Genomic DNA, 115,343 nt, shown 5'->3' with positions numbered 1-115,343 from the left:
AAACCGGCAAGAATACGTTTATCAAGGTCTTCATATAAATCATTAAAATCTCGGACAGGAACAGGAGGATTGGTATCAGAACCCACCAGATCTTCAGGTAAAGGCTCAATTTTCAAACCATCGATCCCCACGACCCCAAAGCCTTCATTGACAAGATAATGAGCCAGGGTATACCCTGCAGGCCCAAGCCCGGCAACCAATATGTTTTTACCATTGTAAGGCAACGCATAAGGCCGCCTTATATTCAATGGATTCCAGCGCGTTAAAAAACTGTAAATTTCAAAGCCATAGGGCATAAATAAAACATCGGTCAAGACATTCGTTTCGATTTGCGGAATGTTGACAGGTTCGGTCTTTTGATAAATACACCCCCTCATGCAGTCATTACATATGCGGTGGCCTGTTCCGGGACACATTGGATTGTCAATCATGATAATCGCTAATGCGCCAATATTATCCCCCCGCCTTTTGACAAGATGCATTTCAGAAATTTTTTCCTCTAAAGGACAGCCAATAACGGGAACATTCAGTGGATTGATTTTGAATGTGCCGTTTTTTTTATTTTTCATGCCCTTTGAACAAGAATCGGTATCTCGATCATGACAATAAATACAGTGGTCAACCTCATAGAGCACTTCCCGCTGATTAAATCGCTTATCCGTCAATGCAAAACCATCTCGTCTTCTCCGATGTGCCTTAGGACCGACTAATGCAACAAAGCCATCACGCTGCTCTTCTTCTGTCTCGACCAACTGTGTGAAATCAGTTTTTTCGGGTACTTTGAATAGCGTCCAATTTTTCGTTAATACCTGTAACTCGATATCGGTATTGGCAATATAGAGCCACCGTTCTAAATAATCGAGCAAGGTATTGACAAGATCGCTATCTTCGCCGCCCAAAGCATCAGCAAAAAACTGGCTAGCTTTATCATGGCCAGCCAAGGCATCACGTAAGGGTGCCACTTTTTTTGCGATGGAATTTTCAGAAAACGAGTCTTCGTTTGCACGACTAAAATGTTGTGAGAAGCGGAACAAATCCGCGCCCATTTCGCTGATTGCCAGTTCTTGATCCGATTGGTTTGAAACCAGCGATTCAGTCATCAAAACAACGGCTTTCTTAATGTTTTCAATCTTCCAGTCGGCAATATTCTCTTTTCTGAATTTTTTTGCCAGTTTACTGACCACCTGTTGCCGGAAAAAAAATACTGTTTCAATGTCATGTCGAATAATATCAGCCTGGTTTTGATGCGCTTGCTCGACATTGAATAATTTAGCGACAAACTGCCCAACATACGGGCCCATTTCAACCAGAATGTCAGAAATTTCTTCTGGCTTTAAATGTTTACCCTGGGTTTCCCTGTAATCCAGATAACGGGAAAAAAGCGCACTGTCATGTCGCTTGACGCTATCATCAAAAACCTTAAGAAGCAATTCCAGTTTCTCAGGCTGATATAAATCAGAATAGCTAAACCCCGGAAGACCGAGCGTTATATTAGATATGTTGTTTTCAGAATTAGTCATTGTTGCCAATTGGTGTCAAAAATTCAGCCTGCCACAAATCAAAATCGATGATACTTCAATAACATAACCTCTTCGATTTATCATGACTTTCAATGCATACTGGGCAGTACATTTCAAAACAGTCTTTAAATTTTGCAAACTGTAAAAAAGTGGTATCTACTCACCCCCCTCTGAAAAGCAGATGTAGGTTGTTGATTTATCAGGCTTGCATAACAGGGATGTTATGCAGAACTACATGGATGTATTCACGTGTCCTGATAAATCAATGGCCTACTCCGGCTAAAACACAACCGGGTGAGCAGTTACAAAAAGTGTTAATCAGTTTGAGTGTATACCTTTCACCAGGGAAGCGCCAATATGGAGGAACAATTACCGCTCTTATGCGGGCTTTAATCTCTTGATAGCAATTGGATATCTATACGCCAATCCCTATAAATTTTCAGTTTTTCCAAAAAAAATTAACACAATGTTCTATTCTTAAAGCTGACTTAAAACTTGGGTTTTATCGGGATGCAATACAATGATTGATGATCGGGCTTATCGCAAAAACCTAGCAACGGAAGGCTTGGTTTATATCAGTGGTGCAGAAATCGGAATTCGTGTCATCAACCTGTCGATTACAGGTGTTCTGGTTGAATTATTAGATAATGACGTGATCGGGGAAGCCAAGGATATTTTCGAAGCGGCAAGAATATCACCCGTTATCGATATTTATCTACCCCAGCTTCGTATTGCAGGCGAAGCCGAAATTGTCCGCATGGAAAACAAAAACAACAGCATTCAAATCGGCCTGGAGTTTTGTCATATCAATTATGAAGTCGATCATTTGTTGTATCAGCGCAAGGCCTATCGTAAAAACCTAACCGCGCCGGGGAAAATTATGTTTCATGGCGAGACCTATGTTTTTACCACTGAAAATGTCTCTGTCGAAGGCCTGATGATCCGTATCGGCGATGAATTAGACATTCACCCCGGAACTATTACCACCTATGAATTCAGTCGCTTAGACCTGTCCGGTCAAATCAAGGTGATTTGGTCAACCACCGAAAACTACACCACCCTGATGGGACTGGAATATCTTTATCTGCAAAAAGATGTTGAAGGAATACCTCGCTTTTTCACTTAAATCGTGCCCGATTCCGATTCTGCCATAAACCTTGAGCCATCGTGTGAGCCTGCTCTTGCGTGTCCGCTTTTCCCAAAAACTTCAGAACCACCGCCGTTGTGCCAACAATCGTCGCTTCAGCAAATTCATCGTTATAATCCCCCTGCCACAGTTGCTTTAACTGCTCAGGTCTTAATTCATCAGGCCGGATATGACGTCTTTTAAACAGTGCCGGCCATATTTCCTCACTCAACACCTGATGATGCACACTTTGCACCAGGCAATCGACATCAGGGTTGCGCTCGGTTTCGCCGCCTTCACCCTTTAAGACCGCCATATGCGGATAACGCAGCAAAAGCGCGGCTTTTTGATGCACTTGTCGATAACTGGGATGAAAAATGCCCTGAATCGTGTATTCGGCATTAAACGGATTCAACAACCTGACCAGCGTATGCACGGGCGAACGCAAGCCCATTAAGGGCCGTAGCTGAACCATGTCATATAACTTCGGACAAAAAACACGCAGTGGCAAGTAACTGAATCCATGTTGTTGTAGCTGTTGCCCTGCCTCTTCAATTGAGCCGGCAGACGCAACCCCTAGCAAAGCCAGCACATCCTGAGTATAAACCCTGTTTTCGCTATGGCCTTCAGCACCGTGCATCAGAATCCGAACACCACTTTCCGCCAATAACAACGTAGCCAGAATGAACCAAGGCAAATGACGCCGCTTCCCGGCATAAGACGACCAATCTAGGTCAATATCGAGTCCTTGCTTGCCAGCTTGAAAACTTTCCCGTGCGGCTTGAACAAAGCCAGCTAGCTCTTCGGGCGTTTCTTCCTTAACTCGCATCAGCATTAAAAATGCGCCGAGCTGAATCGGTTCGACTTCATCCGCCATAATCATTTTCATGGCGCGATAGGCTTCATCCTGAGTCAATGGGCGCGAGCCTTTTTTACCTTTGCCCAGGATTTTGATAAATTCAGCAAATGGATGTTCGTTCATGTGAATCGATACATAAAATAGTGATCAACCAATAAAGCGGCAAAAATACCCGTTAAATACCACAAGGAATACCAAAATGTTTTCATTGCACTGTGATTGTCCTTATGTTGCAACATTCTAATGGCCATATAGATGAAATACAGTCCGAGTGGAATAGCGGCGGCTAAATAAATCACCCCGCTCATACCGGTTAAATACGGCAACAAGGTGACGATCAATAATAAAATCGTGTACAGCAAAATTTGCAAACGAGTGAATTTGACACCGTGTGTTACAGGTAACATAGGAATTTCAACCTTAGCGTATTCATCACGCCTAGCAATCGCCAGCGCCCAGAAATGGGGTGGTGTCCAGACAAAAATAATTAAAAACAGCAACATCGCATGCGGATGTAACTCGCCTGTTACTGCACACCAACCTAATAACGGTGGTGCCGCACCGGCGGCACCACCAATCACAATATTTTGCGGCGTCATATGTTTTAAATAAACCGTATAAATGACGGCGTAACCTATCAATGACAAAAAAGTCAGGCCTGCCGTCAAAGGGTTCACTAAAAAATATAGGATCAACATCGCGACCAAACCCAGAATTCCGGCAAATGTCAAAACATTGATAGAGCTTAAATCGCCCATAGGCAATGGTCTGTTCTGCGTCCGCCGCATATTGGAATCGGCGGTCTGATCGATATAATGGTTAATCGCCGCTGCCGAGGCGGCAGCCAATCCGATACCGAGGGTTCCCCAGAAAAACTTATCTAGCGGCGGCACACCCGGAACGGCTAACAACATGCCAACAATGGCGGTAAAAACGATTAACGTGACCACTCGCGGTTTGCACAGTGCTAAATAATTTCTAAATGATGAATATAGGCTATGATGTGGCATTTATGGGTTCACAAATCTGCTCGTTAATCGCGTATATTACAGTGAACTAACACTGAATGAAATAGTCGGAACCGCTGTCAGTTTGAAACCAGGAGGGAAAATGAGATTACTGTTGTTACTTTTGTTATGTCCGTTTTTTGTACAGGCTGCACAACCTGAAGTTTATGAAAAGACATTGGACAATGGTTTAAAAATATTGGTCAAGCCTGACCGACGCTCACCGGTTGCCGTATCACAAGTCTGGTATAAAGTCGGCGCTAGCTATGAACCCGGCGGTATTACCGACATTTCTCACATGCTGGAACACATGATGTTCAAAGGCACCCATAAACATCCCGCCGGTGAATTTTCGCGTATCATTGCCGAAAATGGCGGCCGCGAAAACGCCTTTACCGGACGCGATTACACCGCTTATTTTCAAACCCTGGAAAAATCTCGCTTAGCTATCAGTTTTGAACTCGAAGCTGACCGCATGCGTCACCTGAATTTGTTGGATGCCGAATTACAAAAGGAGCGTGAAGTCGTCACCGAAGAACGTCGCATGCGAACCGATGACAAACCCCGAGCCAAAACCCATGAACATTTTATGGCCATGGCGTTCAGTAACAGCCCGTATAAAAATCCTATTATTGGCTGGCCGTCCGATATTGCTCATTACACCATCGACGATTTGAAAGCCTGGTATCACAAGTGGTATGCGCCCAACAATGCCACCCTGGTTGTCGTCGGTGATGTGGACCCCGATGCTGTTTTCAAGTTGGCTGAGAAACATTTTGCGCCGCTTAAGCCTAGCAAAATCAAACCCGTTAAACCTCAAACTGAAGTGGAACAACTCGGGCCACGCAAAATGACCATCAAACTGCCGGCTAAACTGCCTTATGTGATGCTCGGTTATAAAACACCTTCACTAAAAACAGCTCAGCAGGAATGGGAAGCCTATGCGCTAGAAGTGCTAGCGGCTATTTTAGATGGCGGCAACAGCGCTCGCCTCAGCAGTCGCCTGGTTCGCGGGCAGCAACTGGCGGTATCTGCCGGTGCGGGCTACGATTTATACGCACGCATGTCGTCTTTATTCATGCTGGATGCTACACCGTCTGTTGGTAAAACCGTCTTCGACCTAGAATATGCCTTAAAAGAACAAATTTATCAGCTTCAGCGTGAGCTCGTTTCCGACGAGGAATTACAGCGCGTTAAAGCCCAGGTTTTGGCCAATAACATTTATGAAAAAGACTCCAATTTTTATCAGGCCATGCAGCTTGGCATGTTGGAAACCATTGGCCTAAACTGGCAAAAAGCCGATGAATATGTCAAAAAAATTCAGCACATTACGCCAGAACAAATTCGTCAGGTTGCCCGTAAATATCTTATTGAAGATCATTTAAGTATCGCTTATCTAGATCCTCAACCCATCAAACATTCCACTCCGTCTCGCAAGGTAGCAGGAGGCCATCATGCGCATTAAAGTTTTGCTCATTTTTTTTCTGACATTTAGCTCTTCACTTTGGGCTGCCGCTAAAATTGAACATTGGCAGACCGAGCACGGCAGCCGGGTTTACTATGTTCATACGCAAAATCTACCATTGGTGGACATTACCGTCGGCTTTGACGCTGGCAGCATCCGAGATGGCGACAAACATGGGCTGGCTGCGCTAACCGCGGCCATGCTGGATACCGGCGCAGGTCGTTGGAATGCCGATGATATTGCCAAACGGTTTGAAAGTGTCGGTGCTCAATTTGGCAGTAGTGCATCGGTCGAAATGGCCAGCCTGAGCTTACGCAGCCTAACCGAAAAACCATTGTTCGATAAAGCGGTCACCACCTTAAAAACCATCTTGAGCCAGCCGACCTTCAATCCGGTCGATTTTCAACGCGAACAAAAACGTACCTTAGCCGCTTTAAAACATCGTGAAGAATCACCCGGTGCAGTGGCTAACTTAGCTTTTATGAAAGCGCTGTATCATGATCATCCTTATGCCTATCCGTCTCTGGGATACCGTGAAACTGTCGCTCAACTTACACCACAGGATTTGCGTGATTTCTATCAGCGCTATTATCTGGCTAATAATGCCATCATCGTCATTGTGGGTGATTTAAATCGTAGCCAGGCTCAGCAACTGGCTTCCTCATTATCGGCCGCATTACCAACAGGACAAAAACTCGAACCTATTCCTGATGTTCCCATGCCTAAAATAGGCTCTATGCAACATATCCCGTTTCCTTCTACGCAAACCCATATTTTGGCAGGCCTGCCCGGCAGTGCCCGTAAAGACCCGGATTATTTTCCGCTGTATGTCGGCAATCATATTCTAGGCGGTAGCGGTCTCGTCTCGCGCTTGTTTAAAGAAGTGCGTGAAAAACGCGGTCTGGCCTATAGTGCCTACAGTTATTTCTCGCCGATGGCACGTAAGGGGCCTTTCATCATGGGGCTGCAAACCCGTAACGACCAAACGCAAAAGGCCTTACAAGTCATGAAAAACACCTTGTCTGACTTTATCCGCAACGGCCCGAGTGAAGAAGAATTGATCGCAGCCAAGAAAAATATCACTGGCGGCTTTGTCATGCGCTTTGACACCAATCGAAAATTAAGCCAGTACGTCACCATGATTGGCTTTTATCAATTACCATTAAATTACTTGGAGACCTTTCAGGACAGAGTCAATGCGGTGACAACAGAAGCAATAAAAGATGCCTTTTCACGCCGGATCAATCCCGCCTTGTTACAAATCGTTACCGTCGGTGGTCAATAATGCGCAACAAACTGCGTATTATTGGCGGCCAATGGCGTAGCCGCCAATTACCCTTCCAGGACGCCCCGGGTCTTAGACCGACACCGGCCCGGGTGCGCGAAACGGTGTTTAATTGGCTGCAACATGACATCGCCGGTCGTCGTTGCCTGGATCTTTATGCCGGCAGCGGCGCGCTAGGCGTAGAAGCAGCTTCGCGCGGTGCTAAACAGGTTCTTCAGGTTGACAACAACGCCCAGGTTTGTCGCCAACTCCATAGTAATAAAAACAGCTTGAACGCCAGCCAAATCAGTATTGTGCAGCAGGATGTTTTCCGTTTTCTTGGAACAAGTGAAATACAGCCCTACGATGTCGTTTTTCTTGACCCGCCTTTCAAGCAAGGCCTGGCTGTTCAAACCTGCCAATGGCTGCAACAAAAAGGCTGGCTGGCTGCCGATGCAAAAATCTATGTCGAAGTCGAAAAAGGCCTTTCTCTAACTGGCATCCCTGAGAACTGGCATCAACGACGACAAAAATCGGCCGGTGAGGTTGATTATTATTTGTTTGACAATCATGCAGATAACAGTTGACCCCTACACCCCAAGACAAAACGATCAACCCTATGTGATTTATGCCATGCCTGGAACCTAAAAAAACCTCTGCTCCACAACCAAAACCGCCCCTTATCGTTCTATTCAATCCGAAAATTTCATATGTGGGCGTATAAAATCCATTTTGGGTGTTAGAATAAAACAGATTTGACACCGTTTTCGGTAACCCCCATTAAATTCAGAGGACATTATGCGTAACTGGAAACTGTTACCTGTTTTGGCGCTTGCAACGATCATTGTTGCCGTTGTTTTATACGTTGCATTCTATTTCTTTTTCCTCGATCTGTTTGTCGACTTGTGGTGGTTTCGCTCACTGGATTTTGAAGGCTATTTCTGGCTACGATTGCTGTACCGATTCATTCTATCCGGCGGCGTCACCCTCCTTTTTTTCGGCATATTCTTTTTCCATTTCTGGATCGCTTCGCGCTATTTAGGCTTGAATCCACCTGACGAAGTTTTGCTTGATGCGGATAAACGCCGGCGTTTCCAACGTTTTGCCGACGTTTTTATGAATGGTTCGATCAAAATATATACTCCCCTTTCCTTTTTGCTAGCCGTCGTCGTCGCCATCCCGTTTTATGAACAATGGGAGCAGGCGTTATTGTTTTTCTTTGGCGAGAACTCAGGACTGATCGATCCGGTTTATGGCCGTAATGCCAGTTTCTATATGCTGTCCTATCCGATTTACATGCTGATTCAGCAGGAACTGCTTTATACGGCGGCTATTCTTTTTTTACTCGTCGGTATTCTTTACTGGCTAGAGCATGTTTTCGTCCCTAATCAAAATCAAGAATATCCTTTAGGCGCAAAAATCCATCTGACCATCTTAATGGGGTTTGTGGTGATGTTCGTCATCTGGGGATTTATACTGGATCGTTATTCCCTGCTCTACGTGAGTAGCCACGAGCCGGTCTTCTTTGGCCCCGGCTTTGTCGAAATGCGTTTTCATCTGCCCTTAATCTGGCTCTCTATCGTAACCTTTCTGGCCGTCGCCATTACAGCAGGCCTGTTTATTTTCTCAGAAAAACACCGAATTAAATGGCCCTTTCTGGTCTCGGTTGCCTTATTTGGATCGGTACTTGGTCTGGAAAAAGTCAAGTTTATTCCTGATTTGATGAATCAACTCATCGTACAACCGAATCCAGTAAAAGCTGAGGGTAGCTTCATGCAATACAATATTGACGCTACCCTGGATGCCTATGATTTAAATAAAATCAGAATTATCGATTATCAAGTGACACTAGATGCCAGTCAGGATATTAAAAACTGGTCGACTAAAGAGCATTTTGAAAATATTCCTGTGTGGGATCGTGAATTCCTTCAAGATGTTTATCAACAACTTCAGGGTATCCGTCCTTATTATCGTTTTCCGCTAGTCAATGAAGACCGCTATTTTTTAAACGGTCATTATCAACAGGTCAATTTGTCGGCGCGAGAATTAAATATTAATAAACTTCCGCCGGAAGCCCAAAGCTGGGAAAACACCCACTTACGTTACACCCATGGCTACGGTGCTGTTATTACACCTGCAGCGCAAGATGCTGACAAATCTGTCGTTTGGTATCTTAGGGATTTAAACATGTATTCTCCGGTGGGCTTTAAAGTCAAAATACCGGATATTTACTATGGCCTTGAAAAATACACCTATGCCATCGTTCCGAATAAATTACATATTGCCGGCTTATCATCATCAAGAAGCGAAGGCTCTTATGAGGGTGCGGGCGGCATTCCGATCCCGTCCTATTTTAGAAAACTACTGTTCGCTTTTTATTTCAAGGACGAGAAAATATTCTTTTCGACCAATATTTCATCGAAAAGCAAGCTGCTGATGCGTCGTAATCTAATTGAGAGAATCAACACCTTGACGCCTTTTTTGCATCTGGACAAGGAACCTTATCTGGTGTTGACAGAAGACCGTTTCTACTGGATTCAGGATGCTTACACCTTGTCGAAGTATTATCCCGTCTCCAAGCCAGCCGAAAATGATTTTTTTGAAGGCTTGCATGAATTTAACTATGTGCGTAACTCGGTAAAAATCGTGGTCGATGCCTATGATGGCCATGTCGATTTTTATATCGCAGAACCCGATGATCCGATTATTCGAGCCTATGACCGGGCTTATCCAGGTGTCTTTAAATCATTGGATGAAATGCCAAACGTACTACGCAAACATTTGCGCTATCCGCGTGATTTGTTTTATATGCAAATGAAAGTGTTTGCAAAATATCATCAGACCACACCGGCGTTATTCTATGAACAGGCGGAAACCTGGCAATTTGCTCGTACCCGAAAACACATCATCCGTCCTTATTTTATCACCATGGATTTCGGTCATTGTAAGGACCGGGAAGAGTTTGTCATGATTAACCCAATGACGCCGATCAACCGGGATAACCTCAGCATGGTAGGCATGGCCAGCATGCTGGACCATGAAAAATGTGACGACTCGTATGATCCTAATGTCGTCATTTATAAATTTAAAAAGGATGTACAAGTCAATGGCCCCGCACAGGTTGAAGCCTTGATCGACCAGGATCCTGTCATTTCCAAACAGTTTACTTTATGGGATCAACATGGTTCGACCGTAGAGCGCGGGCGAATGATTATTTTGCCAATGGAAAACTCGATTTTGTATGTACAACCGATCTATCTGATTTCAACTAAGACCAAAATCCCGGAACTGACCCGCGTCATTGTCTCCATAGGCGATCAAGTCGTGATGGACAAGACGCTCTGGTCTGCATTTCAGCGTTTACGTGCCTTGTTTATTAAACAAATGAAGGACGCTCAGGGCTCGGGAACGACAATAGGCGAGTGATGGCTCATAAAAAAGCACCCCTGACAACCGGGGTGCTTTTTAGTGGCAAGCGTATACGTAAGGATATTGACTCAGCGTGAGGTTTCTTGTCTTTTGAGCAAGGCCGCGCAAACCTGGTCTTCCAAATCCATCCGTTTGGCTAAGTCTTCACCTAAGCGTGACAAGCTTTGCTCGAGGGCATTGAAATCAATTTTTTTGTTAGCCACATCAAAACTGTCATTAAACATAATCACCGCATCAGTCGTTTGGGCATATAAAGGATAAACCTGCTTGACAACCTCAAAAATATGCGCACGCCGCTCATTTCCAGATAACGCTCGCTCAAACAAACCAAAATGGCCTAATGACACATAATCCACCAGAATCTCAGCAAATTGTTCCAGAACAGGTGCAAGTTTATCCCCATTTTCAAATGGTTTCTGTTCTGCAATCTGACAAAACAAGGCCCAAACCTGTTTTCTTTCCTGCCGTAGCTCATCAACCATTTTCTGGCTTTGGCCACGCCGCTCCTCATTTTCTGAAACACACACCGACATGTTTAATCTCCATCCAGACTGATGGGACACTTCATAAACCACCCCATCCTTTTTCAAGTTAGTATTGTTCGCAATTTAAGTGAAGTCTTATAAAATTGCAACAATTAATTAAATTTTAAGGTAAACATGTTGAAGATTTCGGTCATTATTCCAACCTATAATCGCCGTGAAACGCTAGTAACCGCGCTCAGCTCTGTCGAGCAACAAAGTTACCCCGCGCATGAAATCATCGTTATTGATGATGGCTCGACTGATAACACCTACAACCTGCTTAAACAGAAATTTCCGAATATCAACGCGATTTTCCAACCTAATCAAGGAGTCAGTCATGCCCGTAACCGCGGTATCGAACAAGCAACAGGCGATTGGCTGGCATTTCTGGATTCGGATGATGAATGGCTACCGCACAAACTTGAAACACAAGTGCGACACTTAATCGACAACCCCGAATACAAGATCTGCCATACAGAAGAAATCTGGGTACGCCACGGCAAGCGTGTTAACCCAATGAAAAAACATAAAAAAAACGGTGGCTGGATTTTTCGGCATTGCCTGCCATTATGCGCCATGTCGCCCTCTTCCATTCTGATTCATCGTTCAGTATTCGAGTCGGCAGGGTGGTTTGATGAGTCGCTACCGGCCTGCGAAGATTACGACTTATGGCTAAGAATCACAGCCCGCTATCCCGTTCTTTTTATTGAACAACCCTTGATTATCAAATATGGCGGCCATGCCGACCAATTGTCCGCCCGTTACTGGGGTATGGATCGATTTAGAATTAAAGCGCTACAAAATATTATCGACAGCGGTATCCTTAACGCCGATGATCAGGCCGCCGCCGAAGCCATGCTGATCAAAAAATGCCGTATTTACAGCCAGGGCGCTCTAAAACGCAACAAGACCGAAGAAGCCGAAAAATACCGGCATATTATGGAACACTATCAATGAGCACATCACCTCAGTTATTCTTTTTTTGCGCTTTGCACTGTGAGGCAAAACCCGTTATTTCTCATTATCGTTTGAAAAAATCAAACGACACTCACCCTTTCGCTATTTATCGTCATGACGAAGTCATCTTGACCATTACTGGTGTCAACAAGAACAATATGGCAGCCGCTGTGGCGTACACGCTGGCACTTTTCCCCGCATCAAGCCCGGTATTGCTCAATCTTGGCATTGCCGGCCATCAGACACAGGCGCTAGGCAGGCTATTTTTAGCGGATAAAATCATCGATACCACGCAGCCAGATAATGTTTTTTATCCGCAATGGGTAGGCCTACCCATAACGGACTTTCTGCCATTGCACACCGTTCCAGAACCTTCAGAGCAATACCCGGACACCGCATTATGTGATATGGAGGCCTCAGCGTTCTATCAGATTGCAGTAAAATTCAGCAGCGTTGAGTTAATCCATTGCATCAAAGTCATTTCCGATAATGAAGAACATTCCAGCTTCGAAATGAATGCGCAAAACGTCAGCGACTGGATTGCAGACAATATCGAATGTATTGTCGCCATTGCCGTTCGGCTTTGCGCTCTCAAGCAACACGCTGTACCACCTACACATCCGCAACGCGCTGAAATCCTTGCACGCTACCACTTTTCTGTGACGTCTAAGGCACGCCTCGATCAGCTATTACAACGCTGGCAACACTTAAATAACCATCAACCTATCCCTCTTGAACAAATTCCGGCTAAAAATGGTAAGCAATTCTTGCGTTGGCTGGAGCAACAATCCCAGCCATTCAAGCTATGACCTGAATCCGTGACCTCACTACGGCACAGAACGTAAGCTATTGATTCATCACGGGTTTAAATAAAACCGTGCTTGGTGATTGCGATGACAAAAATACTGATATAACAGGCGATGGCGGCCAAAAAGACCAGCCATCGTTTTGCGCCCTGACTACGCATCGCGATAATCCCTAAGATGACATAGACCGTCAAAATAATCAGTTTACTAATAATCCAGCCATATTCCTTATCCAGCCATTGACCATAAAAAACCAGCGCGACACCGCTTAACAATAAACAAGTATCAATAATATGCGGGGCTATTTTCAACCATTTCTGCTGCAGCCATTCGGACTTGAATTGTGACAACCCCATCCGCCCACTAAAACTGACAAATGATAAAACAACAAAAAATAAATGAATAGATTTCAACACTGTACTCCTGAATAAATGGATGAGCCGGTCGGTGCGACTCAGTCGTATTTGATGTATTTGAAACGTGGATCATCTGGCGTGCCTTCCAATGCGCCGCCTTCAAGACCGGGCTGCCACATAACGACCTCTTCGATCTTTTTCGCCAACTCGAAATCCTTATTGGTAATGCCTTTGGCCGCATGATTCATCAGCTTTACAATTACAAAGGCATAAGATACTGTCAGATCAGGATGATGAAATGCTGCTTCAGCCAAATGGCCCACCGTATTCACAACCATCAGCGTCGATTTCCAGCCACTGGTTTTATATTTACGCCGAATCCAGCCCTTTTCCAGGTACCAATGCGGCAATTCCTGCTTCAATCGTTCGACGACATCTTCATCATTATAGGTTTCTTCATGTTTTCGTTCACGCCAAGCCATTGCTCTCTCCTTTTAAAGATTGTTTTTTCGTATCTACTCAGCCCCCTCTGAAAAGCAGGTGTAGGTTGTTGATTTATCAGGCTTGCATAACTTAGGATGTTATGCATAACTACATGGATGTATTCACGTGTCCTGATAAATCAATGACCTACTCCGACTAAAACACAACGGGGTGAGCAGTTACGTTTTTTCAATATAATTAACGACAGCTTCCTATTGCAGTGGTCACCAAGCCCCCTTATTCGGCTCTTCTTATCGCATACACTGCACCTAAAAATACCAGCATACTCGGTAACAAGGCCATCAGCACGGGATTGAAGCCATAAACCAAACCTAAATGCCCGGAAATTCTGTCAACAATATTGAACATCAAACCGATGATAACGCCCATCATAATCCGTGCGCCCGCACTGACGCCGCGTCGGATTCCAACGACAAATGGTATAGAAACCATCAGCATGGCAAACGTCGCTAATGGATTAAATACCCGCCCCCAAAAAGCCTGCTCAAACGTCTTGGCGTTTTGATTGTTTTCGCGCAAAAACTGAATATATTTGTACAACTCCACAATCGGCATTTCTTCTGCCGTGATCACAACCGAATCCATCAATCCCGGTTCAATCGCCGTTTGCCAGATCTCAGTATCTTTTTGCTCAGCCAAAACAATCTTATCTGTAATTTCTGACTGAACAACCTGCTCTAAACGCCATTGCCCTTCATTTAAAAAAACAGCTTTTTTTGCCTGTTTCCATAACACTAAACGCTGATCGCTTAACTGATAAATACTCACATCCGCCAATACATGCTCTTCCGGAACCTGCGCGACATTGATGAAAAAATCACCCTCTCGTAACCACATACCATAAGGGGTACTGGCAACAGGTTTCGTATTCTGGGCTTCGGCGCGAAGTATTTGCGCTTTTTGCTCCGATTCCGGCGCAATCATTTCGCCGACAAGCAAGCCAATAAATACCAAAAATACACCCGCCAGCATAATGCTGCGAATAATCCAGAAGATCGAACACCCCGCTGCACGCATGGCAATAATTTCCCGGTTATTCGCCATGGCCCCAACCACGAACAAACTACCTAATAACGCTGCAGAAGGCATTAGCTCATAAAATGTACGCGGCGTAATCAATAATAAAAAAAGTCCGATTTCTTTTAAGCCATAATGACCGACACCCAAATCTTTCAATTCATCACTGAAGGTCACTAATGTGAACAGCGTATTCAAGAGCAACTGGGCAAGCAATGCTCCTTTAACAATTTCCCAGACGATATAACGTGTCAGTACCTTCATTTAAAAACCTGCTGTTTTACCCATTTCCAGCCGTATAAGCGCCCCAATAACACCATGCCGGTCAGAAACATAAGGCCATAAACCCAAACATAACCTTGCCAGGGTGATATGGCACCCGACACGACCCAACTCTGCGCCACCCTTTTCAAGTTAGCGTAGATAAAATAAATCGCAAACGCGACCAACAAGCTACCGTAAACACCACCCCGCGGACTCAGCTTTGCCAGAGGCACAGCCAAAAAAGCCAGAAAAAAAACCCCTAAAGGCACCGACAGGCGGTTTTGCAATTCGGCAATTTTTTTAACATCATTTGATCCCAACAACGCTTCAACAGGCAAAGCGTTTAAATGCAAAGAAACGGCGCGAACAGTTTGTTCAATCAGCACGCCATATTGTGCAAAAGATTCCAGTATAAAATCTCTATGGCCAGGTTTCCCTTGCACACGCTCACCCTCGCTGAGAATCAAAAATAAGCCATCCGATTGATATCGCAACACCCCCGTATTTGCACTCACAATCGCCTTGTTGCCGTTTTTCGCCTTGGTTTGCATAAACACATGCTGCATTTTCTCGTCTTTATCCACATCTTCGGCGTAAAAAACAATGCGCCCTTGCCGATATTCACTGAAACGCCCTGCTTCAATACCCTTAACATTCAAAACACTTTGATCTTTTTCGGTCAAAATCTGCATTTGCGCTTCCGCCCAAGGCGCAACCGTTAACGATAACCCCCCTGCACCAACCATCAAAGGGATAACAAACATAAATACAGATTTATAAATCAAACCGACACCGCCACCAGCCGAAGCGATAGCCGCCATTTCCTGATCGCGATACATCCTGCCCAACACCATTAAAACCGCCATAAATACGGCCGCCGGTAAGAATAAAGTCGATACCACAATGATCTTATAGCCCAACATCCCCATCACCGCATCAACCGAGAGCTGCCCATCAATCGCTTTGGCCAGAATCCGGATAAATTTGCGGCTCACAATAATCACAACAATAACCGATAAGATGGCCAGCATCGTTTTAAACAAATCCTTAATGATCATTTTATCCAGAATGGTCATTTTCTTATTTCTCCAAGGCAGTCATCATTCCTCACATCGCGTTCAAACATATATTCGTTATTCTGTTGTATAATTTTGATGAATATTTTTTAACCTACTTATCATACAGGCATTATGGATTATTCTATAGAAAGCTCCACGGCAGACAATCTCCAAACCGAATGCTTAATTATTGGCGTTTTTGAGAATCGCCAACTGCCTAAAATGGCGACCGCACTGAATCAACAATACAACAATCTTATCGATACCTTAATCGAACAGGGCGATATTAGCGGGAAAAATGCCGAAACCTTATGGCTTAACTATTTTCCAGAGCATCCAATCAAGCGCATTTTACTCGTAGGCTTTGGCCAGGCCGATAAAATCGACCGAAAATCTTTCCGTAAAGCATTAGCCGCGGCAGCCAAAGCCTTGAAAAGCAGCAAACTAAAGTCAGCTACGGCCGCATTGACCGACATTGATGTCCCACAGTCCGATAATACCTGGAAGATCAGACAAATTATTGAGGTCTTCAACGATACCTTATATCAATATGATGTCACTAAAAATATTGAAGACAATAAAATTACCCTGCAACACCTTAAAATTTTAGCCGATAACGAAACATTAAGCACGGCGGAAAAAGGCCTGCAACAGGGATTGGCAATCGCTCGCGGAATGGACTTGACCAAACAACTCGCCGACCTTCCCGGCAATATCTGCACACCAAGCTATCTGGCCCAACAAGCCGAATTATTAGCCGAGCGGTTTGAAAACCTTGACGTAGAAATCCTAGAAGAAAGCCACATGGAAGCTTTAGGCATGGGGGCCTTGCTTTCGGTCACCCGAGGCAGCCGTCAACCGGCTAAACTGATTACGCTAAACTATCGCGGCGCGAGCCCTGAAACCCGTCCCATCGTTTTGGTTGGCAAAGGACTGACCTTTGATGCGGGTGGCATCAGCCTGAAGCCCGGCGCCGGTATGGATGAAATGAAATACGATATGTGCGGTGGCGCTACGGTTCTTGGCACATTACAAGCCGCAGCAGAACTGCAACTGCCGTTAAATATCATCGGCCTGGTTCCGTCGTCCGAGAATATGCCGGATGGTGATGCTAACAAGCCGGGCGATGTCTTAACCAGCATGTCAGGTAAAACCATTGAAGTCCTCAATACTGATGCTGAAGGCCGTTTGATTCTGTGCGACACATTAACTTATGCTGCCAAATTCAATCCGGAAGTCGTTATTGATCTGGCCACCTTGACCGGCGCCTGCTTAGTTGCATTAGGTCGAGTTCCCAGTGGTTTACTGGGTAATGATGATGCCTTGTGTGAAGATTTGATTCAGGCTTCTGAAGTCGCCTGTGACAGTCTTTGGCGATTGCCTTTATGGGAAGAATATCAGGAGCTGTTGAATTCCAATTTTGCCGATATCGCGAATATCGGCGGCCGCGATGCCGGCACCATTACCGCCGCCTGCTTTTTATCACGCTTTACCGAAGACTACCGCTGGGCGCATCTGGATATTGCGGGTACCGCATGGCGCACCGGACAGGAAAAAGGCGCTACCGGCAGACCGCTGCCCTTACTGACTCAGTATCTGCTCAACAGGGCCAATGCCTGAGGCAATTTTCTATGTGTTGGCAGCTGAATCGGAAACAGAACGCCAGCACTTTGCCTGCCGCCTGATTGAAAAAATCTATCGCAGTGGCCAATTCTGCTATGTTTTAACTGGCTCAAGCCAACAAAGCCAGCAAATCGATGATTTATTATGGACCTTCCGCGCTGGCAGCTTTGTTCCGCATAGCCTGTATCAGAATGATACACCTGCCGATATTGATGAAGTTTTGATAAATGGCGAACCAATACCGAAAAACCGGCGAGATATCGTAGTCAATCTATCGACCCATATCCCGCAACAATTTGAGCAATGCAAAAAAATCGTGGAAATACTGACCTCCAGCCAAGAAAGCCGGAAAATGGGGCGACAACGTTATCGTCATTATCAACAAGCCGGCTTTAAAATGACCACACATAATATGGCGGACAAGCACAAACAGACTAACCCTTCTTAATGATTCAGACACTATAAGAAATCCATGGAAAAAACTTACGCACCACACGCAATCGAACAACGCTGGTATGACACCTGGGAACAAAAAGGCTATTTTGCCCCGCAAGGTGACGGTGAATCCTACTGCATTATGATTCCGCCACCGAACGTCACCGGCAGTCTGCATATGGGCCATGCATTTCAGGATACCATTATGGACGCCCTGATTCGCTACCATCGCATGAAAGGTAACTGTACTTTATGGCAGGCGGGCACCGACCATGCCGGCATCGCCACCCAAATGGTAGTGGAGCGCTTGATCAATGCCGAAGGCAAAACCCGCTTTGATTATGGCCGCGAAAAATTTGTCGAAAAAGTATGGGAATGGAAACAACAGTCTGGCGGCACCATCACTCGCCAACTACGCCGCATGGGCGCATCACTGGACTGGAGCCGCGAACGCTTCACCATGGACGAAGGTATGTCAAAAGCGGTACAGGATGTTTTCATTAAATTATATGAGGAAGGCCTGATTTACCGCGGTAAACGTCTGGTCAACTGGGATCCTGTTTTGCATACGGCAGTATCGGATCTTGAAGTATTGTCGGAAGAAGAAAATGGCTTTATGTGGCATATGCGCTATCCATTTACCAATGGAACCGGCCATTTAATCGTTGCCACGACCCGGCCAGAAACCATGTTAGGTGACGCTGCCGTTGCCGTTCATCCAGACGATGAACGCTACAAACATCTGATTGGCGAATATGTCGAATTACCATTAACCGGTCGCAAGATTCCGATTATCGCCGATGACTATGTCGATCCTGAATTCGGCACCGGCTGCGTTAAAATTACGCCGGCACATGATTTTAATGACTATGAGGTCTGGAGTCGGCATCGTGATATGTCGGCGATTGCCGACCAACCTCATGGTGGTTTGATCAATATTTTTACTGCCGACGCTACCATTCGCGATAATAACGATAACTTCAACCTCATTCCTCAAGCCTATGTCGGATTAGATCGGTTTGACGCACGCAAACAAATCATCGCCGACCTGGAACAACAAGGCCTACTTGAAAAAATTGAAGATCACAAACTAATGGTGCCACGCGGTGATCGCACCGGCGCCGTCATTGAGCCATTCTTGACTGATCAATGGTATGTCAAGGTCGAACCACTGGCCAAACCTGCCATCAAAGCCGTCGAAAACGGCAACATCAAATTTGTACCTGATAACTGGAAAAACACCTACTTTGAATGGATGCGTAACATTCAAGACTGGTGTATTTCCCGACAAATCTGGTGGGGACACCGCATTCCGGCCTGGTATGACGAGCTGGGCAATGTCTATGTCGGCCGCAATGAACAAGAAGTGCGAGAAACCCATCAATTAGCCGCCGATTACCCCTTAAAACAGGACGAAGATGTTCTCGATACCTGGTTTTCATCAGCATTGTGGCCGTTTTCCACTCTTGGCTGGCCCGAACAAACACCTGAACTCGCCAAGCATTATCCAACCAGTGTGTTGGTCACAGGTTTTGACATCATTTTCTTCTGGGTCGCCAGAATGATTATGATGGGGTTGAAGTTTCAAGATGATGTGCCCTTCAAGGAAGTTTATATTCATGGTCTGGTACGCGATGCCGAAGGCCAGAAAATGTCTAAATCGAAAGGCAATGTACTCGATCCGATTGACCTGATTGATGGTATAGATCTTGAGACACTGGTCAAAAAACGCATCTCTGGTATGATGCAACCGCATCTAGCGGCAAAAATAGAAAAAGCCACGCGTAAACAATTCCCAGATGGTATTCCCTCGTTCGGAACCGACGCCTTACGCTTTACCTTCGCCTCACTCGCCTCAACCGGACGCGATATTCGCTTTGACCTGGCTCGCACCGAAGGTTATCGGAATTTCTGTAATAAACTGTGGAATGCTGCGCGTTACGTGCTGATGAACACCGAAAATCAAGATAATGGCTTATCTGACGAAGCCATTGAATTTTCGCAGGCCGACCTTTGGATTACATCGCGCCTACATCAGATGATTGAACAGGTTCATAAAGACATTGCGCTTTATCGATTTGACCGGGTTGCACAAGCCATTTATGAATTTACCTGGAATGAATACTGCGACTGGTATCTGGAATTAGCCAAAATTTCCCTGCAATCAGAAAACGCCGCTTTACAGCGGGGAACCCGCAGAACCTTGCTGTCTGTGCTAGAACAACTCCTACGCGTCGCCCATCCATTAATTCCCTTCATCACCGAAGAAATCTGGCAACGTGTCGCGCCACTCGCAGGGATTGAAGGCGAAACCATCATGTTACAGCCCTACCCTGAAGCCGATAGTGCACAGATCGATAGCGATGCCATCGAACAAATTCAATGGGTGATGGACTTCATTCTCGGCACCCGCCGCATCCGAGGCGAAATGAATATTGCCCCAGGCAAACCATTGCCAGTTTTATTGCAAAACGGCAATACTAAAGACAAGGCCTTTGTTGAAAACAGCCAAGCTTATTTATTAAAACTGGGCCGACTGGCATCTATCGAATGGCTGGATGAAAATGTACCTGAACCTGAATCAGCCATTGCGTTAGTCGGCGAAATGCGTATTCTGATTCCAATGGCGGGGCTGATTGATAAAGCGGCTGAATTAGCGCGACTGGATAAAGAAATCCAGAAGATCGAAAAAGAACTGCCACGCATCGAAGGTAAGCTGAACAACCCTAAATTTATTGACAAAGCGCCTGCTGACGTTATTGAGAAAGAAAAACAAAAACAAAACCGGCTGCAAAAGCACCTGCAAGAACTACTAGAGCAACGGGAAAAAATAGCCACGCTATAAAAACCACTCTCTCTGCCAGAATCCATCGTTCTGGCAGAGAGTGTCGCCTGCTCTGATTCAACTTTTATCCAACATTCCTTAGACAAAAACAACTTATCCACTATTATTAGGTTACAGTTTTAAACGCGTATTTTTGGTATTCATGTCAACTTCTGCAAATGAATTACAATTTAGCGGGCTTGCCCGATGTCTGGTTAGTGAAGGATTATTAACCAAAGAAGCCGCGCAACAAGCGCTAGCGGCATCCGCTGAACAAAAAATATCGTTAATCAGTTATCTGGTTAATCACGACAAAATTGATAGTCGTATTATTGCCTCTATTGCATCACAAGAATTTGGCGTCCCTTTTTTCGACCTAGATGCGATTGACATCTCTGCCCTACCCACAAAATTACTCGATGAAAAACTGATTCGCCAACATCATGCCTTACCCCTGTTCAAACGCGGCAATCGTTTGTTCGTTGCCACCTCTGACCCAACCAATTTCCAGGCACTGGATGAAATAAAATTCCATACCCGGCTGAATACCGAAAATATTCTGGTTGAAGAAGACAAGCTCAGTAAGGCGATAGACGCCGCTTTAGAGGCCGCAGAAACGGCAATGACTGATCTTCTAGATGAGGATCTGGATAATATCGACATTTCCTCAGGTGAAGAAGAGAAACCACCAGAGGACACCTCCGATGTCGATGACGCCCCCATTGTCCGTTTTGTCAATAAAATCCTGCTGGATGCGATTAAAAAAGGTGTTTCGGATATTCACCTGGAACCCTTTGAAAAAAAATTTCGCATCCGCTATCGCAGCGATGGAATTTTGTATGAAGCCGCCTCGCCACCGGTCAATATTTCAAACCGGATTATTTCCCGTATCAAGGTCATGTCACGTATGGATATCGCCGAACGCCGTGTTCCCCAGGATGGCCGTATCAAAATGCAACTATCCAAAAACCGGGCGATTGATTTCCGGGTCAACACCTGTCCAACTTTATACGGCGAAAAGGTCGTTCTCAGAATATTAGACCCAACCAGCGCCCAGATGGGCATTGAAAAATTAGGCTTTGAACCGGAGCAGCAAGAACTTTTTTTAAGCGCAATCCATAAGCCTTATGGCATGGTTCTAGTAACAGGCCCGACCGGAAGCGGTAAAACAGTCTCACTCTATACTGGTCTCAATATTCTAAACAGCATGGAAAGAAATATTTCCACAGCAGAGGATCCTGTGGAAATCACCGTTGAAGGCATTAACCAAGTCAATGTCAATCCCAAAGCTGGCCTGACCTTTGCTGAAGCCTTGAAAGCCTTCCTGCGGCAAGATCCCGATATTATCATGGTGGGCGAAATCCGTGACTTAGAAACGGCCAGTATTGCCGTAAAAGCCGCACAAACCGGCCACTTGGTACTTTCCACTCTACATACCAACGATGCGCCACAAACTATCAACCGCCTGATGCAAATGGGTATCGAGCCATTTAATATCGTGTCGGCGATTAACTTGGTCATGGCCCAGCGCTTGGCCCGTCGACTATGTGAACACTGTAAAAAACCAGCCGATTACCCTGAAAAAATTTACCTTGATGCCGGTTTTAAAGCCGACGAAATTGACAACCTTGAAATTTTTATTGCCAATGACGACGGCTGCGAGCATTGCACCCGAGGCTACAAAGGTCGGGTCGGAATTTACCAGGTGATGACTATCAGCGAAAACATGCGTGCACTGATTTTAAAAGGCGGAAATGCGATGGAATTGGCAGAATTATCGCTCAGTGAAGGTATAAATGATTTACGTTTATCCGGTTTACTGAAAGTCAAACAAGGCATAACGTCACTCGAAGAAATCGACCGAGTCACTAAGGAATAACCATGGCAGAAAAAACAGAAACCCTGATTGATTTTATCTGGGAAGGGTTCGATAAGCAGAAACAAAAAACTAAGGGCGAAATTACAGCCAAAGACGAAACTGTCGCCCGCCTCGAATTACGCAAAATGGGGATTCGGGTCATTAAAATAAAGCCCAAGCCCAAACCACTGTTCAGCAAAAGACCCAAACCGATTACACCGGGTGATATTGCCGTTTTTGCGCGGCAATTGGCAACCATGTTAGAAGCCGGTGTCCCTTTGGTTCAGGCATTTGACATTGTCGGACGTGGCCATGAAAACCCGAGCATGGCCGATATGCTATTATCCATAAAAGCCGATATTGAAGGAGGAGATACACTGGCACAAGCACTCCGAAAAAAAGGTATTTATTTTGACGACCTGTTTTGTAACCTGGTGGAAGCCGGCGAACAAGCCGGGGTATTAGAGACCTTACTGGACAAAATTGCGACCTATAAGGAAAAATCTGAATCCATCAAGAAAAAAGTCAAAAAAGCATTGACCTATCCGGTTGCCGTTTTAGTGGTTGCCTTTATTGTCACAGCGGTACTGCTTATCTTTGTCGTGCCCGTATTTGAAGACTTATTTAAAAGTTTTGGCGCCGACCTTCCGGCCTTTACCCAATTTGTCATCCATTTATCCGAATGGGCACAGGAATGGTGGTGGATGGTTTTAGCTGTCATCGCAGGCGCAGCTTATATCTTCAGCTATTTCAAAAAACGCTCGCATAAATTCAACCAGATTTTGGATAGAACCTTATTAAAAATACCGGTTGTCGGCATGATTCTTGAAAAATCCGCAATTGCCCGTTTTGCCCGAACGCTATCCACTATGTCAGCTGCGGGCGTACCGTTGGTTGATGCCTTAGAATCTGTAGCCGGTGCCTGTGGCAATAGCGTGTTTTATGATGCCGTAATACAAATGCGTGAAGATGTCTCAACCGGCCAGCAATTACAATTCGCCATGACCCAGACGGGTATCTTTCCCCACATGGTCGTACAAATGGTTGCTATTGGTGAAGAATCAGGCTCAATTGATGCTATGCTGGATAAGGTTGCCGATTTTTTTGAAGAAGAAGTAGACAACCTGGTAGATAATTTGAGCAGTTTGATGGAGCCTATTATTATGGTTATTCTCGGTATCTTAGTCGGCGGACTGATCGTCGCCATGTATTTGCCTATCTTTAAACTTGGTGCCGCCGTTTAACAAAACTATGTCTATAATAGATCTCCTGGAACAATCGCCGCTAATACTCACAACAATCGTCTTTATTTTAGGGCTACTGGTCGGCAGTTTTTTAAATGTCGTTATCTACCGTTTACCCGTAATGATGAATCATGCCTGGCGGAAAGAATGCCTGGACTATCTGGAAATGGCGGCAGAAACAGAACAGCCGCCTTTCAATCTGTCTGTCCCAAATTCACACTGCCCAGAATGTAAAGCACCGGTCAAACCCTGGCAAAATATTCCGGTGATAAGTTACCTGTTGTTAGGCGGCAAATGCCACCACTGTAAAACACCTATCTCGATTCGCTATCCCTTAATTGAAGCCTTCACCGCTGTATTATCCGCCATTGTCGCCTGGCATTTTGGTTTCAGCCTCGCGTTGTTATTTGCCTTAGCATTAACCTGGGTATTAATCGTATTGAGCTTCATTGATATTGATCATCAGTTACTGCCCGATCAGCTCACTTTGCCAATGCTGTGGCTAGGTATTTTTCTCAATTTGTTTGCTGTGTTCACCGACCTTGAATCAAGCGTCATCGGTGCAATTGCCGGTTATTTGAGTTTATGGTCGGTCTATCATCTGTTTAAACTGTTCACAGGTAAAGAAGGCATGGGTTATGGCGATTTCAAATTACTCGCCTTGCTCGGCGCCTGGCTGGGCTGGCAATATCTACCACTCATCATCCTGTTATCGTCTCTTGTCGGCGCTATTCTTGGCATTGCTATGATTGTTTTTGTCAAACATGACCACCGTCAACCCATCCCGTTCGGCCCTTATCTGGCCGCGGCTGGCTGGCTGGCTTTGATTTGGGGCGACCAACTCAATCAACTGTACCTTAATGCCACAGGCCTTTAACCCACCATTAAAAATCGGCTTGACCGGCGGCATAGGCAGCGGCAAAAGCACTGTTTGCAAGCTGTTTTCCGCCTTTTCAATTCCAATTATCGATGCCGATATCATTGCCCGTGAAATTGTTGCGCCAGGGCAAGCTGCACTCGCCCAAATCCAACTGACTTTTGGCAATATCTTATTAGCCGACGGCACTCTAGATCGTAAAAAACTGGGCCAGATCATTTTTGCCGACCCCGCCAAAAAACAATGTCTGGAAAACATCCTGCATCCTTTGATTTACCAACGCCTGAAAACACAAGCTGCGGCACAACTTAGCCCTTATGTCATCCTTGCCATCCCATTATTATTTGAAACTGACATGACTGATCTGGTCGATCGTATTTTAGTCATTGACTGCCCGGAAACTTTACAACTGCAGCGCGTTAAACAACGCGACCAATTAGATGATGACCAAATCCAGCGTATCATCGCTAGTCAATCCAGTCGTGAAGAGCGTTTAGGCCGAGCCGATGACATTATCGATAATTCAAAATCAACGGCCGAACTTGCAGAACAGGTTAAAAACCTTCACAATTTATATCTTTCATTGATTTAATCAAGGCTCACTTCGGTTTGAACACACAAATCACTTATGAATTTCCGCTCAATGAACGCATCAGAGTTTTTATGCGACTTGAGCAATTATTTATGCAACTCAATCATTTTCTGCAAGGCAACACGGTATTTGAAAAACGGGCTGCGATTTCTATTCTGTTAGAAATTCTAATGATTTTCAGCCGTAATGACCTGAAATCAGAATTATTGAAAGAAATGGATCGACAAATAAAAATCGCTAAATGTCAACCAACCTGTCGCATTTTTTGCAATAATTTACGAAATGAATTTTATTAAGCTGCTTGACATTCTGTTGTGTTGAAATTTTCCTTATCCGGATTAAGATAAACATGGCCAATGGGCGTTAAATTTCGTGTTTGTCGTCCATTCCATCGCTCTGGATTGTCTCTTTTTGCTTGCTCGATGACTCGTTTTCTTTTTTCGAGTACGGCGCTGTCTAAGCCGTTATGGCGTTGGTTGGGTGTTACAAACTTGAGCGCACTGTGTTGATGTTCATTGTTGAACCAACAAACGAAAGCTTCAACCCAGTTCCTGGCTTCGCTTAATGTTTTAAAAGGGTTTTCTGGAAAGGTATGATGATATTTGACTGTTTTAAATAACGATTCTGAATAAGGATTATCATTACTGACACGAGGTCTGCTGAACGACGTGGCAATGTCTAAATCGACCAATTTGGCCCTTAATGTTGCGCCTTTCATCGGACTGCCGTTGTCAGAATGTATCACCAATTGCTTTTTGTCGATGTTTTCCCGGCGAGCGATATCTTCGATCAAATCAGCAGCGTGTGCGCTTGATTCGGCATCATGAACTTGCCAGCCTACGATTTTCCGACTATAGATGTCCATCACCATGTAGAGGTAAAAATACTGCCCTTTGACGGGGCTTAATAAATACGTAATATCCCACGAGTAGATTTGATTGGCCTGTGTGGCTTTGAGTGACTGCGGTTTATTATGCTGACCTGCGGCTCCTTTAGCTCTGTGCTTAAGCTGGTTGTGGGCTTTCATGACACGATAAAGGTTGATTCTGATGCGAGATAGCAGCCCAAATCCAATAACCTCGGAACGATTTGATGCGGCGTTAAAGCGCTGTATTCCGGTTTATTAATCACGGTGATGATTTCTTGCTTGATGGCCTCGGATAATTGATTGTGCACAGGCGCTGTATTGTGCAGTCGTAGGTCTTCTGAGAGTCCTTCTCCCCGGTTCCAACGCTGATAGGTTCGAGCTGATATACCCACCAGTTCACAGGCTAATTTCTGCCGCGCTCCATTGTCAACGGCTTCATCAATGAGTGCGCTGTAGTGTTGGCGATCTGAGTAGGCGATTAATCGGCCGCCTTTTCCCCCAGATCGCTTGGCACTTTTTGATAACACCAGTAAAGCCGCTGTTTCTGATAACGCTTTCTCTTTGCGGTTTAGCTCCTTATGCAAACGCTTGTTTTCTTGTTTGAGTTTTGTTTGCGCCTGTTTATATACGGATTCTGTTGATTTAGATTCTGACAAAATTCCGCTTTCCAGGTATTTAGATGATGTAAGTAGATGCCTTGTTCACGACAATAGGCGCTAGCCTGATCATCGGTGAGATGATGACAATGAACAATGGCTTCAAAACGTTCTACTGTATTCCAATCTTGAGGGCTTTTTTTCTTTTGACATGTTTGACTCTGTTTTTTCGAGTTGATTTTTCTTAGCTAACCGAATCCATTTTTGAAGTGTGGAGTAACCCACACCTAAAGTAACTGCAATTTGCTTTAGCGATTGTTCTGGTCTTCTGGATAATGCTTTTTCTACTGATTGTACTTTAAATTCTTGGCTAAATACGCTCATTTTTGTCTCCTGATTTAAAATTTCCTAGGCGACAGGTATGTTGACATAGGGGGATTCCGAGCAATCAATCAGGCTATCGACATGATTTTAGGCTATATCCGGCAAAGCAATACGCCAAAACAATACACGGCCGAAGCCGGTTTCTTTCAAATGGGACTAGATAGCAGCCAACCGGTACAATTATTGCGCGTACTACTGGATAAAAGCATTCCCTGTTTCGCCGAAATCAGCGGTGGCAAATACCGCTTTACTATCCGTTTCATGGAGCCTTCTAGCGACAAAAACCGCCCTGTACAAACTACCCAAGACATTCCTTTTTTATTAACCCGTTGCATTTTCTAATCTCCATCCCCATTATCAGCGTATGAAAGTCAAATGTCCGACCTGCCAAAAGGAAGTCCTTTGGAGCAAACAAGAAAAATTCAGGCCTTTTTGTAGCCATCGTTGCCGTTTGATTGACCTTGGGGATTGGGCTACTGAAGCCCATAGAATACCAGGAGAGCCAGCCTGGCTTGATGACGAGAACGAATACAGGAACGTCGATTCAACGCAAGACGACGTGTCTTAACCTAAGCCAGCCATAACACCATTTATTTTATGGCATGTAACTACTCACGCCTTCAGAAACATTGAGTGTAGGGTATTGATTTTTCAGGCTTGTGCAACAAGGATGTTGCACAGAGCTACAGGGAGGTATCTACGCGTCCTGAAAAATCAATACCCTACGCCAACTAAATGATTACCGTGCGAGCAGTTACACTATGGCATGAGAACAGTAAGGCCAGATTAAATTCTCGCTTCGGTCGGCTTCTAACAAAAGCATAACAACGAGGAGAAAAAAATGCATGCAACCCATATTATCTGTCCACATTGCAATACTACTAATCGCGTATTGACAGAAAAGCTCAGCCATCAACCGAAATGTGGCAAGTGTAAAAAACCGTTATTTACCGGCCAACCGGTCGAATTGAACAGCCAGAATTTCGCCAAATTCATCCAACAGAACGATATTCCAGTCATCGTCGATTTCTGGGCGCCCTGGTGCGGACCCTGTAAGATGATGGCACCACAGTTTGCAGATGCCGCACGACAACTCGAACCTTATTTCCGGCTAGCTAAATTGAATACAGAACAGGAACAAATGATTGCGGCCAATTTTAATATCCGCAGTATTCCAACCCTGGTCGTGTTTAAACAAGGCCAGGAAGTTGCACGCCAGGCCGGTGCCATGAACAGTGCCGATATTGTACGCTGGGCACAGGCCCATCGCTAACCCGTATATGGATTAACGGTCAAGTTTCAGCTTACGGCACTGTCTTTGATGAACGTGCGAATACCGGCAACGCCCTGACCACCACAACGTTTAACCTGTGGCAAGTCGGCTACGCCTACACCGCCTAACGCATAAACCGGGATGCCACAGTTCTCTGTCAACTGTTTGAACTGTGGCCAACCTAAAGCGGGCGCATCAGGATGTGAGGCTGTTGTCTGCACCGGCGCTAACACGGCAAAATCGACACCGATTTTTTCAGCCTGTGCCAATTCTGCCACCGTATGGCACGATGCCGCAACCCATTTGAAACCTTCCGGCTTGGCTGACTGGCGCATCAAATCCTGGCCAGTCAAATGAATACCGACGGAGCTATCCACAGGGGAAATTGGCAAGGCAGAATTAAACAGAAGCTGACACGCGCCAGCCTGCGCTTTAAACCGCAGCTCTGCCAACAATGCATCCGTAACCGGCGTTTTCAAGGTTTTCAATCGAATTTGAACCATATTGACTTTATTGGTCAATATCTGCTCGAACCGCGTCAACACCTGTGCCTCGTCCGTGCCCTCCAGAATCGCATAAAACGGCGGCAAGCTGATGGCATTAATGATCGGCCGATTCGCCGCGGGGAAGTCATATTCAAGTAAGTCATGACGATTGACCCAGGCAATATCTTGGCCCTCCCGCCCCGATGCCTTTCCAGTAAATTCTTTAACCCGCCATACATCCAATAAGACGCTGCGGTCATGATACTGATAAGGAATTTTAATCAAAGGCTCGGAATGCCGGACTGCAATGCCCAGTTCTTCGGCCAATTCTCGCTGCAAGGCTTGCTCGATAGTTTCTCCCGCCTCACGCTTCCCTCCAGGGAACTCCCATAGCCCGCCCTGATGTGCGGCGGCATGCCGTTTAGCGATTAAAACGTGGCCATCATGTCGCTCAATAACACCGACCGCCACATGTAAAAATGGCGTATTCATCAGGTTCTATATTCCGCATTGATACGCACATAATCATAAGATAAATCACAGGTCAGCAGCCGTTGACAAGCCTGGCCGCGCCCTAGCACAACCCTGACCGTAATCTCTTCTTTGTCCATCACCGCCTGCCCTGCCTGCTCGGTATAGCTGGGTGCACGGCCTCCGGCTTCGACAATGCAGACATCACCTAAATAAATTTTAACCCTATCAATATCAAAATTTTGTACGCCAGCTCGACCCACTGCCGCCAATATCCGACCCCAATTGGGATCGCTGGCGAAAAATGCCGTCTTAACCAACGGTGAATGGGCAATGGTTTTGGCTACCTGCAATGCCTCTTCATCCGTCAATGCCTGCTCGACAACAATACGAATCAGCTTTGTCGCACCTTCACCATCTCTGATAATCGCTTCGGCCAACTGCGCAGTAATCCGATTCAAAGCCTCGCAAAAAGTAATAAATGCCGTGCTATCTTCACGAATCTCCACCACAGAACTACATCCTGTCGCCAGCAAAACACAAGCGTCATTCGTTGAGGTGTCACCATCGACGGTGATTCGATTAAACGATTGCTCAACCGCCTGTTGCAAACAGCGTTGCAGCAGTGGCTGTGCAATGCAGGCATCAGTTGCAATAAAACTAAGCATCGTCGCCATATTAGGATGGATCATCCCCGAGCCTTTCGCAATCCCAGTAATCGTCAACTGCTGACCATCAATTTCAATCACTTCCGATGCACCTTTAGCAAAGGTATCGGTGGTCATAATCGCCAGCGCCGCCTTATGCCAATGCTGTTCCGATAAATCTGCCACAGCCTCCGGCACAGCCTTGAGCATTTTCTCCAGTGGCAAGTTCTCGCCAATCACACCGGTTGAAAATGGCAATACCTGAGTTGGCTCTCCCCCTACCTGTTTGGCGACCTGCTGACAACAAGCCTGAGCATCCGCCATGCCTTGTTGTCCAGTGCCGGCATTAGCATTGCCCGAGTTGACCAATAACCAGCGCGGTGCGTCAGCCAAGTGTTTTTTAGCCACATGCACCGGTGCGGCACAAAAAGCATTCCGGGTAAATACCGCTGCACAGCGTCCCGCTTCAACCATTTCAATCAGCAAAAGATCATCCCGCTGATTTTGTTTGATACCCGCTAGTGTGGTGCCTAAACGAATACCTTTCACCCTGTGCATCTCAGGGAATGACGTGTTGCCTACAGCCATATTGTTTCCAATTTCCTCATGCTTTTATAAATACATTGATTTTGCCGATTTTATCGACTGTTCTTTCCAGTAAAGCGCAATGTTGTTTGATTTGTTCAATTAACTTGACTTGTCCAAGAATCAAATGCGGCAGCATAACCTCGATTTCCAGCTTTCCATCGAGATAATGAATTTTGATTTCATCGATATGCTCAAATAAATCACCGAGTGTCTCCCGAAATAAAGCGATAATTTCCTCACGTTGTGGCAGCACATCGTCTTTATCAAGAAATTCGTCGTCTTCAGGATCGACATGCACCAAAACATCTTGAATATCGTCAAATTCATTTTTCAGCCGGTCACGGACGATATCACCAATCTGATGCCCTTCAGAAACCGTAATGCGCGGATCGACTACGATATGTGCATCCACATAGGCATCTTCACCCATTTGCCGAGTCCGGAGTAAATGAATATCTTTAACGCCATGAGTGGTTTTAATCGTTTTTCGAATCGCCTTGACCTGCTCTTCCGGCAAGGAGGTATCTACCAATTCGTTAATACTTTGCAAAACCAGAGTAAAACCAATTTTACCGACCATCAACGCCACAATCACCGCCGCAATGGCATCGGCATACGGATAACCTGCAAATACACCAATAATGCCAATCAAGACCACAACGGACGAAATCGCATCACTGCGGTGATGCCAGGCATTGGCAATCAATAAGTTAGAGCGAGTCTTGAGTCCGGCGCGTTTGGTGTAATGATAGAGCCATTCATTTGCCAGAATCGAAATCAGCGCAACCCACAAGGTATTTCTATCTGGCAACAACAATTTTTCCGCATGCCGCAATCGTTCACTGATATCCCAAACAATACCACCAGCAATCACCACCAACCCTAATCCAAGCAATACGGTAGCTAGGGTTTCGTAACGCCGATGCCCATAGGGGTGATCATAGTCAGCCTCGCGACTGCCCATTTTGATCGCACCAATGACGACTAAGTCACTCAATAAATCCGACAGAGAATGAATACCATCGGCAATCAATGCGGCAGAATGCCCCCATATTCCTACACCGACTTTGATCAGTGTCAAAAACACATTGACCATCGCGCCCACATAGGTAACACGTGTTTTTACGCGGGCTAATTCTTCACTATCCAATACAGCAGCCATAGACTAACCCACCTCAAGAACAATAATATATTCACCATCCTGTTCACGGCATTCTTTCACCCGATGCCCGTTAATTCGGCACCAGGCCGGAATATCCTGCATCACGCCAGGGTCGGTACAAATCACTGTTAACTCGTCGCCCGTCGTCAGTTTTTTTACTTTATCCTGGGTTCGGATCACCGGCATTGGGCATAATAATCTGCGGGCATCTAGCGTTTCCTTCATCATACAAACCACTCCTCAGGGATCTCATCGGCTTTCAAAGGTTTCACAGTAATCATGCGCTCGGCTTTATCTTTTTCCCGAATCTGCAACGTCACTTCGTCGGCATTCCGCCCTTGTCCATAACGTGCGGTAATCTGCCCGGCTAAAATCAAATCATCTTCGCTCGGCTCACCATCGATCAGTACTAATGGCCCTCGATGACTCACGCAATTCATATTGATAAAGTGATTCTTATATCCCTGCATGAACCGCGCCTCACCCTCTTCACGCGCAACAATCAACTTAAAGTTGTTTTTAGGCCGGATATGGCGACCGACTTTTAATAACATCACATCATCCAAGTCGTATTCTTTTTTACCTCGCGCCTGCCACAAATCAACCAGCTTCTTGGAATAATGTTCATCGGTCAGAAAACAGCAGCCACCTGCCGGTTGTGCATAGTCCTCAAAACCAAAGGCTTCAGCCAACGCCATCTGCGGTTTACGCGACCGACCGCTAAAATCATACAGTTTTTCCCTGTCCACCCAACCTTCCCTTTCAGGCAAAGTCATCGGTAAGTTCTTGGCGCAAAGCGGCCGTAACAACAAATCATCAGCACCCGATTCAGCCGCAACAATCGGCATGGTTTCCCGTCGTTGTGACATCGGCCGCTGACCGATAACCTCCCCGGTAATAATAAAATCAAAACCATTTTCCTGAATCCATTGCTTGGCTTTATTCACCATAAAAATCTTGCAATCCAGACACGGGTTCATATGCGCACCATAACCATGCTTAGGGTTAATCAATACATCTTTATATTCATCGATAATATCGACAATATGCAGTTTGATGCCGAGCTGTTCGGCAGACCACAGCGCATTATTCCGTTTCTGTTTGTTCTTGTCTTTCTTACGGATGGCATGGGTATGGCCTTCCACGCAAAAACCGGTAAAAAAATTGATGCCCTCAACCTGTATGCCCTGCTCCATGATGACTCTTGCTGCCAACATGGAATCCAACCCGCCGGAAATCAAAGCAACTGCTTTTTTTGGCTCACTCATTGTTCAAATCTGCCGTCTATCACAAAAATGACCTATTATACCTGCATAAATCTTATCTTGACTGCAAGATCATAAATCTTGACTAAACTTACACAAACAGACCTTAAGCAACGGCAAAATAGCTATGGAATTTAGAGACTATTTGAAAATATTGGTACACAAAGATGGCTCTGATTTATATCTGACGGCAGGCGCGCCACCCGCCGCCAAATTTCAAGGCCAGTTGAAACCACTGGAAGCGACCATTCTGACAAAAGAAAAAATCAAGGCAATCGCCGATAGTGTCATGGACGATGAACAACGTGAACAATTTGAACAGATTCCCGAAATGAACCTGGCCATCTCCGAAACTGGCATTGGCCGCTTTCGTGTCAACATTTTCAAACAGCGCAACAACCACGCCATGGTCGTGCGCAATATCAAGGTCGATATTCCTAATGCCGATGACCTAGGTCTGCCTCAGATTTTAAAAGACAAAATCATGTCTAAACGAGGGCTCATTCTCTTTGTCGGCGGCACAGGTTCCGGAAAATCCACCTCGTTAGCCGCCCTGATTGATCACCGCAACAGCAATTCATCCGGCCATATCATCACCATCGAAGACCCGATTGAATATATTCATCCGCACAAAAAATGCCTGGTTAATCAACGTGAGGTTGGCGTCGACACCCGTTCTTACGAAGACGCTCTGGAAAACACATTACGCCAGGCGCCCGACGTGATTCTGATTGGTGAAATTCGCACGCAGGAGACCATGGAACACGCCCTTGCCTTTGCCGAAACTGGCCATCTGTGCTTATCAACCCTACATGCCAACAATGCCAACCAAGCACTGGATCGAATTATCAATTTTTTCCCTGAAGAACGCCGCAATCAACTGCTGCTTGACCTTTCACTCAACCTGCAGGCCTTTATCTCTCAACGCTTAGTGCCTACGCTTGATGGCAAACGCACCGCTGCCTTTGAAATATTGCTCGGCACGCAACTGGTGAAAGACCTGATTCATAAAGGCGAAATTCATGCCATTAAAGAAGCGATGGAAAAATCGGAAAACGTCGGTATGCAAACCTTCGACAGCCATTTACTGAAATTATACAAATCCGGTATTATTTCTTTGGAAGAGGCGTTAAGAAATTCGGACTCACCGAACAATCTCAAACTGAAAATCAGCCTCAGTGAAGGCAAAGGTGCAGCAGCCGGTACTAAAAGCCCTCGCCTTGATAGCCTGGCTTTGGAAGAAAAAGAAGAAGAGGAAGATGATGAAAATGCACCTGAAGAAGATCTTTAACCTCCCTTTAACACATAAAAAACCCGCCATACAGCGGGTTTTTTATGTGGCCAGTCAATAAAGCCGGCCGGATAAAATCAAATCGGAATAATTATTTGATTTTAGCTTCCTTGTACATCACATGCTTACGAACAACCGGATCATATTTTTTGATTTCCATTTTTTCCGGCATGGTTCTTTTGTTTTTTGTCGTCGTATAAAAGTGACCGGTTCCGGCACTCGATACTAATTTTATTTTATCGCGCATATTTCAACCCTCTTATCAGAATTTTTCGCCGCGTTTGCGCAGCTCGGCCAATACGGTATCGATACCTTTTTTATCGATAATACGCATTCCTTTGGTAGAAACGCGCAAACGAACCCAGCGGTTCTCGCTTTCTACCCAAAATTTATGATGATGAAGATTGGGATTGAAGCGCCTTCTGGTTTTATTGTGTGCGTGAGAAACATTGTTTCCGGTAACAGGCCGTTTACCCGTCACTTGACATACTCTGGACATGATTACCTCTTGTGCGTGCCTTATTCAAAAGTTAGCCCGCTTTTATACCAAAAAAAGCATCAAAGGTAAACACAAAAACCTAAATAAATTTGTTAGAATACGGCTAAAAACACTCACAAACCTACGGAAATCTGCGATGACGCTTAAATTTGGCATGGTAATGGACCCCATTCAATCCATCAATATAAAAAAAGACACCAGTTTTGCGATGTTATTGGAAGCGCAAGCGCGTGGCTGGTCGCTCCATTATATGGAACTGAATGACTTGTATCTGCTCGATGGCAAGGCTTATGCCAGAACCCGCAACGTAACAGTTGAACGCAACCCAGAACACTGGTTTAGCTTCAACGGTGAGCAGGACATACCGCTGGCTGATCTGGATGTCATCATTATGCGTAAAGACCCCCCTTTTGATCTGGAGTATATCTACGCAACCTATTTACTGGAACAGGCAGAAAAACAAGGGGTGCTGGTCGTCAACAAACCCCAGTCCTTACGTGACGCCAATGAAAAACTGTTCACGGCCTGGTTTCCTGAGTGCTGCGCCAGCACGCAAGTCACACGCGAAGCCCATCGTATTCGCCAATTTCTGGCTCAACATGGGGAAATCATTTTAAAACCACTAGACGGCATGGGCGGCGCATCTATTTTCCATATTCGCGAAAATGACCCAAACCTTAGCGTCATTCTGGAAACCATGACCCATCATGGCCAGCGCTTCATCATGGCACAACAGTATTTGCCTGAAATCAAAGATGGCGACAAACGTATTTTGCTGATTGATGGTGAAGCAGTCCCCTATGCCCTCGCCCGCATTCCGGCGCAAGGCGAGTCGCGCGGCAACTTAGCGGCCGGCGGCCGGGCGCAAGGTCGTGAACTGACGAAAAGAGATTTATGGATTGCCAACCAGGTCGGTCCGACACTCAAAGAAAAAGGTTTGTTATTTGTCGGCATTGATGTGATTGGCAATTACCTGACCGAAATAAACGTCACCAGCCCAACCTGCGTGCAGGAACTTGATCGGCAATTTGGACTCAATATCAGCGCCCTATTGATGGATTGTATCGAACAAAAATTATCATGAAGTCGTTTTTCTACCCCTCTCCTTCGCCAACCTCCCATAGCGACACCCTGTTAGTTGCCTTGTTCATCGCGGCGGTTATTCATGTCGTCATTTTGTTAGGCCTTAATTTCAAACTGCCACAGCAGCATAAAATCCGCAAATCCATCGAGGTCACCTTGTCCAATATGCCGGCCGCTAAAGCGCCTAAAAAGGCAAAGTTTCTGGCCCAGGATAATCAGATGGGCGGCGGCCGAAAGGCACAAAAACCGACACCAAAACAACAAAAGATTCCAGCTCGCGGCAATACCCAGAAACGCCAAAACGCCAGCAAGGCAACGCAATCGAAACAAGCCTCAAATAAAAAACTGATATCCACTCAGGCTAAAAGCGTTCGAATCATTCAAAAAGACAAACAGACACCTAAACATAAACCCGTACAAAAAAAACTGGATGCCAAAATGTTACGCCATCAGATTGCACAACTGGGTGAACGCATCCGCCACAGTCAGCAGGGTGCCGAATTCAACCGGATGAAATTCATCAATCAACTGAGTACACATCGCTATGTCGCAGCGCAATATATGAAAGACTGGGAAAACAAGGTTGAAAGAACCGGTAACCTGAACTATCCTGAAATTGCCCGCCAACAAGGCTTTTCCGGCACGCTAACCATGGATGTGGGTATCAATCCCGATGGGACAATTTATAGTATGCGCATCACTAAGTCGTCAGGTATCAAGGCGCTGGATGATGCCGCTAAACGCATTGTACGCCTGAGCGCACCTTTTGCTGAGCTCCCCGCCGAATTGCTCCAGGAAGTCGATATCCTGGTCATCCGCAGGGTTTGGAAATTTTCTGATGAATCCGGTATAACCACACGCTGATTATGACTCAAGACTTTTTAAATCATCAATTTTTAATCGCCATGCCGCTATTGGCTGACACTAATTTCTCACATACCGTCACCTATTTGTGTCAGCATAATGAAGAAGGCGCCCTAGGCATCGTTTTCAACCGTCCTTCAGGTCTGACACTAGAGATGATCTTAGGACAAATGGACATCAAAACAGAATCTGAAGCCATCGCTAACACACCGGTTTATGCCGGCGGCCCGGTACAACAAGAACGTGGCTTTATCATCCATACCGGCCCGAACACCTGGGATGCGACCGTCCAAGTGTCCGATGAAACCTATCTGACGAGTTCCCGTGACATTCTCGAGGCCATCGCCGCAGATGAAGGCCCTAAAAAGTATTTGGTGGCCTTAGGTTATGCTGGCTGGGGTGAAGGACAACTCGAAAAAGAAATGGCTGATAACGCCTGGCTGAACACCGATTACGATGCCGGGATTTTATTCGATCTTCCGGCTAAACAACGCTGGATTGCCGCCGCCAGCAAGCTCGGTGTGGATATTAGCACGCTGACCACGCCTGCCGGCCATGCCTAACAAAGACCCGTTGGCCCGACATAACGCCGATACCTTGCTTGCTTTTGATTTCGGCAACAAAAAGATTGGCGTTGCCATCGGCCAAACCAGCACCGGCATCGCCAGCCCATTGCAAACCATACGTTCCCACAACCAACAGCCTGACTGGCAAAAAATCACCCATTTGATCGAACAATGGCAGCCTGCAGGCTTTGTCGTCGGCCTGTCAACACAAGACGATGGCAGCGACAACCCAATCACACCTAGAATCCGCAAATTTTGTCGTCAACTGGAAGGCCGTTATCAACGTCCGGTTTATCAAATGGATGAAGCTTTCAGCACCTTTGAGGCAAAACAACTGCTGTATGATGAATTACAGCTTAAAGCTGGTAAACTATGGGAAGTACAGGATCAACTGGCCGCTCAACTTATTTTACAAAGCTGGCTGAACAATCACACAGAGCAATATGACACTAACCGATAACGATATTCCTCAACTGCTGGATAATTTACATGCCAGCATTCAACAACAAATCGAACAACGTCATTTAAACAATCCGATCATCATCGGCATTCAGACAGGTGGCGTCTGGATCGCGCAAGCGATGCATCAAAGGCTGGCCATGCAGGAACCGCTTTACAGCATGGATATTTCATTTTACCGCGACGACTTCTCCCAGATTGGCATGCACCCTCAAATCAAACCGAGTCAATTGCCGCCCCATCTGGAAGGCCGTGATATTATTTTAATCGATGATGTATTTTATACCGGTCGTACAGTACGTGCAGCGCTGAACGAACTGTTCGATTATGGCCGCCCAAACCAAGTTGTATTGGCCGTTTTGATTGAACGCGATGGCCGTCAAATACCCCTGCGGCCGGACTGTGCCGGCACTCAAATCACCCTGCAACCCGGCCAACGTATTAAACTGACAGGTCCTGAGCCATTAGGCATCCATATTCAAACCGTCAACCAGGCCGCCTAATATGAACAGCGCATTGCAACTGAATGCCCATGGAAAATTAAAACATTTTTTAAGCATTGAAGGCTTGAGCAAAGCCCTATTGACCGAAATCCTGGATACTGCTGAATCCTTTGCCGGCATTACCGGACAAGCGGTTAAAAAAGTCCCGCTATTGCGCGGTAAAACCATCGTCAACCTGTTCTTTGAAAACAGCACCCGTACACGAACCACATTTGAACTGGCCGCTTCACGCCTATCCGCCGATGTTCTGAATATCAATATCGCTACCTCAGCCACATCAAAAGGCGAAAGCCTGCTAGACACCATTCGAAACCTGGAGGCGATGCATGTCGATATGTTTGTCGTGCGTCATGCCATCAGCGGCGCCGCCCATTTCATTGCCCAACACAGTGCGCCGCATATCAGCGTCATCAATGCAGGCGATGGGCAGCACGCCCATCCAACTCAGGCCATGTTGGATATGTTGACAATCCGCCAGCATAAAAAAGATTTTACACGTTTAAAAGTCGCCATTATCGGCGATATTCGTCACTCCCGCGTTGCGCGTTCGCAAATACAAGCCCTGAATACGTTAGGCGCCCAGGAAGTCCGCGTTATCGCACCCAAAACCCTGTTACCCGCCCAGATTGAAAGCCTCGATGTGACGGCCCTGCATGATATGGAACAAGGGCTTAAGGATATTGACGTCATCATCATGCTGCGTCTGCAAAAAGAACGCATGACCTCGGCTTTGTTGCCCAGTGAAAGCGAGTTTTTCAAATGCTATGGTTTAACACAAAAAAAGCTGGCCTGCGCCAAACCGGACGCAATCGTCATGCACCCGGGCCCCATCAATCGTGGTGTTGAAATTGACTCAACCGTTGCTGATGGCCCGCAGTCGGTCATTCTACGACAAGTCACTAACGGTGTGGCCATTCGCATGGCGATTATGTCAATGGTGTTACAACAAAGCACGGAGCCTGTGGCATGAGTAAAATTCTGATTCAAAACGGGCGTGTAATCGACCCGGCCAATCACATCGACCACTTACTACCCGTTTATATTGCTGCCGGCAAAATCGTCAGTGTCGGCCAGAAGCCGGCAGATTTTACAGCAGACATCATCCTTGATGCACACAATAAAATCGTCTGCCCGGGCTTTGTCGATCTCAGCGTACGCTTACGCGAACCGGGACATAGCCGAAAAGGCTCAATCCGCTCTGAAACTCAGGCTGCAGCCGCAGCCGGTGTCACTAGCCTGTGTTTACCTCCGGACACCCGCCCGATTATCGATACGCCATCGGTGGTTGAATACATTCGAGATAAGGCTGAACAAGCCGGCTACCCCAATGTATTTCCTTTTGCAGCCCTGACCAAACAATTAAAAGGTCAAGAACTCAGCAATATGCACGCTCTGAAGACTATGGGCTGCATCGCTGTCAGTAATGCCATGTGTGCACCACAAAATCTGCTGATTCTACGCCATGCAATGGAATACGCTGTTAGCCATGATTTACCCCTCGTGCTACGACCAGATGAGGCATCCCTTTCCCAGGGTGGCTGTATCCACGAAGGTGCAATCGCCAGTCAATATGGTTTACCTAGTATTCCTGCGGCGGCTGAAACCATCGCTGTCGCGCAAACGCTGGAACTGGCCATCCTGACTGGCTGCTGCGTTCATTTCAGCCAGATCAGCTGCCAAGGCGCAGTCAACAAAATCCAACAGGCGCAAAATGAAGGACTGCCCGTCACAGCCGATGTTGCCATTCACCAATTGCATTTGACCGATACCGATTTAATACCATTCGATAGTCGTTACCATGTGCTTCCTCCGTTTCGGAGTCAAGCGGATAAAACAGCATTACGGGAAGGACTTATCAATAACAGTCTAGCGGCGATTTGCTCTGACCATCAACCGCATGACCTGGATGCCAAACTCGGCGCTTTACCCGAAACTGAACCCGGTATTTCTGCATTGGAAACCCTGCTGCCATTGACCCTGCAACTGGTTGCAGAAAATAGCCTGTCGCTGTCTCAGGCTATTTCACTGTTAACCGACAAGCCGGCCGCTATTTTTTCCCTGGACAAAGGCTCGCTAAGCCCCGGTATGGACGCCGACATTTGTATTTTTGATCCAAACAAAAACTGGCAAGTCAACAAAGATACCTGGCACAGTGCTGGAATCAACACCCCCTATTGGGAGCAAACCCTGCAAGGTAAAGTATCTCATACCCTTCAATCCGGAAACATCATCTATCAGGATAACGCATGAAACCTTTAAAACGATGCTTATTACTCATGCCACTGGCATTAAGCGCCTGCTCACACCAAAATGACTATAGCCCAGCCCCTGACGCCACTGGCGAGCAAATTTTTGCACAGGTCTGCAGCGACTGCCATCAATCTAATGTAAATGGAATTATTTACACCCTGAAAAAAGAACAGGCCAATGCCAATTATATTCGTCAGCAAATCCAGCAAGGCTCGTTCATGATGCCAAAATTTCCTAACATGTCGAATGAGGCTATAAAAAAAGTCAGTCAATTTGTATTGGCGCACTCCAAAATACAATAAGCTTAAATTTCCTGCGACACTCCGCTTTTTATTCACAACAGCGGCCTGTTGCGTTATGCTTGCTATACACAATAATAAAATAATAAATACTCTTAAAGGTGTGTTATGGCTAAAAACTTTTTCTCTAAATTGATCGATTTAGCGGGTCTAAATTTACCCGACCCCAATTCTCAACATGATGATCCAAATAAATATCATCAACCGCCCAAAACGGACACTAATACCGGGCAAGGACTGACGCGTGTAGAACGCTATTTGCAAAAGAAAAACCCCCAACCCGAACCGACTCGTGTCGAACAATACCTGGCCAAAAAACAACAAGCCACAGCTCAAAACAAGACTGCAACCGAGACTTCTGAAATCGAAATAAACGACGCGCAAACTGACACTACATTAACCGGCGTTGCACGTTATCTGGCTAAAAAACAAGCTGCTTCGAAAACTCGCCTAAAACCAACCTCAGCACCTCAAAAGCCGATGACACGTGTTGAAAAATATCTGGCGCAGAAACAACAAGCGAAAGCTTCACCCCAAAAAAAGACTGTTAAAGCCGCAACGCTGGAGCCAAAACAAGACTCCGCACCCGTAACTCGTGTCGATAAATATCTTTCCCGCAAAAAACCGGCGTCAGCAGCACCCACATCAAAGCCTGAAGAAAAACAAATAACACCGGTGACTGAGGCAGCCGAAAAAACCATTACTGAAACAAAAACTGAAGCCGCAGAAAAACCCACAAAAACAGCTACAACAGAAAAAAAACAATCTTCAGTTATAGACCATAGCGAAAATGCAGATCAATGCCAGGCTGCAACCCAGAAAGGAACACGCTGCCGCCGCAAATCAAATCTGGAAGTATTGATAAAAACTATCAACAAACAAAAACACCGTTTTGCTGTTTGTCATCAGCATCACAACGCCGAATTTGTGCCTTTTGCAGAATTTATCAAAAAAACCGCAGAATAATCAGAGGGGATGTATCATCCCCAAAACTACCAACCTCACCACTTAACTTCGTAACGCATTATTCCCATGCTTCTGCGTGGGAATAGCCTTCGGTTTCGGGTCAGTAGAAACGAAAACCCATCATTTAAGCCGATGTTCGCTTTGATGAGATCAACTTCACTCTCGACAGCTGCGCCATGCGTTGCTCTTGCTCTACTCATCCCGCAACTTGAAATTTAACCCGGCAGCCCTTTTTGCCGATGGTGGCGTTGAAAATTATGCTGTAGCTAACTGACTACAGTGGCATTTTTCTCCTTACCCTCGACAAAAAATGAACCACCAAAAGCCAAATTTTCATCCGCAGTGCGCATAACCAAAAAGCCTCTTGCTCTATTTTTCTTGGCTATAATAGCTGACACAGCCCCTTAAAACTGGTAGAAACAACCGCTTATGCAGCACAAAATAGAAAAGACACGCAGGCGTTATAACCAATGGGTGGCCACTGAATCATTGGAAGATTATGCCTTGCGTTATGCACCAGCCAGTTTTCGCCAATGGTTACCCTTTGTGATAGGCAATACTGCATTAGGCAGTATTTCATTTCTAGCTTTAGAAGCGATTGGCGCAGCCTTATTGCTGGATTATGGTTTCAGTAATGCATTCTGGGGGATTGTGGTAGCCTCGCTGATTATCTTTTTGACTGGCATCCCCATCGCCTATTACTGCGCTCGCTACAATATTGATCTTGACCTTTTGACTCGCAGCGCGGGTTTCGGCTATATCGGTTCTTCCATCACCTCACTGATTTACGCGTCCTTCAGTTTTATTTTCTTTGCTTTGGAAGCGGCAATTATGGCGCAGGCATTATTATTGTATTTTGGTTTGCCGTTATCGCTAGGGTATATCGTTTGCTCATTGATCATCATTCCCTTGGTCTTTTATGGCATAACACTGATTAGTGCTTTGCAGAAATGGACTCAGCCATTGTGGCTACTTCTGATGTTGTTACCACTCTATTTTGTATTGACATCCAAGCCTGAGCTACTAAATGAAGTTCGCCATTTCTCCGGGGTAATCACACACAGTAACCAATTTGATATTTATTATTTTAGTATCGCTTGCGGCATTTCGCTGTCACTAATTGCCCAAATCGGTGAACAAGTGGATTATCTGCGATTCATGCCCGATCAAAATCAAAATAATCGTTGGAGCTGGTGGCTGACTGTGATCCTAGCGGGCCCCGGCTGGATTTTAATGGGTTGTTTTAAACAAATATTAGGCATGATGCTGGCTGTATTGGTTTTATTGAGTGGCTTAACACTAACAGAGGCTAAGCACCCCATTCAAATGTATAACATCGCCTATCGCTTTGTTTTTGATAATACTGATCAGGCGCTTTTGATCAGTATGCTGTTTGTTCTACTGTCACAAATCAAAATCAATGTCACTAATGCCTATGCCGGCTCCCTGGCATGGTCCAATTTTTTCTCCCGCATAACTCATTCTCACCCCGGCCGCGTCGTTTGGCTAATTTTTAATATTGCCATTGCCCTGATTCTCATGGAACTGGGTATATTTGAAGCTTTAACCGGAATCCTAGGACTTTATTCCAATATTGCCATTGCCTGGATAGGAGCTATTACTGCTGATTTAATCATTAACAAGCCGCTAAAATTAAGCCCTCCGATGGTGGAATTTAAACGTGCGCATCTGTTTGATTTTAATCCGGTTGGCTTTGTCAGCATGCTACTGGCTTCATTTATTTCAATCCTTGCCTATACCGGAGTATTCGGGCTGTATGCCCAGGCATTTTCACCCTTGCTAGCGCTATGCATCAGTTTTTTCCTAACGCCTGTCATTGCCAAATTCACGCAAGGGAAATATTACATCGCCCGAAATAATAAGCATTATGGGTATTCTGAGACACAGGAGACCTGTGGCGCCTGTGATCAACACTATGTCCAAACCGATATGGCTTATTGTCCTTATTATGATCACCCCATCTGTTCGCTCTGCTGTACATTAGATTCCAATTGTCACGACATCTGTAAACCCAAACCACCGACTTTTTATCAGCACGCCATTATCCGAATGATTAATCTTTTGACGCTGAATAAAATACCCTCTCAAAGTGCTCAGCGTATCGCCTATTTTTTGTCACTTTGGGGCATGATGTTAGCTGTGCTTGGACTAACACTCTGGGTAGTTTTTGTACATCCGTTCGGGCTTATCGATACTGAAAACACGGCCGTTCTTCGTGAGCTTTTTTATCCTGTTTTTTGGGTCATTGCTTTATTTTTAAGTGTGTTGGCCTGGTGGCTTGTATTGATTCAGGAAAGCCGGAGGTTAGCCGAAACTGAACTTGTCGAACAAAACCAAAAATTGACTGAAGAAATAGTCATCCGGCAACAAGCAGAGCAGCGAGCGGAGCGGAAAGCACTAGAACTACGTCAACAAGCCAATATTATTGATCATAATTATCGGCAGCTAGCACGTAGCGAGTCCTTGCTCAAACAATTAATACAAGCACAGCCGGCTATTTTTTTCCGGGTTGACGCCAAGATGTTTAAATTTACTTTCGTCAGCGATCAGGCAGAAGCAATTTTAGGATACCCTGCTCAGCAATGGCTTGATGAGCCCCATTTCTGGGAAAATCATTTACATGAGCAAGACCGTGCATGGGTACCAACATTTTGTTCAAGCCAAACCCAGGCTTTTCAGGATCATTCAATGGAATACCGGATGATTTCGGCTCAGGGTGAAACGGTCTGGATTAAAGATACTGTGACCCTCATTGTCGAAGACGGAGAGGTTAAGGAGTTAATTGGCTTTTTAATGGATATTTCGCAAAGCAGGCGAGATAGAGAAAAAATTCAGCGCCTGAATGATTTATATCATACCTTAAGCGAAATCAATCAAGCGATTATAAAAATATCCAATGAAACAGAATTATTTAATACCTTATGCCAAATAACGGTACGTTTTGGTAGCTTAAATATGGCCTGGGTAGGTGTAAAATCCAACCCTGATCAGCAAATTGTTCCTATTGCTTGCGCAGGTCAAGGCGTTGAATACCTAGATACCGTCAAAATCTCAGCAAATTCGGCATTAGCAGAAGGACAAGGTCCTATAGGGAGGTGTTATCGAGAACAAAGAATTATTGTCATAAACCGTTTTATGGATGATTCTAGGACTAAACCCTGGCAGCAAGCCGCAGGAACATTTAATTTTGCCTCTATCTGTTGTATTCCGATTATCCGTGGATCTGAATGCTATGCTGTATTGAGTGTATATTCACAAACCGAAGGTTATTTCACCAATGAAATCATCAAGTTGTTGACAGAGTTGGGCGAGGATTTAAGTTTCGCCCTGGCAACATTTGATCGAGAGACCGCGCGAAAAAAAGCCGAAGATGAACTGTATTTATCAGCCCAGGTTTTTTCCCAAAGCCAGGAAGCAATCTTGATTACCGATAAAAATAACCATGTCATTTCCGTCAATCAAGCATTTACCCGGATTACCGGTTATACAGAACAAGAGGTAAAAGGAAAAGACCCTGAAATTTGGGCATCAGGACGACAAACTATTGATTTTTATCGCTTGATGTGGGAAGAAATCAATAGTTTAAATTACTGGCAGGGCGAAACCTGGAATCGACGTAAAAATGGTGAAATCTATCCTGCCTGGATGAGTATTAGTTGCCTCAAAGATGCACAAAATAAAGTTTCTCATTATGTCGCTATTTTTTCAGATATTTCTCAACATAAGGAAGCAGAGGCGCATATAGAGCATCTAGCACATTATGACCCACTAACGGATTTACCTAACCGAGTATTATTAGAAACGCATGCAAATCAAACATTGATCACTGCAGAACGGAATCAAACACAATTTGCTTTATTATTTTTAGACTTGGATCGCTTCAAAAATATTAATGATTCATTAGGCCATCCTGTCGGAGACAAATTACTCATCGAGGTGGCCCGACGTTTAAAAGCACTGGTCCGCGAAGAAGATACGGTTGCTCGTTTAGGAGGCGATGAATTTAATATTCTACTACCGGATACCGATTTTAAAGGTGCAGGACGCGTTGCCGAAAAGATTATCGCGTCTTTTAATCAATCTATTGTAATCGCGAATAATCAACTACATATATCGACTTCGATTGGAATCAGCTTATTTCCAGAAAATGGTCACGATTATGAAACGCTGCATAAGAATGCGGATACCGCTTTATATCAAGCCAAAGCAAAAGGCCGCAATCAATATCAATTTTTTACCCAGAAAATGCAGCAACAATCTTTACAGAGACTAAAAATCGAAACCGCTCTGCGCCAGGCCATCCACAATAAGGAATTTGTTTTGTATTACCAACCCCAGGTCGATGCCATCAGCCATCAAATCATGGGCGCTGAAGCCTTGATACGCTGGCGACATCCCGACTGGGGCATGGTGTCTCCGGCAGATTTTATTTCGATTGCAGAAGACACCGGTTTGATTATGCCTATAGGCGATTGGGTATTACAAGAGGCAGTGCAGCAAATAAAAATCTGGCATCAGGCAGGGTTTGACGATTTAACGGTAGCGATAAATCTGTCGATGGCACAATTTCATGAGCAGGCGCTGGTGGAAAAAGTCACCACTACCCTGGAACAAGCGCAATTAAGCCCTAGGTTTCTAGAGCTTGAGCTCACCGAAAGCATGGCCATGAAAAATGCTGAAGAAGCCATTATGATTACACAACAGTTGGCTAAAACCGGCGTTCAACTATCCATAGATGACTTTGGAACCGGTTACTCTTCCTTAGCTTATTTACAACGCTTTGCTCTGGACAAACTGAAAATTGACCAATCCTTCACGGCTAAAATTGTTAAAAACCAGGGCACTGAAAATATTGTCAATGCCATTATCAGTCTGGCTAACAGTCTGAATTTAAAAACCATTGCAGAAGGCGTTGAAACAGAAGAGCAGCTCCAATTGTTACGGTCAAAAGGCTGTCATCAAATCCAGGGATACTATTTTTCCAAACCCTTGCCTGCCCGTGAATTTACAGCATTGCTAGAAAAAAGTTAGGGAGACTAATCAATCCAGCCCAAGCTTTTTCAATCGATACCGAAACGAGCGAAATGTTAAACCCAATTGCTTTGCTGCCGCTGTTTTATTCCATCGGTTCTGCTCTAAAGCTTGTGTCAACATTTTCTTTTCAATAGTTTCCAGATATTCTTCCAGCGATTGAACTGAGGAGTCGAACGACTCATCTGATACCGTTTCTGCTCCGATGGGCAAATTCAGATCATCTACATCAATCGTATCACCATCATACAGTGCAAGTGCTCGTTCCAAAATATTCTCCAATTCCCGTACATTCCCTGGAAAGGAATAATGCTGTAGCGTCCTAATGGCACTATCGGTCAATTTTGGAGCGCTTATTTGATTATTTTTCGCCAGCTTGGCAAGTAGAAATTCAGCCAATTGTGGAATATCTGACGCGCGCTCACGTAAAGGCGGCAAATGCAGTTCGATAACATTCAAACGATAATATAAATCCTGTCTAAAATCGCCGCTCTGTACCATTTTGCGTAAATCTTTATGGGTTGCACTTAAAATACGAACATTCACCGTCTCCTCGTTTTGCCCACCGACCGGCCGAACTTTCTTTTCCTGAATCGCGCGTAACAATTTGACCTGTAATGACAACGGTAAATCGGCAATTTCATCCAGAAAAAGGGTGCCACCATCAGCCACCTGAAATAACCCCTTCTTATCCGATACCGCACCGGTAAAACTACCTTTTTTATGACCAAAAAACTCACTTTCCATCAATTCATGTGGAATAGAACCACAGTTGACGGCGACAAAAGCACATTCACTTTTTGGGCTTTGCTGATGAATCAAACGTGCCACCAGCTCTTTACCCGACCCGGACTCCCCACTGATATAAACCGGTGCCTGGCTACGCGCCAGTTTTTGGATTTTTGAGCGGATATCTCGCATGACGGATGAGTCACCGAGTAAAATATCGCGCATACGGCGGTCTTTAGCTTTCTGTACCGGCCCTGAGAGCTGTAGTGCATTCTGCACCAGTTGCCGCAATGCCGGTAAATCAACAGGCTTAGATAAAAAGTCAAATGCGCCCAGCTTCATCGCCCTAACCGCAATATCCATACTGCCAAATGCTGTAATAACAATGACCGGCACCTGGCCATAATTCATTTGCATCAACTCCACTAATGCCAATCCATCACCATCGGGCAGCTTCATATCGGTCAAACATAAATCAAAAGCATAGCGCTCCAACAATTGCTTAGCCTCTGCAATCGTCGCCGCACAATGTGCTTCAACCCCCATTCGGGATAACGTTATATTCAGCAATTCCCGAATATCGGGTTCATCATCAACGATTAAAGTCAGTGGTTTAGTCATACATCAAGTGTCTGTTGGCGTGCGTTTATTACAGTCAGCGTGAAATCATTTTTATCATTCTGGTAAGTATAGTTTAATCGGGCCTGATTCAATGCGGCCAATTCGCGGGAAATATATAGCCCTAAACCTGTCCCGCTCGTCGAGGTTGTAAAAAAGGGTTCAAACAAATGTTGTTGCACCTGCTCATCAATTTCCGGTCCTGAGTTCATCACGTGAATCTGCACCTTATCTTGCACCAGAGTAACGTCGATAAAAATCGGCTGCTTGTCATCGCCATATTTCAAAGCATTACGAAATAGATTAGATAATATCTGGCGCAAATGCCCTTCATCTATTTCAATTCTTATATCTCCCGCCACCATATTGATCCTTATGCTACGATCAGTTTCCAGCTCTTCACGTAAATTTTCAACAAAATCAGGCAACCACTGCTCAAGATGGATAGTACTTTTCCGAGATATTTTCCGCCGTGACAAATGCAAAATAGACTCAATAATTTCATTCACCCGTTGACTATGGGTATGAATAATTTCAGTCAATCGCAGGTCTTGCGGTGATAAGCCTGGGGCCTCTGACAATAATTGAGCGGCATGACTGATAGCACCTAACGGGTTTCTTATTTCATGCGCCATACTGGCCGTCAAACGACCTAAAGAGGCTAGCTTACTTTGCTGTAAGCGTTGATTGTATAACGCAATATCCTCCAAAATGAGCATATAAAATGTGTTTTCGGCGATTTTAAGACTAGAGAAGCGGACCTGAACTTCATTGCCACAGCTTAGCATCACAATTTTAAAATCGGACTCAGGGTGTCGCTGCCACTGCTGCAAAGCCTCTGCCAGTGCTTTTTCCTGAACACTCAATTTCCCAGCCAAATGATGCTGTTGTAATAATTGCGCGGCCGCCTGATTATATAATTCAACCCTAGCGTCAATATCCAGAATCAAAATACCACTTTGCATATATTGAATGATATGCTGGTTTAACTCCTCCAGCTGCACAATCGTTTTTTGCCGTTCATGTGCCAATAATTCAGAGCGCTCAGTACGTTGTGCCATCACTACCGAAAGCAAGGCAATAGTAAAATACGAAGCGCCCAGCATACCGGAATAGGTTAAACTGGATGTTGATGCGTTATTGTGCAAAATGGCATAAACCTGTTCGAATAAAACCGCCAGGCTGGCCATTGCGGCAAATAAAAAAGCACAACGCCCGCCCACCAGCATACCACCGGCAGCAATGGAAATAACCAGCAAAATACCAATACCGCTACTAACCCCCCCACAAGCATGCATCAACAAGGTAAGACAAATAATATCAATAAAAATAGTGAGTTGCGCTTGCGCCGTATACGATATTTTACGCCATAAAATCAACACGCCTGATAGCAAAATCAATATAAAATACACGCCGCCAACATTAAAATACAAAGGTCTGTCCAACATTTTCAGACTAGCGGGCAAAGACGGACTAAAATACAGCCCTATAATCACAATGGCCGTCAATAAGCGATAAATGAAAAATATTTTCAACAGTGCCCAGGCTTGTTCGACAGGAATACCGTATTTTTTTGAGAATGGACACGGATAAACGGTTGACGATATGTCGGAATTCATACCTTAAGTCTTGTTTTATTGAAGTTGAGCGAGTATAAACTTTTTAAGCATAGCATCATCTCCCACGCTTAAGCATTAAAAGGGAGTAACGCTAACACCCGAATCGGAGTTCTAATGAATATACACGAATATCAGGCAAAACAATTGTTCCGTGACTATGGCATTCCCGTTCCCGATGGCGCTTCTGCACAATCGCCTGAACAGGCGTTGGAGATTGCCCGTCGCTCTGACAACCATAACTGGGTTATCAAGGCCCAGGTGCATGCTGGTGCACGCGGCAAAGCCGGCGGGGTTAAATTTGCAAGCACGCCAGAACAGGTTGTTGAATACACAAAACAACTGCTTGGCACACGTCTGGTAACGCATCAAACCGACGCAAAAGGACTCCCCGTCAATCACGTCCTGATTGAAGCCGGCACCGCGATCAAAAACGAGTATTACTTAAGCTTGTTACTCGACCGTAAAGCAGAAAAGCTGTTATTTGTCGCTTCTGCTGCTGGCGGCATGGATATTGAAGCGGTAGCTGAACAAACACCGGATAAGATTATCGAAACCCATATTCACCCGGCAGCCGGCTTGCAAGCCTACCAATGCCGCAAAATTGCCAAAGCCTTAGGCCTGCTAAACAAAGACTTAAGTAAACAACTCGCCCAGATCATGCAGGGCATGGTCAATCTGTTTATTGACAAAGACGCCAGCCAAATTGAAATTAACCCGCTGGTTGAAACAGAAGACGGGCAACTGTTAGCACTGGACGCCAAAATCAATTTCGATGATAACGCCCTCCCCGCCCATGCCGATATTCAAGCGCTGCGCGACCCAGAGCAAGAAGATGCCACAGAAAACAAAGCCAAGCAATTTGATTTGAGCTATGTCACGCTCGATGGCAATATTGGCTGTATGGTCAATGGTGCGGGGCTTGCGATGGCAACAATGGATCTGATAAAACTCAAAGGCGGACAACCGGCTAATTTTCTGGATGTCGGCGGAGGCACCGATGCCAAAAAAGTCGCCGAAGCCTTTAAACTGATCCTGTCAGACAACAAAGTCAAAGCAGTACTGGTTAATATCTTCGGCGGCATCGTGCAATGCAACATCATTGCCGAAGGCATTATCGCCGCCGCCAAAGAACTGCATTTAAACCTGCCGGTTGTCGTTCGCCTGGAAGGCACTAACGCCCAGGAAGGACTGGAGCTGCTCAATATATCTGGACTGGGACTGACTGTTTGTGAAGACTTGAATCAGGCAGCCGAACGGGTTGTCGCATTAGCCGGAGAACACGCATGAGCATTCTGATTAACCAGCAAACCAAAGTTATTTGCCAAGGCTTCACCGGTAAGCAAGGAACGTTTCATTCCAAACAAATGCTGGACTATGGTACCCATCTGGTTGGCGGAGTTACTCCAGGCCGCGGTGGCCAGCAGCATTTAGGGCAACCGGTTTTTGATACGGTGGATGAAGCCGTTAAAACCACCGGCGCTGAAGCCAGTGTTATTTATGTCCCCCCCTTTTTTGCGGCCGATGCCATACTAGAAGCCGTTGATGCCGGTATAAAATTGATTGTCTGTATCACCGAAGGCATTCCAGTATTGCACATGCTCAAAGTCAAAGCCGCCATGCAAGGCGTCGATGCATTATTAGTCGGCCCTAACTGCCCCGGTGTTATCACGCCCGGGGAATGCAAAATCGGTATCATGCCAGCCCATATTCATCAACCAGGCAAAATTGGCATTGTTTCCCGTTCAGGCACCTTAACCTATGAAGCCGTATTTCAGACAACACAGCAGGATTTAGGCCAATCGACCTGCGTTGGTATCGGCGGCGACCCACTGCATGGCATGAACTTTATTGATGTCCTGAGTCGTTTTCAGGACGATCCTCAAACCGAAGGCATTATCATGGTGGGTGAAATTGGTGGCAGCGAAGAAGAAGAAGCGGCTGACTATATCCGCGCTAACGTGACAAAACCGGTCGTCGCCTATATTACTGGACGCACTGCACCACCAGGAAAACGTATGGGCCATGCTGGAGCTATCGTTACTGGCAACAAAGGTACTGCTGTCAGCAAGGTCAATGCGCTGAAAGCCGCCGGCGTTGAAGTTGTCGATTCCCCAGCCGACCTCGGCGCCGCTATAGTTGATTATGTATAATAAATGATGGGGGGTTGGTAACGACGCCTTGCGCTTGGTATCCATGCAGTCGCCCCATCGACAACCCTTAATTTACTTAAATCAATGACTCTACGCATTGCACTTGCCCAAATCAATACCACCGTCGGCGATTTTGACGGTAATGTTGCTAAAATTATCGACGCCGCCCATCAGGCTGAGGAGAATCAACAGGCCGAGCTAGTGATTTTTCCGGAATTGACGGTAACCGGCTACCCGCCGGAAGATCTGCTGCTCAGACCCGATTTTATCAATCAAGCATGGGATAGCGTACAACGGCTTTGTCAGTCTGTAACAAATATCGGCCTGGTTATCGGCTTTCCACACCGGCAAGACAACAAACTGTATAACAGCGCAGCCTTTATCCTCAATGGCAAAATCGAAGCGCTTTATCACAAACAAAAACTCCCCAATTATGGTGTATTTGATGAACAACGCTACTTCGCACCGGACGATAGCCCTTGCCTGTTCCACTATAAAAACACCGCATTGGCACTGACCATTTGCGAAGACATCTGGCACGACGATGTCGTCCGCGCGAACAAGGCCGCCGGTGCCGACATTATTCTAGCCCTCAACGCCTCACCTTTTCATGCGGGGAAAATTCACCAGCGCGAACAAGTTGTCTGCGATCAGGCAAAAACCAACCACATCGCCATCGTCTACGTCAATCAGGTCGGCGGCCAGGATGAACTGGTATTTGATGGTGCATCATTCGTCACCGATACAAACGGTCGCGTCACCTTTAGGGCACACGAGTTTGAAGAACAAATCAGCACCATCGAATTTTCCAACCGATCCCCAGCCCCCGCCGACTGTGCGCCACTGTATCAACCTGTCGCCAGCGAATACAAGGCCCTAGTGCTCGGTGTCAAAGATTATGTGCGTAAGAATGGTTTTAAGGGCGCGTTACTCGGTTTGTCCGGTGGCATTGATTCTGCGCTGGTATTGGCTATTGCCGTTGATGCGCTGGGCGCTGACAATGTGGACGCGGTATTGATGCCATCGCGCTACACCCAGAATATGAGTAATGAAGATGCCATCAAAGAAGCCCGCGCCTTAGGCGTCAACTACCACATTATTCCGATTGAACCTGCCGTAACCGCTTTCAATGAGATGTTAAGTCCAATCTTTGAAGGCCAAGCCAAAGACACCACCGAAGAAAATATCCAGGCACGGTGTCGCGGTATTATTCTAATGGCCTTATCCAATAAACAAGGAAAATTGCTGCTGACAACAGGCAACAAAAGCGAAATGAGCGTAGGCTACGCGACTCTGTATGGCGATATGGCCGGCGGCTTTGCACCGATCAAGGATGTACCCAAATTACTGGTTTACAAGCTCGCTGAATATCGCAACCAGCTCTCGCCTGTCATTCCGCAACGGGTGATTGATAGGCCTCCTTCTGCCGAACTGGCTCCCGACCAGATCGATGCCGATTCACTCCCGCCTTATGATGTTCTCGACCCCATCTTGGAAATGTACGTGGAACAAGACAAATCCGCCGCCGACATCATTGCCGCAGGTTTTAACCCGGCCGATGTTGAACGCGCAATTTCACTCGTGGATCGTAATGAATACAAACGTCGCCAAGCACCACCTGGCGTACGCATCACACCGCGTGCCTTCGGCCGTGATCGCCGTTACCCTCTGGCATCTGCCTACCGCGGTACACAAACTATGAAACGCTCATGATGTTCAATTTAACGCCCGAAATCATCGGCTATATCGCCGCTACACTGACAACCACATCGTTTTTGCCGCAGGCAATCATGACGATAAAAACACGCAACACCGACTCACTCTCTCTTGGCATGTATTCCGCCTTCACCTTAGGCGTTTTGCTATGGCTAATTTACGGCCTGAAAATTGGCGATAATGCAATTATTTTTGCTAACGCCATCACCCTGCTATTAGCCGGTTCAATCTTACTCATCAAATTGATTAACGGCTTCAAAAAGTAAACAGAACAACATCTTTGCTCAATTCAACTGAACCTTCAGTCCATCAACGGCAACCGGTAAAAACGTCGTCAGGATTTTATCGCCATTGTGTAAATCTGGGCTATACACCAGAATATCGTCCCCAAAGTAGCCTTTCTGCTCAACTTGCAAGGCTTGCAGTCGATTTGATGAACTAATCCGGTAAATACGCTGGTTGTCATACATCGCTGTCTGCGGAATCAACACAACATTCTGCTGTAACGGCCGACTTAGCTGTAACGCAACAACCTCGCCTAAATGCAGTTGATCGCCCGCCGTCTGTACTGAAAACAAGCCATCAATACCCCGCGCATCAGCCTTCCCGGCTAGGCGGGTTAATTGTAAAGAAAACTTTCCAGAGGCGGCATCCCCCTGTGCCGTCAGAATTTGTCCAGCATTTAACGCATTCTGAATTTCAGCCTGATAAGAAGCTGGAATTTTAGCGCGAACTTCCAGACCATTGAACGGATAAAAACTCAACAAAACCTGACTGTCTTTAACCGGATCGCCTTGCGTCACATCGACCGATGCAACGATACCGAAAAAAGATGCCACAATACGGCTGCGTAGCCAGTCCAGTTCAGCCAACTCAACATCGGCAACCGCCGATTCCAAACGCGCCTGTAATTGCAATAATCGAGCCTGATGATCGGCAACGGCACGCTTCCGGTTAATCAACACCAAATATTGGCGATTGACCGCTTCTTGGGCCTGATCCAGCGTTGCTTTTGAACCCAGTTTTTTCTTCAGCAAACGTTGCGCCCGTTTAAGCGCAGTTTGCAACAAGGCCAGCACCTGTTGTTCATGCCGAATCGACTGCTTATCGGCCTGATATTGAATTTTTTCGCTCTGAATTTGCGCTTTAAGTTCCTCAACTTTGGCTTTGGTGCGCGTCAAATAGGGCTTAAAATCGCCAGGATCAAGCCTCAGTAGCAATTGTCCTGGGTTGACACGCTCACCTTCTCGCACTAAAACTTCAGCGACCCGGCTTTTTTTCGGCGCAGCCGCCTTAACCAGTTCCGCTGTTTCAACCTTGCCATAGAGTGTAACAGTGGGCGCTAGATTCTGGCGCTTTACCGTTATCGCCTCTACCTGCCACAAACGCTCTTCTTCAACCGTTGCCACGGTTTCGGGCCGAGTCAGCATCAACAGTACAAATACACCGACGCCCAAAGCCACAATGAACACAGGCAATACGCGCTTAAAAAGTGACTGTTCAGACCATTGTTTGAGCCGTTGCCACATGATTTAAGCGGCTACCTCGGCTTTTTCCTTATCAAAATAGCGCGCTAGTAATCCGTGCTGTACATCCATTTTCGGCATCGGAATATTGACTTCATAACCACCGCCGAGCGCTTCTTGCATAGCATGGCCATAACGGTCTTCCATATGTTCAACGACCATATCATGATTCCCTTGTGGCAAAATAACCTCAATCCGGTCACCCACAGCAAATTTGTTTTTCACCAGAATTTCGGCCATGCCTTTTTCATCATTGTAGCCGACGATTTCACCACAAAATTGTTGTTGATGGCTTTTGGAGTAGCCGGTGATATAGTTCTGTTGTTCATGGGTATGATGACGTTGGTAAAACCCATCGGTATAACCGCGGTTTGCCAAGTTCTCCAGTACGCCTAATAAATACGGTTGAAATTCACGCCCGGCCAATGCATCATCAATCGCTTGCCGGTAGGCTTGTGCAGTACGCGCGACATAAAAATGCGATTTGGTGCGGCCTTCAATTTTCAGGCTATCAACCCCTAATTCGACCAAGCGCTGCACATGTTGAATTGCGCGCAGATCTTTGGAATTCATGATATAGGTGCCATTCTCATCTTCCATCACCGGCATCAATTCACCCTTACGCCCTTCTTCTTCCAGAAAATAGACCTTATCGGCCAAAGGATGGCGCTCGCCACCACCACAACCGCCCTGATTTAAATCAGACATTGATAACGCCGCACTATCCAGTACATAATCGCCTTCAGCATTTTCATGCGCAGGCAAGGTGTCGTATTTCCAACGGCAGGAGTTAGTACAAGTGCCCTGGTTCGGATCACGGTGATTAAAATACCCCGACAGCAGACATCGGCCAGAGTAGGCAATACACAGGGCGCCATGCACAAATACTTCCAGTTCCATATCCGGGCATTCCTGACGAATCTCTGCAATTTCATCTAGCGATAATTCGCGCGATAAAATAATGCGCTCAACCCCCATTTTTTGCCAGAATTTGACGCTGGCATAATTAACCGTATTGGCTTGTACCGATAAATGAATCGGCATCTCCGGCCATTTTTCCCGCGTCATCATAATCAGACCTGGATCGGCCATAATCAGCGCATCAGGCTGCATAGCAATAACCGGTTCCATATCATCAAGAAAAGTTTTTATCTTGCTGTTATGCGGAATCACGTTAGCCGCAATGAAAAACTTCTTAGCCTGTGCATGTGCCTCGGCTATGCCTTTATGCAAGTTATTTTCCAAAAAATCATTATTCCTGACCCGCAAACTATAGCGTGGCAATCCGGCATATACCGCATCCGCGCCATAGGCAAAGGCATAACGCATATTGCGCAGAGTTCCGGCGGGCGATAAGAGTTCAACGTTTTTCATAAAGACAGCATCATAAAGTTTTTTCAGGGCCAGTTATTTTAACACTTTCCCCATCATCTTCCGAAAAACCAACTATTTTAGTCAGTTTCCTATCGGCTGCGCGAGTGCATCGGCCACGATTGCTTTGACATTGCTGCCAGTCAGCGCCATCAAAAAGGCTTCCAGTTCGTCCATTTCGACTGTGGAAAGTTGCAAGGGATGAAGCAACGCGTCCTGGTTTTTATTGACAACACCACCGCGATTGTAAAACTGAATGACATCTTTCAGCGTTGCAAATGAGCCATCGTGCATATAAGGCGCCGTCAATGCGATATTACGCAAACTCGGCGTTCTGTATTTCCATAAGTCTGCTGGATTCTGGGTGATTTCGTAAAGGCCTAAATCATTTGGCTTCGGTTCTGAAACCTGTTCGATAATGTCACGTGCAACATCGACAAATACGCCCGGTGCCAGCTGAATTTTCTGCGGCGTATTGTCGCCCATGCTTTGCCGATAACCGACTCCCGTGTTGTGGAGTTGATTATCGGTAAACAGCGCATATCGTTCGGTGATGGTATGGCACTGACTGCACTGTGCTTTACCTGTAAATATTCGAAAGCCACGCTTCACTTTATCTGAAACAGCATTTTCTTGTTTACCATAATACCAACGGTCAAAGGGCGAGTTGGCCGACACTAAAACCCGTTCATAACTCGCTATCGCCTGGACTAAGCTCATCATATCCACATCGCGCCCGAAGACAGCCTGAAAACGGCCTTGATAATCCGGCAGACGGCGAACTTTTTCAAGCACCGCGCCAATGGATGGATTACCCATCTCGTTATGCGCAAGCAATGGCCCTAAGACCTGTTGCTCCAGGTTATATTCCCGCCCATCGTGAAACAGTCGGGTCAAATACGCCACATTATAGATTGTTGGACTATTGCGCCTGACGGTGCGCCCTTCTATGCCAACGGCCGTCGCCATTTCATGGCTGGTGAAACCTTGTTCCGGTATGTGGCACATGCCGCAGGAGAAGGTGTTGTTCAGCGATAGACGCCGATCAAAAAATAGTTTTCGCCCCAAGGCAATTTTCTCAGCTGTGATCGGATTGTTTGCCGGAACCGGAATGGCTGGCAAACCTAATGGCGGCTGTTTCAGATAATCCAGAAAATCGATCGCAGCAACAGGCTGCGTTTTTGGCAGCGCTTTCGCCGTCGCATTTTCTGATAATTCTGACAATAAAGTTTCGATATCGGTGATCAGTGTATCCGCATGCAGAAAATCCACGCTGTAAATAGTGCGAATCTGCTTATGAGTGTCGATTAAATAGACCTTGAGCAGATGCGAAAACGTACCGGTAAAGTGCCCCTGTTCATCATAGACCTTTTGCACATTTTGCCGATAATGTTCCAGTATCGGCTCAAGCTGTTGCTCTGATGCCGTAGTCAAAAAACGCCAGTCCAGGCCGCTGTCTTTAAAGCTCTTTCCATAGCGTTTCATGGCCTCCGGGGTGTCATGAAGCGGATTGAAACTTAAGGTCAGCAATCTGATTTTTTGGGCAATATCCGGCTGTTTCTGCAAACGCAGGCTGATTTTATGAAACACGGCCGTGGCCAGCGGACAACCGTTGATATCACTGCAGGTTGAATAGATAAAACTCAGCAAAACCAGTTTATCGCCCATTAAATCATGCAGCATCAAACGATGTCCTTCAGAGTCAATCACCTCGCCATCGGCCGCTTGTTCGATCACCGGCAACTGATAACTGCCCGGTGGGTCTGCTTTGAAAGCCAACGGTTTATAGCCGGGAGCTAAATCCGCCCAAACCTGACCGAACAGACTACAAAAAACAAGCATCCATAACGCATTACGCATAAATCACATCCCAAAAATAGACATCCCTGTCTGTTTACACGCTATTATTGCTGCAACCACCCTGCCAATACGGGTAGCTTAGGCGGGGTCGTTTTTTGCGCATAAAGTGAATACGCCCCAAATCGCATCTGATGCGGCCGACCTAATTTTTGCTTGATAAAATCAATGGCAAACTGTTGTTTAAGCTGCTTACCATCCCATTGGTAGAGCTTCAGGTATTGCTCATTGTCTTTACCTTTTTTATCCCAATTCGCCAATAATGATGACGTGTAATACAACCGCTTACCATCCCAACTGGACGAAACCATATTGACCTGAGCACCAATTTTCTGTTCGAAAATCTGCTTAGGATTAAACGGATCGGAAATATCAAACGCCCGAGTTTTTCCATCCATAAAAGTATTCACCCATAACAAACCATCATCGCTTTGAATAGAAATATCAACCGGTAATGGAATTTTGGCCGGGTCACCGATATCCGCTACGGCTTTGCTTTGCCATTGCCCATGCTCATCTTCATAAATCAGCCAGATTTTCGAGGTCAGAGCCGTCGTGGTAAAGCAGTAGTTATGATTGGGATCCCAGGCACAACGGATTTCCAGCGGTGCCCCTGGCACATCGAAAACTTTTTTCGGCTGCCGGGTATGAAGATTCCACTGCACAACCGTATTACCGAAGCGTTTCATCGCTTCTGCATCGCCCAGCATTTTGCCAAAATCCATCATGTAATTGGACCAGCCGGTAAACGATGACGTAAACATGGCATTTTTGCGCGGCAATACTCTAACATCGTAACCATAGCCATCGGCATATTGGCCGGTTTTAACCGCACCTCGCAGCTTCCCGTCAGTCGGCATCCAATGCGTGGTGATATACTCACCGGCATTGCTGTATTCCACCAATGCCGTACGCCCGCCATGATCTTTATTATTGGAAAGACCGGTAATCATCATCGTGCCAGGCAAGGCATACATGGTATGGGGGCCGACCACACCACCACTTTTTTCGACAAAATCGGTAATGACTTTAGTTAATTTAGGATGGGCGGGATTAGTATGCACATCGAAAATAAAAATTTTACTGGTATCCAGGCCACCAGCCCACAGAAATTGTCGATCATCGGTAAAGCCGGAATGGTGCGCTTCATTACGGCCACCGACTGATATACTGTCGATGACTTTGCCAAAGTGGGGGGATTTTGGATTCACATCCACCGTCACCAGTTTATCCTGTTCATCACCAACCCCTTCCATGCCCAAAGTCCAGACATAGACAAAATCCTCCTGACCGGTAATCTTGGCCATGTAAGGCGATTGGCACGTTTCATCGGCAGACACCGGAACAGACAGCAAAAAACTGCCGGTCATCAAAACAAAACTGCGCATCAGCACTGATATTTTTATTCGCATTATTCCTTCCTCTTTTGTTAAGGATTTTTTGAATCAGGCGGTTGCCAATCCAGCCTGAGTCTATTCCAACACCTATTCGGCCGTCGTCGGATCAATAACGGTCTTTATTTCAGACACTTTATTGGCTGGAAAGCCACCTTGTTCAGCATGCCGCCGAATCGTTTGCTCATCCGGCGCGATATAAACACAATACACCTTGTCATCGGTCACATAGCTTTGCAGCCACTGAATCTTAGGCCCCATTTTGTTCAATACTTCACAGGATTTCATCGAGATCTGTTGTAAATCTTCGGCCGTCAAATCGCCAGCCCCCGGTATTTCACGTTCGATAATGTATTTTGGCATAATGCCACCTCCTCTTGAATATTAGACCGGTCGTTTTTACATATAAAAAACAACACTATTCAGGTTATCCCCTGAACCCCATAAAACAAGCCATCTGCAATGAACACCATTATGATTTTCACGGCCTATGACTCTCACTCAACTCAACGGATAAAATAATCCTCGAGCAAAAACCGACAACATTCTTCCAAGGGCTTTGCCGATTGCTCTATTTTCATCCGCAATAAAGCCCCTTGCCAATGATTGGTCAGCAAATCGGCCATATACTCAGCATCCAAATCAGTACGGACGGAGCCTTGCTGCTGCGCTTTTTGCAACGCCCTTCGCTGCAAGTCCCGATATCGGTTGACTACCCGTTTCAACGCTTTCTGGCACGCAGGACTATTATCACCAAGCTCGCCCATTAAATTGCCCAATAAACAGCCACCTTGAAACCCGGCCTGCTCCAATTCAACAATCAATTCCTGAAAATAATGTTTCAATGCAGCCAAGGCATCCTGTTCATTATCGTGTAAATGCTGATTCAAGCGTTGAATAAACGGCTCAATATAATGCTCGATTGCGGCAACAGCAAAACTCTCTTTACTGTCGAAGTAATGATAAAACGAACCTTTAGGTACTTTAACACTTTCCAGCAATTGCTTTAAACCAGTACCATGATAGCCCTGAGTCATCAGCATCGCGACACCTTGATCAAGAAGTTTTTGTCGCTTTATCTCTTTAGCGCAGCTCATTGTGTTCATAGCCAAATTATGCGACCAGTCGTCTAATAAAGCAATTTTTGTTAGCCGTATAGAAAAAACTCATATAAAAAACCGAGCCTGATTTATCTGTTGCAATAATACCTGCTACCATTGAATAATACACCGATATTGAGTTAATCTGAATACATTGCACCAAAATCGAGGTTAAAAACGATAAATTACTTTGAAAAAGCAGGCCGCGTGGTTCTATTTGTTCACAAAATCAACGCTTCCTGACCATCCCTTAAAGCAGCAAAAATTAACGTGTACCTGAATCCATGACATCTGAATTGTGGCAAAACATCATAGGCATCTTCTTGGCTTTCTTCGCTATCATGAACCCAATCGCTAACACTGCCGCTTTTGTCAGCCTGACTGACAACGAAGATCGTTCTATTCAAATAAAAATTGCGATCAAAGCCTTAACCTTATCCTTTTTTATCGTTGTCGCTTTTGCCCTTTTTGGCAAAACCCTGTTTCATTTATTTGGCATTACCCTGCCGGCTTTAAAAATCACTGGTGGTGTACTTGTTTTTATAATTGGCTATCAAATGCTGCATGGTGAGACTTCAAAAATGCATACCCCACACAATGGTGATGACACAGAAATAGCAATATCCCCTCTTGCTGTCCCATTATTAGCAGGCCCAGGCACTATTGCAACCGCCATGAACTTTGCAGCAACCGGTGGCTGGATAGAAATATCTATCACCATAACCATGTTTGCACTCTTATGCCTAATTACTTTTATCTGCTTTGTTTTTGGCCAAAAAATAGTACAGACACTCGGTACGAAAAGCCTGAAGATTATAACCCGCCTGATGGGGCTGATCCTGGCTGTAGTAGGCACGCAAATGTTATTGTTGGGAATTTTTGAGGCCATTAGCACTTTTTCGTGATCACAAAAATGAGATAGTTTTATGGTCATACTAATCAATAACTTGTAGCTGCATGGCACTACAATGGCAAGGCAGGGTTAACTGCACGGTTTCATTCTCTGTGTTCTCAGTGGTTTCTGTGTCGATAAACGAGAGGCTAGCACGGTAATGGTGAACAGAGGATCATGGGCATGAGATTGGAGAACCTTTATGTAACATCAGTAATTAAATTAACTGATGTTACGCGAAAAAGCCTGTATGTTTAAACATATTGATGAAATGAGGTATTGACAGGGTGGCTAGAGGCGATAGCCGAAAACCATCAAAATGAGCAGCCTGAATGATGGGTCGTGAAAATTTTCCGGACCGAACTTACCCGCCAGGATTTACATGAAATTTCTATCTAACATTGCAGAAGCCTCCAGATCTGTCCGGGCTTTACTGACTGATGTTACGAGGTTTGATATTCTCAACCCCATCCTATGACAATTATTTTCTGAATAATCAATAGCTTATAAAATTCGAACTTTCCGTACAACAAAATATATTTCTGGTTACTTATAGATGAAAAGATTTTTAATGCTGTTGTTCTCCATATGGCGGCAACGATTTCGAATGTATTTGGCGGGTGCTGTAATGGGTATGTTGTTTGGTGTATTCGTACTTGAACCGCTCAATGATTTTGTTGACTATCATGAACATCAGATAGCATTGATTGAACCCTCAGTAACTCAATATCTTGTCAACGAGCTTAAAAAATCTTTGACTGGTCAAACACCAGAAAAAGCAATTTTTTATGCTCAGTTTGGGGCAATTCTAGGAATCGTCATAGTCTGGCTATATGGACTTCTACATCAGCGCATTCATCGAATAGAACAATTAAAAGAAGAGATTAACAAAGACCTGAGCAGCACCATTCGACAAGGAGAAAGCGATATACTGGAATTTAAGTCTTCATTTCGTTGGGACATGGAACAAAACCGCGTCAATCGCTCACTTGAAGGCGTTATCATGAAAACATTAGCCGGTTTTATGAATTGCCGCACTGGGGGAACCTTATTGATTGGTGTTGCTGACAATGGTGATATTTTGGGACTGGAACATGATTATCAGACACTAAAACGACAAGATCAGGATGGTTTTGAGCAAGCTATCATTACCGCAATTTCTTCTGTTTTAGGTGCTGACTTATGCCGGAATATAAAAATCCTGTTTCATGTTGCAGAAGGTAAAGAAGTTTGTCGCTTGATTATTTTACCCGCATCAAGACCTGTCTTTGTCAAGCAAGGCAAAGAACCAAAATTTTATTTACGCACTGGCGGTGGAACTCGGGAACTAAATATTCAGGAAGCGGTGGAATTCATCAGCAAACGTTGGCAAAAATGATTGGATCTGCCCACCCTGTCAACACGTTATCTAACATAATTCCAAAGCTTCCCTGAACTTTTCGATCGGCCCATTTAATCGAGCATGGTTTCAAAATATCCAGTATTCTAAACAAACCGAAATTGATATTCTCTACGCTGAAAGATACTTAGCTACAGGGTGGTTAAAAGGTCAATCATTTATCCTAAGACCCCGTTATTAAAGCCCCTTATAGCAAAGATCATAAGGGGCGAGACGACAAAGAATCTTTATTTTTAAGGATTAACGGGGATTAGATAACGACTATCCAGCCGCTGCCAGCGCATATCCGGTCCACGCCAGAACAGGTACAACCGTTCTCTACCCGTATAGTCAAAATACTGTAATTCGAGATCATGCTGCCCTGCGCTATAGTTTTTAGCAACAAAACGCCAACGCATGGTATGAACACCATCAAGATCGGCAACGGTTTTATCATCAATAATCAAACGACTGCCATCATCTGAAATCAAGAAGAAATAATAACTGCCGTCTTGCGGCAGTTTCAATGTAGCCCGAAAGCGAAAAGCAAAATGATCATCTCGATTACGATTAACCAGAGAGAAGTCATTCTGGATACCGGTGGCAACAGGCACCAGGCTATCGAAATCAGGTAACTGCTGCCAGTTGCCTTCATAATATTCATATCTCAGCCCCTGGCCGACAGTGACCGTCACCTGCCCGTAATCTTCACCGCCTCGGCCATCACTGACCTGATAGCTGAACACATCCTGACCATTAAACCCGACATCAGGCTGATATAGCAATTTATCGCCTTGCTGAGAAACGCTACCATGATCGGGCTGGGTAAATCCTGCAATATGCAATATGTCGCCATCGGTATCATTGTCATTGTCCAAGACATCAATGAGTATCTGAGTTTCCACTGTCATTTGCACGGCATCATCAGCCGCAACAGGAAAGCTGTTAACCGGCTCGGCCAGTCGCAAAGCATCCGATGAAATCAATTGCCGCTTGAAACCAGGCCCTTGCCAGCCTACCTGCATCTGCGGATTGCTGCCTACAGACACAAAATCTACCATAATTTGGTGTAAACCTGCCGTTAGCGCAAGCATTCCCGGCTGATCCGGTAAAGCCACATCCTGACCATCAATAGTGACTTTAGCCAAACCATTTGTATTCACATCAAATTGATAATCGCCTGTTGCTGGAATTAAAATTTGCGCATGGAAACGGATCCCGATCCCTTGGTCACGCTGTCTCGACTCCAGACTGAAATTATGCGAAATACCTGTCGCAACCGGCGTCAACCTCGAAAAATCAGGAAGCTGATTCCATGTCCCTTCAAAATATTGATAATGCGCACCCCAGCCAACATTGACCGTAACCCAGGCCGAAGCATTATGACCTTGACCATCTGTAATCGTATATTGAAAATTATCCTGTCCCACATAGCCTGGCGTGGGAGCATAGCGAATGCTGTCAGCATTCACAGCAACTTGCCCATGCTTTGCCGTACCAACTTCGACAATAGATAAGGCATCCTGATCGGCATCGACATCATTTTCCAGCACACTGATATCGACGGCGTCGCCTGCTTTTGTCACAGCAAAATCATCGCTCGCCGTCGGCGCATAGTTCACCACGGCTTCAGGCACCTTACTATCAAACCAAGCGGCAATCTGCGGACCTGATACATTGATTGCTCTAACCGCATCCGCGCCATTCACTTGCGCCGGATCGCTATACTCTCCGCACATGAAAATAGAGCAAACCATCATGCACCGATAATTTGAAAATTCTCAGTTAAAAGTGAGCGCAAATTGTCGACATGCTTTTCTGGCTCAGAAAAGAATGTCTCGCAGGCTATTTTGAATTCTTTGAATGTTTCATAATACTGGTCATATAAGATTTCTTTCTTGAAATATCGCCAGTACCGTTCAATCAAATTAAGATTCGGCGCATACGGCGGTAAAAACACTAATTCAATTCGCGACATTTCAAGAAATTGTCTGACAGCCTTTGATCGGTAGTAGCGTGCATTATCGCAAATGATGTAAATAGTCCCAGCCTTCGGGTAACGTTCTTCAATCGCCTTACAAAGATCAATCGTTGCCTCGCCATTGATGGTGTCATAGAAGCGGCAGACAGTATCCAGAGAATCGATATTGACTGCACCGTTGACATTGAGACGTTGACGCCCGGTATTACTCTGAATCGTGAATTCCACACCACGCTTAATCCAACCACAAGCCATTACAGGATTATGTTGTGGATGAACACCATCCATGAACAATATCAAGTCTTCGGGCTGCTTGTCTTCCTTTAGTTGTTGATATTTCTCAAGGAACTCCAGTTGGGCTTTTGCATTAGCTTTGCCGGGTATCAGCTTGGGCTTTTTATAGACATAACCCAAGCGATGCAGCAAGGCTGTCACACCGCGTTCACTATAGCGAACCTGCCAACGCTCTTTAATGTAAGCTGCAACCGATTTAGCGGTTAAGTGAAGATTTTTCTGCAGATATTCATCCAACTCGGTCGCTTCTGAAACCGATAAGAAACTGGCACTTCCAACATGCTGAGTTTGTAGGAGTTTAGCAAGACCACCTTTCTTATATTTTCGATAGTAGGTACGGATTGTATTGCGGTCAATGAGAAGTGCTTCGGCAACGTTTGTTGCTGACCAGCCTGAACCTAAAAGAATGATGGCTTTAACTCGGTCTGCATCACGTTTTTCTCGAAGCTCACCATGGGCTTCGCGCAAATCGGCTAATTCAGTCTCTGGAAGGGTGTAATTCGACATGGCCTTATTTTATATATTTCACTCCATTACGTCATCTTTTTTATGCTAAATTCTCATTTGCGAAGAGCGCTAAATGTCAACCAACCTGTCGCATTTTTTGCAATAATTTACGAAATGAATTTTATTAAGCTGCTTGACATTCTGTTGTGTTGAAATTTTCCTTATCCGGATTAGGGGCTGTTGCCATTTCACATAGGTAACCATAAAAGGCGCAAGCCAGAGCGATAGAGCCTTCAAAATTTCGTTTGAGTTTGTCATATCGCGTGGCGATCGCTCTGAAATGCTTAAGTCTTGCAAACACATTTTCAACGAGATGGCGATATTTGTAGAGACACCAATCCATTTCATCATTTCCCCGAGTTGAATTCTTTTTCTTGGGATAACAGGAACAGCCCCTTTGTCTTTAATTTGAAGACGTAATGCTTCACTGTCATAGCCTCTGTCAGCAACTATATAGTCACCTTTTGGGAGCTCTGCAACTAATTTCGGTGCTTCTTTACAGTCATGAACTTCGCCGCCTGTCACTGAGAAATGAATAGGAAGACCACAGGCATCAACGGCCATATGAATTTTACTGGTGTTCCCGGCGACAGATTTCCCTATCGCTGTTTCTTGTTCACAGGCCGCACCACTACTATGCTGATGTGCTTTCACAATACTCCCATCAATAAATTCCCATTCCAGGTCTGGATCAACAACCAAGGCGTTAAAAATACCCATCAGTTTTTCTTTACGAGACCAGTCATTGAATCGTTTATATACCGCATTCCAATTACCAAAAGCCGTGGGTAAATCTCTCCAGGGACAACCTACTCGCAAGCGATAAAAAATACCTTCGACTGTTTTTCGAAGACAAGGTTTGTCATAAATTCCCATTTTCAACATAATTATCTTCAGTTTCTCCCAAAGTTCATCCGTAAGCAGTTGTCGCGGCATAGTTTGCTTGTTTTTGAGTCAAAATAAACAATCTATGTGGCGGAGTTATTGAATTTCAAGGGGATTTTCAAAACGGCAACAGCCCCTAAGATAAACATGGCCAATGGGCGTTAAATTTCGTGTTTGTCGTCCATTCCATCGCTCTGGATTGTCTCTTTTTGCTTGCTCGATGACTCGTTTTCTTTTTTCGAGTACGGCGCTGTCTAAGCCGTTATGGCGTTGGTTGGGTGTTACAAACTTGAGCGCACTGTGTTGATGTTCATTGTTGAACCAACAAACGAAAGCTTCAACCCAGTTCCTGGCTTCGCTTAATGTTTTAAAAGGGTTTTCTGGAAAGGTATGATGATATTTGACTGTTTTAAATAACGATTCTGAATAAGGATTATCATTACTGACACGAGGTCTGCTGAACGACGTGGCAATGTCTAAATCGACCAATTTGGCCCTTAATGTTGCGCCTTTCATCGGACTGCCGTTGTCAGAATGTATCACCAATTGCTTTTTGTCGATGTTTTCCCGGCGAGCGATATCTTCGATCAAATCAGCAGCGTGTGCGCTTGATTCGGCATCATGAACTTGCCAGCCTACGATTTTCCGACTATAGATGTCCATCACCATGTAGAGGTAAAAATACTGCCCTTTGACGGGGCTTAATAAATACGTAATATCCCACGAGTAGATTTGATTGGCCTGTGGCTTTGAGTGACTGCGGTTTATTATGCTGACCTGCGGCTCCTTTAGCTCTGTGCTTAAGCTGGTTGTGGGCTTTCATGACACGATAAAAGGTTGATTCTGATGCGAGATAGCAGCCCAAATCCAATAACCTCGGAACGATTTGATGCGGCGTTAAAGCGCTGTATTCCGGTTTATTAATCACGGTGATGATTTCTTGCTTGATGGCCTCGGATAATTGATTGTGCACAGGCGCTGTATTGTGCAGTCGTAGGTCTTCTGAGAGTCCTTCTCCCCGGTTCCAACGCTGATAGGTTCGAGCTGATATACCCACCAGTTCACAGGCTAATTTCTGCCGCGCTCCATTGTCAACGGCTTCATCAATGAGTGCGCTGTAGTGTTGGCGATCTGAGTAGGCGATTAATCGGCCGCCTTTTCCCCCAGATCGCTTGGCACTTTTTGATAACACCAGTAAAGCCGCTGTTTCTGATAACGCTTTCTCTTTGCGGTTTAGCTCCTTATGCAAACGCTTGTTTTCTTGTTTGAGTTTTGTTTGCGCCTGTTTATATACGGATTCTGTTGATTTAGATTCTGACAAAATTCCGCTTTCCAGGTATTTAGATGATGTAAGTAGATGCCTTGTTCACGACAATAGGCGCTAGCCTGATCATCGGTGAGATGATGACAATGAACAATGGCTTCAAAACGTTCTACTGTATTCCAATCTTGAGGGCTTTTTTTTTTTGACATGTTTGACTCTGTTTTTCGAGTTGATTTTTCTTAGCTAACCGAATCCATTTTTGAAGTGTGGAGTAACCCACACCTAAAGTAACTGCAATTTGCTTTAGCGATTGTTCTGGTCTTCTGGATAATGCTTTTTCTAGGGGCTGTTGCCGTTTTGAAAATCCCCCTTGAAATTCAATAACTCCGCCACATAGATTGTTTATTTTGACTCAAAAACAAGCAAACTATGCCCCGACAAATGCTTACGGATGAACTTTGGGAGAAACTGAAGATAATTATGTTGAAAATGGGAATTTATGACAAACCTTGTCTTCGAAAAACAGTCGAAGGTATTTTTTATCGCTTGCGAGTAGGTTGTCCCTGGAGAGATTTACCCACGGCTTTTGGTAATTGGAATGCGGTATATAAACGATTCAATGACTGGTCTCGTAAAGAAAAACTGATGGGTATTTTTAACGCCTTGGTTGTTGATCCAGACCTGGAATGGGAATTTATTGATGGGAGTATTGTGAAAGCACATCAGCATAGTAGTGGTGCGGCCTGTGAACAAGAAACAGCGATAGGGAAATCTGTCGCCGGGAACACCAGTAAAATTCATATGGCCGTTGATGCCTGTGGTCTTCCTATTCATTTCTCAGTGACAGGCGGCGAAGTTCATGACTGTAAAGAAGCACCGAAATTAGTTGCAGAGCTCCCAAAAGGTGACTATATAGTTGCTGACAGAGGCTATGACAGTGAAGCATTACGTCTTCAAATTAAAGACAAAGGGGCTGTTCCTGTTATCCCAAGAAAAAAGAATTCAACTCGGGGAAATGATGAAATGGATTGGTGTCTCTACAAATATCGCCATCTCGTTGAAAATGTGTTTGCAAGACTTAAGCATTTCAGAGCGATCGCCACGCGATATGACAAACTCAAACGAAATTTTGAAGGCTCTATCGCTCTGGCTTGCGCCTTTTTATGGTTACCTATGTGAAATGGCAACAGCCCCTACTGATTGTACTTTAAATTCTTGGCTAAATACGCTCATTTTTGTCTCCTGATTTAAAATTTCCTAGGCGACAGGTATGTTGACATAGGGGGGTAACAAAGGCGCCGATGCATTGATACCGCCGCGGGAAGGGGCGGTGGAATGGCCGAGTGATGAAGATGGGAGAACTCATCCAAGAACAGCGATTGTTCAACGTTGCGCTGAAATCGGGAGAAAGGCATAGAAACAAGAAAGTGGTTATCATCAACGCAGCCTGGCTGAAACGGCTATGTTTCGCATCAAAACGCTCTTTAGTGGCCAATTAAAAAACCGGACCTTTGCGGCTCAGATGGTTGAGGCGTATCTCCGCGTCGGCGCAATGAATAAAATGACAGGCCTGGGTATGCCTGAAAGTTATTCTGTTTCATGAATAAAGACTGGAATTTAAGAAAAGAGTACGCTGTGGATTATTTATGCAACAAAGCCATTTGCAATTGTTGTTTAGCAACGATGCTGTTGAGTGTGTCTATCAATTCTTCCTGATAGGCTAACTTGATTTCAAGCTCTGTTATGCGACTTTCTGTCATTTTGTTTTGATATGTTTATAACCTAAATCTTCAATCTTTTTGATCAAATCCGCCTCACTGATAGAGCCATAAACCATTACCTCCTTGGTCTCAAGCTCTGCACAGGCATCCTGCACCCCCGGCATTTTTTTCAGGGCTACTTTTATTAAGGCGGCACAGGCAGGACAACTCATACCATCGACCAACAAACAAATTTCCGAAATTGCTTCAGATTTAATTTCAGTTTGGTCAGTATCCGGTTCAATACGCTGTCGCTGTTTTAAATTCCCTAAAATCGTGTCGATAATCTCGAGTAAATCAGATTTTTCTAACAAACCGGCATCGAAATCAATCACCGCCCTGCCACGTTCCTGATCAATCTCAATCGACTTAACTTCATGCCTTTTTTTCAGCAAAATCTGAAAAAAATAAGCCTGATTCATCGCGCCTTTCAGGACCGGAGAATATATTTCAATACGCCGGTCCCACGCCCGCTCCAGGCTGAAGTTTTTAAATTCAGAATTTTTATCATCCATGTTTTTATCTTTTATTCGTTAACTTGCCACGTTTATCTTGTGTTGAATAAACAATCAAAGCCTGTACAAAACTTAACAATTCTTCTGAAAAAATATCATTATGGCCATCCATAATATCTGAACTGACGCGAATATTCAGATAGGGATTATACTGTGATGTGCGCCCTAAGTGGGTTAATCGCAGATTCCCCATCACTCGGCTTTGCCCTTCTTCTGGACGCTGCCATTCAATCACATTATCTTTATTCAATGTAAGCACCGTATTATCCAATGTCAATTCATGAGTTAGTAATGGTGCAAAATGCCCTACCGCCGTTCTGTCGGCTTCACCCTCATCCAAAATCAACTTCCGCCGCCCCTGACAAGCTTCACGGGTTAACGTGTTATGTGTTTCCCAAAAAGTAGCGACCGCTTGACCTGCCCAAAACGCATATTTCGTGGCATAGTCAGTTTCTGATGTCAAAATAGCCAGACGAGGTGTTCGGCTATCGAGATAACTACAACGTGATTGTGCCAAATCATACAGTGGCGCAAATTGTAATGATTCAAAAGCTGGATTTAGCAACACTACCAAATCTCCAAAACCCTGCACCTGTCCGGAATAACTTTTACCCGGATGACTGTCAATAAAGCGATTGGCTAGAATCTGCGAGAGTGCATTATAAACAACCGCCCCGCCAAAACTGTGGCCGATAATAACGAGTCGACTTTTTTCCGCTGTCGATTGCGCTTCTTTGACATGCACCACTTGTTCGAGTTTGAGTAACAACTCTGTAACACCTAAATAACCGACATCCTGAGCCGTATTTTTTCTATCCCAGAATGTCAGGTATTTTATGCCAGGAAATTCAATAGACTCACCCCGCCAGCCCACATATACGCCAAAAACCTGACGTGGTTTATGTTGCCAGTTATGGCTTTGGCGAGATTCAATAGCACTGAGTTTTTGCAGGATGCCTTTAAAGCCTTCGATATTGGAATCACCAGGTTTAGCGTTATGATGCCAACCGTGCACAAAAACATTAATCAATACATCATGATCTGAGGACACTTTATACAGTTGATCTAAAACGGCTTGCAACTGCGCTCTGTCCCGCAATTGCCCCTGGTCATCGACTTCTACAAACCCTAACCAGTAGTCAGCAGGTGCCTTACCAATCTTTTGTACAGCATGAGATGCGCAATCCTCTGAAACGGTGACAGAACAGGAAGCATAGTTGGCTCGATAGATTTGATCTGATGCGCACCCTGTCAACAGTAAAAAACCAATAACTAACGTAAACAATCGCCTCTGTTTCATGTCGCATCTCCCCAAAAATATCATCTCAGCCACCAAACGATCGCTGAACATCTTTACAATGTACGCATTATTGCTTCATCATAACAGCGTTTTGTTATTGCTATAAATCACAATGTCTGAATTTTTATTTTCCCTGCGCGGTGTTCCTGAAGATGAAGCCGAACAAGTTCGCGCACTGTTGACCGAGCATAAGATTGATTTTTATGAAACCGATGCTGGAAACTGGGGTATTTCCATGCCGGCGTTATGGGTTCGGGATAAGGCAAGCTACCAACAAGCTCGCCTGTTATTGGATCATTATCAACAACAGCGTTTTATAGAACAGCGTGCCCTATACAACCAACAAAAACAACACGGCCGTCAACGCACCCTGTGGCAGGTTTTTTGGGAGCGCCCGGTAACATTTGTACTTTCAGTCGGCTTTATTGGCCTTATTATTTATCTGTCTATTCGTTTGCTACAGGATTTTGGCTTATGAAACCCGCTTATCGTGATTTTCTCGCCCTGCTCGTTTACTGCGGCTTTATTTTTTATTTATCATCACGTAGCAGTTTGCCGACACCGATGCTGTTTCCACATCAGGATAAATTCATCCATACCGGCGCTTATTTTGTCATGGGTGTCCTAACCTGGCGCTGGCTACGCCACCTGACTGCATCGGGGCTATTGAAAACCTGTGGTACGCTATTATTTTGCAGCGTATATGGCATCAGTGATGAATGACATCAATCTTTCGTACCAGGACGGGATGCAGATGCAGTCGATTGGGCCGCCGATACCTTTGGCGGCCTTTTGGCCGCGTATGTCTGTTTTTATCTTGAACGTTGGTCGCGCTTTAAAAAACGTCCGCTTTAACTGATTTTTTCAGCATAGTGCAGCATAAGCTGTAAATTCCGATTGCCACGAAATTCATTGATGTCGAGTTTGTAAACTGCCTGAATCTGCCGTGTGCCCAACCAGCTTTCCGGTTTTTCTACAAAAAAAGCGATAGCATCTAGCAGTAATTCTTCGCCTATCAGCTTCAATACAAACTTAAGATGTTGTTGCCCCACAATACGACATTGAATCACCTCAAACTGACCATGAAAAACCGGCTCTGGAAAACCTTGACCCCAAGTTGCCGCTTTTTGTAATTGTTCAGCAAAAGACAGAGTCAAATAATCTTGTTTCAATTCACCATCTGAGTAGACTTTCTGCTCCAAGTCAATATCCACCAATTTTTCTGTCACAATTTCATCAAACGCCAATGCAAAAGGTGGATAATCATGCATTTCAAGCGTCAAGCCAGCTGCCATGGCATGACCACCAAAGCGTTTTAAAATATCGGGGTGACGAATCGCAACTTCACACAATACATCGCGAATATGAAGCCCTTCAATGGAACGCGCAGAACCTTTAATTTGACCATTATCAGCGGGTGCAAAGGCAATAACCGGACGATGCAAACGGTCTTTAATGCGTGAGGCCAGTATGCCAATCACACCCTGATGCCAATCCGGATTAAACAAACAAACGCCAGCCGGCAAATGGCTCTCATCAAAAGCCTTCATTTCCGCCAATAACTGCATGGCTTTATGTTTCATTTGGGCTTCAATTTCTTTACGCTCCTGATTCAGTGTATCCAGTTGCCGGGCGACATCTCGCGCAACCTCAGCATCATCGGTTAAAAAGCACTGAATGCCTAGAGACATATCATCCATGCGCCCGGCGGCATTCAACCTCGGGCCGATGGCAAAGCCCAGGTCTGAAGCCTGCATCCGTTCAAGTTGTCGGCCCGCAATTTCGATAATTGCCTTAATACCCGCATGACACTGCCCTGATCGAATCCGCTGCAAGCCTTGATGAACCAGAATACGATTTACCTCATCTAAAACCACTACATCGGCCACCGTCCCCAGCGCTACAAAATCCAGGAGCTGAGCTAGATTAGGTTCGGCTAAATTGTGACGCTTGAACCAATCTTGTTCACGTAAATAGCGCCGCAAAGCCATCAACACATAAAAAATAACGCCGACCCCGGCAATATGAGTGCTGGGGAAACGATCATCGGGTAAATTAGGATTAACAATAGCGGCCGCCTCGGGCAGCGTTTCGCCGGGCAAATGGTGATCGGTCACCAACACTTGAATGCCCGCCGCATTAGCGGCAGCCACGCCCTCTAAGCTGGCAATACCATTATCCACCGTAATGATGACATCAGCCTGTTGCTGTTTGACTAACTCTACAATTTCAGGAGTCAAACCATACCCATATTCAAAACGATTAGGCACAATAAACGACACATTTTCAGCACCAAGTAATTGCAAACCCCGCATGGCCACCGCACAACTGGTCGCGCCATCGGCATCAAAATCGGCGACAATACAGATTTTCTGCTGTTGTTCTAATGCCTGGTGTAAATGTTTGACCATTGCCCTCATACCGGACAATAACTCCGGCGACGGCAAGCGTGCCAGAGAACGATCCAATTGCGTTGGCCTGTCGATTCCCCGGCTGGCGAAAATACGCGCTAACACCGGATCCATATCGGTTTGTGGCAACCTAGAGGGTTGAATAGGACGTGGAATGATATTTTTTTTAACGCCTTGCAGAAACATGGCTCTCCAGCAAAATGAATGGTAATGTTATTTTATACTGTTCAGAAATAAGAACTTAAATTGTTTACCTTTCCGCCGCATTTGCCGATGTTTTACAGAACCGGTTGCATGGTTCTCTTTACGCGTCCAGGCTTGAATGCAATAATAGGAAAAAACATTGACAAAAAATAACACACTTAATCTAGGGGCTGTTGCCATTTCACATAGGTAACCATAAAAAGGCGCAAGCCAGAGCGATAGAGCCTTCAAAATTTCGTTTGAGTTTGTCATATCGCGTGGCGATCGCTCTGAAATGCTTAAGTCTTGCAAACACATTTTCAACGAGATGGCGATATTTGTAGAGACACCAATCCATTTCATCATTTCCCCGAGTTGAATTCTTTTTCTTGGGATAACAGGAACAGCCCCTTTGTCTTTAATTTGAAGACGTAATGCTTCACTGTCATAGCCTCTGTCAGCAACTATATAGTCACCTTTTGGGAGCTCTGCAACTAATTTCGGTGCTTCTTTACAGTCATGAACTTCGCCGCCTGTCACTGAGAAATGAATAGGAAGACCACAGGCATCAACGGCCATATGAATTTTACTGGTGTTCCCGGCGACAGATTTCCCTATCGCTGTTTCTTGTTCACAGGCCGCACCACTACTATGCTGATGTGCTTTCACAATACTCCCATCAATAAATTCCCATTCCAGGTCTGGATCAACAACCAAGGCGTTAAAAATACCCATCAGTTTTTCTTTACGAGACCAGTCATTGAATCGTTTATATACCGCATTCCAATTACCAAAAGCCGTGGGTAAATCTCTCCAGGGACAACCTACTCGCAAGCGATAAAAATACCTTCGACTGTTTTTCGAAGACAAGGTTTGTCATAAATTCCCATTTTCAACATAATTATCTTCAGTTTCTCCCAAAGTTCATCCGTAAGCATTTGTCGGGGCATAGTTTGCTTGTTTTTGAGTCAAAATAAACAATCTATGTGGCGGAGTTATTGAATTTCAAGGGGGATTTTCAAAACGGCAACAGCCCCTAGCAACATTCCCTATGAATAAAATTATTCCGGTTATTGTCGAATATCTCATTAATCGCTCCTCAACGGTAATTGATAAATATAAATTTTAATGTGAATTAAGAGCTAAATTGTGGCACAACAAATCAATGGCTTAGCGTGATGCAAACTCTATGCTCCTCAAGCAAAAAATATAAGTCATTGATTTTATTTTATATGAGGTTTTCAGCTCTTAATTCGCATTTTAATTCTAGTCTATATTTTTCAGAACAGATACTATGCCTGGATTTTATTGAACATTTCAAAATACGCTCATATCCTCATGCCTTACATGTAATCCCGTAAAAGACACATTTTAAAGCATTACAGGCATCTTTTCGCGCAACTTCAAAAAACGTTGATAGCGTTCGCTTGAAATTTCACCTTGTTCGACAGCGCGTTTGATGGCACAGCCTTTATCTTGCAGATGGCGACAATTATGAAAACGACAGTGCTCAATCAGCGGTTGGAATTCACGAAATCCCCAGGCTAATTCGGACTCAGTCAAGCCTGCCAGACCGAAAATCGCCACACCGGGACTGTCGATCAAATCCCCACCTTCGGGCAGATGATATAAGGTCGCTGCCGTGGTGGTATGGCGGCCGTGTTTTGTGGTCGCAGAAATTGAATTTATTTTGAGGTTCTTATCGGGGATCAATCGGTTGGTCAATGATGACTTGCCGACACCAGATTGGCCGGCGAACAGACTGACATGCCCTTTCAAATCCCGCTTCAAATCATCCAATCCGATGTTTTCTACTGCACTGACCTTATACAAGGGGTACCCCAGCGTTTGATAAACAGCAAGCTTCGGTTGCAAGACTTCACTACCAGGCAAATCCGTTTTGTTCAGTAACAGACGGGCTTCGATGTTACGGTTTTCACACAGAGCTAAATATTGATCAATCAATAAAAAATCACAGCGCGGCTCCGGCGCAAATACGACATAAATATGATCGATGTTAGCGGCAACCGGCCGTATCTTGTTATTTCGGGCCGGTCGGATCAACACCGACCGGCGAGGGAGGATTTCATCAATCCGCCCCTGTCCCGAAGCGACCTGCTCAAACACTACCCGGTCACCGACAGCCACTGTTTCCAACTTTCGGCGGGGCTGACATAACAAGATTTCACCGCTAACAGTTTCAACCGCAATACCTTTGCCTAGGTGTGAAACAACCAAGCCTTCTTGTTTTTCTGCCATTAACCCTGTCGCATTTTTTCTTCAATATGGGAAATACGAATAGCAGCCGGCGGATGACTGTAATGAAACGCGGAATAAAGTGGATCAGGCGTTAGAGTGCTGGCATTTTCTTCATACAGTTTGACCAGGCCACTGATCATTTTATCGCCTCGTGCATTTTCTACGGCAAAATCGTCGGCTTCAAACTCAAATTTACGTTGGAACCAAGCACTAATCGGCTGAATAAATGGCGTGAACACCGGCGTCACGAGCATGAACAAAACTAGAGCCACAGCATTCGATTTAACGTCAGTCACACCGAGGCCGGTAAAAAACCAGTCCTGTTGAATCAGCCAGCCTAAAATTGCAAAGCTGATCAGCGTCATGATAGAAGATGAAATCAACATTTTAATCACATGTTTGCGTTTAAAATGGCCCAATTCATGCGCTAGAACGGCTTCCAGTTCTTCTTCATCCAGCGAATTGATCAGAGTATCGTAGAACACAATACGCTTGTTATTACCAAGTCCGGTAAAATAGGCATTGCCGTGACCAGACCGGCGCGACCCATCCATGATAAAAATACCATTACTGCTAAAGCCACAACGCTCCAGCAAAGCCTGAATCCGGCGCTTGAGCGAGCTGTCTTCCATCGGCGTGAATTTATTGAACAACGGTGCAATCACCGTTGGAAACAACCAGCTCATCAATAAGGAAAAACTGATTAAAATAGCCCAGGCGTACAGCCACCAAAGTTCGCCAATACTATCCATAACCCATAAAATCAAAGCTAATATTGGCATACCGATACCCAACACCAGAGCGATGGAAATCAACTGGTCTTTAATGAACTGCGCCGGTGTGTTTTTATTGAAGCCATATTTTTCTTCAATTACAAAGGTTTGATACCAACTAGTCGGCAACTCCACCAGCGTCATGATCAAAAACAGACTGGCGACGGATGCCAAATCCGCTGTCATTGGTGACAAACCCTGGCCATGCCAGAAACTGAAAATCGCATTGATGCCGCCACCTAAGGTTAGCACCAACAACATCAACAAACTGATAATATGGTCAATGGTGCCCAGTTTTCCTTTTTCGACTGTATAATCAGCCGCTTTTTGATGTGCTTGTAGAGAAACCCGATTTTTAAACGCTTCAGGAACCTGGTCACGATGTGCCGAAACATAGTTTTTCTGGCGCCAATCCAACCAGAATTGAATCGCGGTTGAAATCGCTAAAGCAATCAGAAAAATAAGGCTAAATGTCTGCATAATGTTTAAATAAAAATGGAAATGGCTATACAGATTATCCAATGCTACAATTTACCGCAACTTTTTAACTGTTACGGATAAACATGTCTGCCGATTCTGAAAATCTCATCTGGATTGACCTGGAAATGACCGGCCTCGATCCAGACAAGGATCAAATCATTGAAATTGCCACAATCATCACCGATAAAAACCTGAATATCCTAGCCGAAGGGCCGGTTCTGGCGATTCATCAATCAGATGAAACCATAGCGGCAATGGATGACTGGAATCAAAAACATCATGGCCAATCCGGCCTGATTGATCGAATTAAAGCTTCCAGCCTCGATGAAGCTGAAGCCGAACGACAAACCCTAGAGTTTTTAAAACAATGGGTGCCAGCCAATAAATCACCGATGTGCGGCAACAGTATTTGCCAGGACAGACGTTTTTTGTATCGCAGTATGCCCACTTTGGAGCAATACTTCCATTATCGTAACCTGGATGTATCCACTCTGAAGGAGCTGGCATCGCGCTGGGCACCAGATATAATGAAGGGGTTCAAAAAGAAATCGGCGCACAAAGCGCTCGATGACATTCAAGAATCGATTGACGAAATGAAATATTACCGCGAGCATTTCATAAAATACTGACGATGAATCATTTATTGGCAGTTGCAATGGGTGGCGCATTAGGTGCCGTACTGCGTTTTTTGGTGTCCAACGGTGTCTATCATTGGCTGGGACGCAGTTTTCCATTTGGTACCCTGGCCGTCAATATTCTAGGCTCTTTTCTGATTGGACTGATGACGGAAGCCTTAATCGTACAACGTGTTGCTATTTCCACTGAATACCGTGCAGCAATTCTGATTGGAGTGTTTGGTTCTTTTACTACCTTTTCCACCTTTTCTCTGGAAACCGTCTTCTTGCTGGAACAAGGCAATTTCGCTAAAGCCGGGTACAATATCCTGCTCAGCGTTGGTACCTGCCTGCTGGCGGTCTGGATCGGTTTGTTACTTGGCCGTACGCTGTTCAATTATTCTGGCGGCATCATTCATTGGAATGGCGGTATAGTGCCTTTTGCCTTGATGATCGTTAATGCGGTGGGGGCATTTTTGCTCGGCATTATCAGTGCGCTGTTACTGGCTAAGGTCAACATGGCTTTGGAACATCGCGCGGCTATTATTGTTGTGATGACAGGATTATATCTGACCTTTTCCACCCTCTATGTACTGTTGTATCTGATTGAAAGCGGCCATAGCTTCGACACACATTTAACTGTCATACTCACTGTCTTTGTGTCTAACCTGCTGATTTCAGGCACTATGTTATGGTTAGGAATGCTCACTGGAAAACAACTATGAAAAGAACGGTCACCTGCGCGCGTATTTTTACCTTAGAAGGTCACGACCACCTAGATCAAATCCTGCAAATTTTGCGTGACGAGGAAAACATTGTGGGCGTAACGGTCAGCCGGGGCATTGCCGGCTACGGTGACTCACGCGAAGTGCATAGCGCCAACCTGTTGACCTTATCTCTGGAATTGCCGCTGGTCATCGATTTTTATGATGAAACTGAAAAGGTTTTGCATGCCATTGACGAGTTACAACAACGATTGAATCTTGACCACATCATCAGTTGGCCAGCCACATTGCATTTTCGCTAATTTTATTGACGTTTATCTTAGGAAACATCTATGCTTGATCCTCGATTACTCAGGACTGAACTCGATTTTGTCGTACAACAACTGACCCGTCGTGGTATTCGCTTCGATCGCGAACACTATCTTGCGCTGGAGTCGAAACGCAAAGCGATTCAGGTGACCACGCAGGAATTACAAAATACGCGTAACAGCCGCTCAAAAGCCATCGGCCAAGCTAAGGCACGGGGTGAAGATATCCAACCCCTACTCAATGAAGTGGAAAACCTCGGCGATGCCTTAAAACAGGCTGAAACCGAATTAAACCAGATTCAGGCCGAAATCAACGCCATGCTTGAGGCTCTTCCTAACATACTGGATGAAACCGTACCGGCGGGTAAATCGGAAGACGATAATACGGAAATCAGTCGCTGGGGAGAGATTCCCACATTTGATTTTGAGCCTAAGGATCATGTCGATCTAGGTGAAAGCAAAGGCATGGATTTTGAATTGGGCGCAAAAATCGCTAGCGCGCGTTTTGTGGTTTTAAAAGGCCCGCTTGCCAGCCTGCAACGCGCCATTATTCAGCTTATGCTGAATACCCATATCAACGAGCATGGCTATCAGGAAACTTATGTTCCGTTATTGGCTAATGCCGACAGCCTGTATGGAACAGGACAATTACCCAAGTTTGAAGAAGACTTATTTAAAGTCGAACACGACCCAACTTTCTATCTGATTCCAACGGCTGAAGTCCCGGTCACTAATATTGTGCGTAATGTCATTATTAATAATGAAGACATGCCACTGAAATTCGTTGCCCACACCCCTTGCTTCCGTAGCGAAGCTGGTGCTTATGGGCGCGACGTTCGCGGCATGATTCGTCAGCATCAGTTTGAAAAAGTTGAGTTGGTACAAATCGTACGCCCTGAAGACTCCGCGCAAGCCCATGAAGAACTGACCCAGCATGCGGAAAACATTCTGCAAAAACTAAAACTACCCTACCGCAAAGTTCTACTTTGTGCTGGAGATACCGGATTTTCATCCACTAAAACCTACGATCTTGAGGTTTGGTTACCCGGACAAGGTAAATATCGCGAAATTTCGTCCTGCAGTAATTTCAAAGACTTTCAGGCACGCCGCATGAAAGCGCGCTGGCGCAATCCAGAAACCGGCAAGCCCGAACTGGTGCATACACTGAATGGATCTGGCCTGGCCGCTGGACGCACCTTGATTGCTGTGATGGAAAATTATCAAAATGCCGATGGCAGCATTACCATTCCCGAAGCCCTCAGACCTTATATGGGAGGAATGGAAACTATCGGTTAATCCAAACCCAATAAAACGGCGTCACCTACATAATCTAGGGTGACGCTATTTTTTTACCAACAAAATCAACAGACACAAAAAAACCAGCACTAAGCTGGTTTTTTAAAACATATGGTGGGTCGTGAGCGATTCGAACGCTCGACCATCGCATTAAAAGTGCGGTGCTCTACCGGCTGAGCTAACGACCCGACAAAGATTGCTTATTTTAAATCATTTTATAAATTTTGCAATTATTTTTTGCAGCCTATTTTAGATTCCAAACCGCACCATTAAAAATAAAGTATTTATAATAGGGGCTGTTGCCGTTTTGAAAATCCCCCTTGAAATTCAATAACTCCGCCACATAGATTGTTTATTTTGACTCAAAAACAAGCAAACTATGCCGCGACAACTGCTTACGGATGAACTTTGGGAGAAACTGAAGATAATTATGTTGAAAATGGGAATTTATGACAAACCTTGTCTTCGAAAAACAGTCGAAGGTATTTTTTATCGCTTGCGAGTAGGTTGTCCCTGGAGAGATTTACCCACGGCTTTTGGTAATTGGAATGCGGTATATAAACGATTCAATGACTGGTCTCGTAAAGAAAAACTGATGGGTATTTTTAACGCCCTGGTTGTTGACCCAGACCTGGAATGGGAATTTATTGATGGGAGTATTGTGAAAGCACATCAGCATAGTAGTGGTGCGGCCTGTGAACAAGAAACAGCGATAGGGAAATCTGTCGCCGGGAACACCAGTAAAATTCATATGGCCGTTGATGCCTGTGGTCTTCCTATTCATTTCTCAGTGACAGGCGGCGAAGTTCATGACTGTAAAGAAGCACCGAAATTAGTTGCAGAGCTCCCAAAAGGTGACTATATAGTTGCTGACAGAGGCTATGACAGTGAAGCATTACGTCTTCAAATTAAAGACAAAGGGGCTGTTCCTGTTATCCCAAGAAAAAAGAATTCAACTCGGGGAAATGATGAAATGGATTGGTGTCTCTACAAATATCGCCATCTCGTTGAAAATGTGTTTGCAAGACTTAAGCATTTCAGAGCGATCGCCACGCGATATGACAAACTCAAACGAAATTTTGAAGGCTCTATCGCTCTGGCTTGCGCCTTTTTATGGTTACCTATGTGAAATGGCAACAGCCCCTAGTCTCTGTCCTATTTTTCTATAAACCGGACTTGAAATGTTTTTTCATCGTGGTACCTTTAGGAGTCCCACTACACTATAATAACTAAAAGATTTTTTCTAAAGAGGAACACAACATGAGCAATGGTGAAAACGAAAATTTAAACGAATCAGAATCTACATCTGCATCGGAAACATCTCAGGACAACACACAACAAACAGAAGCAACAACTGAAACAACAGCCAAAGCAAGCAATCCTGCTGCTGATACAGCGAGCAATATCGTTGCTAAAATTATGGCGCTTAAAGAATCCAACCCTAAAGTGTTCTTTGGCGGCATTGGCGCTGTTGTTTTGCTCATTGTTATTATTATGTTTAGTTCCGGTTCCAATAAACAACTTCCGACATTCAAGCAAACCCCTATCGTTCTCGGAAATGAATATAAATTAAAGGGGCCAAATGCAACGGCACCTGAAGCCACGATTCGTTTAGTCGCCGTACCGGGTTCAATAGCTGCATTTGATGATTCTGAAGAAGATGATCGTGTTGGCGGATGTAAACATATGCCACAAGGCACACGCGTCAAGGCGTTGCAAACTCAAGCGGCTTACGGAAAGAAAGACGCCTTCGTTCAAGTCGAAATACTAGACGGCGAATGTAAAGGGAAAACAGGATGGACTCTCGGCATTAATCTTAAATAATGTTGACATCCTCAATTTATCCCTTATAATACTCAGGATAAATTGAAACGCGGGAATAGCTCAGCTGGTAGAGCACAACCTTGCCAAGGTTGGGGTCGCGAGTTCGAATCTCGTTTCCCGCTCCAAGATTTACAAGGCCGCGCAACCACCGCGGCTTTTTTATTGAGTTTCCTGGCTGCGTAGCAAAGTGGTTATGCAGTGGCCTGCAAAGCCATCTACACCGGTTCGATTCCGGTCGCAGCCTCCATTCGTATTTAAGCGGGAATAGCTCAGCTGGTAGAGCACAACCTTGCCAAGGTTGGGGTCGCGAGTTCGAATCTCGTTTCCCGCTCCAATCCATACATCATTATGTCAACAGACCTTAAACGCCCTGCTGTTTTATGCTTTTCAGGTCACGACCCTAGCGGTGGCGCAGGCATTCAAGCCGATATTGAAACTATCATCAGCCATCATTGCCATCCATGCAGTATCATTACCGCGCTGACCGAACAAGACACCCATGATGCCAAAGCCGTCTTCCCTCAATCGGCTACAGAATTTATCCGACAAACAGAAACCTTGTTGGCGGATATTGAAATCAGCGCAATCAAAATTGGCCTACTCGGCAGCACAGAAATAGCCATTGCTCTGAGCCATATTCTAAATCAAGTACCGACTATCCCTGTTATTCTCGATCCGGTTTTAGCCGCCGGTGGTGGCAAAGATTTTTCCGAGCCTCAGCTGATTGACGCCATCATCCAGAAACTCATCCCTTTGTCTACTGTAATAACACCAAATAGCCACGAAGCACGCTTGTTGACAAACCTTAATGACTTAAAAAGCTGTGGTGAAAAATTGCAACAACATGGCGCAGAGTTTGTTTTGATCACAGGCGCGCATGAACAAAGCCAAACTGTAGACAACCTTCTGTTTGGTCCCGACGATACGCATGAGGTTTTTCATTGGGAACGACTTGCGGGTGAATATCATGGCTCTGGCTGTACGTTAGCTAGCAGTATCGCTGCACTGATATCCCATAGCCTTGACCCGTTTACCGCGATTTCTGAAGCCCAGGAATACACTTGGAACAGCCTAGCTAAGGCTTATTCAACCGGACACGGACAACTCAACCCCAATCGCCTGTTCTGGACTGAGGAATGAAGCTTCCAAATCAGGGTATTTACGCCATCACTCAAACCGAAAACCGCAGCCACCAGCAGATTCTGGAACAAACAGAAGCGGCATTACGCGGAGGCGTAGCTGTTTTACAATACCGCAACAAATCTTCACTTCCGGCAACTGAGCTAGCACAGGCACTATTTTCTCTATGCCAACATTACCAAATTCCCTTTATCGTTAACGATGATATTGAATTAGCCGCAGCATTAAAAGCCGATGGCGTCCACTTAGGCCAAGACGATGGCGATATCAAACAGGCTAGACAGCGCTTAGGCCCCGATGCCATCATTGGTATTTCCTGTTACAACGACCTCGACAGAGCACTGACTATGACACGCGCCGGCGCGAATTATGTCGCCTTTGGCCGATTTTTCCCATCATCATCAAAACCCCTCGCCCGCCCGGCACATATCCAGACAATACGTCAGGCAAAACAACAGATCGCCGTACCTATCGTCGCCATCGGTGGTATTCTGCCCGAAAATGGCCAACAATTACTAGAAGCCGGTGCTGATTTTTTAGCCATAATCGGTGGTATTTTTAACCACAAAAATCCAGAACAGGCGACACGCGAATATCAAAAATTATTCCACAATCAGACTGCATAGCTCTGCTTCACATATCGATATTCATCCATGCTATAATCCCGATTTCTTTTTTCGTCTGACAAAGAGGATATTATCAGTGGCAAACATTACGACCCGAAAATCTGTAATGACGCTTTTTTCATCGCCAACCTGTGCTTTGAGCCATTGCGCCCGCATCGTATTGCATGAAAAAAAGGTAACCGCCGATATCGAATATTTTGATCCTGCCGAACCCCCTGAAGATCTGCTGGAGCTCAATCCTAACGGGACATCACCGACTTTGATCGATCGCGATCTGGTGCTCTATGATTCTCGCATCATCATGGAATATCTGGACGAACGCTTTCCGCATCCACCTTTACATCAAATGGATCCGGTGTCTCGCGCCAATACCCGCATGATTATTAAACGGATCGACCAGGACTGGTATTCTTTGTTGGATGAAGTCCTAAACTCTGGCGAAAAAAAATCCGCGCGAGCAAAAAAGATGCTACGTGAAAGCTTAATGGCCGCAGCACCCGTTTTCGATGCCGCACCTTACTTCATGAGCGAAGAGTTTTCCTTGACGGACTGCGCATTAGCCCCTTTGCTGTGGCGTTTACATGCGCTCGGTATAGACCTGCCCTCGCTAGGAAAAGGCATTACTGCGTACGCTAACCGTCTGTTTACGCGCAAAGCGTTTCGGGACAGCTTAAGTGATGCAGAAAAAGAAATGGTTCAGGGCAGCAAATGAGTTCATTAAAACCTTATCTGATTCGCGCCATTTATGAGTGGATTCTGGACAACAATCTAACTCCCCATCTATTGATTGACGCCGATCACCCAGACGCCGTATTACCCGATGATTTCATTGAAAACGGCCAAATTGTGCTAAATATCCGTCCTGAAGCGACCGACGCATTGTCATTAGGCAATGAAGACATTCAATTCAACGCCCGCTTTGCCGGTAAAGCGATACACATTATTGTGCCGATTTCTCAGGTTCAGGCCATTTATGCCAAAGAGAATGGCAAAGGCATGATTTTTGATGATGACGATGACGAGACGCCACCACCGGCACCTAAACCCGACAAAAAACCTGCTGGCAAACCACACCTTCGCGTCGTTAAATAGCCATTTATTAATCCTTTTTCGGCCCATACAACGGGGTAACATTTGTTTTACTTGCATCCCCTGTATTGGCCGAAACAATTTTAGGCGTCCCTTGCCGCTTGACCTGGTCGATACGAATTACCTCATGCATCGGAATAAACGACCGACTGACATGTTCAAATTCATGGCGTAATTTATCCTCAGTCGGATCAACCACAATGGCAGACTTTTCCCCAAATAAAAAATCCTCAATAACAATAAAGCCGTACAAGTCACCTTGGAATACGGATTTAGCATACACTTCATAAACCTGATTCTGATTCATGAAAATAATTTTATAAATATGTTTTTCTGCCATTTGTGTCAAATTACCGTTAAAATAAGCGCTATTCTAACATCAACCCGAGAACATAATGAGTTATACAATCTATCTCTCTGGTGAAATTCACACCGACTGGCGCGAAAAGATTCAAAATGGCATTATCGAATACAAACTCGATATCGACGTACTCACACCGATCACTGACCATGATGCCAGCGACAATATTGGCGTCAATATTTTAGGCCCTGAAGACAAACCGTTCTGGAAAGACCATAAGGCCGCCAAAATCAACGCTCTGCGCACCAATAACTATATCAGCCGTGCCGATATTGTCGTGATTCGCTTTGGTGAGCAATACAAACAATGGAATGCTGCATTTGATGCCGGCATCGCAACCGGTTTAGGCATTCCTATTATCACCTTACACGCGCCGAAATTGACCCATCCACTGAAAGAAATTGACGCCGCTGCGATGGCCGTCACCGAAACCCCCGAGCAGGTTGTCGAAATTCTGAAATATATTTCCCAATAATCCGCTTACCTCTTATTCCTATGCGCTTGGCGCAGGACAAAATATCACACTACACATACTGTCCTGCGCACCAGCCAGATGACCAGGCCCATTGAAAATTATAGCCACCCAACCAACCGCTTACATCAACGACTTCGCCGACAAAGTACAGGCCTGGTACGGTTTTGCATTCCATTGTTTTTGACGATAAGGCATCGCAATCGACCCCACCGACCGTCACTTCTGCGGTTCTGTAGCCTTCGGTTGCATTCGGTTTTAAGCACCAGTTCTGCAATTGCTCTGCAAGCTTTTGAATGTGTGCGGCTTGCAAACTTTTCAAAGGCATACAGACCACCTCTTCTGCCAGCAATATCTTCAGCAATTTCTTCGGCAACTGCTTCGCCAATACAGTGACAACCTGGCTATTAGGCATTTTTTCCCGCTGTCGCTGCAACCAATACGGCAAATCCAAATCGGGTAACAAATTGATTTGAATCGGCTCGCCTGGCCGCCAATAAGAAGAAATCTGCAAAATCACCGGGCCACTCAATCCCCGATGCGTGAACAACATATTTTCCCGGAATACATGATTTCCAAAACGAACGACAGCTGGCACTGCAATACCGGATAACGGTGCAAAGCGTTGTTTGTCACGATCCTGCCAGGTCAATGGCACTAAACCAGCATGGGTGGGCACAATCGGTAACGAGAACTGAGCTGCAACTTGATAACCAAAAGGCGTCGCACCCATTTTAGGAATCGACAAGCCGCCGCTGGCAATAACGAGCGATTGGCAAACATAACAAGCTCTGCTCGTTTCCAATATAAACCCGGGGGTTTGCGCTGTTACCTTGGTTATGGCTGTATCGAGCTGAATTGAAACACCATATTGCTGACATTCGCTCAATAACATCGATAAAATGTCTTTGGCACTGCGATCACAAAACAATTGTCCATGATCACGCTCATGGTACGGAATGTTATAGCGTTGAACCCAGGCGATAAAATCCCATTGGGTGAACCGGCTCAGCGCCGATTTGCAAAAATGTGGATTACGCGATAGATAATTTTCAGCATCAATGGTCATGTTGGTGAAATTGCAGCGACCGCCACCGGACATCAGGATTTTCTTGCCTGCCTTATTTGCATGGTCGATCACCAAAACCTTACGACCGCGCTTACCGGCTTCAATCGCGGTCATCAAACCGGAGGCGCCGGCGCCAATAATGATGACATCATACTGAACCTTGAGCATTACGAACTCATACCATCCAGCGTTTCCCAGCGTTGATAAGCCTGTTCCAATGATTGATTGACCTCATTGAGCTCAGATAACGTAGCGCTGACTTTTTCTTGCGCTTGTTTATAGAAATCGGGCTGATTGATACGCTCATTCAATTCTGCCTGCCGATTTTCTAAGCCTTCGATAATATCAGGCAATTGTTCGAGTTCACGCTTTTCCTTGTAGCTGAGTTTGTTTTCCGGTTTTATTTTCGGCTTTTCTTTTTTTACCCGTACATCCTTTTCAGCCGTCCGTGCCTGCTGTTCGCTTTTTTGTATTCGCAACCAATCGGAATAACCGCCGACATATTCATTGACTCGTCCGCTATCTCCAAAAACAAATACATTGGTCACTACATTATCCAGGAATTGCCGGTCATGACTGACTAGGGGCTGTACTATGCCCCGACAAATGCTTACGGATGAACTTTGGGAGAAACTGAAGATAATTATGTTGAAAATGGGAATTTATGACAAACCTTGTCTTCGAAAAACAGTCGAAGGTATTTTTTATCGCTTGCGAGTAGGTTGTCCCTGGAGAGATTTACCCACGGCTTTTGGTAATTGGAATGCGGTATATAAACGATTCAATGACTGGTCTCGTAAAGAAAAACTGATGGGTATTTTTAACGCCTTGGTTGTTGATCCAGACCTGGAATGGGAATTTATTGATGGGAGTATTGTGAAAGCACATCAGCATAGTAGTGGTGCGGCCTGTGAACAAGAAACAGCGATAGGGAAATCTGTCGCCGGGAACACCAGTAAAATTCATATGGCCGTTGATGCCTGTGGTCTTCCTATTCATTTCTCAGTGACAGGCGGCGAAGTTCATGACTGTAAAGAAGCACCGAAATTAGTTGCAGAGCTCCCAAAAGGTGACTATATAGTTGCTGACACCAAGAAAAAGAATTCAACTCGGGGAAATGATGAAATGGATTGGTGTCTCTACAAATATCGCCATCTCGTTGAAAATGTGTTTGCAAGACTTAAGCATTTCAGAGCGATCGCCACGCGATATGACAAACTCAAACGAAATTTTGAAGGCTCTATCGCTCTGGCTTGCGCCTTTTTATGGTTACCTATGTGAAATGGCAACAGCCCCTAACAATAACGTGCCGTCGTACTCCACTAGTTTTTGCTCTAAAATCTCCAGAGTTTCCAAGTCCAGGTCGTTGGTGGGCTCATCCATTACCAGTAAATTAGCCGGTTTAGTAAATAATTTTGCTAGCAGTAAACGGTTTTTTTCACCTCCGGATAAACTTTTAACCGGCGATCTTGCCCGCGCTGGCGGAAACAGAAAATCGGCCAGATACGACATGACATGTTTGCGGCCATCTGGGAAGTCGATAAATTCGCTACCTTCAGCCACAGTGTCGGCCACCGATAAATCCGGGTCTAATTGCTCCCGTAATTGATCGAAATAAGCGATTTTAAGACGTGTGCCGTGTTCAACCGTACCCGAAGTCGGTTCCAGTTGTTTAAGTAGCAGTTTTAGCAAGGTCGATTTACCGGCACCATTTGGCCCTAACAAACCGATCTTATCGCCACGCTCGATACGGCTTGTAAAGTCCTGAATAACAACCTTATCGCCATAGGCGAACGTCACATGCTTGGCTTCGATAACTTTTTTTCCAGAAGCTTCAGCTTGGGTCAAATTGACATTTGCCGTCCCCTGCTGATTACGTCGCTGCGCTCTTTCTGCCCGTAATTTTTGTAACGCCCGCACCCGGCCTTCATTACGTGTTCTACGTGCTTTGATGCCTTGTCGAATCCAGGTTTCTTCCTGGGCTAGTTTTTTATCAAATTCGGCATTTTGCCGAGCCTCTTCCTCCAGAGCCGCCGCTTTTCGGCGCAAATAATCCTGATAGTTCCCCGCCCACGACACTAGTTTGCCGCGATCAAGCTCGACAATGCGTGTCGCCAGCTTTTGTAAAAATGCCCGATCATGTGTGACGAACAATACCGCCCCTTTGTAATTTAAAATCTGCTCTTCCAGCCAGGCAATGCTGTCAAAATCCAGATGGTTAGTCGGTTCATCCAACAATAAAATATCCGGCTCTATCACCAATGCCCGAGCCAATGCGACGCGCCGTTTCCAGCCACCCGACAAAGTATTGACCTTGACATCGGCCGGCAACGCTAATTTATCCAGTATAGTTTCTACCCGCTGCTGCAAACCCCAGCCATCCTCGGCTTCCAGTTTTTGTTGAATGTCACCCAATTGTGCCAATGACTGCGCACTACCATCCATTTCGGTCAATACAGCATGATATTGATTGATTAAATCCCCTAAATGCCCTAAGCCACTGGCAACAGCCTGATAAATGGTATCGTCACAATCAAGCTCAGGCGCCTGCTCCAGCCAAGCGATACGAACTTCGGGTTGACGCCAAACTTCGCCACTGTCAGCGGCAATATGTCCAGCAATAATTTTCATCAAGGTCGATTTTCCCTCACCATTTCGACCTAATAATCCCACTCTTTCACCGGGATCGAGTTGAAATTGGGCATTGTCCAGTAAAGCATGTGTGCCATAGGCCATGGACACTTGATTCAAACGTAATAAAGGCATTATTTTTTAAGATAGGTTCTGATTAAATCCAAAGCGACTATCGTCGCTCGCTGTTGTTTTTGTTCGATTGTTCCTGTCAGAAACCGTTCATGGCATATCTCACCTGAAGACCCCTTAAGATAACTGAACAATTGTTGTTTTTCGTCTGTATAAAGCTGCACTAAGCACACAATATTATCCGCTAAAGCCAACACCGGTTCGGCCAACTCATGTGCAACATATTTCATCGATTTATCCGCCCACACACCGTCTAAATTCGGATAGATCTGCGCCAGCCGCAAACAGGAATGACCTGCAAAACGCGCACTGATGGCGCCGGAACTGATACTTTCGATGAGCGTCAGTTGCAGATTTTTTTGTTGCAAGCTTTCGGCAATCATCGCGTGCAGCGACGTATGCCGGCCACCGGTCTCGATACAATAAACGCTATCCCCTAAATAGGCGGCTAAAGCATTTACCACCTTACCTCGTTCTGATTCGTTGAAAGCTGCTGGAAAAAACAATTTCACTTCAATATCATCGGCCGTTGTGCGAAAGCCTAATCTCACCTTATCCGGCAAGGTCCAGTCTGATAATTTCTGCTGGATATCCGATTCACCTAATCCCAGCAGACGTAAAATAATCAGCGTATCGGGATTGAGCGTAAAATCATGGCGTAATCGGGGCGTTATACTATGATTGAACATTTGTTTCATTTCCGACGGTACGCCAGGCATAAAATAAAACCAGCACTGTTTAAATTGAATGGCAAAGCCAGGCGCGGTTCCCCAATGATTATCCAGCCGAATACTGCCCTCAGGCAATAAAGCCTGTTTTATATTGCTTGCCGCCATCTCTCGTTGTCGCTGCTTAAAATAAGCCTGGATCTGTGATAGCGCCTCTTCATCCAGTAATAATGGCCGCTGAAAGGCATAGCTGACCGCCTCTGCGGTCAAGTCATCGACGGTAGGTCCAAGCCCTCCCGTACAGACACAACAATCGGCGCGTTCGGCAATTTCCAGTAACAGGGCCTGCAAATGGGCCAGGTCATCGCCCACCGCACTGTGCCGAATCACCCGAAATCCCATATCATTCAAGCGAGAGGCAAGCCAAGCGGCATTGCTATCCACAATCTGACCGCTGACAACCTCCTCACCCTGGGAAAAAATTTCGACGCGCGGTTTCATAGCTGTTGATACCAAAATGGAAGCATGACTAAACTCAATAATGTGGTTACCGTCACCGACATGGCATATAAACCGCTGTCTAATTTGTAACGATCGCAAAAAACAATGCCTAACACCATGCTGGGCATCGATAAGTCCAGAATAGCCGCCGCTTTTTCTCGCGATGATATCGGAAAGTTGTCGGCAATCGCTAATAACAACATAGGAATTAAAAGCATTCTGACCAGGACCACCGGCAACACAAATGGTATATTTTGAATACGCATAGACGACCAGTTCAACGCCAGTCCCAAAGAAAACAACATAATGGGCACGACCACTGCCGACATCTTTTGTAACACCCCCAACAACCAGTCGGGTTCAGGAATATGATTCTGATTCAATAAAACCGCAATAAAAGCCGCCCAAAATGGCGGTGTATTCAAAAAAGACAAGATAAAGCGGGGTTTATGTGATTCCCGGCCATAATGTCTCGCGATAACCACACCTAACGTAAACAGTAACGGACTGGCAGAAAAATAATCGAGCTGAATAACCACCGAACGTGCCCATTCGCCAAAAGCCTGCTCTAAAACCGGTAAGCCCAAATAGGTTACATTCGGAAAAGCCGAGGCTAAAATGACGGCGCCGGTTCTAGCGGACGTAAAGTTAAACACTCTACAAAGCACCCAGGCCAAAATCATCCCACAGATAACGGCCGTTGCCCCCAACCCCGTAAATGCCAGAGATTGCAGCCCTATATCGGCTTTCCACAATACATCAACCACCAAGGCAGGCAGAAAAAGATAATAGATCACTGTCGTCAGCACTTCCCGGGTCTGTTCTGCACTCAAACCACCCGGTTTTACAAAGCGCCAAGCTGTTCCTAACAGCATAATCAGTGCCATTTGTATCAATGTCGTTGTCATTACGCTATTTTACCATTCACGCTGTTCCTCAGTTGCGGTAATATGGTTGGTTTGACTGATTTTTAGACTATCTACATGGAATCGAATATGACAGAGACTTTTATTTCCACAAAACCCATTCCCGTCCGTGAACGCTTGATCATGGCTTTGGATGTACCCGGCATTGAAGAAGCTAAAAAACTGGTTGAAGAACTGGGTGATTCGGTTATTTTCTATAAAGTTGGTATGGAGTTATTCATGTCTGGCGACTATTTCGGCTTTATCGAATGGCTAAAAGCACGAAATAAAAAAGTTTTTGTCGATTTAAAATTTTTCGATATCTCCGCTACCGTCGGGCGTGCTATCAAAGCCTTGAGCAATAAAGGCGTCGATCTGGCAACTATTCATGGAAACGATGCCATTATGGAAGCGGCAGCCGCTAACAAAGGCGATTTAAAAGTTCTAGCTGTTACCGCCTTGACGAGTCTAGATCGTGGCGACTTAGATGATTTGGGCTTCAAATGTGATGTGCGTGAGCTAGTCCTGTCCCGTGCAAAACGGGCCTTGCAGATTGGTTGTGATGGCATTGTATCATCCGGACTGGAAGTCAAAATGATTCGCCAAGAACTAGACGATAAACTATTGGTCATTACACCGGGAATACGGCCGGTCGATAATCGTGAAGAGGATGATCAAAAACGTGTCGTCAGTGTTGAACAAGCGTTTGAAAATGGTGCCGATTATATTGTTGTCGGACGACCCATTCGGGATGCTGAAAACAGAAAAGCGATGGCTGAAAAAATTCAAAACCAGATTGCAGACGTTTTTGCTTAAAACCTCAGGTTACAGCACCCGCTAATGCGGGTGCAGTAACAAGAAAAGCTATTCTCTATTGAAAAATCGCTTCAAACGAATAGCCGCCGGCGTCCAGAATCTCTTTCAGCCTTTTTAAACCATCCATCTGAATTTGTCTAACACGTTCACGCGTAACACCCAGTTCATTCGCCACCTGCTCTAACGTCGCTGACTGATGCCCACATAAACCATAGCGACGGACAATCACTTCGCGTTGTTTTTCGGCTAATTGATAGATCCAGTGCGTTACATTATCCTTAATATTGTCTTCCTGCAATTGCTCCACTGGCGAGGCGATTTTTTCATCGCTGATAAAATCAACCAGTGGCTTGTCATAATTTTTGCCCCCTGCAACATCCATCGATGTTACCCGCTCATTCAGTTTCAACATTTTGCTGACGGTTTGAACCGGTTTATCCATATAAGCGGCGATTTCTTCTTCCGACGGATCATGATCCAATTCCTGCGCCAAAGCTCGTTGCGCCTTCAAATAACCATTCATTTCTTTCACAATATGAATCGGTAAGCGAATCGTGCGTGTCTGATTCATAATCGCCCGTTCAATGGTTTGACGAATCCACCACGTTGCATAGGTTGAAAACCGAAACCCTTTCTCAGGGTCAAATTTCTCGACCGCGCGAATCAACCCCAGATTTCCCTCTTCGATCAAATCCAAAAGAGGTAATCCTCGGTTTAAATAGCGTTTTGAAATTTTAACCACCAATCTCAGATTACTTTCGATCATAATCTTGCGGGCATCCTCATCGCCCTGCAAAACGCGTCGCCCATAAACCTTTTCCTCATCGGCGGACAACAACTTCGATTTACTCAGCGCATTCAAATAAACCCGCGTTGCATCAAAAGAACTATCGTTAACACTATCATCGATAATATCTTCTTTTACATCAACCTGTTTAGCCCCTCCTGCCATCAAATCAAAAACATTAACCTCAGGAACAACTGTCACATTATCGTTTAAGAATTCAATTACTTCGCTTGTCATAAAACACCTCCCGAAATGGCCTTAGCCACCTTTGATATTATTTATTTAGGTAAATACCGCAATGGATTTACCGGATTCCCTTTTTTTCTTATCTCAAAATGCAACGAAGGTTTTTCTCCTCGTTTTCGCCCAACTTCGGCAACCACCTGTCCCTTTTTAACGTACTGCCCTTCCTTAACCAGTAATCGACGATTGTTGGCGTAAGCACTCAGGTAAATGGCATTGTGTCTAATGATGAGTAAATTTCCGTATCCGACCAAGCCTTTTCCACTGTAAGCCACTTTCCCGGAAGCCGCTGCTCTAACTTTTTGCCCGGGTTTTCCGCTAATATCGATTCCTTTGTTCTGGGTTTGAGAAAAAGATTTAACAATCTTCCCTCTTAACGGCCACTGCCAAGTTAACTTTAACAGTTTTTTGTTACCGTATGATAAAGAAGGATTTTTCTGTGAACGACTTCGCGTTTTATGAGGTGTTTTGTGTTTTTTATGTGATTGATATCGCGTTTTTTGTTTACGATAAGAAGCGACTGCTGACCTTTTTCGATCATCAAACAATTTTATGATTTGGCCGATTTCCAGCCTATAAGGTGATTTCAGTCTATTCCATTTTGCCAGTTTCCTATAACCGTGACCTGAACGCCGACCGATCGCATAAAGTGTGTCACCTTTATGCACAACATAATATTTTTGCGTTTTCGGAATATCCTGTGCATAACCATAACTTCTGACTGGCGCATAATGTCTGCCGCCACAGGCTGTCAATAATGCGAGAATGAATAAAGATGCAATCAAACGGGCCAATGACTTACCCTAACAAAACTTTTTTGGCCTGATTGATTTGTGCCGCTAGAAAATCGGAGCCGCCCCGATCAGGATGAAGTTTTTGCATTAATTTTCGATGTGCCTGAATAATGTCATCTTCGCTAGCGCCGGGTTTCAAGCCTAAAATCTCATAAGCCTGTGCGCGGCTCATCTTTGCAGACGCCATATTGGCCTGCTTTCCATCCGACTGGGCAGCCCCGCGTTGCGTATAAAACCATAGCCATAATCGTTGCAATTGCGGCGCATAACGCAATAGAACAGGCAGCATCCTGGACAATCCTGCCACCACCACACTCGCCGCCGCAACCAGCCAATTCAGCTTCCCTGTCAACGTCAGCACGATAAAAAGTCCGGCCAAAATCATCAAACCGCTTTTTCTTATCGCTTTCGCAACCTCTTGTGCCGGTGTTTTCAAAAACCATCGCATCAACCAAAAAATCATCGCCAATACGATAACTAACAACACGACCCGAATCATAATTCTCCTTCCTTTCTATTCTCCACATTCAAAAGAACAGCGTCAGACTCAATCAGTCAACACGCCGTTCGTTTGATGCACATAAATATTGATTGAATGTATTAAACGCCTTGTGAATAATCTTGGAATGCATCATTTCAATATCAATAAGCTTAGACGCCAAATGAAATTTTAAGCTATTAGGCGATGCATGCCATTCCTGACTGATGCGTGTTTTATTACCTTTAGCTTCCCACAACCAGATTCCATAACCCAAAAAATCTCCTGCATAAAATTCCACGTGCAAGCGTTCTAAATCCTTGATGGCGACTGTTCTAGCGTAAAAATAAACATCAAAAAAACTATGAACCGTAATTTTGACGCGTCCGCCTACTTGCGTAATCGGTTTATCACCAACAATTTCAGCTTCCCACAAAGCATTCCACCAGCCACCATGCCCGCTGACAGCTTGAATCATCGTCTGATAAACTGTCTCTAAATCGCCTTGAATCAAAGCTTCATCAAATGTATTAAACCGAGTCGTTTTCAAGTTCATAGTACCGTTCATCACCAACCACCTATGCTAACGCAGGCCACCGTTTAAAAATACAGTCGTTTTCATTTTTACAGATTTTTTCAAGACAGCTCACAACAGAATACGGATAATAGGAAATTTTTAACGCACAGGCTTAACAGATTAGCATGCAAAAAAGCGCCACCCCGATACTAGGATTTGCAGCCTATAGTGGAACCGGTAAAACGACCTTGTTAACACAGTTAATCCCACGTTTAAAGCAGTCTGGCATTAACGTAGGCATTATCAAACACAGCCACCATAATTTTGAAATCGACAAGCCCGGCAAAGACAGCTATCGCCTAAGGAAAGCAGGAGCTTCGCCGGTGCTGCTGGTATCGGCCCACCGGCGTGCCATCATCACCGAATTCAGTACGGTTCAAGAGCCCAAATTGCAGGATCAACTCGACGCCTTTGAGCAACACAGTGTCGATTTGATTCTGGTTGAAGGTTTCAAGGCCGAAAAGTTCCCAAAAATTGAAGTCTACAGAACCGACCTAAACAAACCCTTACTTTATCCTGATGATGACAGCATCATTGCTGTCGCCAGCGATACCCCCCTACCGCTACCCCCCCATGTCACCGCATTGGATTTAAACAATGTTGAACAAATCCAAGATTTCGTTCTTCGGTTTATGGATGAGCGTATGAAAGACCTCTGTTTAACTCACGAAAGCGGGCTACTGACCCTAGAACAAGCCCTGCAGCAAATCAAGCATAGCCTGACGCCCATCACGGCCTGTGAAACCATTGAACTAAAACAAGCTTTAGGCCGCGTATTAGCAGAAACCATCTATGCCCCCATCGATGTGCCGGGCGCAGATGTCTCATCGATGGATGGTTATGCCTTTTCCAGCCAGGATATTCAAGCTAGACAGCCCTTCAGGCTTAAACAAATCGGCGTATCCTGGGCGGGTAAACCTTACCCTAGGTCAATAAACCCTGGAGAATGCGTTCGCATATTTACCGGCGCCGTGATTCCAAAAGGTGCCGATAGCGTGATCATGCAGGAACAGGTTAAACAACAACGTGAGCTAATTGAATTCCCGGCCGACTGCCCAGCAAAACGCTTTATCCGCCGCCAAGGCAGTGACATCAAGCGCGGCCAAGTCGTATTGCAGAAAAACCGCCGGCTCAGCCCGGTCGATTGCGCATTACTGGCTTCGGTCGGAATTTATGCGGTTCGAGTAAGACGCAAAATTCGCGTCGCCTATTTTTCCACCGGCGACGAATTAAAATCACCGGGCCAGACTCTTGAAAACGGCCAGATTTATAACAGTAATCGCTACGCACTACATGGTCTACTCAACAATCCGAACTTAAGTGTCAGCGACTTAGGCTGCTTTCCGGATGATAAACAGATTATACAAACGAGCATAAGGCAAGCTGCTCAGGATTTTGATGTCCTCATCAGCACCGGTGGCGCATCGGTTGGCGATGCCGATTTTATCGCCGACATACTGACCCGCGAAGGACAGATAAATTTCTGGAAACTGGCGATAAAACCGGGAAAACCACTGGCTTTTGGTCAATTCGGCGCGTGCTATTTTTTTGCCTTACCCGGTAACCCGGTTTCCGCCCACGTCACCTTTGAAAAAATCATCCAGCCTGCCTTAGCCTGGTTATCGGGGCTCGAGGCCATCAAACCCTTACGTCTGAGCGCAACACTTCAAGCCGACTTGAAAAAGATTCCGGGGCGACTGGAATTTCAACGCGGTATTTTTCATCAAGACACATCGGGCGATTTACGTGTGTCTCCTGCCGATGGTCAAGACTCACACCAACTCGGTGCATTAAGCCATGCGAATTGCTATATCGTGCTAGAAGCCGATGTCACGGACATAAAAGAAGGTGACCGCGTCATCATTGAGCCGTTTTCGACCCAACTTTGACCAGCCCGTTTTAGTGATTGCAAGATATGAGCAACCTCAGCTGCGATTAAACGGCTTAATTGTCAATCGCAGTTGAAGCCGCTGCTACGGAAAATATAACAAATTCACGTAAGGAACATCGATTAACATCAGGCCGATTGCAGATAATTCTCTTTACGCGCCAGATAGTTTTCAACAAACTGATCTAAAGCCGGCTTGTCCATAGCACGTAACCCGCTCACCGCCAGTTTCTTAAAGCCTAAGCCCACCACATCATCACCTGACTTAATCTGGAAATGTAATTTTGCCGATCCGCGCTTGCCGTTCACGCTAAATTCCGGTGTGAGTGCTTCCAGTTTTGGCTGAGAAAAATCAACGGTTTTAAATTCAATGGTCATACTTTCATAAATAACCAATGGCCGATCCAGGTTAAACATCACCTGTTCCTGTTCAAGCAAGGGCACTAAACCATACGGAAAATTATGACCTGAAAAAGCAACATAATCGCGAATAAACGATTCGATTAAGGTTTTATCATGATTAACTTTGCCCGACCGGGTCACCCGTAAATAGGCTTTGCCGTTATCGTCGGTAACCTCAAAAACATCGCTATCAGTATCCGGAAAGTGCAATCCAACACCATCACCTACCATGCCGACAAACTCAAATAACATGTTTTCGCTGAGACCATATTTTTCCAACACCAATGAAAACAATAAATCACCCGGCACACAAAAACGCTTGGAATCAGCGTCATGCAACGGGTTGAAATCTCCGGCGACGTCCTTGGCAAAATGACTGGCCTGGTCTGCTGTAATGCGAACAACAGCATTATCGTCCTGGCGATAAAAGTCTTGTAGAAACATTTTTATCTCTTGAATGTCTGCAAAAAATCGCCCATTTTACCTGAAAATCAATATCTTGGCACAGTTGAATCACATTCTACCGACCAGGCATCGATTCCACCGGCGAGATTATAAAGATTCTCAAACCCCTCTTTGGCTAAAAACCGGCAGGCCATCATGCTTCTAACCCCATGATGACATAACACCACCAAATCTTCATCCCTGTCCAATTCTTCAATTTTCAAAGGGATCAGGCTTAAAGGAATCAAAATACTGTCTACGATATGTGCAAATTCAAATTCATGCGGTTCACGCACATCCAAAATTTTCAAATCCGGTTGCTGCGTTCTTTTTTGTTGAAGTTGTAACGGTGTTATTTGTTGAATTGACATAAAAAACGTTCCAATCGGTTTAAAGCAGCCGACATTCTAGCGATTGACACCGTATAAGCAAACCGAATATGCGTATTCGCCTCATTTTTACCAAAATCCTTACCCGGCGTCAGCGCGACACCTTCGGCCTCCAGCAAGTCTTTGGCAAATTGAAAACTGTCCTGAGTAAATGCGCTGCAATCGGCATAAATATAAAACGCACCCTCTGGCTTACAGGGCACTTCAAACCCTAAAGCCTGCAATTTTTGATACAGAAAATCGCGCCGCCCTTCAAAAATCTGCCGACGCTGCTCCAACTCAGCCCAGTTTTGCTCAGAAAAAGACGCCAGCGCAGCATATTGAGAATGCGTCGGTGTCGCAATAAAAATATTCTGCGCCAGTTTTTCGACAACATCAACCATTGTATCCGGCACCACCAACCAACCGACACGCCAACCGGTCATACCGAAAAACTTGGAAAAACTGTTGATAACAAAAACATCCTCGCTATAGCGTAACGCCGTCTCGGCCTGCGCACCATAAACCAAGCCATGATAGATTTCATCCGAATAAAAGCAGCCCCCCAGATGTTGCGTCTGCTCGATAGCCGCCTGCAATACCCGGTTTTCAATCACCGTTCCGGTCGGATTCGATGGTGAAGCAATTAACACGCCCTTAGTGGCCGGCGTCCAGTTTTGTCTGATTAAATCCGCATCCAACTGATAACGCGTATCGGCCGAAACCGCGAGTGGTCGCGAAACACTGTCAAACAACCGAATAAAATTACGATTACAGGGATAACAGGGATCGGCCATCAATACCTCTTCCCCTGGATTCAACGTCACCCCTAAGGCTAATAAAAAAGCTCCAGAAGCACCAGGCGTGATAAATATGCGCTTATCATCCACCTTAACGCGATAGTGCTGCAAATAATAATCGGCTATTGCTTCGCGTAACGCCGGCAAACCTGCGGCTGCTGTGTATTTTATATCGCCATCTGCCAAGAAATTCTTGCCGGCCTGCAATACAAGCCTTGGCGTTGGAAAATCCGGCTCCCCGACCCCCATGTGGATAATATCGCACCCTTGCTGCTCTAATTCTTTAGCCCGCCTTAGTAATTCCATAACATAAAATGGCGAAATATCGTGCATACGTTTGGCGACTGGAATATTCATAAACATCTTTTTAAGATTAAAAGAGCAAAATCATAACAAATTTCTTGCTATGGTTATCTTATTCTGTTAAAAATGCGCAGTTTTTAAAATTGCTTAGGAGTTATGGGATGACTGACGCGAATCGAAACGCTAACGATTTGAATTTTACGCCTTATGAAGAAGAAAAAGGCGAAGAATACATGAATGAAAAGCAACTCAAACATTTTGAGACGCTGCTAAAACAATGGAAATCTCAATTGATGGAAGAAGTGGATCGAACTGTCCACCATATGCAAGATGATGCGGCAAACTTCCCTGACCCCAACGACAGAGCTACACAGGAATCTGAATTCAGCCTGGAATTACGCACCCGCGACAGAGAACGCAAGTTAATTAAAAAAATTGATGAAGCACTCGATGCAATTGGATCAGGCGATTATGGCTATTGCGAAACCTGCGGCGTTGAAATTGGCATTCGCCGCCTGGAAGCACGGCCGACGGCAACGCTGTGCATCGATTGTAAAACACTCGACGAAATTCGCGAAAAACAACTTCAGGGTTGAACGCTTCAGAAACCGGAAAACAGCCCTATATCGGTCGGTTTGCACCCTCCCCAACCGGCCCGTTACACCTTGGCTCACTTTATACAGCCCTGGCCAGCTTTCTTGACGCCCGCCATCATCATGGCCAATGGCGTTTACGCATTGATGACTTAGACCGGTTTCGGATTCTGCCGGAGGCAAGCGATCAAATCCTGTTTATTCTGGACAAACTTGGACTATATTGGGATGGCCCTGTTTATTATCAAAGCCAGCATATTGCAGATTATGACGCCGCTATCGACCGGCTTTACCAAAATGGCATGCTGTATCCTTGCTCCTGCAGCCGTAAAAAACTGGCGCAATCAGGTTCTGTTTACCCTGGATTTTGCCGCAAAAACACCCATACCTCACAACAGCCTTATGCACTGCGCATCAAAACCGATGCCCAGCCTATTCATTTTATCGACCGCCTGCAAGGCAAAATTCAACAATGCCTGCCTCAAACCACAGGCGATTTCATTGTCAAACGCAAAGATAACATCATCGCCTATCAGCTCGCCGTCGTTATTGACGAACAACAGCAACACATCACCCAGGTTGTTCGCGGCCTTGATTTACTCGACTCAACCACACGCCAGCTTTATATTCAGCAACAATTAGATTTAGCTCAACCTGAATACATGCATATCCCACTCATCGTTGACTCGCATGGCATAAAACTGAGTAAACAAACGCAGGCCGAAGCCGTATCTGCACACAACCCCGGTCAAACGCTGTGGCATTTATTACAAAAATTAAATCAACACCCCCCATCAGAATTAAAACATGCTTCTGCACAGGATGTACTCGACTGGGCTATACCCCATTGGCAAGTCGATAAGCTAAAAAAAATTCGTGCAATTTCAAATCAAATTGACTAAGGTATTTTGCTAATTCGATCAGTAAAAGGAATGCCACATGTCTGAACACAAAATTTACCCGGTAGCCCCTGAAATTGCACGTCGCGCCCATATTGACAAAGCGCGTTATCAAGAACTTTACCAGCAATCCATCGATGACCCAGAAACATTCTGGTCAGAACAGGCCAAAACCTTTCTGGACTGGATAAAACCCTGGGATAACACCCTGGAATACGACTTTCCAGAAGGTAAAATCCGCTGGTTTGAAGGCGGTCAACTCAATGTCAGCGTCAACTGCCTGGACAGACATCTGGCCACCCGCGGCGATCAAACCGCTATCATCTGGGAAGGCGACGACCCAGGTCAGGATAAAAAAATAACGTATCGAGAACTGCACGAGCAGGTCTGTAAATTTGCCAATGTATTAAAATCACTCGGTGTCCGTAAAGGCGACCGTGTCTGTATTTACCTGCCCATGCTGGCCGAAGCCGCCAGCGTTATCCTGGCCTGTACTCGCATTGGCGCCATTCATTCCATCGTATTCGGCGGCTTTTCAGCCGATGCCTTAAAAGACCGCATCCTCGACGCCGATTGTAAAATCCTGATTTGCGCCGATGAAGGTTATCGCGGCGGCAAAACTATCCCGTCCAAAACCCATGCCGATATTGCCGCAGCTCAATGCCCATGTATCGAACATATCATCGTCATCCAAAACAGCGGTAATGACATACCTTGGACAGAAGGCCGCGACATCTGGTATCACCAGGCGATGAAAACAGCTTCGAGTGAGTGCACACCTGAAGTTATGGATGCTGAAGACCCCTTGTTTATTCTGTACACATCCGGCTCCACCGGTAAACCTAAAGGCGTTCTGCATACCACCGGCGGTTATCTACTCTATTCTGCCATCACCCATAAATATATTTTTGATTATCATGAAGGCGATATTTACTGGTGCACCGCCGACATCGGCTGGATAACCGGCCATTCCTATATTATTTATGGCCCGCTGTGTAACGGCGCAACCACCTTAATGTTTGAAGGCGTCCCCACCTACCCTGAAGCCGACCGCTTCTGGCGTGTCATCGACAAACACCAGGTCAATATTTTTTATACCGCTCCCACAGCGATTCGCGCACTGATGGCGCAAGGCGATGATTTTGTCGCCCGTACCGACCGTAGCAGCTTAAGAATTTTAGGTAGCGTCGGCGAGCCTATCAACCCCGAAGCCTGGGAATGGTATTATCATGTCGTCGGCAACGGCCGTTGTCCCATCGTCGATACCTGGTGGCAAACCGAAACCGGCGGTATCCTGATCACGCCACTGCCTGGTGCAACCGACCTAAAACCGGGGTCGGCCACCCTGCCCTTCTTTGGCATACAGCCCCAAATTCTTGACAACGACGGTCATGAGCTCGAAGGCGAAGCGGAAGGCCTGCTCACCATCAGCGCACCCTGGCCCGGCCAGGCACGCTCGCTATACGGCAATCACCAACGCTTTATAGATACGTATTACAAAAACTACCCCGGCTACTATTTTACCGGCGATGGCGCACGGCGTGACAAAGATGGCTATTACTGGATCACCGGCCGGGTTGATGATGTGATTAATGTCTCCGGCCACCGCATGGGCACTGCAGAAATTGAAAGCGCCTTAGTTCTGCATGACGATGTTGCAGAAGCGGCCGTGGTCGGCTTCCCGCATGATATAAAAGGACAAGGCATCTATGCCTATGTCACCTTAAATGTCGGCGTAAAACCCAGCGAAACACTGCGACAAGAACTCATCCAACAGGTCAGAAAAGAAATCGGCCCCATCGCCACACCCGACGTCATCCAGTGGGCACCCGGCCTTCCTAAAACCCGCTCTGGTAAAATCATGCGCCGCATATTGCGTAAAATAGCCGCCAATGAACTCGACAACCTCGGCGATACTTCCACCTTAGCCGACCCTTCGGTCGTGACTGACCTGATTGAAAACAGGGTGAATCATTAATTTAAATACACCTAGAGCGCTACTCTCTGATTCCTCAGCAGACCGCAGGAATCAGAGAACGCAGCTAGACAGAGTCAATCTAATCCCAGTTGTTGGTACCATTACAATCGTCTTTTATCCCCTGTTCATCGATACAAAACGTTCTCCAACTACTATCTACCGGCGTGGCTTTTAATTTAAATGTTGCATCAGTCGCAGAATCAATTGTTAAATCGTAGGTTTTAGTGCCACTATCAAGAGGCACCTGATCGGAAAATATCCAGGGTGTTCCTGTATCGGTAGGACTTGCTTGCGTCCCTGCCGCTCCTTTATAACTCATGTCCTCCATATAATACTGACTCATCGCACTGGCAAATGAAACCAAAGCGGCTTGAGCGGCCGCCTCTTTACTTTTTGTTATATAGCTCTGATAAGAAGGATACACAATCGATGCCAAAATACCGACAATAGCAACGGCTATCATTAACTCAATCAGAGTAAAGGCGTTCTGCCCAGTCCTCATCATAATAGTTCTCCATTAAATGGCGTTTTTGGTAATAAGCTCTCTCGTACCGATAATTATCGGGATCAAGCTTATACGCACGCCGGAAATATTTTAAGGCTTCCGGTTGTTTATTGACTTGCTCACAGGCTTTTGCCAGCCAATAGGCCCAATAGGCTTTATCTCTATTATTATCAGCCTCCTGATAACGCTGCAAGGCAATATCATACGCATGCGCACCATAAAAATAGACTTTTTCAGGACGTTTAACCCGATGATAACTTTTGGCTAGCGAAATATTGGCCGGAACATTATCCGGGTCTTTATTGACCCGTTTTAAGCCTACCTCAATCGCTCGATAAAGAAACTCCCGTGCTTTTTCAGGGTTGCCCAATAATTCATAATTATCAGCGATTCGTCGTAACACGACCGTGTTATCCGGTTTTAGCTGATCATAGTATTGTAATACTTTTGCCACCGCCAGATAATGATCGTAACGTTCATAACGATCGGCAAACTTGTCATAACCATTCGCCAAACGATGGGTAATTTCTGCTTTTTGCCGGGGATTATGCAATAATGTTTGTGTGGTTATAAAAGCCGCTACCAAAACAACAACGGTCGTAACCATAAAATATAACAATCTTTTCGATGGACTCGATTGATGTTGTTGCAGCCAAAAATTCAAGGCCGTAAAGCTCATTGCCATCGCAACCAAAAGCTCTGCGACTTCCGCTTCATTAAATGAAAACAACTCCAGCTCAAACAGCCCACCAAATAAAAAAGCCGGTAACAAAGCAAGAGGCGGCGCAACAACGCCTAATTGTGCCAGCCATAAAGCCGGTTTCCACTGCATTTTTAACGCAATGGGAAAAATTACACCATAACCTATAAGACCCAGGGTAATCAGATAAGTCAGCGCTGTTTTCGTCCAGCTTTCAACAGGGCCCGTTAACAGATTATGTAAATTGGCTTCATCTTGATAGCTATGTTTGGCAAAAAATTCTGGGGTATCGTATCCTAACAGCCGTTGTCCCCAGGAAATTTCTTCCATAAAGGTATAAAAACTAGCCAATGCCAACAACATAAAAAACCACCGGTAACGCCCAGTAGCGGAATTGATGGCATTCAAGGTTGAAAAAATAAAGGTTGCCAGGAAGAAAAAAGCCTGCCCCCATTCGCCATACATATCTTCGTAGGTCGCAAAAATATAGAGTTGCGGAAAATAGACAGCCGCAACCGCATAAAAAACAACAATGGCAAATGAGAGGCTAACGAGATAGAACGTTATGAATTTCATGAACATACGCCAGAATAAGTTTCCGAACTATTTTTAGACGTTTCAGTGCGAATACGACCAGAAGCGGCAACAACCACTTTTCTGAATATTGCCTGCTGACTCGGCGAGCAAAAATAAAAGTGTCCGTTAGTATTGCTACGCCCATCAGGACGATAGGCAACGTAATTGTCAAATGAAGAGGAAGAGTTGATGAAAAAACCGGACGTAATACCGCTATATTTTCGTATCACTTCTTCGCCCGTATCAAATGTTTGATTACTATTGGCATCTACAAAAACCTGCCAGCCATCTTTCCAATCTGTGCCAGTTTTGCCTACAACCAATAACTGATTTCTTTTTACCGCCTCACTGCGTGCAATATTTAAGGCACCCACCATACTATTCGCCTGTGTTGTCAGACGATTATTCGTTATCATGCTCTGAAACGATGGCACACCAATCGACAATATAATCGACATAATGGCCATGACCATAAGCAGTTCAATCAATGTGAACCCAGCACCTCGTGAAGTGATGGATAAAGCCCGCACCTTACCTCGCCCTAAATGGGGAGGCATTACGAGGTGCTGGGTAAATTCATCGTCAGGAACCACTTGACTAAACATAACCTGGGTCTTAGTAGTCTTTTGCATGACATGTTCCATATCAAAAATAAAAGCGCTCTTTTACATGCACCTACAATCATCCATTATGCTTAAATCCCCCACCGGCTTTAATGCCAGCGGGGGATTACAAAACATCTATGGGTTAGTAATTTCTCTCCAGTTTAATCGGCCGCTATAGCCAGTGTGGCCTGGATTATCTGGATCTGAAGATGGAGGTACGATTTCCTTGACTCCACCGCCTTGGTCAGGGTCAAGACAAGCATCAACAGCCGCTTTAATGCGCTTGTCGATCAAGGTGCTTTCTTTAAGAACGATCGGTCTTTTTAGGTATTTCTCATCATTACGTACTTTTTCTTTATGGGCTTTAATCGCATCTTTAATCTCTTTAGCATTAGAACAATTGTTCATAATTCGATACTTATGACCTGAGTCGCCTTTACCCGAATCACCTTTATGCGCAGAATCAGAGTCCACACATTTTTTATATTCTGTATAAACACCACTGTCATCCATACTGCTGTCGGAAATATTCAGGCTACTGTCACCATGTGAATGAGAAGAATCAAAATGTTTTTTACGTTCAGTCAGTTTTTTATGGTAATTCTTGCTGGAATCTGATTCTTTAGAGTCACTTGTTGAATCGTGATGCGAGTCGCTTGAGTCCCGGTTTTTACAACCACTAATGCGGTGATGTTTGCCGCTGTCCGAAACGCTGTCATGGCCTTTGCCTTTACCGCTGTCTGCCCGATAATGACCACTGTCCGTTTTATTACTATCACTGCTATCACTGCTATCACTGCTATCACCCTTATCCAGGCATTGGCTCAAGGCAACCACCATATCCTCATCATCTAAGGCATCATCATTCACAATCACAGGATCAAAATAAGACTGAGTGAGTTCAACCAGTGTTTTTCGATATTCCCCGGTACAATCTTTAATAACAACTAGCTTCTCAACAGTTTTGGTAGTGGTATCAGGTGTTGAAGGTGGGTTATTACAAGAACCTAGATAATCTCCGCCATGATTATCTCTATGCGCAGGCCAGGCACTGAAACCGATATGAATGGTGTGCCTGTTGGCAGGATTGCCCTTTGGCACATGGCAAATGATTATTTTTTTGTCTTCATCTTCCTCACCTCGAAAATCACTGTCAGATGAACTGTCGGATGAACTGTCGGATGAACTGTCAGATGAACTGTCAGAATTGTTTGAGTTTTTGGAATCAGCATAAGCCGATACCGGAAGTAACATGGCACCGCCAACCGACAATAGCAAAGCTATTGACATCATGATGGAATTTTTAGCTTTTCTCTTCATTTTATTTCCCCTTATAACACTTTAAATAACGCATGCAACATCACTTGTCATGAACATGAAATGGCATACTTAGACTCCACGATTCGTTGCCCCCCTGTTGTAGAATTAGGTGCAGTCACACGAATAGTATAGATTTCGGTAGTACATGCGGTAAAAATAGACTGATTGCATGGCTTATCATCAGCGCTCCAGCCGCCATTAGAACCACTAGGAACCGGACACACTACCTCCTCTCCAGAATTTTCTCCTGCTGTTGGAATACAGGCTGTTTGAGCGATTTTGACCTCAACTCCAGATGCTATGGTATCAGCAGACAAATTCAGCTCTGTTTTTGCTGTAATATCCTCAGGAACCAGTTGTACAAACTTTGCATCGAAAGTTTTACAGGTAGACGTACCATCATAATAACGCTGTTTTTCAATATAGCTTTCAGCCAACTCAAGAATATTTTCAGCAGAAGCAAACAGGGTTGTCTGGCCTTGCATATTTGCCGCCATCATAAACTGGAGTCTGTTTTGCTGAATCATGTTGACGCCGACTAAGGTTATCAACAACAACATCACTAACGAAAATATCAGTACCGCCCCGTGTTGTCTTTTATTCATCTCGTCATTTCTCGTCATTTCTCAAGGCAATCGTTGTGCTAAATACCTTATACAAACGCTTATCATCGGGCGCGTTGACGGTATACGACCGTCCATCGAGGGTATAGCCAGGTGTTTTTAAAACAACATTCTTCTCTTCACTCGCTAACACTAAATATAAGCGTACACTGACTATTTTCTCCCAGCCAAATGGATCGACTTGATCATCGACTTGATCCGCCCGTAAATATTGATTTGCAAATCCATCCCCATCCTTATCATGCCCATATAAAACAAATAACTTTTCAACATTTGAAATTAAAGTTACGGCACTTGACGTTTTGTTTTTAGATGAGTCGTCCAGGTTCTCTCGTTTTGCTTTACAATAAAGCACTGGCGTATTCGTTGAATCCAAGGCCACATAGAAATATATTGTGACAACAATCTTGTCATTTACAGGGTCTTCTCCGTCCGTCAAATGAATATTTCTGGTGCAGGGTGACAATGCATAATTCGGATTATTGAAAGCCAAATCATTACTATCATTTAATTGATAGCGAAATACCACATGATTAATATCATACGCATCTTCAAAGCCATCTTTATTAAAGTCACCCTTAATATATTCCCTACCAGCCAGGTCAATTCCTGAGTCTAATACCCCATTTGATCCTGCACCGCTATCTGGAATAAAAACCGAATCAGCTGTACCGCCAGCGGCATAACGATTGCGTAAAAACCCTGCCCGCCTGAACTCTCTGGCCAACACCTCCATCACATAACGCCCATCTTCAACCAGGTAACTTAAGGTTTTTTGCTTCCTGAAACTATTGCCGCTATCGATAAAAACCTTAACGACACCGGCAATCAGCGCCATCCCGAGCAGCAGACCGATCATCAACTCAATCAAGGTAAAACCGCTTTGTTTATATTTCATAACCTAACATCCAGTGAATAGGACGCATCGCTGCCCAGTTTATCGTTAATATTTTGATTGACTCTTTGCCAGCTAATGGTCAATCGGATAATCTTCAGATCCGTACTCGCTGTATTTGGGTCGGCTGCCGCCTCTATCGCCACTGCCCCACCAGGTAACACAGATTTGACATCTTGCAGCCAACGATAGGTATCATATTCAGCCATTTGTTGTTGACTACAAGCTATTGGTGTCGCCAGTGGTGAAGCAAGATTTACGGTTGTGGGATCATAAGCGCTACAAAAAGGATGCTGTGGACTACCAGCACCTGGCAGTTTAAATGACTCGGCTTGCGTCAAAATATCGCTAAGACTTGCCAGTTTAGATTCCCAATGTGTGGCATTCGCCCTAATTCTGTCACTCATGTCATACGCCAAAAAAACGGCCTGAGTGCGTAAATAAGCATCCTGATTATCCATCAATGCCCGTGATTGCATGGCAAAAATACCTAACAAGCCTATACTCAGAATAACCATAGAAACCAATACTTCAATCAGCGTAAAGCCAGGCTGATTGTTATAGTGACAACTAACACGATAATGATGATATTTGTAAATACCCATGATTCTCTGAAAATAAAGTTTTATATTCTCTTTGCGGTTCAGCTTATTGCACAACAATAATATTATCTGTGACCCCCCTCCTGTTTTACTAAAAGGATAGTCAACTAAATCACAAAATACCAATCCGTCGCAATCAAGCCTTACCAAGCCCAATAATCCAGCAATAAACCGATAAAAACCGCCATACCAAACCAGTTACTATCTGATGTTACGCAGACGTAACTTGTATGATAAATTTACAGCCGATTTAACCCTAATCAGGATATTTCTAAGGGATTTGTTGTATGATCGATCATAACCATTTGATTTTAAAACTGCCTTTTGTTTATACGGCAAGAGCATGTAGGGGCAATTCATGAATTGCCCCTACGAATCAGAAAACGATTATAGATGGAGTGACCACCTTTTCTCCTCGCCTGTACCAAGTGTAGTGGTCAAGTAAAACTGTAAGGTTGTTAAATGTGAATTAAGAGCTAAATTGTGGCTCAACAAATCAATGGCTTAGCGTGATGCAAACTCTATGCTCCTCAAGCAAAAAATATAAGTCATTGATTTTATTTTATATGAGGTTTTCAGCTCTTAATTCGCATTTAAGCTGTGATGTATGTAAATTTTAGAGTTAAAATACAAATTGCGTAACATCAGTTATTAAGTCAACAGTGTCTGTAGGGTGGATAAGCAGAAAAGAATGGAAAGAAACTGTTGATAATAGCCGTTTGGTCGTGGGTAACGAAAAATGCTGGCGACGCAGAAGAAAGTACTTTCTGGAGTGTAAAATTAACACAATATATTTACTACCCCATTACAAAGCCTAACTTAAATCAGCAATTCCCGCTCGTCTTGTAAGCCTTGGTGTATAAGAGATTGAAAAAATATGTTTCGTAAACTTTTTTGCGAAGATCACTCCATTGCTGGGTTGTGTCAAATTTTCAGCGGGAATTGCTGAACTTAAATCAACCTTATTCGCCTTCACCAATCCATTCCTGCAGAGCAGAAATGATTTCCCGCGCCTGCTTTTCACTGGAAATGTTGAATTTGGATTTTTGCTGATATTCCCCATTACGTTTTTGATAACGACGAATGGTGAATTTATCAGGGCCATACTCTTCCTTGGCCCGATTCCAATCCTGATATCGATAAATCACGGTGGCCCAAGCGCCTTTGCTTAACACTTTTTTATCTAATTCTTTTACTGTTTCAATCCCACCATCTTCGTAGGACACGGTTAATTCATCAACTGTTTCGGCCATATTCGATTCTCAATAATCCAGTATTAGTTTGCTATTTTTGAGTTGAAAGTCTAGCAAGTAATTTTAATTTATGCCAGCGGACAAAGATCAGGGCATCACAAACTTACCGAAGGCGCGTGAACCTTCTCCGACGGTAATCGTGTTTATCACTTTTAATTGTTCAGCATCAATAACTGAAACTGTACCATCCATCCAGTTTGCCACATACACATAACGATCATTCGCTGCAGTACTGATACCTTCGGGTTTTTCACCAACCTCAATCTGCTTTATTTCAGCCAGGGTGTCGGTGTCGATCACTGAAACCGTACTGTCATCCTGATTGGTCACAAACAAGCGTTTATCTTTCAAAGCTAGTGCCACAGCATAAGGCCTTGCACCAACGGCAATATGTTTGATACGTTTTAAATGATTTGGTTGTAAAACGGTAACATCATCACTTTCGACATTAGCCGTATAAATTTTTGAACCATCGGATGAAACGACAATTCCAAAAGGATGTAAGCCTGTTTTAGTCGTGTTTCGAAGATGATAATTGCTTAAATCAATTTGGGAAAGACTATCATCCATGCGATTAGCAACATAAAGCCACTTGTTATCAGGGCTAACAGCCATGCCAGAGGGGGAGCGACCGACATGAATCGTCTGTATTTTCTGAAAAGTTTCGGCTGAATAGACATCCACCGTATTTTCATACCAGTCAGCCAAAAATATGCGTTCACCAGGCACATCAACCGCAATACCTAAAGAGGCACCACGTCCCTGTATTTTATTGCTCACCTGAAATTTTTGCGCATCTATAACAGTGAAGCCACCGCCTTCCGGTGTACTGATATAAGCCTGATGTTGTTTCGGATTGACCGCAACACCAGCAGGTTTACCTACGACAGTGATGGTTTTTAAAACAGTCTGGCTCTCGACATCGATAATTGAAACGCTATTATCCAACTGATTAGTAATAAACGCATATTCAGCGGCATCTGCCTGAAAAATAACAAAAAAGAGAACTAAGAGTCTGAAAAGGGGGAAATTAAACATCTGTTCACCAAAAAGGCGATAAAAAAGCCTCTGCCAGAAAAGCAGAGGCATCGAAAAATTAGCGCTTAATGACAATTTTTACGTCAGATTCCGAAATATTTTTGTCAAATTTTCTGGCTAAATTAACCAATCCATCGGTCAATACTTTTTTGACCGCTTCATCGGCCGCCTTTTCATTCAATTCAGCCGGAGGATTGTTATTGACATAAGCCCGATAATAAGTCGCCACCCAAGTCACTTCGGATTTACCACCTTTATCTTTTACTGAAATCTTTGCAGCATAGTTTGCAACAGGCAATACAGGAATTTCTTCATCCTGCCCAGCATGATGCACTGTGCCCGTGCTGCTCATTTTAGTTATTTTATATTTATAAGACTTTTGATCTTCTTTATAAGCCTTTAATTCTTCAGTGATGGTACCGCCGCCTTTCAAGGTTAAAACCCGTTCTGAACCTTTTTTATTACCTTGCTCGCAAGCGACACTTTCAATCGCAGGATGCCAGGACATATCATCATAATTTTTAATCACTTCCCATACTTTATCTGCAGGCGCATCAATAATAATGCTTGCGGTCATTTTGGCACGGACTGGCCCATGCGCATAAGTCACCCCTGTGACAAACAATGCAAGCAGCGATACAAACAACGATAGTTTTTTCATAAGGTTTTCCTCGTGGGTTCAAATTAAATTGAGCATTATAAAATAGAGCATGCGTTAAAGCTATTCGCTCATTATCCCTTGACAATAGCGCAGGTCAACGCAGTATTGTAAAAAAGGATATAGTCCTATCATAAATTTTGATACTGAATAGAGCATGAAGGGCGAATTTATCAACCGCACAAAACAACATTCATAGCAATATTTTATTGGACACTCATTAGAGCTAAAACAATCGTCGCCCCCAGGCATCTAATTGTTTTTCCTTCATTCTGGCAAAAGCTTTTAATTCCGATGCAATAGATTGGTATTTTTGTTCGACAGACATCTTCTCGACACGCTGCTTAAACTCATTAAGTGTCAGAGAAGGGCCTACGTTTTTGTCTGTAAATACCTTGAAGCAATAGTCGTACCATTGTTTCTTTTCAGACTCCGTTAAAAATTCAGGAAAGTTACGCCCTTTATAGCGAACAAGCATTTCATGCAAACGCGTATCACTAAAATTAAACTGTATCGCTGAGAGTTGTTCGGGCGGTGTATTGCGTAACCTCCCCATTTCCCGCTTGTCTTGAGGCGAAAAAAAACCACCTTGATATAGCAATAAATCAGGATCAGTTTGTTCCGACTTGAAATCCGTCTCAAAAACTGCCGCGACTTTCTCGGCTAATCCGATATGCGCTTTGAGTTGTTGCAAATGTTGTTGAATCTGATTTTTATCATATTGCAAGCGTTCGGTATCCTCGGGGCGTATCACCGACAATGGCGCTAAAACCGGGCATTTATTGGCATGTACCGTTTTTAAAGGAATTCTGTCAACATCTTCAGGTAAATCTGCTTTAGCGGTAAAAAGCCGCTGTTTTATTTCATCAACAGACAAACTCAATAAGGGGGCAGGATCAACCGACAAATCATAAACAATAACGCCATTACTATTTCCGGGGTGTTGGGCTAATGCCACAACTACGGCTAAACAATATTTATTGGCCGGGTACATTCCCGACACATGAATCAGTGGCTGCATCGCACCTAATTGCAGCAAATCAAAAACCTTATGTTTTGACCGATTTGCAAACAAGTATTGGTACAGCTTAGGTTGTTTATCCTTGATCAATTTTGCAATGGCAATCGTCGCGTACACATCGGATAAGGCATCATGTGCGGACTCATGCTGAATAGCATTCGCTGCAGTAAGGTCTTCTAAACGAAAGCTCGGCTGCCCTTCTTCATTATTCGGCCATTGAATACCATCAGGCCGTAATGCCCGGGTTGCCCGGACGACATCAATCAAATCCCAACGCGAATTCCCATTCTGCCATTCACGTGCATAAGGGTCAAAAAAATTACGGTACAACAAATTTCGCGTGACTTCATCATCAAAACGAATGCTGTTATAGCCGACAGTACAGGTATTTGGCTCAGCTAGGTGGGAATGAATTTCAGTGATAAAATCGGATTCTATGATACCTTTTTCCGATGCCATCCGGGGTGTGATGCCGGTGATAAAACAAGCCTCCGGATGGGGTAAACAATCATCCGAAGGCTTACAAAAATAAGTTACCGGCTCGCCAATAAAATTAAACTCAAGATCAGTTCTAACACCGGCAAACTGAACAGCCTTATCCCGTTGTGGGTCTGTTCCAAAGGTCTCATAATCATGCCAGAAAAATGTATTCCGAGACACCTTATGCGTTAATACAATGTAACCAATGCACGTAATACATCGGTTCGACTAATCACACCAACCAGCTTGTCTTCATCCATTACGGGAAAGCTACGCGTTGCACAATTTTGAAATTGTTCGGCCAGTTTTACGATATTATCATCTTCATTTACCGTAATAATATCCTTCGCCATAAACTCCCCAACGGTACCACCAAAATCTTTATTATAGGCTGCATCTAATACCACTTTAATACTGTCTTTTTCTGAAAACATGCCAATCAATCGTCCATTATCATCAAGAACCGGGGCAGACGTAATTTTATGATCTAAAATTGCTTTAATGGCTGTCACGACACTTACATTTTCTTTTAACGTAAAAATATTTTTTGTCATGTAATCAGCAATGGTAATCTTAGCCAGCATAATGCTTCCTCTTAAAGTTATTTGAAGTTATTCGTTTTAAGTGGCGTATATTCTGAATGACGCAGCTGATTTGTAAAGATGAATGTAAGCTCTCTCATTTTTACAAACCTATAGCCCGACTTTTATCCTAAATTAACACCCGCTCCAGTCATTCACTCAATGACTCTCAGCCTTTCTTTTATCACATTTTTTAATACAAACGCAATTACCATTATTTGCCCCACCACAAGACCCCTTAATGGCTTTACGGCCAAAAAGCACACCGATTGCCATAATAGCTATCACAATCAGCATAAATACAAATGTTGCTAGAAAATAAGCCATCTCCGCCTCCTCACGACAATCATTATCGAACGATTCTTTGTTTTATATGGACTCGCCCTATTCCATTTTCGTTCAATCCATAAAAAACGGGGAACAAACTCGCGTTTATTCCCCATTTTTTAACATGATAAACACATGTGTTTATCTATTGTTAACCACCAAAATCATCAAGCAGAATGTTTTCTCTTTCCACACCGTTTTCCAACAGCATGTTGATGACCGATGAGTTCATAATCGGCGGTCCACACAGATAGTATTCACAATCTTCCGGATTCGGATGATTTTT

116 protein-coding genes, 4 tRNA genes and 5 pseudogenes (2 of these 125 cut by a window edge) are annotated in these 115,343 nt (G+C 44.9%); 59 read left to right on the top strand and 66 right to left on the bottom strand.

Features of this window, described 5'->3' with window-relative positions; all coding sequences use genetic code 11:
- A protein-coding gene (locus JEU20_RS12905) for a pyridine nucleotide-disulfide oxidoreductase (RefSeq protein WP_198246556.1) crosses the window boundary here: on the bottom strand, positions 1-1,520 show its beginning. It extends 2,200 nt beyond the left edge of the window; 1,520 of the gene's 3,720 nt are visible here — the first part of the coding sequence; the start codon lies at positions 1,518-1,520; its stop codon lies beyond the left edge, outside the window.
- A gap of 520 nt (positions 1,521-2,040) precedes the next feature.
- Here JEU20_RS12905 and JEU20_RS12900 point away from each other — a divergent pair.
- The gene (locus JEU20_RS12900; protein WP_198246555.1) at positions 2,041-2,646 is read left to right on the top strand and encodes a PilZ domain-containing protein; all 606 of its coding nucleotides are present in this window, start codon (positions 2,041-2,043) and stop codon (positions 2,644-2,646) included.
- Here the strand turns inward: JEU20_RS12900 and JEU20_RS12895 are convergent.
- Positions 2,639-3,628, bottom strand: a complete 990-nt coding sequence (locus tag JEU20_RS12895) for a glycosyl transferase family protein (protein ID WP_198246554.1) — start codon at positions 3,626-3,628, stop codon at positions 2,639-2,641. The two genes, JEU20_RS12900 and JEU20_RS12895, sit on opposite strands and share 8 nt — an antisense overlap.
- Positions 3,625-4,515: a heme o synthase gene (gene cyoE, locus JEU20_RS12890; RefSeq protein WP_198246553.1), complete on the bottom strand. Its 891-nt coding sequence runs from the start codon at positions 4,513-4,515 to the stop codon at positions 3,625-3,627. Before cyoE ends, JEU20_RS12895 begins: the two co-directional genes overlap by 4 nt.
- A gap of 100 nt (positions 4,516-4,615) precedes the next feature.
- On the opposite strand from cyoE, the gene JEU20_RS12885 reads away from it, so the two are divergent.
- The 4 genes from JEU20_RS12885 to JEU20_RS12870 all read left to right on the top strand — a co-directional run bounded on the left by JEU20_RS12885 (position 4,616) and on the right by JEU20_RS12870 (position 10,667).
- Complete coding sequence (locus tag JEU20_RS12885) at positions 4,616-5,977, top strand: M16 family metallopeptidase (protein ID WP_198246552.1); 1,362 nt, start codon at positions 4,616-4,618, stop codon at positions 5,975-5,977.
- Positions 5,967-7,262: a M16 family metallopeptidase gene (locus JEU20_RS12880; protein ID WP_198246551.1), complete on the top strand. Its 1,296-nt coding sequence runs from the start codon at positions 5,967-5,969 to the stop codon at positions 7,260-7,262. The genes JEU20_RS12885 and JEU20_RS12880 overlap by 11 nt, the downstream gene beginning before the upstream one ends.
- Positions 7,262-7,828 (top strand): 16S rRNA (guanine(966)-N(2))-methyltransferase RsmD, encoded by a 567-nt coding sequence (gene rsmD / locus JEU20_RS12875; RefSeq protein ID WP_198246550.1) that lies wholly within the window; start codon positions 7,262-7,264, stop codon positions 7,826-7,828. The genes JEU20_RS12880 and rsmD overlap by 1 nt, the downstream gene beginning before the upstream one ends.
- 211 nt (positions 7,829-8,039) lie before the next feature.
- Positions 8,040-10,667 (top strand): UPF0182 family protein, encoded by a 2,628-nt coding sequence (locus JEU20_RS12870; RefSeq protein ID WP_198246549.1) that lies wholly within the window; start codon positions 8,040-8,042, stop codon positions 10,665-10,667.
- Between the two features lie 71 nt (positions 10,668-10,738).
- Here JEU20_RS12870 and JEU20_RS12865 read toward each other — a convergent pair whose 3' ends face one another.
- Positions 10,739-11,203, bottom strand: a complete 465-nt coding sequence (locus JEU20_RS12865) for an Rsd/AlgQ family anti-sigma factor (protein ID WP_198246548.1) — start codon at positions 11,201-11,203, stop codon at positions 10,739-10,741.
- Between the two features lie 126 nt (positions 11,204-11,329).
- On the opposite strand from JEU20_RS12865, the gene JEU20_RS12860 reads away from it, so the two are divergent.
- Both JEU20_RS12860 and JEU20_RS12855 read left to right on the top strand, forming a co-directional pair.
- Positions 11,330-12,151 (top strand): glycosyltransferase family 2 protein, encoded by an 822-nt coding sequence (locus JEU20_RS12860; protein WP_198246547.1) that lies wholly within the window; start codon positions 11,330-11,332, stop codon positions 12,149-12,151.
- The gene (locus JEU20_RS12855; protein WP_198246546.1) at positions 12,148-12,960 is read left to right on the top strand and encodes a 5'-methylthioadenosine/S-adenosylhomocysteine nucleosidase family protein; all 813 of its coding nucleotides are present in this window, start codon (positions 12,148-12,150) and stop codon (positions 12,958-12,960) included. The genes JEU20_RS12860 and JEU20_RS12855 overlap by 4 nt, the downstream gene beginning before the upstream one ends.
- 56 nt (positions 12,961-13,016) lie before the next feature.
- On the opposite strand, the gene JEU20_RS12850 is transcribed toward JEU20_RS12855, so the two are convergent.
- The 4 genes from JEU20_RS12850 to lptF form a co-directional block, all read right to left on the bottom strand.
- On the bottom strand, positions 13,017-13,373 hold the full coding sequence (locus tag JEU20_RS12850) for a SirB2 family protein (RefSeq protein ID WP_198246545.1): 357 nt from the start codon (positions 13,371-13,373) through the stop codon (positions 13,017-13,019).
- Between the two features lie 38 nt (positions 13,374-13,411).
- Positions 13,412-13,795 (bottom strand): 4a-hydroxytetrahydrobiopterin dehydratase, encoded by a 384-nt coding sequence (locus JEU20_RS12845; protein WP_198246544.1) that lies wholly within the window; start codon positions 13,793-13,795, stop codon positions 13,412-13,414.
- 238 nt (positions 13,796-14,033) lie between these two features.
- The gene (gene lptG, locus JEU20_RS12840) at positions 14,034-15,098 is read right to left on the bottom strand and encodes an LPS export ABC transporter permease LptG (protein ID WP_198246543.1); all 1,065 of its coding nucleotides are present in this window, start codon (positions 15,096-15,098) and stop codon (positions 14,034-14,036) included.
- Positions 15,095-16,174, bottom strand: a complete 1,080-nt coding sequence (gene lptF / locus JEU20_RS12835; RefSeq protein WP_245395253.1) for an LPS export ABC transporter permease LptF — start codon at positions 16,172-16,174, stop codon at positions 15,095-15,097. Before lptF ends, lptG begins: the two co-directional genes overlap by 4 nt.
- A gap of 114 nt (positions 16,175-16,288) precedes the next feature.
- Here lptF and JEU20_RS12830 point away from each other — a divergent pair, with 114 nt between their 5' ends.
- From JEU20_RS12830 to zapD (JEU20_RS12795), 8 genes are all read left to right on the top strand, one after another.
- Complete coding sequence (locus tag JEU20_RS12830; protein WP_198246542.1) at positions 16,289-17,776, top strand: leucyl aminopeptidase; 1,488 nt, start codon at positions 16,289-16,291, stop codon at positions 17,774-17,776.
- Entirely contained in the window at positions 17,769-18,227 is a 459-nt protein-coding gene (locus JEU20_RS12825) for a DNA polymerase III subunit chi (protein WP_198246541.1), read from the top strand. Before JEU20_RS12830 ends, JEU20_RS12825 begins: the two co-directional genes overlap by 8 nt.
- Positions 18,228-18,251: 24 nt before the next feature.
- Complete coding sequence (locus JEU20_RS12820) at positions 18,252-21,059, top strand: valine--tRNA ligase (RefSeq protein WP_198246540.1); 2,808 nt, start codon at positions 18,252-18,254, stop codon at positions 21,057-21,059.
- Between the two features lie 142 nt (positions 21,060-21,201).
- Entirely contained in the window at positions 21,202-22,917 is a 1,716-nt protein-coding gene (pilB, locus tag JEU20_RS12815) for a type IV-A pilus assembly ATPase PilB (protein ID WP_281066852.1), read from the top strand.
- Positions 22,918-22,919: 2 nt separating this feature from the next.
- Positions 22,920-24,140, top strand: coding sequence for a type II secretion system F family protein (locus JEU20_RS12810; protein WP_198246538.1), 1,221 nt, complete (start codon positions 22,920-22,922; stop codon positions 24,138-24,140).
- 7 nt (positions 24,141-24,147) lie between these two features.
- Complete coding sequence (locus JEU20_RS12805; RefSeq protein ID WP_198246537.1) at positions 24,148-25,017, top strand: prepilin peptidase; 870 nt, start codon at positions 24,148-24,150, stop codon at positions 25,015-25,017.
- On the top strand, positions 25,001-25,609 hold the full coding sequence (coaE, locus tag JEU20_RS12800; RefSeq protein ID WP_198246536.1) for a dephospho-CoA kinase: 609 nt from the start codon (positions 25,001-25,003) through the stop codon (positions 25,607-25,609). Before JEU20_RS12805 ends, coaE begins: the two co-directional genes overlap by 17 nt.
- A gap of 17 nt (positions 25,610-25,626) precedes the next feature.
- Entirely contained in the window at positions 25,627-25,905 is a 279-nt protein-coding gene (gene zapD, locus JEU20_RS12795; protein ID WP_198246535.1) for a cell division protein ZapD, read from the top strand.
- On the opposite strand, the gene JEU20_RS15670 is transcribed toward zapD (JEU20_RS12795), so the two are convergent.
- The 3 genes from JEU20_RS15670 to JEU20_RS15660 form a co-directional block, all read right to left on the bottom strand.
- Positions 25,902-26,636: a DDE-type integrase/transposase/recombinase gene (locus tag JEU20_RS15670; protein WP_198244948.1), complete on the bottom strand. Its 735-nt coding sequence runs from the start codon at positions 26,634-26,636 to the stop codon at positions 25,902-25,904. The genes zapD (JEU20_RS12795) and JEU20_RS15670 overlap by 4 nt on opposite strands.
- Positions 26,633-27,133 (bottom strand): hypothetical protein, encoded by a 501-nt coding sequence (locus JEU20_RS15665; RefSeq protein WP_342590517.1) that lies wholly within the window; start codon positions 27,131-27,133, stop codon positions 26,633-26,635. Before JEU20_RS15665 ends, JEU20_RS15670 begins: the two co-directional genes overlap by 4 nt.
- A gap of 102 nt (positions 27,134-27,235) precedes the next feature.
- Positions 27,236-27,457 (bottom strand): transposase, encoded by a 222-nt coding sequence (locus tag JEU20_RS15660; protein ID WP_342590516.1) that lies wholly within the window; start codon positions 27,455-27,457, stop codon positions 27,236-27,238.
- A gap of 45 nt (positions 27,458-27,502) precedes the next feature.
- Here JEU20_RS15660 and zapD (JEU20_RS12785) point away from each other — a divergent pair, with 45 nt between their 5' ends.
- From zapD (JEU20_RS12785) to trxC, 3 genes are all read left to right on the top strand, one after another.
- Positions 27,503-27,799, top strand: coding sequence for a cell division protein ZapD (gene zapD / locus JEU20_RS12785; protein ID WP_342590524.1), 297 nt, complete (start codon positions 27,503-27,505; stop codon positions 27,797-27,799).
- A 22-nt stretch (positions 27,800-27,821) separates the two neighbouring features.
- A complete protein-coding gene (yacG, locus tag JEU20_RS12780) occupies positions 27,822-28,025 on the top strand; it encodes a DNA gyrase inhibitor YacG (RefSeq protein WP_198246533.1) in 204 nt (67 codons plus the stop codon).
- Between the two features lie 273 nt (positions 28,026-28,298).
- Entirely contained in the window at positions 28,299-28,730 is a 432-nt protein-coding gene (gene trxC, locus JEU20_RS12775) for a thioredoxin TrxC (protein ID WP_198246532.1), read from the top strand.
- A 26-nt stretch (positions 28,731-28,756) separates the two neighbouring features.
- On the opposite strand, the gene JEU20_RS12770 is transcribed toward trxC, so the two are convergent.
- The 5 genes from JEU20_RS12770 to JEU20_RS12750 are packed head-to-tail and all read right to left on the bottom strand — an operon-like array spanning position 28,757 to position 33,351.
- The gene (locus JEU20_RS12770) at positions 28,757-29,707 is read right to left on the bottom strand and encodes a Nudix family hydrolase (protein WP_198246531.1); all 951 of its coding nucleotides are present in this window, start codon (positions 29,705-29,707) and stop codon (positions 28,757-28,759) included.
- The gene (argJ, locus tag JEU20_RS12765) at positions 29,707-30,921 is read right to left on the bottom strand and encodes a bifunctional glutamate N-acetyltransferase/amino-acid acetyltransferase ArgJ (protein WP_198246530.1); all 1,215 of its coding nucleotides are present in this window, start codon (positions 30,919-30,921) and stop codon (positions 29,707-29,709) included. The genes JEU20_RS12770 and argJ overlap by 1 nt, the downstream gene beginning before the upstream one ends.
- Before the next feature lie 16 nt (positions 30,922-30,937).
- Positions 30,938-32,083, bottom strand: a complete 1,146-nt coding sequence (locus JEU20_RS12760; RefSeq protein WP_198246529.1) for a cation diffusion facilitator family transporter — start codon at positions 32,081-32,083, stop codon at positions 30,938-30,940.
- A gap of 3 nt (positions 32,084-32,086) precedes the next feature.
- Positions 32,087-32,311: a sulfurtransferase TusA family protein gene (locus tag JEU20_RS12755; protein ID WP_198246528.1), complete on the bottom strand. Its 225-nt coding sequence runs from the start codon at positions 32,309-32,311 to the stop codon at positions 32,087-32,089.
- Positions 32,308-33,351 carry a tRNA (5-methylaminomethyl-2-thiouridylate)-methyltransferase gene (locus tag JEU20_RS12750; RefSeq protein ID WP_198246527.1) on the bottom strand — a complete coding sequence of 348 codons (1,044 nt, stop codon included), beginning with the start codon at positions 33,349-33,351 and terminating at the stop codon, positions 32,308-32,310. The genes JEU20_RS12755 and JEU20_RS12750 overlap by 4 nt, the downstream gene beginning before the upstream one ends.
- A 124-nt stretch (positions 33,352-33,475) precedes the next feature.
- Between JEU20_RS12750 and JEU20_RS12745 the strand changes: the two genes are divergently transcribed.
- Positions 33,476-34,639, top strand: coding sequence for a PilT/PilU family type 4a pilus ATPase (locus JEU20_RS12745; protein ID WP_198246526.1), 1,164 nt, complete (start codon positions 33,476-33,478; stop codon positions 34,637-34,639).
- Between the two features lie 91 nt (positions 34,640-34,730).
- On the opposite strand, the gene rpmG is transcribed toward JEU20_RS12745, so the two are convergent.
- Together rpmG and rpmB are read right to left on the bottom strand one after the other, a co-directional pair.
- Positions 34,731-34,886: a 50S ribosomal protein L33 gene (gene rpmG / locus JEU20_RS12740; RefSeq protein ID WP_198246525.1), complete on the bottom strand. Its 156-nt coding sequence runs from the start codon at positions 34,884-34,886 to the stop codon at positions 34,731-34,733.
- Positions 34,887-34,901: 15 nt separating this feature from the next.
- A complete protein-coding gene (rpmB, locus tag JEU20_RS12735) occupies positions 34,902-35,138 on the bottom strand; it encodes a 50S ribosomal protein L28 (RefSeq protein ID WP_198246524.1) in 237 nt (78 codons plus the stop codon).
- Between the two features lie 136 nt (positions 35,139-35,274).
- On the opposite strand from rpmB, the gene gshB reads away from it, so the two are divergent.
- The 10 genes from gshB (at position 35,275) to JEU20_RS12685 (ending at position 47,180) form a co-directional block, all read left to right on the top strand.
- Positions 35,275-36,222, top strand: coding sequence for a glutathione synthase (gene gshB, locus JEU20_RS12730; protein ID WP_198246523.1), 948 nt, complete (start codon positions 35,275-35,277; stop codon positions 36,220-36,222).
- The gene (locus JEU20_RS12725; protein ID WP_198246522.1) at positions 36,219-37,085 is read left to right on the top strand and encodes an energy transducer TonB; all 867 of its coding nucleotides are present in this window, start codon (positions 36,219-36,221) and stop codon (positions 37,083-37,085) included. Before gshB ends, JEU20_RS12725 begins: the two co-directional genes overlap by 4 nt.
- Positions 37,082-37,648 carry a YqgE/AlgH family protein gene (locus JEU20_RS12720; protein ID WP_198246725.1) on the top strand — a complete coding sequence of 189 codons (567 nt, stop codon included), beginning with the start codon at positions 37,082-37,084 and terminating at the stop codon, positions 37,646-37,648. The genes JEU20_RS12725 and JEU20_RS12720 overlap by 4 nt, the downstream gene beginning before the upstream one ends.
- Positions 37,641-38,111 (top strand): Holliday junction resolvase RuvX, encoded by a 471-nt coding sequence (ruvX, locus tag JEU20_RS12715; RefSeq protein ID WP_198246521.1) that lies wholly within the window; start codon positions 37,641-37,643, stop codon positions 38,109-38,111. Before JEU20_RS12720 ends, ruvX begins: the two co-directional genes overlap by 8 nt.
- The gene (gene pyrR / locus JEU20_RS12710; RefSeq protein ID WP_198246520.1) at positions 38,095-38,613 is read left to right on the top strand and encodes a bifunctional pyr operon transcriptional regulator/uracil phosphoribosyltransferase PyrR; all 519 of its coding nucleotides are present in this window, start codon (positions 38,095-38,097) and stop codon (positions 38,611-38,613) included. Before ruvX ends, pyrR begins: the two co-directional genes overlap by 17 nt.
- Before the next feature lies 1 nt (position 38,614).
- Entirely contained in the window at positions 38,615-39,583 is a 969-nt protein-coding gene (locus JEU20_RS12705) for an aspartate carbamoyltransferase catalytic subunit (protein WP_198246519.1), read from the top strand.
- Positions 39,580-40,863, top strand: coding sequence for a dihydroorotase (locus JEU20_RS12700; RefSeq protein ID WP_198246518.1), 1,284 nt, complete (start codon positions 39,580-39,582; stop codon positions 40,861-40,863). Before JEU20_RS12705 ends, JEU20_RS12700 begins: the two co-directional genes overlap by 4 nt.
- Positions 40,860-41,165, top strand: a complete 306-nt coding sequence (locus JEU20_RS12695; RefSeq protein WP_198246517.1) for a c-type cytochrome — start codon at positions 40,860-40,862, stop codon at positions 41,163-41,165. The genes JEU20_RS12700 and JEU20_RS12695 overlap by 4 nt, the downstream gene beginning before the upstream one ends.
- Before the next feature lie 105 nt (positions 41,166-41,270).
- Positions 41,271-42,128, top strand: a complete 858-nt coding sequence (locus tag JEU20_RS12690; RefSeq protein WP_198246516.1) for a hypothetical protein — start codon at positions 41,271-41,273, stop codon at positions 42,126-42,128.
- A gap of 429 nt (positions 42,129-42,557) precedes the next feature.
- A complete protein-coding gene (locus JEU20_RS12685; protein ID WP_198246515.1) occupies positions 42,558-47,180 on the top strand; it encodes an EAL domain-containing protein in 4,623 nt (1,540 codons plus the stop codon).
- Positions 47,181-47,189: 9 nt separating this feature from the next.
- Here JEU20_RS12685 and JEU20_RS12680 read toward each other — a convergent pair whose 3' ends face one another.
- Together JEU20_RS12680 and JEU20_RS12675 are read right to left on the bottom strand one after the other, a co-directional pair.
- Positions 47,190-48,530, bottom strand: coding sequence for a sigma-54-dependent transcriptional regulator (locus tag JEU20_RS12680; RefSeq protein WP_198246514.1), 1,341 nt, complete (start codon positions 48,528-48,530; stop codon positions 47,190-47,192).
- The gene (locus JEU20_RS12675) at positions 48,527-50,146 is read right to left on the bottom strand and encodes a two-component system sensor histidine kinase NtrB (RefSeq protein WP_198246513.1); all 1,620 of its coding nucleotides are present in this window, start codon (positions 50,144-50,146) and stop codon (positions 48,527-48,529) included. Before JEU20_RS12675 ends, JEU20_RS12680 begins: the two co-directional genes overlap by 4 nt.
- A gap of 114 nt (positions 50,147-50,260) precedes the next feature.
- On the opposite strand from JEU20_RS12675, the gene sucC reads away from it, so the two are divergent.
- The 4 genes from sucC (at position 50,261) to JEU20_RS12655 (ending at position 54,278) form a co-directional block, all read left to right on the top strand.
- Complete coding sequence (sucC, locus tag JEU20_RS12670) at positions 50,261-51,433, top strand: ADP-forming succinate--CoA ligase subunit beta (protein WP_198246512.1); 1,173 nt, start codon at positions 50,261-50,263, stop codon at positions 51,431-51,433.
- Positions 51,430-52,296 carry a succinate--CoA ligase subunit alpha gene (gene sucD, locus JEU20_RS12665; protein WP_198246511.1) on the top strand — a complete coding sequence of 289 codons (867 nt, stop codon included), beginning with the start codon at positions 51,430-51,432 and terminating at the stop codon, positions 52,294-52,296. The genes sucC and sucD overlap by 4 nt, the downstream gene beginning before the upstream one ends.
- 84 nt (positions 52,297-52,380) lie before the next feature.
- Positions 52,381-54,009 (top strand): NAD+ synthase, encoded by a 1,629-nt coding sequence (locus tag JEU20_RS12660; RefSeq protein ID WP_198246510.1) that lies wholly within the window; start codon positions 52,381-52,383, stop codon positions 54,007-54,009.
- Positions 54,006-54,278 carry a SemiSWEET transporter gene (locus JEU20_RS12655; RefSeq protein WP_198246509.1) on the top strand — a complete coding sequence of 91 codons (273 nt, stop codon included), beginning with the start codon at positions 54,006-54,008 and terminating at the stop codon, positions 54,276-54,278. The genes JEU20_RS12660 and JEU20_RS12655 overlap by 4 nt, the downstream gene beginning before the upstream one ends.
- Before the next feature lie 18 nt (positions 54,279-54,296).
- On the opposite strand, the gene JEU20_RS12650 is transcribed toward JEU20_RS12655, so the two are convergent.
- The 6 genes from JEU20_RS12650 to JEU20_RS12625 form a co-directional block, all read right to left on the bottom strand.
- Complete coding sequence (locus JEU20_RS12650) at positions 54,297-55,541, bottom strand: efflux RND transporter periplasmic adaptor subunit (protein ID WP_198246508.1); 1,245 nt, start codon at positions 55,539-55,541, stop codon at positions 54,297-54,299.
- A 3-nt stretch (positions 55,542-55,544) separates the two neighbouring features.
- Positions 55,545-56,912: a prephenate-dependent tRNA uridine(34) hydroxylase TrhP gene (gene trhP / locus JEU20_RS12645; protein ID WP_198246507.1), complete on the bottom strand. Its 1,368-nt coding sequence runs from the start codon at positions 56,910-56,912 to the stop codon at positions 55,545-55,547.
- Positions 56,913-56,993: 81 nt separating this feature from the next.
- Entirely contained in the window at positions 56,994-58,769 is a 1,776-nt protein-coding gene (locus tag JEU20_RS12640) for a cytochrome c peroxidase (RefSeq protein WP_198246506.1), read from the bottom strand.
- A 44-nt stretch (positions 58,770-58,813) separates the two neighbouring features.
- Positions 58,814-60,154, bottom strand: coding sequence for a methanethiol oxidase (gene mtoX, locus JEU20_RS12635; RefSeq protein ID WP_198246724.1), 1,341 nt, complete (start codon positions 60,152-60,154; stop codon positions 58,814-58,816).
- 96 nt (positions 60,155-60,250) lie between these two features.
- Entirely contained in the window at positions 60,251-60,523 is a 273-nt protein-coding gene (locus JEU20_RS12630) for a DUF4242 domain-containing protein (protein ID WP_198246505.1), read from the bottom strand.
- A 143-nt stretch (positions 60,524-60,666) separates the two neighbouring features.
- Positions 60,667-61,266 carry a TetR/AcrR family transcriptional regulator gene (locus JEU20_RS12625; RefSeq protein ID WP_198246723.1) on the bottom strand — a complete coding sequence of 200 codons (600 nt, stop codon included), beginning with the start codon at positions 61,264-61,266 and terminating at the stop codon, positions 60,667-60,669.
- Positions 61,267-61,544: 278 nt separating this feature from the next.
- Here JEU20_RS12625 and JEU20_RS12620 point away from each other — a divergent pair, with 278 nt between their 5' ends.
- Complete coding sequence (locus tag JEU20_RS12620; protein ID WP_198246504.1) at positions 61,545-62,165, top strand: MarC family protein; 621 nt, start codon at positions 61,545-61,547, stop codon at positions 62,163-62,165.
- Positions 62,166-62,708: 543 nt separating this feature from the next.
- The gene (locus JEU20_RS12615) at positions 62,709-63,530 is read left to right on the top strand and encodes an AlbA family DNA-binding domain-containing protein (protein WP_198246503.1); all 822 of its coding nucleotides are present in this window, start codon (positions 62,709-62,711) and stop codon (positions 63,528-63,530) included.
- Here JEU20_RS12615 and JEU20_RS12610 read toward each other — a convergent pair.
- From JEU20_RS12610 to JEU20_RS12590, 5 genes and pseudogenes are all read right to left on the bottom strand, one after another.
- Positions 63,508-63,645: a phosphatidylglycerophosphatase A gene (locus JEU20_RS12610; RefSeq protein WP_425356716.1), complete on the bottom strand. Its 138-nt coding sequence runs from the start codon at positions 63,643-63,645 to the stop codon at positions 63,508-63,510. The two genes, JEU20_RS12615 and JEU20_RS12610, sit on opposite strands and share 23 nt — an antisense overlap.
- Positions 63,646-63,784: 139 nt before the next feature.
- Positions 63,785-65,269 (bottom strand): Ig-like domain-containing protein, encoded by a 1,485-nt coding sequence (locus JEU20_RS12605; RefSeq protein WP_198246502.1) that lies wholly within the window; start codon positions 65,267-65,269, stop codon positions 63,785-63,787.
- Positions 65,270-65,286: 17 nt separating this feature from the next.
- The gene (locus JEU20_RS12600; RefSeq protein WP_198243546.1) at positions 65,287-66,312 is read right to left on the bottom strand and encodes an IS630 family transposase; all 1,026 of its coding nucleotides are present in this window, start codon (positions 66,310-66,312) and stop codon (positions 65,287-65,289) included.
- A 188-nt stretch (positions 66,313-66,500) separates the two neighbouring features.
- Positions 66,501-67,248: pseudogene (locus JEU20_RS12595) on the bottom strand (IS5 family transposase).
- Positions 67,249-67,293: 45 nt separating this feature from the next.
- Positions 67,294-68,843, bottom strand: a pseudogene (locus JEU20_RS12590) (IS3 family transposase).
- A gap of 47 nt (positions 68,844-68,890) precedes the next feature.
- Here JEU20_RS12590 and JEU20_RS12585 point away from each other — a divergent pair.
- Both JEU20_RS12585 and JEU20_RS12580 read left to right on the top strand, forming a co-directional pair.
- Positions 68,891-69,640 (top strand): IS5 family transposase, encoded by a 750-nt coding sequence (locus JEU20_RS12585; RefSeq protein ID WP_198243554.1) that lies wholly within the window; start codon positions 68,891-68,893, stop codon positions 69,638-69,640.
- Positions 69,641-69,923: 283 nt separating this feature from the next.
- Complete coding sequence (locus tag JEU20_RS12580) at positions 69,924-70,064, top strand: hypothetical protein (RefSeq protein WP_198246501.1); 141 nt, start codon at positions 69,924-69,926, stop codon at positions 70,062-70,064.
- 37 nt (positions 70,065-70,101) lie between these two features.
- Here the strand turns inward: JEU20_RS12580 and JEU20_RS12575 are convergent, their stop codons facing one another.
- Genes JEU20_RS12575 through JEU20_RS12565 form a run of 3 tightly spaced genes read right to left on the bottom strand, consistent with a single transcriptional unit; the run spans position 70,102 to position 72,036 of the window.
- Positions 70,102-70,221: a SlyX family protein gene (locus JEU20_RS12575; protein ID WP_198246500.1), complete on the bottom strand. Its 120-nt coding sequence runs from the start codon at positions 70,219-70,221 to the stop codon at positions 70,102-70,104.
- A complete protein-coding gene (locus JEU20_RS12570) occupies positions 70,218-70,736 on the bottom strand; it encodes a heavy-metal-associated domain-containing protein (protein WP_198246499.1) in 519 nt (172 codons plus the stop codon). The genes JEU20_RS12575 and JEU20_RS12570 overlap by 4 nt, the downstream gene beginning before the upstream one ends.
- Before the next feature lie 4 nt (positions 70,737-70,740).
- Entirely contained in the window at positions 70,741-72,036 is a 1,296-nt protein-coding gene (locus tag JEU20_RS12565) for an esterase (RefSeq protein ID WP_198246498.1), read from the bottom strand.
- 112 nt (positions 72,037-72,148) lie between these two features.
- Here JEU20_RS12565 and JEU20_RS12560 point away from each other — a divergent pair, with 112 nt between their 5' ends.
- Both JEU20_RS12560 and JEU20_RS12555 read left to right on the top strand, forming a co-directional pair.
- Positions 72,149-72,514 carry a DUF6164 family protein gene (locus tag JEU20_RS12560; protein WP_198246497.1) on the top strand — a complete coding sequence of 122 codons (366 nt, stop codon included), beginning with the start codon at positions 72,149-72,151 and terminating at the stop codon, positions 72,512-72,514.
- Positions 72,511-72,891: pseudogene (locus tag JEU20_RS12555) on the top strand (VanZ family protein). The gene JEU20_RS12560 and the pseudogene JEU20_RS12555 overlap by 4 nt, the downstream one beginning before the upstream one ends.
- Here the strand turns inward: JEU20_RS12555 and recJ are convergent.
- The 4 genes and pseudogenes from recJ to JEU20_RS12535 form a co-directional block, all read right to left on the bottom strand.
- Positions 72,888-74,633, bottom strand: coding sequence for a single-stranded-DNA-specific exonuclease RecJ (gene recJ / locus JEU20_RS12550; protein WP_198246496.1), 1,746 nt, complete (start codon positions 74,631-74,633; stop codon positions 72,888-72,890). The pseudogene JEU20_RS12555 and the gene recJ sit on opposite strands and share 4 nt — an antisense overlap.
- 199 nt (positions 74,634-74,832) lie before the next feature.
- Positions 74,833-75,580: pseudogene (locus tag JEU20_RS12545) on the bottom strand (IS5 family transposase).
- A 421-nt stretch (positions 75,581-76,001) separates the two neighbouring features.
- Positions 76,002-76,889: a ribosome small subunit-dependent GTPase A gene (rsgA, locus tag JEU20_RS12540; RefSeq protein WP_198246495.1), complete on the bottom strand. Its 888-nt coding sequence runs from the start codon at positions 76,887-76,889 to the stop codon at positions 76,002-76,004.
- On the bottom strand, positions 76,889-78,142 hold the full coding sequence (locus JEU20_RS12535; protein ID WP_198246494.1) for a M48 family metallopeptidase: 1,254 nt from the start codon (positions 78,140-78,142) through the stop codon (positions 76,889-76,891). Before JEU20_RS12535 ends, rsgA begins: the two co-directional genes overlap by 1 nt.
- Before the next feature lie 83 nt (positions 78,143-78,225).
- Between JEU20_RS12535 and orn the strand changes: the two genes are divergently transcribed.
- From orn to serS, 4 genes are read left to right on the top strand one after another with little or no spacing between them, the layout of a single operon-like run.
- The gene (orn, locus tag JEU20_RS12530; RefSeq protein WP_198246493.1) at positions 78,226-78,771 is read left to right on the top strand and encodes an oligoribonuclease; all 546 of its coding nucleotides are present in this window, start codon (positions 78,226-78,228) and stop codon (positions 78,769-78,771) included.
- A 2-nt stretch (positions 78,772-78,773) separates the two neighbouring features.
- Positions 78,774-79,481 carry a fluoride efflux transporter CrcB gene (gene crcB, locus JEU20_RS12525; RefSeq protein ID WP_198246492.1) on the top strand — a complete coding sequence of 236 codons (708 nt, stop codon included), beginning with the start codon at positions 78,774-78,776 and terminating at the stop codon, positions 79,479-79,481.
- The gene (locus JEU20_RS12520; RefSeq protein WP_198246491.1) at positions 79,478-79,783 is read left to right on the top strand and encodes a DUF190 domain-containing protein; all 306 of its coding nucleotides are present in this window, start codon (positions 79,478-79,480) and stop codon (positions 79,781-79,783) included. Before crcB ends, JEU20_RS12520 begins: the two co-directional genes overlap by 4 nt.
- 30 nt (positions 79,784-79,813) lie before the next feature.
- Positions 79,814-81,085 carry a serine--tRNA ligase gene (serS, locus tag JEU20_RS12515; RefSeq protein ID WP_198246490.1) on the top strand — a complete coding sequence of 424 codons (1,272 nt, stop codon included), beginning with the start codon at positions 79,814-79,816 and terminating at the stop codon, positions 81,083-81,085.
- A gap of 112 nt (positions 81,086-81,197) precedes the next feature.
- On the opposite strand, the gene JEU20_RS12510 is transcribed toward serS, so the two are convergent.
- Positions 81,198-81,273, bottom strand: a tRNA-Lys gene (locus tag JEU20_RS12510).
- A gap of 191 nt (positions 81,274-81,464) precedes the next feature.
- On the opposite strand from JEU20_RS12510, the gene JEU20_RS12505 reads away from it, so the two are divergent.
- From JEU20_RS12505 to JEU20_RS12465, 9 genes are all read left to right on the top strand, one after another.
- Positions 81,465-82,214 carry an IS5 family transposase gene (locus JEU20_RS12505; protein ID WP_198244898.1) on the top strand — a complete coding sequence of 250 codons (750 nt, stop codon included), beginning with the start codon at positions 81,465-81,467 and terminating at the stop codon, positions 82,212-82,214.
- Positions 82,215-82,345: 131 nt separating this feature from the next.
- Positions 82,346-82,909, top strand: coding sequence for a hypothetical protein (locus JEU20_RS12500; RefSeq protein WP_198246489.1), 564 nt, complete (start codon positions 82,346-82,348; stop codon positions 82,907-82,909).
- A 49-nt stretch (positions 82,910-82,958) separates the two neighbouring features.
- Positions 82,959-83,034: transfer RNA gene (locus tag JEU20_RS12495), tRNA-Gly, on the top strand.
- A 48-nt stretch (positions 83,035-83,082) separates the two neighbouring features.
- Positions 83,083-83,156: transfer RNA gene (locus tag JEU20_RS12490), tRNA-Cys, on the top strand.
- An 11-nt stretch (positions 83,157-83,167) separates the two neighbouring features.
- Positions 83,168-83,243, top strand: a tRNA-Gly gene (locus tag JEU20_RS12485).
- Between the two features lie 14 nt (positions 83,244-83,257).
- A complete protein-coding gene (thiD, locus tag JEU20_RS12480; protein WP_198246488.1) occupies positions 83,258-84,049 on the top strand; it encodes a bifunctional hydroxymethylpyrimidine kinase/phosphomethylpyrimidine kinase in 792 nt (263 codons plus the stop codon).
- Positions 84,046-84,675 (top strand): thiamine phosphate synthase, encoded by a 630-nt coding sequence (gene thiE, locus JEU20_RS12475; protein WP_198246487.1) that lies wholly within the window; start codon positions 84,046-84,048, stop codon positions 84,673-84,675. The genes thiD and thiE overlap by 4 nt, the downstream gene beginning before the upstream one ends.
- Before the next feature lie 76 nt (positions 84,676-84,751).
- Entirely contained in the window at positions 84,752-85,387 is a 636-nt protein-coding gene (locus tag JEU20_RS12470) for a glutathione S-transferase N-terminal domain-containing protein (RefSeq protein WP_245395252.1), read from the top strand.
- Positions 85,384-85,767, top strand: coding sequence for a ClpXP protease specificity-enhancing factor (locus JEU20_RS12465; RefSeq protein ID WP_198246486.1), 384 nt, complete (start codon positions 85,384-85,386; stop codon positions 85,765-85,767). The genes JEU20_RS12470 and JEU20_RS12465 overlap by 4 nt, the downstream gene beginning before the upstream one ends.
- Before the next feature lie 7 nt (positions 85,768-85,774).
- Here JEU20_RS12465 and JEU20_RS12460 read toward each other — a convergent pair whose 3' ends face one another.
- A complete protein-coding gene (locus JEU20_RS12460) occupies positions 85,775-86,104 on the bottom strand; it encodes a DUF1820 family protein (protein WP_198246485.1) in 330 nt (109 codons plus the stop codon).
- A gap of 55 nt (positions 86,105-86,159) precedes the next feature.
- On the opposite strand from JEU20_RS12460, the gene JEU20_RS12455 reads away from it, so the two are divergent.
- Positions 86,160-86,600: a YtoQ family protein gene (locus JEU20_RS12455; protein WP_198246484.1), complete on the top strand. Its 441-nt coding sequence runs from the start codon at positions 86,160-86,162 to the stop codon at positions 86,598-86,600.
- Positions 86,601-86,649: 49 nt separating this feature from the next.
- Here JEU20_RS12455 and JEU20_RS12450 read toward each other — a convergent pair whose 3' ends face one another.
- Both JEU20_RS12450 and JEU20_RS12445 read right to left on the bottom strand, forming a co-directional pair.
- A complete protein-coding gene (locus JEU20_RS12450) occupies positions 86,650-87,834 on the bottom strand; it encodes a BaiN/RdsA family NAD(P)/FAD-dependent oxidoreductase (protein ID WP_198246483.1) in 1,185 nt (394 codons plus the stop codon).
- Positions 87,834-88,214 (bottom strand): hypothetical protein, encoded by a 381-nt coding sequence (locus JEU20_RS12445; protein ID WP_198246482.1) that lies wholly within the window; start codon positions 88,212-88,214, stop codon positions 87,834-87,836. The genes JEU20_RS12450 and JEU20_RS12445 overlap by 1 nt, the downstream gene beginning before the upstream one ends.
- A 46-nt stretch (positions 88,215-88,260) precedes the next feature.
- On the opposite strand from JEU20_RS12445, the gene JEU20_RS12440 reads away from it, so the two are divergent.
- The gene (locus JEU20_RS12440) at positions 88,261-88,947 is read left to right on the top strand and encodes an IS5 family transposase (protein WP_198246481.1); all 687 of its coding nucleotides are present in this window, start codon (positions 88,261-88,263) and stop codon (positions 88,945-88,947) included.
- A gap of 15 nt (positions 88,948-88,962) precedes the next feature.
- Here JEU20_RS12440 and JEU20_RS12435 read toward each other — a convergent pair.
- The 3 genes and pseudogenes from JEU20_RS12435 to JEU20_RS12425 form a co-directional block, all read right to left on the bottom strand.
- A pseudogene (locus JEU20_RS12435) lies at positions 88,963-90,432 on the bottom strand (ATP-binding cassette domain-containing protein); the annotation flags it as partial.
- Positions 90,432-91,598, bottom strand: coding sequence for a competence/damage-inducible protein A (locus JEU20_RS12430; RefSeq protein WP_198246479.1), 1,167 nt, complete (start codon positions 91,596-91,598; stop codon positions 90,432-90,434). The pseudogene JEU20_RS12435 and the gene JEU20_RS12430, both read right to left, overlap by 1 nt.
- Positions 91,595-92,506, bottom strand: coding sequence for an AEC family transporter (locus JEU20_RS12425; protein ID WP_198246478.1), 912 nt, complete (start codon positions 92,504-92,506; stop codon positions 91,595-91,597). The genes JEU20_RS12430 and JEU20_RS12425 overlap by 4 nt, the downstream gene beginning before the upstream one ends.
- Positions 92,507-92,593: 87 nt before the next feature.
- On the opposite strand from JEU20_RS12425, the gene pyrF reads away from it, so the two are divergent.
- Positions 92,594-93,319, top strand: coding sequence for an orotidine-5'-phosphate decarboxylase (gene pyrF / locus JEU20_RS12420; protein WP_198246477.1), 726 nt, complete (start codon positions 92,594-92,596; stop codon positions 93,317-93,319).
- Positions 93,320-93,374: 55 nt separating this feature from the next.
- Here pyrF and rpoS read toward each other — a convergent pair whose 3' ends face one another.
- From rpoS to JEU20_RS12400, 4 genes are read right to left on the bottom strand one after another with little or no spacing between them, the layout of a single operon-like run.
- Positions 93,375-94,343: an RNA polymerase sigma factor RpoS gene (gene rpoS, locus JEU20_RS12415; RefSeq protein WP_198246476.1), complete on the bottom strand. Its 969-nt coding sequence runs from the start codon at positions 94,341-94,343 to the stop codon at positions 93,375-93,377.
- 41 nt (positions 94,344-94,384) lie between these two features.
- Entirely contained in the window at positions 94,385-95,143 is a 759-nt protein-coding gene (locus tag JEU20_RS12410) for a peptidoglycan DD-metalloendopeptidase family protein (protein WP_198246475.1), read from the bottom strand.
- Between the two features lie 4 nt (positions 95,144-95,147).
- A complete protein-coding gene (locus tag JEU20_RS12405; protein WP_198246474.1) occupies positions 95,148-95,642 on the bottom strand; it encodes a DnaJ domain-containing protein in 495 nt (164 codons plus the stop codon).
- A gap of 52 nt (positions 95,643-95,694) precedes the next feature.
- Entirely contained in the window at positions 95,695-96,189 is a 495-nt protein-coding gene (locus tag JEU20_RS12400; protein WP_214657311.1) for an SRPBCC family protein, read from the bottom strand.
- Positions 96,190-96,323: 134 nt separating this feature from the next.
- Here JEU20_RS12400 and JEU20_RS12395 point away from each other — a divergent pair, with 134 nt between their 5' ends.
- Complete coding sequence (locus tag JEU20_RS12395; RefSeq protein ID WP_198246472.1) at positions 96,324-98,087, top strand: bifunctional molybdopterin-guanine dinucleotide biosynthesis adaptor protein MobB/molybdopterin molybdotransferase MoeA; 1,764 nt, start codon at positions 96,324-96,326, stop codon at positions 98,085-98,087.
- A gap of 128 nt (positions 98,088-98,215) precedes the next feature.
- On the opposite strand, the gene JEU20_RS12390 is transcribed toward JEU20_RS12395, so the two are convergent.
- The 3 genes from JEU20_RS12390 to JEU20_RS12380 are packed head-to-tail and all read right to left on the bottom strand — an operon-like array spanning position 98,216 to position 100,457.
- Positions 98,216-98,932: a DUF3581 domain-containing protein gene (locus JEU20_RS12390; RefSeq protein WP_198246471.1), complete on the bottom strand. Its 717-nt coding sequence runs from the start codon at positions 98,930-98,932 to the stop codon at positions 98,216-98,218.
- A 47-nt stretch (positions 98,933-98,979) separates the two neighbouring features.
- Positions 98,980-99,303 (bottom strand): rhodanese-like domain-containing protein, encoded by a 324-nt coding sequence (locus JEU20_RS12385; RefSeq protein ID WP_198246470.1) that lies wholly within the window; start codon positions 99,301-99,303, stop codon positions 98,980-98,982.
- Entirely contained in the window at positions 99,285-100,457 is a 1,173-nt protein-coding gene (locus JEU20_RS12380; RefSeq protein WP_198246469.1) for a pyridoxal phosphate-dependent aminotransferase, read from the bottom strand. The genes JEU20_RS12385 and JEU20_RS12380 overlap by 19 nt, the downstream gene beginning before the upstream one ends.
- 107 nt (positions 100,458-100,564) lie before the next feature.
- On the opposite strand from JEU20_RS12380, the gene dksA reads away from it, so the two are divergent.
- The 3 genes from dksA to acs are packed head-to-tail and all read left to right on the top strand — an operon-like array spanning position 100,565 to position 103,873.
- Positions 100,565-100,999 carry an RNA polymerase-binding protein DksA gene (gene dksA / locus JEU20_RS12375; RefSeq protein WP_198246468.1) on the top strand — a complete coding sequence of 145 codons (435 nt, stop codon included), beginning with the start codon at positions 100,565-100,567 and terminating at the stop codon, positions 100,997-100,999.
- Complete coding sequence (gluQRS, locus tag JEU20_RS12370; protein WP_198246467.1) at positions 100,996-101,898, top strand: tRNA glutamyl-Q(34) synthetase GluQRS; 903 nt, start codon at positions 100,996-100,998, stop codon at positions 101,896-101,898. Before dksA ends, gluQRS begins: the two co-directional genes overlap by 4 nt.
- A gap of 37 nt (positions 101,899-101,935) precedes the next feature.
- The gene (gene acs, locus JEU20_RS12365; RefSeq protein ID WP_198246466.1) at positions 101,936-103,873 is read left to right on the top strand and encodes an acetate--CoA ligase; all 1,938 of its coding nucleotides are present in this window, start codon (positions 101,936-101,938) and stop codon (positions 103,871-103,873) included.
- 79 nt (positions 103,874-103,952) lie between these two features.
- On the opposite strand, the gene JEU20_RS12360 is transcribed toward acs, so the two are convergent.
- The 14 genes from JEU20_RS12360 to nqrF all read right to left on the bottom strand — a co-directional run.
- On the bottom strand, positions 103,953-104,336 hold the full coding sequence (locus tag JEU20_RS12360) for a type IV pilin protein (protein ID WP_425356720.1): 384 nt from the start codon (positions 104,334-104,336) through the stop codon (positions 103,953-103,955).
- Positions 104,337-104,340: 4 nt separating this feature from the next.
- The gene (locus tag JEU20_RS12355; protein ID WP_198246465.1) at positions 104,341-105,654 is read right to left on the bottom strand and encodes a tetratricopeptide repeat protein; all 1,314 of its coding nucleotides are present in this window, start codon (positions 105,652-105,654) and stop codon (positions 104,341-104,343) included.
- Positions 105,651-106,286 (bottom strand): GspH/FimT family pseudopilin, encoded by a 636-nt coding sequence (locus JEU20_RS12350; RefSeq protein ID WP_198246464.1) that lies wholly within the window; start codon positions 106,284-106,286, stop codon positions 105,651-105,653. Before JEU20_RS12350 ends, JEU20_RS12355 begins: the two co-directional genes overlap by 4 nt.
- A 108-nt stretch (positions 106,287-106,394) precedes the next feature.
- Entirely contained in the window at positions 106,395-107,579 is a 1,185-nt protein-coding gene (locus JEU20_RS12345) for a hypothetical protein (protein ID WP_198246463.1), read from the bottom strand.
- Between the two features lie 47 nt (positions 107,580-107,626).
- On the bottom strand, positions 107,627-108,202 hold the full coding sequence (locus tag JEU20_RS12340; RefSeq protein WP_214657310.1) for a pilus assembly PilX family protein: 576 nt from the start codon (positions 108,200-108,202) through the stop codon (positions 107,627-107,629).
- A complete protein-coding gene (locus JEU20_RS12335) occupies positions 108,189-109,100 on the bottom strand; it encodes a PilW family protein (RefSeq protein WP_198246461.1) in 912 nt (303 codons plus the stop codon). The genes JEU20_RS12340 and JEU20_RS12335 overlap by 14 nt, the downstream gene beginning before the upstream one ends.
- Positions 109,097-109,702 carry a type IV pilus modification protein PilV gene (gene pilV, locus JEU20_RS12330; RefSeq protein ID WP_198246460.1) on the bottom strand — a complete coding sequence of 202 codons (606 nt, stop codon included), beginning with the start codon at positions 109,700-109,702 and terminating at the stop codon, positions 109,097-109,099. Before pilV ends, JEU20_RS12335 begins: the two co-directional genes overlap by 4 nt.
- A 959-nt stretch (positions 109,703-110,661) precedes the next feature.
- The gene (locus tag JEU20_RS12325) at positions 110,662-110,952 is read right to left on the bottom strand and encodes a hypothetical protein (protein ID WP_198246459.1); all 291 of its coding nucleotides are present in this window, start codon (positions 110,950-110,952) and stop codon (positions 110,662-110,664) included.
- Between the two features lie 87 nt (positions 110,953-111,039).
- Positions 111,040-111,990, bottom strand: coding sequence for a cytochrome D1 domain-containing protein (locus JEU20_RS12320; protein ID WP_198246458.1), 951 nt, complete (start codon positions 111,988-111,990; stop codon positions 111,040-111,042).
- Positions 111,991-112,048: 58 nt separating this feature from the next.
- On the bottom strand, positions 112,049-112,651 hold the full coding sequence (locus JEU20_RS12315) for an SRPBCC family protein (RefSeq protein WP_198246457.1): 603 nt from the start codon (positions 112,649-112,651) through the stop codon (positions 112,049-112,051).
- Between the two features lie 223 nt (positions 112,652-112,874).
- Positions 112,875-114,329: an exodeoxyribonuclease I gene (gene sbcB, locus JEU20_RS12310; protein ID WP_198246456.1), complete on the bottom strand. Its 1,455-nt coding sequence runs from the start codon at positions 114,327-114,329 to the stop codon at positions 112,875-112,877.
- Positions 114,330-114,337: 8 nt separating this feature from the next.
- Positions 114,338-114,733, bottom strand: coding sequence for a CBS domain-containing protein (locus JEU20_RS12305; RefSeq protein ID WP_198246455.1), 396 nt, complete (start codon positions 114,731-114,733; stop codon positions 114,338-114,340).
- A gap of 156 nt (positions 114,734-114,889) precedes the next feature.
- Positions 114,890-115,057 (bottom strand): (Na+)-NQR maturation NqrM, encoded by a 168-nt coding sequence (gene nqrM, locus JEU20_RS12300; RefSeq protein WP_198246454.1) that lies wholly within the window; start codon positions 115,055-115,057, stop codon positions 114,890-114,892.
- 151 nt (positions 115,058-115,208) lie between these two features.
- Positions 115,209-115,343, bottom strand: the 3' portion of a protein-coding gene (gene nqrF, locus JEU20_RS12295; RefSeq protein ID WP_198246453.1) for an NADH:ubiquinone reductase (Na(+)-transporting) subunit F. The gene runs 1,086 nt beyond the window's last position; 135 of the gene's 1,221 nt are visible here — the last part of the coding sequence; the start codon falls outside the window, past its right edge; the stop codon is at positions 115,209-115,211.

The sequence above is a fragment of the methane-oxidizing endosymbiont of Gigantopelta aegis genome, from assembly GCF_016097405.1.
Taxonomy (GTDB): Bacteria; Pseudomonadota; Gammaproteobacteria; order Methylococcales; family Methylomonadaceae; genus Methylomarinum.
The sequence above is the reverse complement of the archived record's forward strand: the minus strand, read 5'-3'. Positions and strand labels throughout refer to the sequence as shown.

Coding starts and splice junctions, on each gene's coding strand:
- JEU20_RS12695 (WP_198246517.1), top strand. CDS start 40,860: ATGAAACCTTTAAAACGATGCTTATTACTCATGCCACTGGCATTAAGC.
- JEU20_RS12575 (WP_198246500.1), bottom strand. CDS start 70,221: ATGACAGAAAGTCGCATAACAGAGCTTGAAATCAAGTTAGCCTATCAG.
- JEU20_RS12335 (WP_198246461.1), bottom strand. CDS start 109,100: ATGAAATATAAACAAAGCGGTTTTACCTTGATTGAGTTGATGATCGGT.
- JEU20_RS12520 (WP_198246491.1), top strand. CDS start 79,478: ATGAAAAGAACGGTCACCTGCGCGCGTATTTTTACCTTAGAAGGTCAC.
- JEU20_RS12560 (WP_198246497.1), top strand. CDS start 72,149: ATGTCTGAATTTTTATTTTCCCTGCGCGGTGTTCCTGAAGATGAAGCC.
- JEU20_RS12345 (WP_198246463.1), bottom strand. CDS start 107,579: ATGAAGAGAAAAGCTAAAAATTCCATCATGATGTCAATAGCTTTGCTA.
- JEU20_RS12655 (WP_198246509.1), top strand. CDS start 54,006: ATGATGTTCAATTTAACGCCCGAAATCATCGGCTATATCGCCGCTACA.
- trxC (WP_198246532.1), top strand. CDS start 28,299: ATGCATGCAACCCATATTATCTGTCCACATTGCAATACTACTAATCGC.
- JEU20_RS12355 (WP_198246465.1), bottom strand. CDS start 105,654: ATGAAATTCATAACGTTCTATCTCGTTAGCCTCTCATTTGCCATTGTT.
- lptF (WP_245395253.1), bottom strand. CDS start 16,174: ATGACCATTCTGGATAAAATGATCATTAAGGATTTGTTTAAAACGATG.
- JEU20_RS12315 (WP_198246457.1), bottom strand. CDS start 112,651: ATGAAAAAACTATCGTTGTTTGTATCGCTGCTTGCATTGTTTGTCACA.
- JEU20_RS12500 (WP_198246489.1), top strand. CDS start 82,346: ATGAGCAATGGTGAAAACGAAAATTTAAACGAATCAGAATCTACATCT.
- ruvX (WP_198246521.1), top strand. CDS start 37,641: ATGCCTAACAAAGACCCGTTGGCCCGACATAACGCCGATACCTTGCTT.
- orn (WP_198246493.1), top strand. CDS start 78,226: ATGTCTGCCGATTCTGAAAATCTCATCTGGATTGACCTGGAAATGACC.
- coaE (WP_198246536.1), top strand. CDS start 25,001: ATGCCACAGGCCTTTAACCCACCATTAAAAATCGGCTTGACCGGCGGC.
- JEU20_RS12640 (WP_198246506.1), bottom strand. CDS start 58,769: ATGCGTAATGCGTTATGGATGCTTGTTTTTTGTAGTCTGTTCGGTCAG.
- JEU20_RS12395 (WP_198246472.1), top strand. CDS start 96,324: ATGCAAAAAAGCGCCACCCCGATACTAGGATTTGCAGCCTATAGTGGA.
- JEU20_RS12690 (WP_198246516.1), top strand. CDS start 41,271: ATGGCTAAAAACTTTTTCTCTAAATTGATCGATTTAGCGGGTCTAAAT.
- JEU20_RS12440 (WP_198246481.1), top strand. CDS start 88,261: ATGCCCCGACAAATGCTTACGGATGAACTTTGGGAGAAACTGAAGATA.
- rpoS (WP_198246476.1), bottom strand. CDS start 94,343: ATGACAAGCGAAGTAATTGAATTCTTAAACGATAATGTGACAGTTGTT.
- JEU20_RS12700 (WP_198246518.1), top strand. CDS start 39,580: ATGAGTAAAATTCTGATTCAAAACGGGCGTGTAATCGACCCGGCCAAT.
- JEU20_RS12810 (WP_198246538.1), top strand. CDS start 22,920: ATGGCAGAAAAAACAGAAACCCTGATTGATTTTATCTGGGAAGGGTTC.
- JEU20_RS12825 (WP_198246541.1), top strand. CDS start 17,769: ATGCCTGAGGCAATTTTCTATGTGTTGGCAGCTGAATCGGAAACAGAA.
- JEU20_RS12870 (WP_198246549.1), top strand. CDS start 8,040: ATGCGTAACTGGAAACTGTTACCTGTTTTGGCGCTTGCAACGATCATT.
- JEU20_RS12385 (WP_198246470.1), bottom strand. CDS start 99,303: ATGTCAATTCAACAAATAACACCGTTACAACTTCAACAAAAAAGAACG.
- JEU20_RS15670 (WP_198244948.1), bottom strand. CDS start 26,636: ATGAAAGCCCACAACCAGCTTAAGCACAGAGCTAAAGGAGCCGCAGGT.
- mtoX (WP_198246724.1), bottom strand. CDS start 60,154: ATGCGCAGTTTTGTTTTGATGACCGGCAGTTTTTTGCTGTCTGTTCCG.
- JEU20_RS12760 (WP_198246529.1), bottom strand. CDS start 32,083: ATGGCTGCTGTATTGGATAGTGAAGAATTAGCCCGCGTAAAAACACGT.
- JEU20_RS12460 (WP_198246485.1), bottom strand. CDS start 86,104: ATGGCAGAAAAACATATTTATAAAATTATTTTCATGAATCAGAATCAG.
- JEU20_RS12880 (WP_198246551.1), top strand. CDS start 5,967: ATGCGCATTAAAGTTTTGCTCATTTTTTTTCTGACATTTAGCTCTTCA.
- pyrR (WP_198246520.1), top strand. CDS start 38,095: ATGACACTAACCGATAACGATATTCCTCAACTGCTGGATAATTTACAT.
- JEU20_RS12705 (WP_198246519.1), top strand. CDS start 38,615: ATGAACAGCGCATTGCAACTGAATGCCCATGGAAAATTAAAACATTTT.
- JEU20_RS12505 (WP_198244898.1), top strand. CDS start 81,465: ATGCCGCGACAACTGCTTACGGATGAACTTTGGGAGAAACTGAAGATA.
- JEU20_RS12865 (WP_198246548.1), bottom strand. CDS start 11,203: ATGTCGGTGTGTGTTTCAGAAAATGAGGAGCGGCGTGGCCAAAGCCAG.
- JEU20_RS12855 (WP_198246546.1), top strand. CDS start 12,148: ATGAGCACATCACCTCAGTTATTCTTTTTTTGCGCTTTGCACTGTGAG.
- recJ (WP_198246496.1), bottom strand. CDS start 74,633: ATGTTTCTGCAAGGCGTTAAAAAAAATATCATTCCACGTCCTATTCAA.
- trhP (WP_198246507.1), bottom strand. CDS start 56,912: ATGAAAAACGTTGAACTCTTATCGCCCGCCGGAACTCTGCGCAATATG.
- JEU20_RS12900 (WP_198246555.1), top strand. CDS start 2,041: ATGATTGATGATCGGGCTTATCGCAAAAACCTAGCAACGGAAGGCTTG.
- nqrM (WP_198246454.1), bottom strand. CDS start 115,057: ATGGCTTATTTTCTAGCAACATTTGTATTTATGCTGATTGTGATAGCT.
- JEU20_RS12565 (WP_198246498.1), bottom strand. CDS start 72,036: ATGAAACAGAGGCGATTGTTTACGTTAGTTATTGGTTTTTTACTGTTG.
- JEU20_RS12305 (WP_198246455.1), bottom strand. CDS start 114,733: ATGCTGGCTAAGATTACCATTGCTGATTACATGACAAAAAATATTTTT.
- JEU20_RS12425 (WP_198246478.1), bottom strand. CDS start 92,506: ATGACAACGACATTGATACAAATGGCACTGATTATGCTGTTAGGAACA.
- JEU20_RS12745 (WP_198246526.1), top strand. CDS start 33,476: ATGGAATTTAGAGACTATTTGAAAATATTGGTACACAAAGATGGCTCT.
- pyrF (WP_198246477.1), top strand. CDS start 92,594: ATGACAGAGACTTTTATTTCCACAAAACCCATTCCCGTCCGTGAACGC.
- JEU20_RS12685 (WP_198246515.1), top strand. CDS start 42,558: ATGCAGCACAAAATAGAAAAGACACGCAGGCGTTATAACCAATGGGTG.
- rpmB (WP_198246524.1), bottom strand. CDS start 35,138: ATGTCCAGAGTATGTCAAGTGACGGGTAAACGGCCTGTTACCGGAAAC.
- JEU20_RS12620 (WP_198246504.1), top strand. CDS start 61,545: ATGACATCTGAATTGTGGCAAAACATCATAGGCATCTTCTTGGCTTTC.
- JEU20_RS12350 (WP_198246464.1), bottom strand. CDS start 106,286: ATGCAAAAGACTACTAAGACCCAGGTTATGTTTAGTCAAGTGGTTCCT.
- JEU20_RS12450 (WP_198246483.1), bottom strand. CDS start 87,834: ATGCTCAAGGTTCAGTATGATGTCATCATTATTGGCGCCGGCGCCTCC.
- thiD (WP_198246488.1), top strand. CDS start 83,258: ATGTCAACAGACCTTAAACGCCCTGCTGTTTTATGCTTTTCAGGTCAC.
- JEU20_RS12325 (WP_198246459.1), bottom strand. CDS start 110,952: ATGGCCGAAACAGTTGATGAATTAACCGTGTCCTACGAAGATGGTGGG.
- JEU20_RS12340 (WP_214657310.1), bottom strand. CDS start 108,202: ATGACGAGAAATGACGAGATGAATAAAAGACAACACGGGGCGGTACTG.
- rpmG (WP_198246525.1), bottom strand. CDS start 34,886: ATGCGCGATAAAATAAAATTAGTATCGAGTGCCGGAACCGGTCACTTT.
- JEU20_RS12630 (WP_198246505.1), bottom strand. CDS start 60,523: ATGCCAAAATACATTATCGAACGTGAAATACCGGGGGCTGGCGATTTG.
- JEU20_RS12770 (WP_198246531.1), bottom strand. CDS start 29,707: ATGAATACGCCATTTTTACATGTGGCGGTCGGTGTTATTGAGCGACAT.
- JEU20_RS12820 (WP_198246540.1), top strand. CDS start 18,252: ATGGAAAAAACTTACGCACCACACGCAATCGAACAACGCTGGTATGAC.
- JEU20_RS12650 (WP_198246508.1), bottom strand. CDS start 55,541: ATGTGGCAACGGCTCAAACAATGGTCTGAACAGTCACTTTTTAAGCGC.
- dksA (WP_198246468.1), top strand. CDS start 100,565: ATGACTGACGCGAATCGAAACGCTAACGATTTGAATTTTACGCCTTAT.
- JEU20_RS12390 (WP_198246471.1), bottom strand. CDS start 98,932: ATGTTTCTACAAGACTTTTATCGCCAGGACGATAATGCTGTTGTTCGC.
- thiE (WP_198246487.1), top strand. CDS start 84,046: ATGAAGCTTCCAAATCAGGGTATTTACGCCATCACTCAAACCGAAAAC.
- pilB (WP_281066852.1), top strand. CDS start 21,202: ATGTCAACTTCTGCAAATGAATTACAATTTAGCGGGCTTGCCCGATGT.
- crcB (WP_198246492.1), top strand. CDS start 78,774: ATGAATCATTTATTGGCAGTTGCAATGGGTGGCGCATTAGGTGCCGTA.
- JEU20_RS12885 (WP_198246552.1), top strand. CDS start 4,616: ATGAGATTACTGTTGTTACTTTTGTTATGTCCGTTTTTTGTACAGGCT.
- JEU20_RS12455 (WP_198246484.1), top strand. CDS start 86,160: ATGAGTTATACAATCTATCTCTCTGGTGAAATTCACACCGACTGGCGC.
- acs (WP_198246466.1), top strand. CDS start 101,936: ATGTCTGAACACAAAATTTACCCGGTAGCCCCTGAAATTGCACGTCGC.
- JEU20_RS12320 (WP_198246458.1), bottom strand. CDS start 111,990: ATGTTTAATTTCCCCCTTTTCAGACTCTTAGTTCTCTTTTTTGTTATT.
- JEU20_RS12675 (WP_198246513.1), bottom strand. CDS start 50,146: ATGAATTCCGACATATCGTCAACCGTTTATCCGTGTCCATTCTCAAAA.
- serS (WP_198246490.1), top strand. CDS start 79,814: ATGCTTGATCCTCGATTACTCAGGACTGAACTCGATTTTGTCGTACAA.
- lptG (WP_198246543.1), bottom strand. CDS start 15,098: ATGAAGGTACTGACACGTTATATCGTCTGGGAAATTGTTAAAGGAGCA.
- JEU20_RS12830 (WP_198246542.1), top strand. CDS start 16,289: ATGGATTATTCTATAGAAAGCTCCACGGCAGACAATCTCCAAACCGAA.
- rsgA (WP_198246495.1), bottom strand. CDS start 76,889: ATGGCAGAAAAACAAGAAGGCTTGGTTGTTTCACACCTAGGCAAAGGT.
- JEU20_RS12405 (WP_198246474.1), bottom strand. CDS start 95,642: ATGATTCGGGTCGTGTTGTTAGTTATCGTATTGGCGATGATTTTTTGG.
- JEU20_RS12380 (WP_198246469.1), bottom strand. CDS start 100,457: ATGAATATTCCAGTCGCCAAACGTATGCACGATATTTCGCCATTTTAT.
- rsmD (WP_198246550.1), top strand. CDS start 7,262: ATGCGCAACAAACTGCGTATTATTGGCGGCCAATGGCGTAGCCGCCAA.
- JEU20_RS12600 (WP_198243546.1), bottom strand. CDS start 66,312: ATGTCGAATTACACCCTTCCAGAGACTGAATTAGCCGATTTGCGCGAA.
- JEU20_RS12360 (WP_425356720.1), bottom strand. CDS start 104,336: ATGATAGCCGTTGCTATTGTCGGTATTTTGGCATCGATTGTGTATCCT.
- JEU20_RS12625 (WP_198246723.1), bottom strand. CDS start 61,266: ATGAACACAATGAGCTGCGCTAAAGAGATAAAGCGACAAAAACTTCTT.
- yacG (WP_198246533.1), top strand. CDS start 27,822: ATGAAAGTCAAATGTCCGACCTGCCAAAAGGAAGTCCTTTGGAGCAAA.
- argJ (WP_198246530.1), bottom strand. CDS start 30,921: ATGGCTGTAGGCAACACGTCATTCCCTGAGATGCACAGGGTGAAAGGT.
- JEU20_RS12580 (WP_198246501.1), top strand. CDS start 69,924: ATGTTTCGCATCAAAACGCTCTTTAGTGGCCAATTAAAAAACCGGACC.
- JEU20_RS12570 (WP_198246499.1), bottom strand. CDS start 70,736: ATGGATGATAAAAATTCTGAATTTAAAAACTTCAGCCTGGAGCGGGCG.
- sucD (WP_198246511.1), top strand. CDS start 51,430: ATGAGCATTCTGATTAACCAGCAAACCAAAGTTATTTGCCAAGGCTTC.
- JEU20_RS12860 (WP_198246547.1), top strand. CDS start 11,330: ATGTTGAAGATTTCGGTCATTATTCCAACCTATAATCGCCGTGAAACG.
- JEU20_RS12605 (WP_198246502.1), bottom strand. CDS start 65,269: ATGTGCGGAGAGTATAGCGATCCGGCGCAAGTGAATGGCGCGGATGCG.
- JEU20_RS12895 (WP_198246554.1), bottom strand. CDS start 3,628: ATGAACGAACATCCATTTGCTGAATTTATCAAAATCCTGGGCAAAGGT.
- JEU20_RS12805 (WP_198246537.1), top strand. CDS start 24,148: ATGTCTATAATAGATCTCCTGGAACAATCGCCGCTAATACTCACAACA.
- JEU20_RS12585 (WP_198243554.1), top strand. CDS start 68,891: ATGCCCCGACAAATGCTTACGGATGAACTTTGGGAGAAACTGAAGATA.
- JEU20_RS12725 (WP_198246522.1), top strand. CDS start 36,219: ATGAAGTCGTTTTTCTACCCCTCTCCTTCGCCAACCTCCCATAGCGAC.
- JEU20_RS12615 (WP_198246503.1), top strand. CDS start 62,709: ATGAAAAGATTTTTAATGCTGTTGTTCTCCATATGGCGGCAACGATTT.
- pilV (WP_198246460.1), bottom strand. CDS start 109,702: ATGGGTATTTACAAATATCATCATTATCGTGTTAGTTGTCACTATAAC.
- JEU20_RS12660 (WP_198246510.1), top strand. CDS start 52,381: ATGACTCTACGCATTGCACTTGCCCAAATCAATACCACCGTCGGCGAT.
- JEU20_RS12680 (WP_198246514.1), bottom strand. CDS start 48,530: ATGACTAAACCACTGACTTTAATCGTTGATGATGAACCCGATATTCGG.
- cyoE (WP_198246553.1), bottom strand. CDS start 4,515: ATGCCACATCATAGCCTATATTCATCATTTAGAAATTATTTAGCACTG.
- JEU20_RS12400 (WP_214657311.1), bottom strand. CDS start 96,189: ATGAACGGTACTATGAACTTGAAAACGACTCGGTTTAATACATTTGAT.
- JEU20_RS12430 (WP_198246479.1), bottom strand. CDS start 91,598: ATGAAACCGCGCGTCGAAATTTTTTCCCAGGGTGAGGAGGTTGTCAGC.
- sucC (WP_198246512.1), top strand. CDS start 50,261: ATGAATATACACGAATATCAGGCAAAACAATTGTTCCGTGACTATGGC.
- gshB (WP_198246523.1), top strand. CDS start 35,275: ATGACGCTTAAATTTGGCATGGTAATGGACCCCATTCAATCCATCAAT.
- JEU20_RS15660 (WP_342590516.1), bottom strand. CDS start 27,457: ATGAGCGTATTTAGCCAAGAATTTAAAGTACAATCAGTAGAAAAAGCA.
- JEU20_RS12465 (WP_198246486.1), top strand. CDS start 85,384: ATGAGTTCATTAAAACCTTATCTGATTCGCGCCATTTATGAGTGGATT.
- JEU20_RS12535 (WP_198246494.1), bottom strand. CDS start 78,142: ATGCAGACATTTAGCCTTATTTTTCTGATTGCTTTAGCGATTTCAACC.
- JEU20_RS12750 (WP_198246527.1), bottom strand. CDS start 33,351: ATGAGTGAGCCAAAAAAAGCAGTTGCTTTGATTTCCGGCGGGTTGGAT.
- JEU20_RS12755 (WP_198246528.1), bottom strand. CDS start 32,311: ATGATGAAGGAAACGCTAGATGCCCGCAGATTATTATGCCCAATGCCG.
- JEU20_RS12845 (WP_198246544.1), bottom strand. CDS start 13,795: ATGGCTTGGCGTGAACGAAAACATGAAGAAACCTATAATGATGAAGAT.